This window comes from Burkholderia sp. WAC0059, assembly GCF_002870125.1.
Taxonomy (GTDB): Bacteria; Pseudomonadota; Gammaproteobacteria; order Burkholderiales; family Burkholderiaceae; genus Paraburkholderia.
Map to the genome: position 1 here is coordinate 57,220 of NZ_PNEO01000003.1, position 114,245 is coordinate 171,464.

Consider the following 114,245-nt stretch of genomic DNA (forward strand, 5'->3'; position numbering starts at 1 on the left):
CCGGCGGCAGCGACAGCGCCACCGTGCGTAGCTCGTAGTCGAACAGCTCGCCCGCCTCGATGCGCGCCGTGTGAAAAATGCCGTAGGCGGCGACGAGCGCCGCGCCGGCGAGACCGACGATGAGCCAGCCGAGCAGCCAGCGCCGGATCGAGGTCATGGCGCCTTCCTGAGGCGGTAGCCGACGCCGCGCACCGTGACGATCTGCTCGGGGCCGAGCTTGCGGCGCAGGCTGTGCACGTGCACCTCGATCGTGTTGCTGCCGACTTCCTCGCCCCAGCCGTAGAGCTTTTCTTCGAGCTCCGCGCGCGTGAACACGCGGGCCGGTTTCTCGATGAGCGCCTGCAGCAGGCTGAATTCGCGCGGGATGAGCGAGAGTGGCCGGCCTCCGAGCGTGGCCTCGTGCGCGGCCGGATCGAGCGCGAGGTCGCCGTGCGTATAGCGCGGCTGCGTCTGGCCGGTGCGCCGCCTCAGGAGGGCCCGCACGCGCGCGGCGAGCTCGTTCAGGTCGAACGGCTTGACGAGATAGTCGTCGGCGCCCGCGTCGAGACCGGCGATGCGGCTTTCGATCGCGTCGCGGGCCGAGAGGATGAGGACGGGCGCGTCGCCGCCGCGGGCGCGATAGCGGCCGAGGACGTCCACGCCGCCGAGCTTCGGCAGGCTCAGGTCGAGCAGCACGAGGTCGTAGACGCCGTTGCCGAGCGAGAGCTCGGCTTCGCGGCCGTCGCGGGCCCAGTCGACGGCATACCCTTCGCGGCGCATCGCTTCGACGACCGTCTCGCCGATCATCCCGTCGTCCTCGACCAGCAGCAGACGCATGGCGTTCCTCCGTGAGTGCCGCGATTGTCCGTGCCCGCAGCTTAAGTCTTCCTTAAGCGGCTGTTAAGCCGGGGACGCCGGCTGGCGGTCTGCTCTAGGCCTGCGGCGCCGCGCTGGCCACGGCGTCCGCCACGGCTTCGGCCGTGGCCGCCGAGAGCGTCCAGCCGAGGTGTCCGTGTCCGGTGTTGTAGAAAATGCCGCGCCGCCGGCCGCGTCCGACCTTCGGCAGCATGCCGGGCAGCATCGGCCGCAGCCCGGCCCACGGAACGACGCGCGACGTCGAGACGGCCGGAAAATGCCGGCGCGTCCAGTCGACGAGCGGGCGGACGCGATCGGCGCGAATGTCGTAGTTGTAGCCGTTCAGCTCCGCCGTGCCGGCCACGCGGAAGCGGTCTTCGCCCAGCCGGCTCGTGACGATCTTCGCCTTGTCGTCGAGCAGGCTGACCCACGGCGCGGCGGCGCGGCTCGCGGCGTCGTCGAGACAGACGGTGATCGAATAGCCCTTGACGGGGTAGACGTTCAGGTGGTCGCCGGCCATCGCGGCGAACGCACGGCTGTGCACGCCGGCGCAGATGACGAGGCGATCGAACGCTTCGTCGTCGCGTCGATCCGCCTGCCGCGTGACGAGGCGGACCCGGCCGTTCTCCGCCTCGCGGATGGCCTCGACCGTCGTGTCGTAGCGGAACGCGACGCCGTGCGTCTCGCACGCCGTCGCGAGGCCGCGCGTGAACTTGTGGATGTCGCCGGTGGAGTCCGACGGCGTGAAGAAGCCGCCGTGAAACTGGCCGTGCAGCGCGGGTTCCAGCGCGCGGATCTCGTCGGGCGTGACGGGGCGTCTCTCGAGGCCGCCGGCGTTGAGCAGCGTGTTGACGTTCAGCGCCGCCTCGAACTCTTTACGCGTCGCGTAGAAATGCAGGATGCCGCGCCGCTCCAGATCGAAGTCGATCTTCTCGCGCTCGGCGATCTCGAACAGATGCTGGCGCGCGGCGATGGCGAGGCGCACCGTCTCGACGGTGTTCGCGCGGTAGTTCGGAATTTGCCGCAGGAATTCGCCGATCCAACTGTATTTGTGCCAGCCCGGCCGCGGGCTCATGAGGAGCGGCGCGTCGCGCACAAACATCCAGCGCAGCCCCTTCAGCACGGTGGCGCGGCTGTTCCACACCTCGGCGTTGCTGGCCGAGAGCTGGCCGCCGTTGGCGAACGAGGTTTCCATCGCGGCATAGCGATGGCGCTCGAAGACGGTGACGGCAAACCCGCGTCTGGCGAGGGCGTAAGCGGTCGTGACGCCGGTAATGCCGGCGCCGATGATGGCGATACGTGACATGACATGGACCTGGTTCGTTGAGCATCGCCGGCCAGTTCGAAGCCGGCGTCGATGCCCCATCTGTCCATGTACCTGAGAGTTTCGCTTTCGTGGCGTCGACGAAAGCTCTCCTTCGGTGGGCACGCGCGGTGCCGCTCTCCAGATGTTCCGGCAGCACGGTCCTTTTGCCTGAGAGTTTCCGGGGCGGTTGCTCCGTCGGCGCCGTCGCGAGCGAGGGTCTCTCCCATGCTGCGTTGTGGAACGGCGTGACGATACCGCATCAGAAAGCGGTGTGGCAACGGTTGATTGAGGGGGCGGGGCTAACGCGATGCGGGGAAGGGGACGTTCGGGGGCCCGATAAATGAGGAGAGCGGGTAGCGACACCCGATTTCCCCGGGGTTGCTCGTCCCGGGCGCGGCTACCTCGCCGCGAAAGCGTCGATGTTCGTGAGCCTGGCTCGACAGCATCCGGCGTCGCCCAACCTTCGTGACTTCGTGATCTAGCTTCCGTCGGGAGCCATGTCATTGGCGCCGGATTCCAGGGTTGCAAACTAGAGACGACTGGTCTATTCTAAATAGACGACTGGTCTAATCGGAAAAGGGGATACAAGCCCGAGGCAGCGGCATCGCCCGGCGGACCGGTCGGTCAGAGCGGCGCCGACGTCGTGCGCCGCGTGAACTCGCTGTCGAACGGCCCATCCCCGGCCGCGGCAGATCAGCCCGAAACGCATACCCGGAGAATCCTTCATGTCCGCAACGCTTCAACCCGCTCAATCCGCCGGCGTTTTCGACGGCCCGTATTACCTCAGCATCGCCGGCCGGCTCGTCGAGTCGGACAGCACGTTCGACGTCCTGAACCCGGCCACGGGCCGGGTGCTCGCCCAGGCGCCGGCGGCCACGCCCGCGCAGCTCGACGCGGCGATCGCCGCCGCGAAGACCGCGTTCAGGAGCTGGTCGGCGCTCGGCTACGACGAACGCCAGAAGTACCTGAACGCCTATGCCGACGCCCTCGGGGCGCACCGCGACGAGCTTTCGCGCCTGCTTACGATGGAGCAGGGCAAGCCGCTCAAGACGATGGCCGAACCGGAGGTCGACCAGTCGATTTCGTGGATTCGGCAGATCGCCGCGCGGCGCCTCCCGGTCGAGATCGTCGAGGAAACCGACGAGCACGTCGTCGAACTGCATCACACGCCGCTCGGCGTCATCGGCGCGATCACGCCGTGGAATTTCCCGGTGCTGCTGGCGCTCTGGAAGGTCGCCCCGGCGCTGATCGCGGGCAACACCATGGTCATCAAGCCGTCGCCGTTCACGCCGCTGTCCACGCTGCGCTTCGGCCAGATCGCGCAGTCGGTGCTGCCCGCCGGCGTGCTGTCGATCGTCTCGGGCGGCAACGAACTCGGGCCGCAACTGACCGCGCATCCCGACATCGCCAAGATCAGCTTCACGGGCTCGACCGAGACGGGCAAGCACGTGATCCGCTCGGCGGCCGGCACGATCAAGCGCGTCACGCTCGAAATGGGCGGCAACGACGCGGCCATCGTGCTGCCCGACGCCGACTGGCAAGCGATCGTTCCGTCGCTGTTCTGGGGCGCCGTCGGCAACTCGGGGCAGTGGTGCGTCGGCATCAAGCGCCTGTACGTCCACCGCTCGTTCCACGCGGACTTCGTGAAGGCCTTCGTCGACTACGCGAAACAGCAGAAGCTCGGCGACGGGCTCGATCCGGCCGTCACGGTCGGACCGGTGCAGAACAGGATGCAGTTCGAGAAGATCAAGACCTTCCTCGCCGACATCAAGGCCAACGGGCAGAAGATCGTCCTCGGCGGCGAGATCGACGAGAGCCGGCCGGGATACTTCGTCCCCGTGACCGTCGTCGACAATCCGCCCGAGCATTCGAAGATCGTGCAGGAAGAGCAGTTCGCGCCGATCGTGCCGATCATCGCCTACGACGACGTGGACGACGTCGTCGAGCGCGCCAACGACAGTCCGTTCGGGCTGGGCGGCTCGGTCTGGGGGCGCGACACGCGGGCCGCGGTTGCCGTGGCGAACCGGCTGGAAACGGGCATGGTCTGGGTGAACGAGATGCACACCCAGGGCGTGGACATTCCGTTCGGCGGCCACAAGCAATCGGGCCTCGGCACCGAGCACGGCGACGAAGGCCGGCGGCTCTTCACCAACCCGAAGACGGTGTTGATCCGCAAGTGAGGCGGCTTGCCGCGAGGCGGTAGCGATGCCTTCGGGCGCGGGGAACGTCAGCCCGTTTCCTCGCGCCCGAAAGCCGGACCGCCGCTTCGCTCCGAAGCTAAATGACCGGTCTATTTCATGCTAGATTAGCGCGCATGACGACTCCGACTGCATACGAACCTGCCACCGACGTCCGCGGGAATATTCTCGCCACCGGCCAGCGCATCATGGCCGGCAAGGGATTCTCAGCGGTCGGCCTGAACGAGATTCTGGCGGCCGCCGGCGTCCCGAAGGGGTCCTTCTACCATTACTTTGGTTCGAAGGATGCGTTCGGCGAGGCGCTGCTCGACCGCTACTTCGAGGACTACCTGGCCAACCTCGACGCGACGCTCGGCCAGCCCGGCCTGACCATGGCGCAGCGTCTGATGAACTACTGGCGGCAATGGCAGGACAACCAGTCGGTCTTCGACGGTCCGGGCAAGTGCCTCGCCGTGAAGCTCGGGGCGGAAGTCGCCGATCTTTCGGAAAGCATGCGTGCGGCGCTCAAGCGCGGGACGTCGGGGATCGTCGGGCGCATCACGCGGGCGATCGAAGCCGGCGTCGCGGACGGGTCGCTTGCGGTCGACGGCGATCCCGGCTGCGCCGCGCAGAGCCTCTATCAACTCTGGCTGGGGACGAGCGTGATGGTGAAGATCGTCCGCGACAACCAGCCGTTCGAGACGGCCATGATCACGACTCGCCAGATTCTCCATCTTTCCGCCTGACCGGCGGAAAGAGGCCGCTGCACTTCGACAGGAGTGCTTTTTTTATATTTCCCATTGAGACGACCGGTCTATTTTTATTCTGTCCGTTTTCATTTGCATGCAGGAGTAACGACATGAAAGTCCTGATGGTTCTGACGTCGCACGACGAGCTGGGCAATACCGGCCGCAAGACGGGCTTCTGGCTGGAAGAGCTGGCCGCGCCGTACTACGTGTTCAAGGATGCCGGCGCGGAAATCGTGCTCGCGTCGCCGAACGGCGGTCAGCCGCCGCTCGATCCGAAGAGCAGCGAGCCGGCGTTCCAGACCGGATACACGCGTCGTTTCGGCGCCGACGCGCAGGCAAAGGCGCAGCTCGCCGCCACGGTGCGCCTCGATCGCGTTTCGCAGGCCGATTTCGACACGGTGTTCTACCCGGGCGGCCACGGTCCGTTGTGGGACCTCGCCGAGGACAAACGCTCGATTGCGCTGATCGAATCGTTCGCTGCGGCCGGCAAGCCCGTCGCCTTCGTCTGTCACGCGCCGGGCGTGCTGCGCCACGTGAAGACGGCGGCCGGCAGGCCGTTCGTCGAAGGCAGGAAAGTTACCGGTTTCACCAACACCGAGGAAGCAGCCGTCGAACTGACCGACGTGGTGCCGTTCCTCGTCGAGGACGAACTCAAGGCGAAGGGCGGCCTTTTCTCGCGCGCCGACGACTGGACGCCTTACGTCGTCGACGACGGTTTGCTGGTCACGGGCCAGAACCCGGCGTCGTCGGCGCCGGCTGCCGAGCTTTTGCTGAAGCGGCTTGCCGCAGGCGCGAAGTCGTGAGTGCCCGCGTGGCGAGGATTCGCGAGCGCGTTTGAATCGCGCACGAAAGGTTCGCCGGCGCCATCGGTCATTTCCGTGATCGGCGTACCCGGACGCGTCGGCGAACGACACGCATTGCCCAACATGAAAAGGTGAATACGATGCTGGAACGTATCAGGTCAGCCGACTGGCTGCGCGAAACAAACTTCATCGACGGCCAGTGGGTGGCCGCGGACGACGGCCGCACCCTGGCCGTGGACGACCCCGCCACGGGGAAAAACATCGGGTCGATCGCGTGGTCGGGGGCGAGCGAAACCCGTCGCGCCATCGACGCCGCGCATGCCGCCTTCGCGGACTGGTCGACGACGACCGCCGCCGAACGCGCCGATTTGCTCCAGAACATGGCCCGCGCGGTCCGGGAAAACCTGGACGAACTCGCGAGCCTGCTCACGCTCGAGCAGGGCAAGCCGCTCGCCGAGGCGCGCGTGGAGATCAAGCTGGGTGCCGACTACATCCAGTGGTTCGCCGAGGAGGCCCGGCGCATCAACGGCGAGATCGTTCCCTCGCCGTGGAAGGGCCGGCAGATTCTCGTGACCCGCGAGCCGGTCGGCGTCGTCGGCGCCATCGCGCCGTGGAATTTTCCGTTCCTGATGCTCTCGCGCAAGGTCGCGCCCGCGCTCGCGGCGGGCTGCACGGTCGTCGTCAAGCCGTCGGAGTTCACGCCGTATTGCGGGCTGCTCTGGGGCGTGCTCGCGGAGAAGATCGGCCTGTCCGCCGGCGTCGTCAACGTCGTGACGGGCGATGCAGCCGCGATCGGCGGCGAGCTGACCGCGAACCCACGGGTGCGCAAGCTCACCTTCACCGGCTCGACGCGCGTCGGCAAGCTGCTCTACGAACAGTCTGCGGCGACGATGAAAAAGCTCTCGCTCGAGCTGGGCGGCAATGCGCCGTTCATCGTGTTCGACGATGCCGATCTCGACCGCGTGGTCGAGGGCGCTGTAGCGGCCAAGTATCGCAACACCGGCCAGACCTGCATCTGCACCAACCGTTTCTACGTGCAGGACGGCATCTACGACGAATTCGCGCGTCGCCTGACCGAACGCGTGCGCGCGCTCAAGGTCGGCAACGGATTCGAGGCCGACGTCCAGCAGGGCCCGCTGATCAACCCGGCCGCGCTGAAGAAGGTCGAGGCGCACGTGGCCGACGCGCAGGCGAAAGGCGGCCGGATTCTCGCGGGCGGCAAGCGCCATGCGCTCGGCGGCACGTTCTTCGAGCCGACGGTCATCGCCGACGCCACGTCCGGGATGCTGATTGCTCGTGAGGAAACCTTCGGGCCCGTGGCCGCGCTGTTCCGCTTCAAGGACGAACAGGAGGCTATCGACGCCGCCAACTCGACCGAGTTCGGCCTCGCCGCGTACTTCTACAGCCGCGATCTCGCGCGCGTGTTCCGCGTGTCGCGCGCGTTGCAAAGCGGCATGGTCGGCATCAACGAAGGCCTCATCACGACCGAAGTCGCGCCGTTCGGCGGCGTCAAGGATAGCGGCATCGGCCGCGAAGGTTCCGTGCACGGCATCGACGAATACCTGAACCTCAAGTACATGAGCCTCGGCGGTCTGTAACGACGCGCGTCGGGGCAAGCCCCTTCACGAATCGGAACACCGGTCGTCACCGCCATGCGCTTCCGCGACGTGCTGGACGAGCGGATTCCGCGCGAGGCGGTCTCTACCGCTACTACAACCCGGGCGGTCCGCCCCGCAAGCTGGCGCGTCTTCATCGACTTCGTGCGGGCGCGCCTGAAGCCGGCGTGCCGGCGCTTGAATTGCTTGAACCGGTTGAACCGGTTGAACCGCTTGAACCGCTTGAACCGCTTGAACCGCCGGGAAGACGGCGCCGCTATGCCGGCAGCAGACCCGCCGCGCGATAGCTTTCGATCAACGCGTCGTAGACCGCGATGTCCGAGCGGCTTCTCGCGACGAGCTGCGCGCCGGCGACGGCGGCGAAGATGGCGCGCGCGCGCGATTCGCTTTCTTTGGCATCGACCACGTTCGCCGCGGCCAGCACCTTGGCGAGCCACGCGACGTTCACGTCGGCGAAGGTCCGGACTTCCTTTTTCACGACTTCCGGCAGGTCGTCGGATTCGGCCGCCATGAAGCTGCACAGGCAGATGCGATTGCCGCTCTCGAGCGCCTTGCGGAACGTGCCGGGATAGTCGCGCAGGCCGTGGCGCGGACCCGCGGATTCGGCCAGCAGCGTTTCCAGGGCGGCGGCCGAGTCTTCCCAGTAGCGCCTTGCTACTGCCGCGCCGAGATCGGCCTTGCTGGCGAAGTGGTGGTAAATGCTCGCGGCCCTGATGCCGACGTCTTCCGCGAGATCGCGAAAATTCAGCCCGCCATAGCCGTGCGCCTGGGCGATTTTCGTGGCGGCCGCCAGGATTCTCTCCCGCGAGTTCGAATTCGTTTCGTTCCTCACTGCTACCGCTCCCGTGCAAGGCAAGAAATGGGCGTTGACAGGGGGCATTATACCGCTTATCGTTAACCTAACAAACGTTAGGTAGGTTTGTGGAAGGGGATGGATCAGGCAGCAAGCGGGTCCGATAGCAAGCGATGCGTTCCCGCGCATCGATTCCGACGCAACCAGACTGTGGAGAGGTACGCAATGAGTTCAGGCACCACCGATTTCGACGTAAGCACGCTCGCCCCGATGAAGATTTACGATTGGCCCACCGGCCCTTATCCGGCCCGCGTCCGTATCGCGCTGGCCGAGAAGAATCTGCAATCGCGCGTCGAGTTCGTGAGGGTCAACCTCTGGAAGGGCGAGCACAAGCAGCCCGACCATCTCGCGAGGAACTACTCGGGCACGCTGCCCGTGCTCGAACTCGACGACGGGACGTTCATCGCCGAGTGCACGGCCATCACCGAGTACCTCGACGCGCTCGACGGCGCGCCCGCGCTGACCGGCCGGACGCCGCGCGAGAAGGGCTTGATCCACATGATGAGCAAGCGGGCCGAGCTGGAGTTGCTCGACGCCATCAGCGTCTATTTCCACCACGGTACGCCGGGCCTTGGACCCGGCGTCGAGCTCTACCAGAACCCCGAGTGGGGATTCCGGCAGCGCGACAAGGGCCTGAGAGGCATGCGCTACTTCGATTCCGTCCTGAGAAGGCAGCCGTTCGTCGCCGGCGAGGCTTTCTCGATGGCCGATATCACCGTCGTGGGCGGTTTGATTTTTGCGTCGCTCGTGGATCTGGCGGTGCCTGCCGAATGCGAGGCGCTTCGGGCCTGGTACGCAAGGGTGCAGGAGCGCCCCAGCGTCAGGAACCAGCTCGCGCTGGTGTCGCCGCCGATCGATTGAAGCGCCGCTGAAAGCGCGCGGCTAATGCCGGACGAGACGACCCGAAGCGCCGGAGGGGGCATCGGGTCAACGACGAAACGTCTGCTATCGCCGGATGCGGGTAGCGAGGATGGCCGCTTCCCGAAACTGCGGGGAGGTGAGCAGGGAGGGCGAAATCTCGTCCGGCTTTTCCGCCGGGACGTCGAATCAGCCTCCGTGCCTGTCTACCGATAGCCGCTGACGCTCGTCCGCCGCCGGAAGCCGCCCGGCCTGGGCGAGATTCCCTCGCGCTTGACCGTCGCTCCTGCCCCCCTTGCGTCCAGCGCCATGCGACGTCGCGCGTGATAACTGGAGCGCGACTACACGGGCGGCCGGGAAATTCAGCCAGATGATTTCGGACGCAAGCTGGGTGAAGCCGTCGGTAAGATGACGCAATGGACCGTAGAGCGCGTAAGTGAACTGGACTATCAGCGCTCCGTTGGGTAATACCGCGCGCCAGTGCTGCACAATCGCGCGGGATTCGGCATAAGGCAGGGAACGCAGCGGTACTCCGGAAACGACGGCGTCAATCAAGGCTCCGGGCGGCAAAAAATCGCCAAGCTTGCCGGCGTCGCCGTGAATCACGCGGAGCCGCGGGAAGCGGGACGCCAGATGTTCGGCCAACGAGGCCGAGCGCTCGACGACAAGCAGACGATCCGCCTGAATGCCGTGATCCAGCAATGCCTGGGTGACGGCGCCGGTGCCCGCGCCCAGTTCAACGACCAACCCTGCTCCCTGGGCCGGGACCATCCGGGCAATGCGTTTGGCCAGGCTTCTTGAACTCGGCAAGATCGCCCCGGCGGATGAGGGCCGCAACAAGACCTCGTTAAGAAAAAGCAGCAAGGCGCGCGATGAGCCTAACCGGGCGAGTCTGTTCGCCTTGATTCCCGAAGCGGTATCGAACCTGTTCATTGAGCCTTTTCCCTGTCGAAGTTACGGTCCCGGGCTTAGCATTTACGGTGCCTGGATGCTTCGACACTGGCCGCCATCAGGTGGCTTCGTAGTCTGTACGCAATGATCGGAACATCCGATTTCCCTCGCGCGGCCGCTGCCCCTCGACTTTCACCGCGCACGCGAATCGGGCAATAGCCGTTCGAATTTCCGCTTCGCCATGCCGTAGCATTCGCAAACGCGTATCTCCAGTCCAAAGGCGTAATCAGTGCCGGGATATGGCGCGGCAACAGACGCTGCACCGGGCCGGCCTGATGCGCGGCATGGTGATTAACGACACGGGATGTCCGGCGAAACGGGGTGGCGCTCAACATATGCACGGCGCCACGACGACAGGTAGCCGTAACGTGAATTCGCTACCCATGCCCGGGCCGTCGCTGGTAGCCGTTACGGTTCCACCATGCGCCTCGGCGACGGCCTTCACGACCGCAAGACCGATTCCCAACCCGCCGGCGCTCTCGGCGATCGTCCGGCTGGACTGGGCAAACAGATCAAAAATATGAGGCAGCAAGGCGGCGGAGATGCCCAGACCGTTGTCCCTGACGGACAGGACAAGGTCCTTGCCTTCGGCTATCGCGCGTACCTTGATCCAGCCAGTCGCCGGCGTGTACTTCACGGCGTTGCGCACCATGTTGTTGATGGCCTGGCCGAGTCGCATCGGGTCGCCCTCCAGGCGCAGCATTCTGTCGGGAATCTGGACGGTGAACGTCTGGCCGCGCGCGGCCGCCGCGGCTGCGGCGCCCTCGAGCGGGTCCGACAACACGTCGATCAGCCCAACCTGCGCCACACTCAGGCGCAGCGCGCCCCGTCCAACGCGCGTGGCATCCGTCAGGTCCTCCGCAAGCCGCGCGATCTGGGCAATCTGCCGATCGATGATGTCAACCATGCTTGACACTTCGGGCTGTTTCGCCGACGCGAGACGAATGATACGGGCGGCGAACTGCAACGGGGTCAGCGGACCGCGTAACTCATGCGCAACCATGGCCAGAATTTCGTCCCTGGGCGCGGCGGTCTGGGGTGGAATGCGGACCTGTCGCGAATCGTCCGGGGAGAGCGCCTCGGCCTGTACGGCAGGACGGTCCGCCGCCAGGTCCAGTATTGCCGGATCCGGTGGGTCGCGCGTGTCGGCAGAGGAAGGCAAGGAACGTGCATGCGCTGACATGGTGATCTCCATTCATCGATGCATTGATCGCAGCCGGGGGCTTCAAAGCTGGCTCGGCGGGTCAGTCATAAAGGCTGGCCAGTGATGTTCGGAGCCACCTGTTCGCAAACCCCGGCCTTGCGAGCGCGACCCGAAAGTCGCCGATGCATGCAGGGCCGGAAAACACATTCTCACGCGAGATAGGGGTTAGTCTGTACGGTAGCGTTCAACGCATTTCAATATACGAGGCCATGACTGGCCATATAAGTATTACCAATACCGCTGTAGCGACGTTCGAATGGAGAATGCAGGAGGCAGGCCTGGCGCCGGCGGTGTACCGGACCTTATCTCTGATCTCTGCGCCATCGGCACGACACGGAGCAGACCATATTGTGATTCGGCCGTACTGCCGTTTCATGGGCGCGAATTCATTCCGTGAACGTCTTTCTACAACGTCCCCGGCTATGTCGGCAACGACCGCCGGGCTGGGTCAATCGGCGTTTCCCTCGTCCGTCCGGGCGATTTTCATGCGATTCCTGACTGCTTTCACGCCGTCCACCGTGTGCGCTTTTTCGACTGCAGTATCGATCTGATCCTGGGATGTCGCGTGACCCGATAGGGTAACCACGCCTTTATAGGTTCGCACTTTGATGCCGTCCGATTTCAGATCGGTGTCGGCGAGAAATTCGGCGTCGATTTTGGTACTGATGGTTTTGTCGTCCACATAGCGGCCGGTACTGCGTGTCGGCGTCGCGCTGTTGCCCGAGGCCTGTGCGGAACTCATGTTCGAGCTGGAATTGCCGGTCCCGTTCGTCTGCGCTCCTGCCGCCACCGAAAATGCCACGGCTGAGATAGCGAGGAGTTTACTGATCGCGTTTTTCACTTTCGTACTCCGAATGCGGTTTGTTTCCATATTGGATAGACGTCCACGGATTTACGATTCCGGATCGACCTGCCGGGATCTGCGTTGTGCCAGCTCCCTGCGCGGTCCTGCAACGTAGCATCGCGATAGGGTTCGGGCGCGGTCATCTTTTCCCGATCACGGGTTCTGTTCCGCTTTCCGCGTGCTTTCGTTTTTGTTTTTTACTTTTACGTTGCCGCGAATTGACGTCGGCTTCCGGGGCTGGACCCTCATGCACAATCGGCATGCCGTCGTCAGCCGCGTTGGCGGCCTCAAGTTCAAGTCTTTTCCTGTCTGCAAGGCTACTCGCGCTTGCATGATTAGCGATCATGTCGTGCTCCCATTAACGGGCAATGGCTTATGCCGTCACCTGATGATTATTCGACTTGTTCCGAAATCCGTCTGTACGGTACGGGACAAGGTTTTCTGGCATGACGTTGGGTATGTCGTCGTGCAAGGCACGAGATGCGCATTCTGGGAGCGGGTCCGTCGGCCCGTTCATTTCGCGGGCCGAGAAGGTCCCGCGCCGTACAGACACGCGGCCTGGCGGGTCGGAAGATACAGGCAGATACCGACGCCCAGTCGCTACGCGATACCGGAGATTTTTCATGCAATATCCACTGTACGTTCATCAAACTGACGGCATGCGTTATCGCGGCAGCTTTCCAGACTTTCCGCGCGCCGATGCCAGCGGAAAGTCATTTGCGCAACTGGCGCGCAATGCGCGGGACAGGGTGCAGCGGATCTACGATCGCAGCCAGCACCTTATTCCGGCTCCGACTGATGATCTGCATGCCTTGCAGATGCTGGATATGGACGACGGAGAGGGAATCTGGATGTTTGTCGAGATCGATCTCGCACGGGTCACATCGTGTGCGGTCCATCTTCAATTCAGCCTGAACGAGGGCGTGCTGCGTAACCTCGACGAGGCGGCGCAGGAGCGTCGCATGGCACGCACGGAATTCATTGCGCTGGCATGTCTGCATGAGCTCGCTTGCGAGCCTGATCGCGTTCGGGGTAACGGCGTACGGGCGCTGTTCAGCACGAAGGTTACCGGGGTGACGTAACCGGCTTTCGCTTTCCGGTTCGCAACCCGCCAGATGACGGCGCGCGCCGTAGACATAATCCCCGTCGCCGCGGCGACGATCGTCGTGCCGATCAGCCGGGCCGCGGCGAGCGCCGTTGCGGTTCGGGGGAGAGCGGGTGAGGGCGGCATCTCATGGACGAGTCTCCACAGGGACGAACGCGTCCAAAGCGCGAACGCTTCGGACGGGTTCGATCGAGCTCACTTATCTTGTGAGCCCCGGGACGAGCATGCCGGACATCGCATCTACGCGTCGGAGCGCGGTACGCAAGCGTACCGATCTGCACTGAGGCACGGTTCATCCTGAACGAAATCATTCGTGCGCGACGTGTCGACATGAACAGGGCGCACATGACGCAAGCCGTACCCGATTTGCCGGGGACGACGATTGCCGTACTCAGGAATGGACCACAGATATATGAACCCGCTGGCTTTTTTTCTCGTTATGGCGCTGGTTTTCGCGTTCCTCGATTTCTGGCAGCAGGTCCGGTCCGAACCGGTTTCCCACTCGGGAATGCGGGGATAGCCATGCGCTCGCATCATGCGAGCGCGGTAATGACCGGCACAGCGCTGGGGGGCAATGCCTGCTGGTATGCTTTGCAGAACTGACAGTCGTCTTGCTGGTCGATGCGCATCTTCCTTACGCCGCTGCGTGGAGCGCACTATGGGTGGTTTGTCGCGCAGCCTCATAAGACATCGCGCGGAAACGAGGCCAAAGGACAAAACATTCCCGAATCCGGATTGGACGCAGGTTTGCAGTGAAACCAGAGCTTTTTTCCGGCGCCCCAAAAAACAAAAACCCGCAAAAGCGGGCTTGCTGGTGAACATCAGATTGGCTGATGTTCCGGGACTATTTTCCTGGTGCCCAGGAGAGGACTCGAACCTCCACGGAGTTACCCGCTAGTACCTGAAACTAGTGCGTCTACCAATTCCGCCACCTGGGCACATCTTCACTTCACGCTGTTCGCCGCGCTATCCATCGTTTCCGGCGAACCGTCGGCCCGCCGGCGTATTGCTTTGCCACGGCGGGCCTGTCTTGTAAAAAAGAAGCCGCCCTGACGAGGCGGCTTCTTTCAATCCGAATCTGGTGCCCAGGAGAGGACTCGAACCTCCACGGAGTTACCCGCTAGTACCTGAAACTAGTGCGTCTACCAATTCCGCCACCTGGGCCAAGCATGTGCTGCTGGTTTGCTGCCGCTTCCCGAGTGCATCTCACGAGTTAAGCGTGCGATGCAGCAAAGATCGCCATTATATCGGAGCCCGCCGGCCTGTCAAGCATCGCGGTGCGGCCGTTGTCATCGCGCCCGGCGACGGGCGGCCGGTGCGAAAGCGGCCCGCGCCGCGCCCCGTGCAGCGCGGCGCGGGTGTTAGAATGCCTCGCAGCAATGCCGCACGCGGGGCATCCCGCGCCGCAGGCCCGTCCGGCAAGGCTCGCGGCGTTGCGGCGACCGGCAGACCCTGGATGTGCCGCCTTCCCGCGGGGCGGCGCGGCGTTCGACGTTCCACGCAGCGAGAACAACCATCGACAAGCCCTTGAGCAAATATCCGTATCCGATTCCGAGCCGCGAAGAGATTCTTGGCGTACTGCGCACGAGCGAAACACCGTTTACGGCGAACGACATCGCCGAGGCGCTGGCCATCAAGCGCCAGGAGCGCGAAGGGTTCTTCAGGCGGCTCGCCGCGATGGAGCGCGACGGCCAGATCCGGCTCGATGCGCGCGGCCAATACCAGTTGACCCATCCGTCCAGTTTCGTCGCCGGCCGCGTCCAGGGCCACCGGGACGGCTTCGGTTTTCTCGTGCGCGACGACGGTCAGGACGACCTGTTCCTGCCGCAGGGCGAGATGCAGAAGGTCATGCACAACGACCGCGTGCTCGCGCGCATCGTCGGCTACGACCGGCGCGGCCGGCCCGAGGGGCACATCGTCGAGGTGACCGAGCGCGCGAACCGCCGCGTGATCGGGCGGCTGCTCAACGAGAACGGCGCGTTCATCGTCGCGCCCGAGGACAAGCGCATCGGCCACGACATCCTCGTCACGCAGAACACGCGCAAGGCGCGGGTCGGGCAGGTGGTGGTGGTCGAGCTGACCGATTTCCCGAGCCGCCATTCGCAGCCGCTCGGCCGCGTGGTCGAGGTGCTCGGCGACATCGACGACCCCGGCATGGAAATCGAAATCGCCGTGCGCAAGTACGGCGTGCCGCACGAGTTCAGCGAGGCCGCGCTCGCCGAGGCCGCGAAGCTGCCCGACGAGGTGCGTCCGGCCGACCTGCGCTATCGCGTGGACCTGCGCGACGTGCCGCTCGTCACGATCGACGGCGAGGACGCGCGCGACTTCGACGACGCCGTCTACTGCGAGAGCGTCACCGTCGGGCGCGGCGAGGGTTTCCGCCTCGTCGTCGCGATCGCCGACGTCTCGCACTACGTGCTGCCCGGCAGCGGGCTCGACGTCGACGCGATCGAGCGCAGCACCTCGGTCTACTTCCCGCGCCGCGTGATCCCGATGCTGCCCGAAAAGCTCTCGAACGGGCTGTGCTCGCTGAACCCGGACGTCGACCGCTGCGTGCTCGTCTGCGACATGGTGATCACCGCGCGCGGCGAGATCAAGGCGTACCAGTTCTATCCCGGCGTCATCCACTCGGCCGCGCGGCTCACCTATACCGAGGTGGCCGCCGTCCTCAAGAACACCAAGGGGCCGGAGGCTTCGCGCCGCGCGGCCTTGCTGCCGCATCTGCAGAACCTGTACGGCGTCTACAAGGCGCTCTTCGCCGCGCGGCAGAAGCGCGGCGCCATCGATTTCGACACGACCGAAACCTACATCGTCTGCAACGCGCAGGGCAAGATCGAACAGATCGTGCCGCGCCAGCGCAACGACGCGCACAAGCTGATCGAGGAGTGCATGCTCTCGGCGAACGTCTGCGCGGCGGACTTCATGAAGCGCAACCGGCAGCCCGGCCTCTACCGCATCCACGCGGGGCCGACCGCCGAGCGGCTCGAGAACCTGCGCACGTTCCTGCGCGGCATGGGCCTCGCGCTCGGCGGCGGCGAGACGCCCCACGCGAGCGACTACGCGGCGCTGATGGCGCAGGTCCGCGACCGGCCCGACGCGCAGATGCTCCAGACGATGCTGCTGCGCTCGATGCAGCAGGCCGTCTACAGCCCCGACAACATCGGTCACTTCGGTCTCGCCTACGAGGCCTACGCGCACTTCACGAGCCCGATCCGCCGCTATCCGGACCTGCTCACGCACCGCGCGATCTACGCGATCCTGCAGGGCAAGAAGTACCAGCCGCAGGCGCCCGAGGGCGTCGTGCTGAACACGGCGCTGTCGCCGCGCGCCCGCGCGCTGCAGGCGGAGGACGAAGCCAAAAACGGCAAGCGCACCCGCGCGGCCGGCACCGCGATCTGGGAGGAGCTCGGCCTGCACTGTTCGGCCAACGAGCGCCGCGCCGACGAGGCCTCGCGCGACGTCGAGGCCTGGCTCAAGTGCTACTTCATGCGCGACAAGCTCGGCGAGGAATACGGCGGGATGGTGAGCGGCGTCACGTCGTTCGGCATCTTCGTGCAGCTCGACGCGCTCTTCATCGAAGGGCTCGTGCACGTCACGGAGCTGGGTTCCGACTACTTCCAGTACGACGAGATCCGCAACGAACTGCGCGGCGAGCGCACCGGCATCCGCTACCGTCTGTCGGACCGGGTGCGGGTGCAGGTGAGCCGCGTCGATCTCGACGCGCGCAAGATCGACTTCCGGCTCGTGCGCGACACGCCGGCGAGGACGCCAGGCAATCGCGGCGCGGCGGCGGAGAAGGCCGTCGCGGAGCGCGGACCGCGCGTGCGCGAGCTGCCGGAGGCCGAAGGCGTACGCCGCAAGAAAGCCGCGCCGGCCGCCAGCGCGGCGGTGAAGGAGGCGCAGGCCGCGCGCAGCGCCGCGCGGACCTCGAAAAAGCGCGCGGCGTCGAAGTCGGCCGCGAAGAAGCAGGTGCGCGGCAAGCGCTGAGCGAGGGCGGCGGTGCGGCGTGGCCCGGCTGTCGTCGGGGCGGGCCGTGCCGTCGCTCGCATGGCGTCGCGGCGGCCCACGCGCGCGTTCGCCTTCGGCCCGATGCCGCCGCGCCGGTCTTTACGTGTGCGCCGGTCCGGGCGCGCTCCGGCAGCGGGGCGGTGCGATACATTCACATTGCGTCTTTCCGGAAAACCGCGCCTCGGCGGCCGGTTCCGTTTTTTCCGGCGCGTTTCGGGCATGTCGGGCGCGCCGTAGATCGTCATATCAGGGGTTGTATTCGCCATGTCACGTCAGAAGGTTCTCTACGGGTTTCACGCAGTGACCGCGCGCTTGCGGCTCGACGCGTCCACGGTCGAGGACGTCTACTACGACCCGACCCGGCGCGACCGCCGCATGCAGGATTTCCTGCACCTGGCGAAGGAGGCCGGCGTGCGTCTGATCGCGGCCGACGAAACGCGGCTCTGGGGGCTTGCGCACACGGAACGCCATCAGGGCGTGGTCGCGCGGGCCGGCGATTTGCCGCTGGCGCAGAACCTCGCGGAACTGCTCGACGGCATCGCGGGCGCGCCGCTCTTGCTCGTGCTCGACGGCGTGACCGATCCGCACAATCTCGGCGCCTGTCTGCGCGTGGCCGACGCGGCCGGCGCGCACGCGGTGATCGCGCCGCGCGACCGCGCCGTCGGCCTGAACGCGACGGCCGCGAAGGTGGCGAGCGGCGCGGCCGACACGGTGCCCTACATCACCGTGACCAACCTGGCGCGCGCGCTGCGCGAGCTCAAGGACGCGGGCGTCTGGGTGGTCGGCACGGCCGGCGACGCGAGCACGAGCCTCTACGAGACGAAGCTCGACGGCCCGGTGGCGCTCGTGATGGGCGCCGAGGGCGAAGGCATGCGGCGGCTCACGCGCGACACCTGCGACGAGGTCATGCACATTCCGATGGCGGGCTCGGTGGAGAGCCTGAACGTGTCGGTCGCGAGCGGGGTCGGTCTCTTCGAGGCGGTGCGGCAGCGCGCGGCCGTGCGCGCGCAGTAAGGCGCGCGATGTCCGTCTTTCGCGATCCGCGCCGCTTCGTTCGGCAGGGCCGCCGCCTCGCGCCTCGGGTGGCGGCATTGCTGGGCGTGCTCGCGCTGGCCGCCTGTGCAACCGGAATGACCGACCGCGGCGCGTACTTCGCCGATACGAACCATCCCGCGCAGGGCGTCGATTCGCGCGTGCGCTTTCTCGTGATGCATTACACGGCGCTCGACGAGGCCGATTCGCTCCGGGTGCTGACGACCGAAGCGGTCAGCGCGCACTACCTCGTGCCCGCCGATCCGCCGCTGCGCGACGGCCGTCCCGTGGTCTGGCAACTCGTGCCGGAGTCGCAGCGCGCCTGGCACGCGGGCCGCAGCGAGTGGCAGGGGACGACGGAGCTGAACGCGGCGTCGATCGGCATCGAGAACGTCAACATCGGTCCGCGCCGCACGCCGCAGGGCGTCGTCTGGCAGCCGTATCCGCCCGCCCAGGTGAGGGCGCTGATCCGGCTCGCGCAGGACATCGTCACGCGCTACCGGATTCCGCCTACGCGCGTGGTCGGCCACAGCGACATCGCTCCGCAGCGCAAGCTCGACCCGGGCCCCCTCTTTCCGTGGAAGCAGCTCTACGAGGCGGGCGTGGGCGCCTGGCCCGACCCGCAGACGGTCAAGGCCGATCTTGCGGGCCGCGCGCCCGACGCGCCCGCGGACGTGCGCGGCCTGCAGCTCAAGCTCGCGCGCTACGGTTACGATGTGCCGACCGACGGCGTGCTCGACGCGCGCACGCGGCGCGTGTTCGCCGCCTTCCAGATGCATTTCCGTCCGGCCGATTACTCGGGTACGCCCGATGCGCAGACCGACGCGATCGCGCAGGCGCTGCTCGACAAGTACATGCCGCAGCCCGAGCCGGGCAAGGACGGGACGCGCTGACGCCGGGCGGACGCCCCCGGTGCGTCCGCCCGGTCCGTGCTGCCGGCCGGGTCGGGGAGCGTCCGGGTTCCGGGGCGTCCCGGCGACTCCGATAAACTAGCGGTTTTTCCGCTTCGGGCATTGCCTCTTCCATGACTCAAGACGAACTCAAGAAACTGGTCGGCCAGGCGGCGGCCGATTACGTGAACGCGCACGTCGCGCCGGGCGCCGTGATCGGCGTCGGCACCGGCTCGACGGCGAACTGCTTCATCGACGCGCTCGCCGCCAGCAAGGACCGCTATCGCGGCGCGGTGTCGAGTTCGCTTGCGACGACCGCGCGACTTCAGTCGCACGGTTTCCGGGTGTTCGACCTCAACGACGTCGAGACGCTGCCCGTCTACGTGGACGGCGCCGACGAGATCAATGCCTCCGGCGCGATGATCAAGGGCGGCGGCGGCGCGCTCACGCGCGAGAAGATCGTCGCGTCGGTGGCCGACGCGTTCGTCTGCATCGCGGACGCGAGCAAGCGCGTGGACGTGCTGGGCCAGTTTCCTTTACCCGTCGAGGTGGTGCCGATGGCGCGCACGGCGATCGGCCGGCGTCTTGCGGCGCTCGGGGGCGTGCCGGTGCTGCGCGTGCAGAAGGACGGCACGCCGTTCGTGACCGACAACGGCAACGAGATTCTCGACGTGAAGGGGCTGCGCATCGACGATCCGCGCGGAACCGAGATCCGGATCAACGCATGGCCGGGCGTCGTGACGGTGGGGCTCTTCGCGGCGCGCGGCGCGAACCTGTGCCTGCTCGGCACGGCGAACGGGGTCGAGACGGTCCGCTACGACGGCCGCTAGGCACAGGCGCGGGCGAAGCCCGGGTTTCCCTGGACCGCCCTGGGTTTCGTGTAATCAGCCTTGTTCGCTCGCGAAGGCGCTGCAACGGCGCCTTTGCTGCGAGCCCCCGGTTCTTGCTCGGGTTTTGACCTTGATTCCAGCAGGGTCCTGACGCACCCGAGTCTCTGCGTATCGCCCCGTCATTGCCCCATAGCCGGATAACCGGCGTCCACCCACTCAGGCCGGCTCCGCGAGCCCGGCCGCGATTTTTTCGCGCATCGCCTGCGGACTGCCCCAGAGCAGATCGCGTACGCCCGCGGGCCAGGCGTCGGGGTCGAGCCCGTGGTGGCGAAAGAGCGCGAGGGCGAGACGCTCCAGGCCGAAGCCGACGCAGCCGGTGTGCGCGATGGACCCGTCTTCGCAGGCGATGCGCCAGAGTGCGCCGAAGTGGTCGAGGTGATAGTTGAACGAGAGGCACGCGGTGGGCGGCCCGGGCGTCACGATCTCGACGAGCAGTTCGAACTTGAGCTGCTGCGCGCGCTGGCTGTCGGCGACGATCTTGCCGCCGCGCCCGAAGAACGGATCGTTGGCGAGGTCGATCGCGAACGGCAGGCCGAGCAGCGTTGCCAGCAGCGCGCCGCGCCGTATCCACTGCTGGCGGAACGCCATGACCTGCCCGGGACTGCCGGCCTGCACGTATTCGCGCATGCGGAATAGCTGCATGCGGCACGGGTCGAGCGACGGCTCGTGGCGAAAGCAGTAGGAGAGCACGTCGAAAGTCGCGCCGCCTGCGGGCAGCGGCCCGCGGCGCGCCATCAGCGGATAGACCGGATAGCAGGCGGCAGGCACGAGCACGAGGCGTGTGGGTTGCTGCTGGTCCATCCAGGCGTCGTCGCGCGCGCCGGCATCGGCCGCCAGAGCCTCGTCGAGCGCCGTCAGCAGCCGGCGATGCTGGGCCTCGTTGCCCTGGAACGCATGGATCGTTCCGGCGAGCTCCGGAAAACTCTTCAGATATTCGCTGTGCTCGAAGTCGCGGCGCGTCATCGCGGGCGGAAAGCGCAGCACTTCGGCGTGCTGGTCCGCGCCGAGCGCGCTGACGGCGTCGTTCAGCCGGTCGATCACGTCCTCGAACGTCTGGCTGCGGCCATAGAGACCGTCCTCGCCCGTCTCGACGAGGAGCCCGGCTTCGATCATGCGCGCGCGCAGGTCGGCAAGCGGCGCGGCGCGGGCGGCCTCGGGCGCCGCCCGTTCAGTGGTCGCGTTCATCTGCGGACTCCGGTCGAAGCTCGGGGCGTTGCGCGAGCAGCAGGTTGGCGGTGTTCAGCGCGATGCGGTCGTTGCTGATCATGAGCGGGGCGGAAAACAGGTCGCGCAGAGGGCGGCCCACGCTGTAGCGCGTGTCGTTGCGGTAGCCCGCCATGCCGCAGATCATCAGCGCTTCCTCGACCGCCCGCAGCGCCGTGGCGGAGACGGCGAGCTTGAGCGTGTTCATGTCGCAGGCGAAACCGAGCGAGGCGGAGAGCGGCGAGTGGGCTCCGGTTTCGTCCACGCGCGGGCGGGGTTGCGCGGCGAGCGTCTCGAGCGCGGCCCGCACGCGCGAGCGCATCAGGTGCACGAGGGCGTTCGCTTCGGCAAGCCGGTGCGCGGACGGCGGGAGCGTGCCCGGTTGTTTGCGCGCGGCCTCGCGGAAGAACGCATGCGCGCGGTTCACGGCGCCGGCGGCGATGCCGGTCCAGACCGCCGCCCAGAGCACGTGCGAGACCGGCAGCATGGTCTGTCCGGAAATCGAGGCGAACGGGACCGGCAGGATTTGCTCGAGGCGGCCGTGCGCAACGAGGCGAAATCCTTCGCTGCAGGTGCCGCGCATGCCGAGCGCATTCCAGCCGCCGTATTTTTCCAGCTCGATCTGGTCGTGGAACGCGACGATCAGCACCTGGTCGGACGGCGCCGCGTCGGACGCGCGGCGGGCGGTGATCAGGATCGCGTCGGCGTGCGCGCCGTAGGAGACAGTCGGCGCGCGCTTCTCGATGCGGAAAATACCGTCTGCGCCATGGCCGCGTTCGACGGCGCACGCGCTGGTGCGCATGCTGCCGCCGATGTTTTCTTCCGAAGTCGCGGAGGCGAGCAGCAGTTGCTGGCTCGCGATGCGCGCGAGCGCATCGCGCTGCCAGGCGACGTCCATGCCGTGATCGACCATGCAGGCCACCTGAATCTGGTGCATCGCGTAGATCATGGCGGTGGACGAGCAGCCCTGCGCGAGCGTTTCGCAGATGCGCGCGACCTGGTCGAGCGACAGGCCCGCGCCGCCGGCCGGGGGCGGAATTAGCGCGGACAACAGGCCCTCACGGCGCAATTCGACGAACGCCTCGGCCGGAAAGCGGGCGTCGCGATCGACGGCGTCGGCGTGCCGGGCGGCCACTTCGGCAACGCGTCCGGCCGCCGCGAGCCAGTCGGTGGCCGCCGTCGGCGGAGCGAACCCGGGGTGGTCGGTGCGGTCCGCAGCGTCGGCGTCGGCGGAGTCGGCGCCGGGCGAGGCGGCGCGAGCCCGACTGGCCATTTCGGCGGCCGGCGTGCTCATGCTGTCTGCGCCTGTTCGAGCGCCGCTACCGCGGCAGCGAGCGAGTCGATCGACGTGAAGAGCTCGCGCGTGAGCATGGCGTCGGGGACTTCGATGCCGAACTCGTCTTCGACGGCGAGCAGTACGTGCACGGTCGCAAGCGACGAGAGGCCGGCCGCGTAGAGGTCGCCGCTGTCCGGGAGCGTATCGACGGCGGTGCCGAGATGCGCCAGCTCGGCGAGAATGCGGCGCAGTTTCGATTTCATGGTGGCTCTCCGCCCAGACAGGTTGACCGGCGTGTGTTCGGGCGCGCTGTTCAGGACGGCACGCGGATGGCTTCAATTTAACGGGGCCGCTGCCGGGGTTTCGGTGCGATGGCGCACAGTGCCGGACGGGGACGGCATGCGCGGTTGTCGGTCAGACGAGGCCGCTTGCATCGTCTGCTCCTTTTGCGCCGCCATTTCGCGCACGAACGCCGTGCAAAGCGCGATGACCTTGTCGGCCGCGCGCGGGTTGAAGAGCGCATGGTCGAGATCGGGAAACACGGTGGCCCGCACGTGCGCGCAGCGGGCGAGGTGCTTGCCGTGCCGGCCGAAATGCAGGTTGAGATCGTCGAGGCCGTAGTCGAATGCGCCGTAGACCAGCAGCGTGCGCACGCCTTTGCGCTCGAGCGCGCTCACGACGCCGTGCGGACTGGATGGCGGCGCTTCGACAGCCCTGGCATCGATCGCCGCGCGGCCCGGGATGCGGGCGAGGTCGCTGATGCGCAGGCGGGTGAGGACCAGTGCATAGACGAGCACCGCGCGTGCGATTCGCACCGGGTTGCGGCGGCCGCTCAGCAGGATTTTCCATTTCGTCCATTCGAATGCCTTGGACGAGTAGGTCGCCATCGAATAGGAAGCCTTATTATTAAGGTCTCGGGTCGAGATGCCGTCGGGCATGTGGAAACGACGCATGTTGACGGCGAGGACCGCGCATAGCGCGGGCTCGGCGATCGCGGCGCGTAGCGCGCTGTAGCCGCCCGAGCAGACGCCGAACGAGGCGACGCAGCCGTAGCCCTGGTCGGCGAGCCAGCCGGCCGCGGCTGCGACGTCCTCGGCGACGGCGGGCGCATGGACGGCAACCGACAGGTCGCTTGTCTCGCCGGGGAGCGGCGCGCTTTCGCCGAGGCCGCGCGCGTCGATCCGTAGCGAGGCGATGCCGCAATTCGCCAGGTGTCGCGCGAGGCGCACGGACAGCCGCCCGTCTCCGTGATGCGCATTGGCGGCCGTGTTGGCGATGACGAGCGCGACGCCGGGCTGCGTCGTGTCGCGTGGCTCGCAGAGCACGCCGAAGAGCGGGGCGTCGCCGAACACGACCGGGCGTTCGACGGCCTGCGGCAAGTCGAGCGCGACGTCGGCCGCGGGTTCGGGCAGGCCGCCGGCCGCCGTGCCGTTCGTCCTGTTTTGCCGCGTATCGTTTTTTCGTTCCGGCGGGTGTGGGGCGGGCGGTTGGGCCTCGCCGCCGGCAATCCAGCGGACGACGTCGGCGAACGTGTGTTCGGGCAGGACGGAGAGCGCGGTTTCCTGCATGAAGTCGCCGTAGCCCTCGAACGGGCGAATCCCGACCGCAACGCCGTGCCCGCGCAACGCCGTGCAGAGCGGGTTGCCTGTTCCTGCGCGTACCTCGCAGACGAGCGCGCGCTCGAGCGTGGCGGCGGGCGTGGTCTCGAACGCGCGGACGAGGTCGAGCGCGGCCAGTTGCGCACACCAGCGCTCGCTGTAAACGTGGCCGAGCACGTTGAACGGCGTATCGACCTGTGCCGTGCGGACGGGGCCGGCGTTGCGCTGCAGCCAGGTGCTGCGCAGCGCGCTCAATTCGCGCAGGTAGGCGCGTCCGCTCGCGATGGGCGCGAGCAGCGCCAGCGCATCGGCTTCGCATTTGAGCGCGGCGAGGGCGGCGAGTGTCGCGCCGAGACGCAGGCCGCACAGCGTGACGCGCGGCACGCCGGTCTCCGCCTTGAGCCGTTGCACGGCGGCGCAGATGTCGTCGACGGCCGTTTCGAGCGGCGCGTCGTCTTCTCGAGGCTCGCCCGAATCGCCGGTGCCGAGATAGTCGAAGCGCAGCACGGGCAGGCCGAGCGCCGACAACTGATCGGCGAGCCGGCGCATGCCCCTGTGGCTCCAGACGGCCTCGTGACCATACGGGTTGCACAGGACGACGCCGCGCGGCCCGCGCCCGGGGTGAAGCCAGCCGAAGCGGCCACCGAACACCAGCGGTTTCATCTGATCTCCTTGAGCGGTCGTTTCGCGAGCGGGCCATGCGCGATGGCGTAAAACACGGTCGCCGCCACGTTCCGGCGAGGCCGGGCGTCGTGTGCCGTCCGGCGGATTGGGCCGGGTCGAAGCCGAGCCTTGAAGGCTGACTGACGGCTGACAGTAAACCGTCTTTCATGTGCCGCGTTCGGTACGGTTTCGAACACAGCGACGCGCTGGCAGGGTCCAGGTCCTGGCGAATTCTCGACAGCGCAACGGCGGGGCATCGAGCGTCGCCCGCAGTGTGGGCGACCGAACTCAGCGCGAGACGGTGCGCGCGATAGGCTGGATCGCTTCGCCCGGGCAGCGCGTGGCCTTGCCGTTGCAATGGCCGACGGCGGACGGGACGACCTTGCCGGAGACCGACGACCGTGTTCAACCCGACGCTATTCCCCGCCCGCAGCAAGGCAGACGATCCGGCCGGCCGCTTCCCGGCGCTGGAGCGTGTCGGCGCCGGGCAACTGGTTTCGACCGACATCTTCGACACGCTGCTGCTGCGTCGGCCGGTGTCCGCACGCCGGCGGCAACGGCGAATCGCAGCCGTGTTCGCGGCGCGAGCGGGCGCGCAGTTCGGCCATCTGACGGCCGGGCAGGTGCTGCGCGCGCGCGTCGAGGCCGAGCGCACAGCATATCGGGCGCTGGACCTCTCGGGACGAAGCGGCGAGGTCCGGTTCGACGATATCGTCGAACGACAGTTGTGGCTACTCGGGCTGCCGCAGCAATGCGCTCCGCAGCTCGTCGAGGCCGAGCTCGCCGTGGAGCAGGCGCTGCTGAAACCCAATCGCGCGCTGATTCGCACGCTGGACCGCCTGCGCGAGCGCGGCGCCCGGATCGTGGGCATCAGCGATACGGGGCTGTCGGTGGACCAACTGACGGCGCTGATCGTGCGCGTGGCGGGCCGCCCCGTGGTCGACCGACTCTACACGAGCGCGGATCTGCAGCAAACCAAACGGCGGGGCGATCTCTTCGCGGCCGTCGCGGCCGAAGAGCGCTTTGCGTTCGGGGCATGGACTCACGTCGGCGACGACCGGCACGCCGACGTCGGCGTGCCGGGCGGGCTCGGCATGACCTGCATTCATCGGCCGAGGCGAATGGGTTATGTAGGCCTGCGGCGTCTCGACGGCGTACTCTTCGAAGCCGCGCGCCGCTGCCGGCCCGGCGCGCTGCGCGAACGCGCGAGGCATAAGCGCCTGGCGCCCCCGGCGCGTTTCGCGCACGACGTGCTCGGGCCGATCGTGGCCGAGTTCTGCATGCGGCTATGGCTGCATCTGCGTCCGGCGGCCGGCGACGATGCGACTGCCGTCGCGTTTTGCGCGCGGGGTGGCCTCAACCTGCACGTTGCGTTCAAGACGTTTCTCGCGAGCACCGGCTTGTCGCTCGACCTGAAGCGATGCGACCTCATGGTTTCGCGCGTCGTCGCCGCGCGCGCGGCGATTCTCGCCGGATCGCCCGCCGCCGCCGACGAGCTGGCGCGCGAATTCGCCTCGGCGACCATGGCCGACGTGGCGCGGGCCGTGAGCGGCGCCGCGTGCGAATGGCCCGGGCTCGGCGGGGAGGGCGAGGACGATTGCGGGGGCAACGGCGAGGCGGTTTCCGGGGACGCCATCGAGGGCGCTTTCGATGCGCAGTGGAGCGCTCCCTTCGAGCCTTGGGCGTTTTTCCGTCTATTGACGTCCAGCCGCGCGGGCCAGTGCATCGTGAGACGGCTGAAGGAGCAGGACGCGCTGTTCATGCGTCACCTGGCGCAGAGCACCGGCGGCGCGCAACGCATCGTGCTTTGCGATACCGGTCTGTACGGGAGCATGCAGCGTCTGCTGGCGGCGGGCCATCCCGAGTATGACTGGGTTTGCCTGATGTTCGCGCGCTGCAATTACAAGGGCTTCGCCGCGCCCCATTTCGCGCGGACCGCCGGTCTCTCGGTCGAACGCGACGGCTATCGGCCGTTCGATCCCCGCAGCGCCGTTTTGCGCCACTGGCAATTGATCGAGTCGCTGTTCGAGCCGTCGCTGCCGAGTGTGCGCCTATTTCGGCGGCAGCCGGACGGGCAGATCGTGTCGAATCTGGAACGGCCGGGATGGCGGACGACGCTCGACGCCTGTCAGGATGATGCGTTGTCCCAGGTCTTCGCGTATCTCCAGGCATTGCGCCCGACGGGCTGGTTTGGCCGCCTCGATGCCGACATCGACGTCGCCTGGCACAGGCTGAGCCGCATGCTGATATTCCCCGACGGCGCGACGGCCCGAGTCTGGCAGACGGGCCAACGTTCGCGCGACTTCGGCCGGGACGAGGTCGTCGGGCAGACCGTCGGCCTCGTGCCTCGCGGGTTCGTGCAAAAGCTGCGATATGTGCGCGGGGCCTGGTGGAAGGAAGGCGCGTTGGCGCTTGCCTTTCCGGCGGCGGGCTGGACGTTGCAACGGGCGATGGAGCTGGCTTATTGGGCGCGTGCAGCAGGGCGGGCGGTGCGCGCGAAGCGGCGCCGATAACTGATTCGATCGTTACGCATACCCAATAATCGACGGACGAAGACGACGCGAAGAACCGCGTCGTCGGTCGTCGCCTCGTCGAGAAGGACGGGCGGCATCGGCCGCCGTCGTCCTGGCGGCACGCGCGTTCGCGCGTGCGCTTTGCAACGACGACGCACGTGCCGGCCGGCCCGGCTCAGTGGACCACTTCGGCCTGCCTCAGACGCGGCAGCAGGCGGTCGAACTCGCGCCGGACGAGGCGATAGCACTCGCAGGCGCGTGCTTCGAGCCCGTCGCGATCGACGATCCGGATGTGGCCGCGGCTGTGACAGATGAGGCCTTCGTGATGGAGCTTGCCCGCCGCCTCGGTGACGCCCTCGCGACGCACGCCGAGCATATCGGCGATCAACTGCTGCGTGACGATCAAGTCGCTCGACGCCACGCGGTCCGATTCGAGCAGCAGCCAGCGGCACAATTGCCGGCTCAGCGAGTGATGGCGGTTGCAGGCCGCCGTCTGGGCGACCTGGGTCAGCAGCGCGTGCATGTAGAGCAGCAACAGTCGGCGCAACAGGTCCGAGCGCTCGAAGTGCTGGCGCAGGCATTGCGCGCTCATCCGGTAGGCGAAGCCGGCGCACTGTACCTGCACGCGGTTCGGCATGGTTTCGCCGCCGGTCAGGATCGGCACGCCGGTCATGCCTTCGCGGCCCACCGCGGCTACTTCGACCGAACTGCCGTCCTCCATGGTGAGCAGCATCGAGATGATGGCGGTCGTCGGAAAGTAGACGTGGTGGATGCGTTGCGCCGCGTCGCAGAGCAGTTGCTCGGTGCGCAGATGGACGAGCTCGAGATGGGGCGTGAGCGCCTGCCACTCGTGCGGCGGCAGCGCACCCAGCAGGTGATTGCCGTGAAGATCGGATTGAAGCGTGAGCATGGTTATGGGTCCTCGCGCAAAGCCGTTCGTCTGGCTTGCCGTTTTATGTTCCGGTCTGCTCACCGTCGTGTTGCGCCGTTCTTCCGAACGCCTGGCGACAGGTAGCTCCGGCCCCGTATGGTCCAGCCTGGGTTCTGCTGGGTTCTGCCTGCGGCGACGGCCCGTTGGGGCTGGGCATGTGTGCCGCGTAGCAGCTTTAGCGAGGACCATGCCAGACCACTCCGAAACCGGGGATTCGCCCGGCAGCGCGACGACGGCCTGGTGTGCCCTGTATTGCGCGAGTGCCCCGGGCGATCCGTTTTGTTTCAAATCTGCACAACGACATTCGGCCGAGCCCGTGAGAACGGGGCGGTTTTCTCACACGATACGTGAGCTCCCGTTCCGCCTGGGGCCGCTTCGTCCGGCAGCGATGCCGGACGAAGCGGCCATCGGGACCGCCGCTGGAAAATGATTCAACCGTGTTGCATCGACCTGGCCTCGAAGGGCGTGTCAAGGAGCCAATTGCACCGCGTGAGGCCGTTGCACATGCAACTCGATGCGTGTGCAACGGCCTGCTTCGATGTTGTCGCCGACGAAACCTTTGCCTGGGAAGAGCGGCCTTGCGAGGAGTCGCGCGAGACGTTGCGGGACTACGTTCAGGAGCGCACACAACGCCCCCGATAGTGATGGTGTGAGCGAGGGCCCCTGCGATATAAATGAATCGACGCCGCAGTGGACGACAACAGGTCGAGATCCAGACTGTCCTTCAGCGGCGTTTGCATGTGACCGGCAGTGCGGGACTCGGACCCTGCCGGCGGGCAGTCGGGTTTTACGTGGGGAAGCGAAATGATGGGCGCGAGCAGGCAGTACAAGCGGGAGGGTACGCAGCGCGGACAGGACGACGCGCCGTATGTCGTGCGCCGCATCGGTGTGGTGCTGTCCGATGGATTTTCGTTGCTGGGGGCGGGGGTCGTGGCCGAGGCGTTCCACATGGCCGGCGAATGGAGCGAGGGCACGCGGCAGCCGCACGTGCGCTATCGCCTGGAGCTGCTGTCGCGCGAAGGCGGCAGCGTGGTATGCGCGTCGTCGCTGAAGGTGTGGACCGAGCGGCTCGACGTGTCGGCCGTGCAAACCTTCGACGCGATCGTCTCGATGAGCGGCCCGTCGCGAGCCGGTTCGTCGCCCGGAAATGCGGCGTCGGACCGGCTTGCGCCCTGGCTTGACGACGTTCTGGCGAGACGGCGCATCGTTCGCCTGTCCCGCGCGCCATCGGCCCCGGCATTGGCGTGGCCCGCATCCGGCAACGGCGTTGCAAACGGGCCGGACAACGAGGTGTTGTATTTCGTCGAGGCGAGCGCGGTCGACGATCGCGCCGGACTGATGGGCGGCGTTCTCGCGCTGCTCGGACGGGATCTGGGTGAAGCGGCGGCACGCGCGATCTCGGAGCGGCTGATGCCCGATGCGGGTCAGGCGGGGCCGTTCGAAACCGACGGCATCGAAACCCGCCCGGCCAGGATGCGGCGTCTTGCACGCTGGCTGCGAGAAAACTGCGACCGGCCCGTTTCCATCGCGCAGGCCGCGCAGGAAGCCGCGATGAGCGAGCGGAACTTTCTGCGCTGCTTCAAGCTGGAAATGCGGCGCACGCCTTCCGAGTACCTGCTCGACGCGCGTCTCGAAATGAGTTGCCGGCTTCTGCTCGCGACCGAGCTGCCCGTCGACAAGATCGCGCGCCGCAGCGGCATGGGCAACGGCGACCATCTGGCGAAGCTCTTTCGCAAGCGCTGGTCGATTTCCCCGAAAGAGTACCGGTTGCGCAACCGTTCCGGCGTGCATCCCGACACAACGTGGCCGTCGGACCGTCCGTTTGCCGGCAGGCCTTGAGCCGTGGCGTGGGGGCGACCCGCGCGAGGCGTCGGCAATAGTCTGAAATACGCAGCAATCTGATTGATGATCCGGCCGGCCGGGCCCGCATCCGGACAGGGCCTTTCATTCAATGAAGGATTACTGATTATTTGATGAAAGACGGGTGCAAGGAAATGTGTCGTCTTGAAGCTATGGGGTGACGAAAATGTCTGGACTACTCCATCGGGCAATCGATATCGGGCTGATCGTGCTCGGCGCCGTGGGTGTACTGCATCTGAAGCCGCTGGCATCGGGCGGCCCGCATGCGTTCGACGCCTCGCTGGTGGCATTCGTGGCGGCGCTCGCGCTGTCCGTGTTTCCGGCTTGCGGCGCGTATGCGTCGCGCGGCGTGCGCTCGGTGGCCGGTGTGGCCGGGCGTACCACCTTCGCGTGGCTCGCGGTACAGGTTTGCGGGCTGGTTCTGCTCTATGCGATTCACCGCACGAGACCGCTGCCGATGCCCTGGTTCTTCGACTGGACCCTGGCGACCGGCGCGTCGCTGCTCGTATCCCACACGCTGACCTATGTCGTGTTCGACGTCGCGTCTCCGGCGATGCGGCGCGCGTTCGGCGCGGCCTATCGTGCGGGGCGCGACGTCGCGGCGGGCGGCCCGTCGCATGCCGCGGCAGCCGGATACGCGATGAAGCGCTGTTTCGACGTCGCGCTGGGCGTTGCGCTGTTGATCGTTCTTTCCCCGGTCCTCACCGCGCTGGCGCTCGCGGTGATGAGCGACGGCGGACCGGCGGTGTTCGCTCACGTTCGCGTAGGACGCCATGGCCGTCGGTTTCGCTGCCTGAAGTTCCGCTCGATGGTCGTGGATGCCGATCGCGTGCTCGAATGTCTGCTCGAAACGGACCCGCAGGCACGCGCGGAATGGGCGCGCGAATTCAAGCTCAAGCACGACGTGCGCGTGACGCGCATCGGACATTTCCTGCGGCGTACGAGCCTCGACGAGCTACCGCAACTCTGGAACGTCGTGCGCGGCGACATGAGCCTCGTCGGGCCGCGCCCGGTTGTCGACGGGGAACTCGCGCGCTACGGCGCGGACGTCGGCTACTACCTGATGAGCAAGCCCGGCATGACCGGGCTATGGCAGGTGAGCGGGCGCAGCGACACGGACTATGCGACGCGCGTCTCGCTCGATGTGGCTTACGCGAAGAGCTGCTCGTTCTCGCGCGATATCACGATCCTCTTCAGGACTTTCAGCGTCGTGCTTCACGGCGGCGGCGCTTATTGAGTCAAGGAAAGGCGAAGTCAAGCGCCGGGTCACGGACGAGGTCAGGCGTGCAACGAAGGACGACGGCGCGCAGACCGGCATCGCGCCTCGCCCGGGCGCTCGTCGCGCTGAACGTATCGGATGAGCGGCCGTGCCCGGGGGCGGCGCGCGCCGCCGACGGCGGCCGGCAGATCGTGCCGGCGAACGGCGCCCGGTAGAGCGGGCATCAGGGGCGATTCCAGGGCGAAGGCGTGTCGGGCGAGGCGTACAGCGTGTCGGCGCTCCAGCCGTCGTAAGCGTCGGGGTCGTTCAAGGCGGGCGAGGGCGCGGTGGCGGAGAGCGGGGCGGTGCGGGGAATCCGCGGTCCGGGGCCGGACGGCCCGAACGGCGAGCGACCGGCAGTGCGATCGGCGGTGCGGCTGGCTCCGGTCGGACCCGAAGGCGAAGGGGACGGCGCGGCCGGGAAGGGGGCGGGATACGACGTCAGAGGATAGGTCATGAGTGGCAAGGTGCCTGCCGGCGAGGCGGCTACCGGAGCAGGCGTCGCGGAAGCGTCGTCCGTTTGCTGGGCCGGCGCCGCTGTCGGACCGAAGGTGAGGGCGCACAGCGAGGCAAGCATGGCAGCGGAAGTTTTCACGGCTGGACCTCACACAGGTTCATGCAGATAACGGGCATCGACTGGCAATGCAGGTGACGACGATGTTATACGAGCTAATCGACTTTGCAAGGCAATCGGGTTCCGGAATGTGCCGGACCGTATCAGGAAGGATTACGAATGAATGGATCGTGTTCGACGGACAGGCGCGGAGCGGCCGTTTTCCGGCATGGATCGCGGCGCTGTTTTCCGCCGTGCTGATCGGCGGCTGCGCGATATCGCCCGGCATGACCTATACGCCGCAGAGCCGGGCCGCCATCGCGGGCGCGGCCGCCCCGGGCAGCGCCCCGGCGGCCGGCGCGGGCGCGCACGGCACGGCCGGCGGCGGCATCCCGGCATCGGACGATCTCGTCGAAATCAACGCGGACCTGATCGCGAAGGAGCGTGCGGCGCGTCCGCAGGGCATGCCGGCCGACGTGACGCAACTGTTCGAGAAGCCTTCGCCCTACACGCTCGGACCCGGCGACATCCTGAGCATCGTGGTGTGGGACCACCCGGAACTGAACCTGCCCGACACCACGACCGGCGCCGCGCAGGACCCGAGCGGCTCGAATTCGGTGGTCTCGGGCTACACGGTCGATGCGGGGGGCGAGATCCAGTTCGCCTACGTCGGCCCGCTGAAGCTGGCCGGGCTGACCGAGATGCAGGCGCGCGATCTGTTGGCGCAGAAGCTGAGCCTCTATCTGCGCGCGCCGCAGGTGACGCTGCGCATCGTCGCGTATCGCAGCAGGCGGGTCTATGTGGACGGCGAGGTCCGCACGCCGGGGCTGCTCGTGCTCGACGACATGACGATGACGCTGCCCGAGGCGATCAATCGCGCCGGCGGCTTCACGGCGTTGGGCGACCGCTCGCGCGTGGCCATCACGCGCGGCGCGAAGACCGTGATGCTCGACATTCCCGACATGATCGCCAAGGGCGCGAACCCCGACGACATCGTGCTGCACGACGGCGACCTGGTGCGCGTGTATTCGCAGAACGACAGCAAGGTGTACGTGCTCGGCGAGGTCGGGCATCCGGGCAGCCAACTGCTCGACAACGGGCAGATGACGCTGAACCAGGCGCTCGGCAGCGCGGGCGGCGTCGATCCGAATTCGGGCGACGCGTCGCAGATCTTCGTCGTGCGCCGGCGGAGCGACAACCGCACGGCGGTGTTCCACCTGAACGCGAGCTCGCCGGTCGCGATGGCGACGGCCGACGGGTTCGAACTCGAACCCAACGACGTCGTGTTCGTCGACGCCTCCTCGCTCGTGCGCTGGAGCCGCGTTATCAACCTGCTGCTGCCGAGCACGGAGGCGGCGGCGACGAGTCGGGCCGTCGGCTACTGAAAACCGGTGTGCCGTGCGCCGGGGCCCGCGCGGCGGGCTCGACGCACGGCACGCGGGCATTGTTCCGAAACGCTCACGGATGTGGAGAAGGATCATGACTTCCCGCGATATGACACTCCAGACGATCGACGCCGACTTCGCCGAAGCCGGTCAGGGCGGCAACTATCTGGACATGCTCTACCAGAACCGCAAATGGATCGCGGCGATCACGGCCTGTTTCGCGCTGGCGGGCGGCGCCTATGCGCTGCTGGCGCAGCCCGTCTATCAGTCGGACATCCTCATCCAGGTCGAGGAGAACCAGAGCTCGCCGAGGAACGTGCTGAGCGATCTCTCGTCGATGTTCGCGGTCAAGACAGAGGCCTCCTCCGAGATCGAGGTGCTGCGCTCGAGAATGGTCATTTCCCGCGCCGTGGACAGCATCAAGCTCTACATTCATGCCACGCCGCGCTATTTCCCGGTGATCGGAAAATGGTTCGCGGACCATCTGGGCACCCCTGCCTGGTCGGGTTTCGGCGGCTACGCGTGGGGCGGCGAGAAGATCGCGGTCGAGACGTTCGAGGTGCCCGACGAGCTGTACGGCGCTCCGTTCCGGCTCACGCTGCTCGGCGGCGGCCGCTACCGGCTTTCGCACGGGCATGCCGAGTTCGAGGGCAAGGTCGGCCAGCCGCTGCATGCCGCGGCCGGTAGCGGCTACGTCGATCTGCTCGTGAGCGAGGCGACCGGCAAGCCGGGCGCGAGCTTCGAGCTCGAACGCGACTCGCGGCTCTCGGCCATCGAGGCCCTGCAGGCGGGGCTCCTCATCACCGAGAAGGGCAAGGATTCGGACGTCATCGGCGTCGCGCTGCAGGGCACGGACCCGCGGCGGATTCGCGACATCCTGAACGCGATCGGCAACGAGTACGTACAGCAGAACGTGCAGCGCACGGCCGAAGAGGCGGAGAAGTCGATTCTCTTCCTGCAGAAGCAGTTGCCGGAATTGAAGACGCAGCTCGAGACGGCCGAAAGCAACTTCAACGCTTTCCGCGCCGCGAACGGCACGGTGGACCTGAACGCCGAGGCCGACGCGCTGCTGCAGCGCGCCGCCAACACGCAGACGCGCGTGTCCGACCTGAAGCAGCAGCGCGCGCAGTTGCTCGAACGCTTCACCCCCGAGCATCCGGCCGTCAAGGCCGTCGACGACCAGCTTGCCGAGGCGGACCAGGAGGTGAGCGACATCGCGGCCGCGACGCGCGCGCTGCCGCCGCTCGAACAGAATCTGCTGCAACTGCAGCGCGAGGTGCAGGTGGACACCGATCTCTACACCAACCTGCTGAACACCCAGGAGCAATTGCGGCTGCTCAAGGCGGGCAAGGTCGGCAACGTGCGCCTCGTCGACAGCGCGTTCGTGCCCGAAAGCCGGCTCAGGCCGAAGCGGGCCTTCGTGATTGCGGGCGCGCTGCTGACGGGGCTGTTTCTGAGCGTGTCGGTCGTGCTGCTCAAGCGCCGGCTCGTGGACGGCATCGGCGAGGCCGCCGAAATCGAGGCCGGCACGGGCCTGCTCGTCTATGCCTCGGTGCCGCGCAGCCGGGCCCAGGTGCTGCTGACCCGCAAACTGACCGGCAACACGAGCGCCGACCTCGTGCTGGCGCGGGTCGCTTCGGGCGACGCGGCGGTCGAGAGCCTGCGCAGCTTCCGGAACGCGCTCGAGTTCGCGCTGCGCGAGGCGCCGAACCGCATCGTCCTGCTGGCCGGGCCGACGCCCGTGGTCGGCAAGTCGTTCGTGTCGGTCAATCTCGCGGCGCTGATGGGCGCCTCGGGCCAGCGCGTGCTGCTCGTCGACGCGGATTTGCGCCGGGGCTCCATTCACCGCTACCTCGGCATACCCGCGGGCCGGGGCGTACCGGACATCGTGGTCGACGGGCTTCCCCTGGAGGAGGTGGTGTGCCGGGACGTGCTGCCGGGCGTCGATCTCGTGACGAGCGGCAGCAATGTACGCAACCCCGGCGAGATCCTGATGCACGAAAACTTCGTCGCGTTCATGCGGCACGCCCAGGAGACCTACGACCTCGTGCTGATCGACGCACCGCCGATTCTGCCAGTCGCGGATTCGGGCATCGTCGCGCGGCTTGCCGGCACGGTGTTCATGATCGCGCGCCACGGCGTCACGCACCTGGACGAGATGCGCGACGCGATGCGCCGGTTCGCGCAGATCGGTGTGCCGATCCGCGGCGTCATCTTCAACGACCTGAAGTCGCGGCCCGGCAAATACGGGAGGGAATATGGCTACGACGGCTGACAGGCGGACCGGTGCGGGCCGCGAGCCGCAGGACGCCGACGCGGCGGACCGGCTCGACATCGTGATTTGCAGCTACAACTACGAGCGCTTTCTCGGCGAGGCGATCGATTCCGCGCTCGCGCAGAACCCGGGAAGAACGCGCGTCGTCGTCGTCGACGACGGCTCGACGGACGGCTCGCGCGCCGTGATCGAACGTTACGGCGACCGGATCGAGGCAGTCTTCAAGGAGAACGGCGGCCAGGCGTCGGTCTACAACCTCGGGATCGAGCGGGTCCGCAGCGAGTACGTGCTCTTTCTCGATTCGGACGATCTGCTTTACGCCGGCGCGGTCGACCGGATATTGGCGGCGTTCGGCACGGACGGTCGTTGCGCGAAGGTGCAGTTCAGGCTCGACGTCGTGGCGCACGACGGCCAGCGCATCGGCTCGCACGTGCCGCATTCGATGCCGCCGGAGAATTGCGCCGACGCGCTGCGGCGCGGCTGGCTCTACCCCTCGCCGCCGGCGTCGGGCAACGCCTACCGCGTGAGCGCGCTGCGCCGCGTGCTGCCGATTCCGGATGTGGAGCACGGCCTCGCCGCCGATTTCTTCGCGATCTACGGCGTGGCGTTGCTCGGCGCCGTACGCTCGATCGACGCGGCCTGCGGGGCTTACAGGATTCACCGGCCGGAACGGGAAAACGCCGGCGCGCAGGCGCCCCCGGGCGGCGCGTCGTTCGGCAACTGCGAGGACCGGGAAGCGTTTACCGACGCCTTTCCCCGGCGCTGGGACGCCTTGCGCGCGCTGGTCGGGACGCGGCTCGGCGAGACCCTGCCCGCGCAGGCCATCGACTTCTCCTACGAGAAGGCGCGCTGGTGCGGCGCGGTCGACGGCGTGCCGTGGTCCGCGCGCTGGCACTGGTTCCTGTTCGACTCGCGCGGCTACTTTCGCGCCGTACTCGGCAATCCGTTCTGGGGCGCGGGCAAGAAGCTCGCGGCGCTCGCGCTGACGATGCTGTGCCTGTTGCCGTCGCGGCGGCTGAGCGGCTATGCGGTCCGCTGCATCGCCAATCCGCTCTCGCGTCGGGCCGCGCCTGCGCGTCTTGCGTCTCGTCGAGCCGAAGCGCGTCCGATACGCGAGGGGACGCGCCCATGAGCGCCTTTGCCTCCCGCGCGCTCGCGATCAACGGCCGTTTTCTCGGCCGCCAGGCAACCGGCGTGGACCGCTTCGCATTCGAGACGGTGCGCGCCATCGACGAACTGATCGACGCCGGCCATCCGCAGGTCGCCGGGCTCGACGTGTCGCTCGTCGTGCCCGTTTCATTGGGGCCGATCGGCAATCCGTTCCGGCACGTGAGGCTGCGCGCCGCCGGACGCGCGCGCGGGCTGCGCTGGGAGCAGCTTTGCCTGCCGGCGGCGGCGCGCGGCGCGTTACTGCTCAACCTCTGCAATTCCGGTCCGCTCTTTTGCCGGCGCCAGGTGACGGTGCTGCACGACGCCGCGCCCATGCGCGTGCCCGAGAGCTATAGCCGCGCGTTCGCGGCCTGGTATCGCGTGATGGCCCCGCAGATGGGGCGCGTGGCGCGGCGCGTGCTGACCGTGTCCGAATTCTCTCGGCGTGAACTCTGCGAGGCTTACCGGATTCCGGCCCACAAGATCGGTGTGGTGTCCGAGAGCGGCGAGCACATGCTGCGCGCGGCCGTTCGCGGCACGCGTGCGGGCCGCAACTTCGCGATGCGGCGGCCCTACGTGCTCGCGGTCGGCAGCCGCAACCGGCACAAGAATTTCGGACTGGTCGCCGAGGCGGCGCGGCTCATCGGCCACGCGTCGTTCGACATCGTCGTGGCGGGCGGCGGCGACGCGCGTGTCTACGATGCGCGGCGCGAACCGCTGCCGGACTTCGTGCGGCAGCTCGGCTACGTGAGCGATACGGAGTTGACCGCGCTCTACCGCCACGCGTCGTGCTTTGTCTATCCGTCGCGCTACGAGGGCTTCGGCCTGCCGCCCATCGAGGCGCTTGCGCTCGGCTGCCCGGTTATCGCGTCGCGCCTGCCGGCGGTCGTCGAGGCGTGCGGGGACGCCGCGCTCTACATCTCGCCCGACGACGCGCCGGGGCTGGCCGCGCTGCTCGCGCAAATCACCGGGGATAGCGCGCTACGCGGCGAGTTGCGCCGGCGCGGCGCGGCGCGCACGGCGCAGCTCACCTGGCGCGCGAGCGCGCTCAAGCTGATCGAGGAGATTTCGCCTTGGCTGAACTAGTGGCTGCCGAACGTGCGCCCGAGACCGAGCCGGCGCGCGAATCCGCGCACCGGCCGGCCGGGCGGCGCTTTTCCCGCGTGGCCGTCGTGCACGACTGGCTCACGACCTATGCGGGGGCCGAGCGCGTGCTCGAACAGATCCTCGGCCTGTGGCCGCAGGCCGACCTCTTCACCGTGGTCGACTTTCTGCCCGACGACGAGCGCCGCGCGCTGCACGGCAAGCGCGCCGTCACCTCGTTCATCCAGCATCTGCCGCGCGCCCGCTCGGCCTATCGCGCGTATCTGCCGCTGATGCCGCTCGCCGTCGAGCAGTTCGACCTGTCCGTCTACGACCTCGTGATCTCGTCGAGCCATGCCGTCGCCAAGGGCGTCATCACCGGGCCCGACCAGGTGCACGTGAGCTACGTGCACTCGCCGATCCGCTATGCGTGGGACCTGCAGCACGAGTACCTGAACGGCGCGGGTCTCGCGCGCGGCGCGAAGGGCTGGCTGGCCCGCGCGATCCTTCATTACCTGCGCATCTGGGACCAGCGCACGACGCACGGCGTCGATCTGCTCGTCGCGAACTCGCGGTTCATCGGCCGGCGCATTCGCAAGGTCTACGGGCGCGAGGCCGCCATGGTCTATCCGCCCGTCGACGTCGAACGGTTCTGTCCCGGCCCGGGCCGCGAGGATTTCTATCTGTGCGCCTCGCGGATGGTGCCGTACAAGCGCGTGCCGCTCGTCGTTGAGGCCTTCGCGCAGATGCCGGCGAGAAGGCTCGTCGTCATCGGTGACGGGCCCGACTTCGCGCGGGCCCAGGCCGCGGCGGGGCCGAACGTCGTGCTGCTCGGCCGCTTGCCGGCCGCCGGGCTGCTCGGCTACATGCAGCGTGCGCGGGGCTTCGTGTTCGCGGCGGAGGAGGACTTCGGCATCGCGGTGGTCGAGGCGCAGGCGTGCGGCACGCCGGTGATCGCCTACGGGCGCGGCGGCGTGCTGGAGACCGTGATCGACTCGCCGGACCCGGCGCGCGCGACGGGGCTCTTTTTCCGGGAGCGCAGCGTGGCGGCGATCGTCGAGGCGATCGGGCGCTTCGAGCGGCATGCGCCGTTCGATCCGCAGGTTTGCCGCCGCAACGCGCTGCGTTTCGGCGCCGCCAGGTTTCGCCGCGAGTTTCTCTCGGCCGTCGAGGCGGCCTGCCGCGCGTCGGAGGAGGACGAGCGGGACGACGGGGGCGACGGGGACGATGGAAACGGCACGGGCGGCGGACGTGCCGGCGCACGCCGAGAGTCCGCTGCGCTCATGGAGGCGTGACATGAAAAAGATCGTAGTCGTGGCGACGCGCGCGCGCGCCGCCGAAACCGGCGTGCTGTTCGACTTGCTGCTCGACCAGGACGAGCGGCCCGACGCGGTGTACGCGGTCGGGGTCGACCCTGCCGATCTGCGGGGGCTCGATGCGCATCCGCTCTGCGCGGCCGTGCCGGTGCGGCTCCTGCTGGCCGACCGGGCGGGGTCGACGGTGCAGCGCAACTGGGGCATCGAGGCGGCGCTGGGCGATGTGGAACGCGCGGCCGCGGACGTGGCGGCTGATGAGGTGGCTGATGCGGCGGCAGCCGATGCGGCGGCCCCACGCGAGCCCTGGTTCGTCGCGTTCTTCGACGACGATTTCCGCCCGCACCGAGCCTGGCTCAGGCAGTGCGCCGCCGTGTTCGGGGCGGACCCCGGCATCGTCGGCCTGACCGGGCGCGTGCTCGCCGACGGCGTCAAGAGCCGGGGCTTGAGCGAGGCCGAGGCGGCCCGCTATCTGGCCGGCGAGTGCGCGCCGCAGCCGCATTGGGCATCGGGCGACGCACGGCGCGAAATCGAGTCCGCCTACGGCTGCAACATGGCCTTCGTCGGGCGCGCGGTGCGCGGCCTGCGCTTCGACGAGTCGCTGCCGCTCTACGGCTGGCAGGAGGACCAGGACTACACGTCGCGCGCGCGGCGGCTCGGGCAGATGGTCTACGAGCCCGCGTGCCGGGGCGTGCACCTTGGGGTCAAGAAGGGCCGGACTTCGGGGGTGCGGTTCGGCTATTCGCAGATCGTCAATCCGCTTTTTCTCGTGAAGAAGAACACGATGGCGCGCCGGAAGGCCTGCGTGTTCATCGTGCGGCATCTGCTCTCGAACGTCGCGCACAGCGTGCGGCGCGACCCGGTGTTCGATTACCGGGGGCGGCTCAGGGGCAACCTGATCGCGATTGCGGACTGTCTGCGCGGAGCGAATCATCCGGGCCGGATACTCGAGCTCGTCTGAGCCGGCGCGGACCAGCGGGGGCGAAATGGACATCCAGATCTTCGGCGTCGTCGTGCTCGCCATGGGCATCATGTCGCTCAATTTGCCGTATCAGTGGGCGATCTACGGCCTCGCGGTCTGCAGCCTGTTCGGGAGCGCGTCGACCATCGCCTTTCCCGCGCTCGGCGGGCTGGCCATTCTGCCCGCCAACCTCTTTCTGCTCTTTTTCGCGCTGCGCGCGTTTCAGCTCGGCGGGCGGGATCTCTGGCAGGCCGTCGGCGCCGGGCGGCCCGGATTCTGGCTCGCCTGCCTGTGCCTGTGCGCGGCCGTCGGCGCGGTGTTCCTGCCGCGCGCGCTGGCCGGCACGACCTACGTGTTCGCGATCAATCGCGGCGACACGGACCCGAACCAGGCCGCGCTTCAGCCGCTCGGTCCGGTCTCGGGCAACCTGAGCCAGATGATCTATTGCTGCGGCGAGCTCGTGCTCTACTGCGCGATGTCGGTCTTTCTCCGGCGCCGGGATGCCTACGGCTTCTTCGCGAAGGCGATCATGCTGCTGGCCGCGCTCAACATCGCGGCCGCGGCCATCGATCTCGCCTCGTACGAGGCCGGCATCGACGTGCTCAGCGCCGTGAAGACGGCCGACTACGTGATGCACGGCGACGAGGAACTGGGCGGCCTCAAGCGCATCGTCGGGACGTTCTCGGAGTCCTCGGCGTTCTCCGGCTTCACGCTGCCGCTCTTCGCGTTCACGATCAACCTCTGGCTGCTCGGCTATCGGTCGCGCGTCAACAGCCTGTTGAGCGCGGCCTCCGGCGCGCTGCTGCTGATGTCGACGTCGGCCACCGCCTACGTGGGCGCGCTCGCCTACCTGGCGTGCCTGCTGCTGGGGCGTCCGCAGACGGTGGCGCCGCGCGCGCGCTCGCGCAAGCGCCGCCTGTGCCTCGTGCTGGCCTGCGCCGTCGTGCTCGCGCTCATCTATGCGGCGACTTTCCGGCCCGATCTGCTCGACGTGGTGACGGGATTCTTCGGCCAGACGCTGCTCGACAAGTCGGACAGCGACTCGGGCGTCGAGCGGGCCGCCTGGAATCTGCAGGCCGTCCAGAACGTCATCGACACCTACGGCATGGGCGTCGGCATCGGCAGTGCGCGGGCGTCGAGTTTTCTGCTCGTGCTGCTGTCGAATCTCGGCGTCGTCGGCGCGCTGTGCTTCGCGCTGTTCTTCGTGGGCGCGGCGGCGAGGCCGATGGCGCGCGCGTATCCGGCCGCCGATCGCGCGGTGGGTTACGCGGCGCGCCAGGCGATGATCGCCGCGCTGATCGTGGCGTCGGTGTCGGGCACCGTGTTCGATCTGGGGTCGTGCTTTTATCTGTTCGCAGCCGTCGCCGCGAGCCTTTCCGTGCGCCGACGGCGGGCGAATCCGGACCCGGATCTGGCGACGGCCGGCGCCGATCCGGTACGGCCGGGCGGACGACCCTTCGCCCGGGCGCTCGACGCGGTGGATCGTGGGATGAACGGGGCGCTTGCGGGCGGCGACGACGGTCCGGAGGGGGAGCGCGCCGCGCGGGGCGAGGCCCCTTCAGGTCACGACGGCCGTCGCGGCCATCCCTCCGGCCCAGGTCGCATCGGCGGTCGCGGCCGGGGACGTGTCCCCGCCTGGCCGAATCGGCCGTGATTTCGTCGGATTGGCGTCCGTCCGAATGCTTACGCTGCATTCAGGCAGGCCCGTCCCGGGCACCTTCGCGGCGCCGGGAGGCGCGGCGCTCGCCTGCCGTGCCGAGCCATGCCGATTCACGAACTTCCGTGGGCCCCCACATGAACGAACTGGACCGTATCGTCGTGCCGGTGACGCAGCCTTCGCTGCCGCCGCTTGCCGAATTCATCCCCTATCTGGCGCAGATCTGGCGCAACCGCTGGGTGACGAACGACGGACCGTTCCATCGCGAACTGGAGGAGGCGCTGTGCGCCTATCTGGGCGTCGAGCATCTTTGCCTGTTCTCGAACGGCACGCTCGCGCTGATTACCGCGCTGGCCGCGCTCGGTCTCGACGGCGAGGTGATCACGACGCCGTTCTCGTTCGTCGCGACCACGCACGCGCTGCACTGGACGGGGCTGCGCCCCGTGTTCGCGGACATCGACCCGCGCAGCATGAATCTCGACCCAGCCCGCATCGAGGCGGCCATCACGCCGCGCACGCGCGCCATCCTGCCCGTGCACGTGTACGGACATCCGTGCGAGCTCGGGCCGATCCAGCGGATCGCCGACGCGCACGGCCTGCGGGTCGTCTACGATGCGGCGCACGCGTTCGGCGTGCGCCGCGCGGGCCGCTCGATTCTCGAGGCGGGCGACCTGTCCGTGCTGAGCTTTCACGGCACGAAGGTGTTTCATACGTTCGAGGGCGGCGCGGTGGTCTGCCGCGATCTCGAGACCAAGCGGCGCATCGACCGCCTGAAGAATTTCGGCATCGAAGACGAGGTGACGGTCGGCGCGCCCGGCATCAACGGCAAGATGAACGAGGTGCAGGCGGCGTTCGGCCTGCTGCAGCTTCGGCACGTCGATGCGGCGCTCGAGGCGCGCGCGCGTCTCGACGCGCGCTATCGCGAGGCGCTGGCGGACGTGCCGGGCCTCGCGCTGCCCCCGGTCGCGGCCGACAGCACGCGCAACTACGGCTACTTCCCGGTGCGCCTGACGTCCGGGTTTCCGCTCGAGCGCGACGTGCTGTACGAGCAGCTACGCGCGCGCCGGATTGCCGTGCGCCGCTATTTCTATCCGCTCATCAGCGAGTTTCCGGCCTATCGCGGCGCGCCCGGCGCCGGCGAGCGGAACCTGCCGGCGGCTACCGCCGCGTCGCGACAGGTGCTTTGCCTGCCGATCTTTCCTGCGCTCGAACTCGAGGCGCAGGACCGGATCATCGAGACGGTGCACGCGGCGGCCTGCCTGCCGGTCCGGTAGCGGAGCCGTCAGTGAACCGACGCGAGGAGCGGGAGAAGACGGTCGACGCGCCGCGCAGCGACGGCCCAGGCGGCGGGACGGACCGCGCCCGCGGCCGGCGCCCGCGCGTTCTGATCTCGCCGTTCACGAACACGACGAACGCCTACATCGAGATGCAAAAGGCGCTCCTCGCCGAGATCGGCTACGACGTGCGGCCGCTTTCGGTGCGCAGCCTGCTGCTCGGGGAGTTCGCGAGCCTGTTTCGCCGCGATAGCGTGCTCGTGTTCCACTGGCTCGAACTGCGGGCCTTTGCCCGCCGCCAGGGCGGCGTCGTGCTTTCGCCGAAGGGATGCCTCGTCTTCGCGTTTTACTGCCTGCTGATCGGTCTCGCGCGGGCGCGGGCGATCTACTTCGTGCACGACCACGCGGTCCACGACGCGACGGGCCGGGTCCGGCGCGTCTCGGCCGGGATGATGGCCGTCGTCCGCGCGCTGGTGGACTGCCGCGTCGTTCACGCGCCGGGCTTTGCGGCGCGCTACCGCGCGCGGTATCTGCCGCATCCGCTCTATTGGGATGCACCCGGACATGTGCCGCCGCTCGCGGCGCGCCGGGACAACCCGGACGGGCCGCCCACGTTCGCGCTGCTCGGAACGATCCGGCCGTACAAGCAGATCCGCGAGCTGCTCGAAGTCTGGCCCGGCGAGTGCCGGCTCGACATCGCGGGCGACGCCGAGCCGTCCTACCTGCGAGCGCTTGGCGAGGTGGTCCGGCGCCGGGCGCTGGTCGGGGCGGTGACGATCGAACCGGGGTTTCTCGCCGACGACGCGTTCGAGCGCCGGATCGCGGCGGCCGACGTGCTCGTGCTGCCCCACGCGGCCGATTCGATGCTGGTCAGCGGCGCGTTTTTCGAGGCGATCGGCCGCGTGCCGATGCTCGTCGCGTTCGCGACGCCGTTTATGCGGTGGGCCGCCGGGCAGTTCGGCAACGTGCGGCTGTTCGATTCGATGGACGCGTTGCCGTCGTGCGTGCGGGCCGTGGCGCTTGGCTGGCCGGCTTGCCGCGGGGCTGCCGCGAGTCCGGAGGCGGCACGGGAGGCGTTCGGCTGGCAAGCGTGCCGCGAGCGTTACCGCCGGCTTTTCGACGAGGTGCTGGCCGGACGCATCGACGAGTCGGGCGCGGAGGGCGCGGAGGGCGAGGTGGGTGAATCGGGTGAATCGGGTGAATCGGGTGAAGCGGGCGAGCCGGACAGGCGGGCGGGAAAATCGGCGGGCGGATCGGTGGCCCAATCGGGCGCCGCCGCGAAGCCGGCCATCCGCTGACGCCTCCTGCATCGATCTCCGAAAAACGAGGCTTCCATGTCGACGAAAAAAGATGCCCTGGCGCTGTACGTGGTCCAGGCCTGCGGCTACCTGGTGCCGCTCGTCTCGCTGCCGTATCTGTCGAGGATGCTCGGGCCGGACCGGCTCGGCGTGATCGGCTTTGCGCAGGCATTTACGCAGTTCTTCGTGATGCTGACCGATTTCGGCTTCGACCTGACGACGGCGCGCAGCATCTCGCTGAACCGGCACGAGCCGCAGGCCGTGGCGCGGCTGTACTGGACCGTCACGCTGACCAAGGCGGCCTTCGCCTCGCTGTGCGTCGCGTTCATCCTGCTTCTGCTGTGGCTGGTGCCGGCGTTGCACGACGACCGGCTCGCCATCTGCTCGGGCTTTCTGTGGCTCGCGGGCACGGTCGTCACGCCGCAGTGGCTCTACCAGGGCCTCGAGAAAATGCCGCTCGTCGCCGTGCTCGGCCTCTTCGCGCGCGTGGCCTGCCTCGTCCCGGTGTTCTGTTTCGTCGACGGGCCGGGCGATTACCTGATCGCGGCCGTCAGCCTTTCGTCGTCGATGCTGGTTTCGGGCACGCTGCTCACCCTCATCGCGTTTCGTAGCGGCATGGTCGCGTCGTGGCACCCGGTGTCGCTGCGGGACGTCCGCGCGCAACTTGCCGACGCGTTCCAGATTTTCTCGGGTTCGGCGCTCACCTTCGTCTATACCTATGCGAACGCCGTGATCCTGAAGTTCCTCGTGGGCAACACGGCGGTCGGCTACTACATGACGGCGGAAAAGCTCATCAACCCGCTGCGGCAGCTATTTTCCCCGCTGATCCAGGCAATCTATCCGAAGCTCTGCGTGCTGCATGCCGAAGGCCGGTCGCAGCAGGCGCAAAGCATTCTGAGATGGCTCGTGCTGGCGATCCTGGCCGTCAACGCGGTGGCCGTCATCGTCGTCTATGCGGGCGGGGCAACGCTGATCGCGGTGTTCTTCGGCGCGAAATTCGAGCCGGCGCTGCCGGTCCTCAAGGCGCTGATCTTCCTGCCGCCCGTCGTCGGGCTCGCTACGGTATTCCTGCAGCTCGAACTGGCCGCGCAGGGCGCGTTCGGCGCGCTCAAGCGCATTTACGCGGCGGGCGCGCTCTTTCACGTCGCCCAGTCGGTCTGGCTCGTCATGCACTTCGGCGCGACGGGCACGGCTGTCTCGGTCATCCTGACCGAGACGTTCGTGACGGCGCTGATCTACCTGGAGTGCCGGCTGCTGCGCGGGCGCCGGCGCTTTGCCTGAGGCCGTGCGGGTTCGCCGCGCGGGAACGGGCGTGGCGAACGACGGCGAAGGGAGCGGGCTCTGGCCGGCGCGAGCGATGGCGGGCGAAATGGTTGGTGAATGGGCCGATGAAGGGGCAGGTGAATGGACCCGTAGTGAAGGGCCGGGCGCCAGCTCAAGCGAACCCCGTAATCGGGCCGGCTCGCCATCGCGGTCCGGCCGCGGGCGGCGTTTCAGGGCAGCCGGGCGGCCTCGCCGGCCGCCTGCAGCGGAGGAACGGTGCGTTCGAGTCGCAGCACGGCACAGCAGAAATCCTTGAGCGCGCTTTTGCGTCCTTTGGCCCAGACGTCGCGGCCGTAGCCGCCGGCCTCGACGAGCCGCGCGAACAGCGCCCATCGTTCGGCCAGCGTGGCCGCACGGTAGAGCGCGATCCGCTCCCGGTAAAGGCGGGCGAACGCCCGGTATTTTTCCGCGCCGTCGAGCGCCCTGAGCGCTTCGCCCGGCGAAGCGCCCAGGGCTATTTCGTCCAGGATGTCCGCGCGGCGCTCGCAGGCGGCCGCGTAGTTGAGCCAGGTCGGCTCGCTATGGAGCAGGAACGGCCGCAGGCGCGAAAACGGCGACGCGCCGGCCCACGTGGTCAGGCTGGCGGTCGCGGCATGGCGCCGGTAATGGGCCAGCGGCTCGCGTATGTAGGCGATGGTGCCGAGCGCGCCGGCGAGGAAGAAGAACCATTGGTCGTGGCCTTCGGGACTCGTGCCGTCGTTGAAGTCGAGCGACCGTTCCCAGAACGATGAAAAGCGGACGAGGGCCCGGTCGACGAGCAGCGTGCAGCCGAGCCCGTACTTCAGCGGAGCAAGGCTGAGCGGCCCGTTATGGGCGAGCGGGGCGGCGTCCCGCGCCAGCGTGTCGATGGGGAGCAGATGGCTGTCGGTGACGACGGCGTTGTGGTAGACGAGCCGTACGTCGCGCCGCTCGAATTCGCTCATCGAGCGCTGCAGCTTGTGCGGCGCCCAGACGTCGTCCTGGTCGCAGAAGGCGAGATAGGGCGAGCGGCATAGCCGGGCCGCCTTCAGGAAATTGGCGCGATAACCGAGACGCTGCGCATTGCGATAGATGCGCACGGGAAACGGCGCGGCGCGCGAGAAATCTTCGAGCAGGCGCGGCGTGTCGTCGGTGGAGGCGTCGTCGGTCACGACCAGTTCGGCGGGCAGCCGGACCTGCCGGGCGAGACTTTCCAGTTGTTCCGGCAGGTACAGCGTACCGTTGCAGGTCGCCATCGCGACCGAGACGGGTTTCATGGTGAGGCATCCTCGTGACGGGTGCGCCGCCTGGAGCCGGCGGCGCGCGGATTCGCGGCGAAATGCGCGGGGTATGGGGCCGGCCGATGCGGGTTCGCGGCGGTCGCGTTGCGAGCCCGCCGCGAACAACCCGTCGTGAGCGGCATGCGGGCGGGCCGCGTAGGCCGCATAGGCCGCGAGTGGGGCGTAAAGCCGGGCGCGCGGGGCAGCGGCCAGACAGGACGTGAGGTCGACGGGTTACGCGGGGCGACGGCAGTCATCCCGGTCCCGGTTCGCCTTGCCGCGAAGCGTGACGCGGCGGGCTCGACTCGCGGCGACTGGTTGCCGGCTGCACGATCTTCAGCGCGGGGCCGGGCTTCGCGGGGCGCATTCCGCGCGGCGCGTTCGCCGTCGCGAGGTCGAGCAGGTAGCGGCCGTAGCCGCTCTTGCGCAACGGCATGGCGAGCCGGTCGAGCTGCTCCGCGTCGATCCAGCCCTGCCGGTAGGCCAGTTCCTCGGGGCAGGCGATCACCACGCCCTGGCGCTTCTGGAGCGTGGCGACGAAGGTGGACGCTTCGAGCATCGAGTCGTGCGTGCCGGTGTCGAGCCACGCGTAGCCGCGCCCCATGATCCGGACCGTGAGCCGGCCCTCGCGCAGGTAGCGCGCGTTCACGTCGGTGATCTCGAGCTCGCCGCGCGCCGACGGCCGGATGTCGGCGGCGATCGCGCACACGTCGCGGTCGTAGAAATAGAGGCCCGTCACCGCGTAGTTCGAGCGCGGCCGGGCGGGCTTTTCCTCGATCGACAGCGCGCGAAAGTGCGCGTCGAATTCCACTACGCCGTAGCGCTGCGGATCGCCGACGTGATAAGCGAAGACGAGCGCCCCCCCGGTCTGCGCGTTCGCGCTGGCGAGCTGGGCGGCGAGGTCGTTGCCGTGGAAGATGTTGTCGCCGAGCACGAGCGCGCACGGATCGCCGTCGATGAACGCGCGTCCGAGGATGAACGCCTGCGCGAGCCCGTCCGGCGAGGGCTGCTGCACGTACTGGATGTTCATGCCCCACTGGCTGCCGTCGCGCAGCAGCATCGCGAAGCGCGGCGTGTCCTGCGGCGTCGAGATGACGAGCACGTCGCGGATGCCGGCCAGCATCAGCGTCGCGAGCGGGTAATAGATCATCGGCTTGTCGTAGACCGGCAGCAATTGCTTCGAGACGGCGTGCGTGACCGGATAGAGCCGCGTGCCGGAGCCGCCGGCGAGAACGATGCCCTTGCGCGTCATGCGTCTCTCCTTCGCGTTTTCTCGTGCGTTTTCGTGTCTGTCGGACCGGCGCGGAAGGATCTCCATGCCGATGCGAAGTAGGGTAGGCGAACGAGGCCGTCTTTATCCGCCGTAATCACGGCACATTGCGTCACCGCACGGGTTGCGCGCGTTCGCTTGAGGGGCGTTCGCGCAGTGTGCGAGCACGTACAGAACGTCCCGATATCGTCTGCTGGAATGGGGAGCACGGGGTAGGCCCCGGCAGCGCGTCCGGGCCGGCCGCCGTCGCGCGTGCGGTCGGCACTGGCCGATGAGAGACGGAATAAGGACAACCAGGGGAATCGTAAATGGGCGATTTGACGTTATCGGCCGTGCGGCCTTCGTCGGAGTCAGGAACGTGCTCGGTTCAGCCGGTGATTCTGGCGGGCGGCGCGGGCACGCGGCTTTGGCCGCTGTCGCGCGAGGATTGCCCGAAGCAACTGATCGGCCTCGTCGGCGAGGCGTCGTTGCTAGAAGCGACCGTGCGACGTATTCAGCACGCCTTCGCGCGGCAGGAGGGCGGCCCGCGCGATGAGGAAGGGGCGCGGGGCGAGCGTCCGTCCGGCGCCGGGCCGCATGAAGCCGGTCCGGACGACGCCGGGCGGCGCGAGGATGCGCTGGCCGGCATGAGCGTGGCGGCGCCCCTCGTCGTCTGCAGCGAGCAGTTGCGACTGCCGACCCTCGAGCGGCTCGAACGATGCAGCGCGATGCCTCGCGTCCTGCTCGAGCCGGTGCCGCGCAACACGGCGCCGGCGCTGACGGTGGCCGCGCTGGCCGCGCGCGGGCCCGGGTTGCGCGACGACCCGGTGCTCGTGGCGATGCCGGCCGATCACCTGATCGCCGACGAGGACGCGTTTGCCGGGGCGTTGCGGCGGGCGGTAGCGCATGCCGGGCGGGGCACGATCGTCGCGCTCGGCGTGCCGCCCACCTGCGTGCAGACCGGCTACGGCTATATCCGGCTCGGCGCGGCGGCGGACGGCGAGGGCGCGCGCGCGATCGGACGCTTCGTCGAGAAGCCGGGCGAGGAACTGGCGCGGCAGTACGTGGAGAGCGGCGGCTACTGGTGGAACAGCGGCATTTTCGTCGTGCGCGCGTCGGTCTGGCTCGATGCGATTGCGCGTTGCCGTCCGCCGATCGCCGCCGCCTGCGCGGCGTCCTGGCAGCGCGTTCGCCGCGACGCGGCCGGCGTGCTGCACCTGGATGCCGAAGCGTTCGGCGCCTGCCCGTCCGATTCGATCGACTACGCGGTGATGGAGCGCATCGGCGTCGATGGCGGGCTGGCGGGCGTGGCCGTGCCGCTCGTGGCGGGCTGGTCGGACGTCGGCGCGTGGGATGCCGTCTGGGCGCTCTCGACGAAGGACGCGCACGGCAACGTCGCGCGCGGCCGCGTGCTGCTCGAAGGCGCGACCGACACCTTCGCGCATTCGGACGGCCGGCTCGTCGCCTGCGTCGGCGTGACGGGCGTCGTCGTGATCGAGACCGCCGACGCCGTGCTCGTGGCCGCGAAGCACCGCGTCCAGGAGGTGAAGGCGATCGTCGAGCGCCTGAAGGCCGGGCACGGCAGCGAGGCGCAGCAGCATCGCAAGGTGGAGCGGCCGTGGGGCTGCTACGACTCGCTCGACCGCGGCGAGCGCTTTCAGGTCAAGCGCATCGTCGTGAAGCCGGGCGGCCGTCTTTCGTTGCAGATGCATCACCACCGCGCCGAGCATTGGGTCGTCGTGCGCGGGACCGCGCGCGTGACGCGCGGCGAAACATGCTTTCTGCTGTCGGAGAACGAGTCGGCCTACATTCCGGTCGGCGTCGCGCACCGGCTCGAGAATCCCGGCCGGATGCCGCTCGAGGTGATCGAGGTGCAGTCCGGCGGCTATCTTGGCGAGGACGACATCGTGCGCTTCGACGACCAGTACGGACGGGTGCCCTGAGATGGGCGCCGGAAGCGGGATGCCCGGGAGCCTGCCGCCGGACGACGCATCATACTGCCTCGATGCGCACGCAAGGGCGGATACGGTCGATACGGCGACGGTAGACGGCGCGCGCGGGCCGCTCGCGCCGGGGAGGCCGGCTATGCCGGTGCGCAGGAACAGGTCGGGAAAAGGGGCAATGAACGGACACGACAGCAAGGAGCGCTCGCTCGTCAGCAAGGTCATGGACATTCTCGTTTCCGGCATCGTCGAGGACCGTTACGGCCCGGTGCTGCCGCCGCAGGATGTTCTCTCGGGCGAGTTCGGCGTGAGCCGTACGGTGATGCGCGAGGCGCTTTCCATGCTGCTCGCGCGCCGCATGCTCGACGTGCGGCCCAAGGTCGGCACGCGGATACGGCCGATGCGCGACTGGCTCATGATCGACGAGGATGTGGTGAGTTGGCGCTTTCGCGCGAAGCCCGACCGCATTTTCCTGCGCGACGTGATCGAGTTCCGCGCGCTGATCGAACCCAGCGCCTGCGCGCAGGCGGCGGTGCGCGCGAGCGACGCCGAAATCGCCGGCATTCGCGACGCGTTCAACCTGCTGCGGCTGACCCGGCACGGCGACGGGAACCGCCAGGCGGCCGACGAGTTGCTGCATACGCTCCTGCTCGCCGCGAGCGGCAACCAGTTTTTCCAGCAGATGACGGCCATCATCCACGGCGCGCTGTCGCTCGTGAATCCGATCCTGAACCGGCGCGAGGGCGGCTGGGAGAACGTCGTGCGGGCGCACGGCCGCGTGGTCGAGGCGATCGAGCGGCGCGAGCCCGGGGAGGCGGAAGCGGCGGCCGCCGCGATGATCGGGTACACGGCCGACGAGCTGCGGCGCTCGCTCGAGGCGGACCCGGACGCGCAGCGGGAGGCGTGAGCGGGGGGAAGGCTGGTGGCGGGATGGAGCAGCGTGATGAAGCGAGGGGGTCCGGCAGGCGCGTTGCGCGACGCGCCGCACAAGGGCCTCCGGGCGGGAATTGCTGCCCGGGGCCGGCCGGGCGGCGCGCGCACGGCTGGCCCGGCCTGCCTACGCGAGCGCGCGCGCGGCCTCGGCGACGAGCGGCGGGCCGCGGTAGATGAAGCCCGTGTAGAGCTGCACGAGCGAGGCGCCGGCCGCAATCTTCGCGCGCGCGTCCTCGCCGCTCAGGATGCCGCCGACGCCGATGATCGGCACCGTCTCGCCGAGCTCGGCGCGCAGCGCGCGGATCACGGCGTTCGAGGCGTCGAACACGGGGCGGCCGGAGAGGCCGCCGGTCTCGTCGGCGTGGGGCAGGCCCTGCACGGCGTCGCGCGAGAGCGTGGTGTTGGTCGCGATCACGCCTTCGATGCGGTGGCGCAGCAGCGTATCGGCGATCGCCTTGATCTGCTCGCCGTCGAGGTCGGGCGCGATCTTCAGCGCGAGCGGCACGAGCCGGCCGTGCAGGTCCGCGAGCCGCTGCTGCTTGTCCTTGAGCGCCGCGAGCAGCGCATCGAGCTCGCCCGCGCCCTGCAACTGGCGCAGGTTCTTCGTGTTCGGCGACGAGATGTTGATCGTCACGTAGCTCGCGAACGGGTAGACGCGTTCGAGGCAGAACAGATAATCGTCGGCGGCGCGCTCGATGGGCGTGTCCGCGTTCTTGCCGATGTTCAGCCCGAGCACGCCCTTGTAGCGCGCGCCCTGGACGTTCTTCACGAACTGCTCGACGCCCGCGTTGTTGAAGCCCATCCGGTTGATGAGCGCTTGCGCCTGCGGCAGCCGGAAGATGCGCGGGCGCGCATTGCCGGGCTGCGGACGCGGCGTGACCGTGCCGACCTCAATGAAGCCGAAGCCGAGCGCGGCGAGCCCGTCGATGCTGGCGCCGTCCTTGTCGAGCCCCGCCGCGAGCCCGACCGGGTTGCGGAACGAGAGGCCCATCACGGTGCGCGGCGCATCGGGTACGCGCGGCGCGAAAAGACCCGCGAGGCCGGTGCGGCCCGCCGCGCCGAGGGCGCGCAGCGTCAGATGGTGGGCGTCCTCGGGATCCATGCGAAAGAGCTGGTCGCGCACGAACGGGTAGAGGGAGCTGAGCATGGAGGAGGGCGGGCGCACGGCGCCGGAAAATGGGAACCCGTTATTTTACCGGCATCGGCGCGGCGTTCCGGACCGGGGACGGATTCGGCGGCGCAAGGTGGGCGAATCGGGCAGGTCGGGGCAAGTCGGCGGGTGAATCCCGCCCGCGCGGTTCAGCGCGGGCCGCGCACTTCGTGCAGGGCCGGGCGGGGCGGGGCCGATTCGGCGCCCGGCGGCGCGTCGAACGCGCTCCAGCGACCGTCGAGAAGCCCCTCGAGCGGGCGGAAGCTCGCCTTGTACGCCATCTTCGGGCTCTCGCGAATCCAGTAGCCGAGGTAGACGTAGGGAAGCCGCAGGCTGCGCGCCTGCTCGATCTGCCACAGGATGTTGTAGGTGCCGTAGCTCGCGTGCGCGGCGTCGGGCTCGAAGAACGTGTAGACCGACGAGAGCCCGTCGCCGAGGATGTCGATCATGCTGACCATGCGCAGCACGCCGGCCGTGTCGGGTTCGTCCTCGCAGCGCTCGCGGAATTCGACGAGGCGCGAGTTGATGCGGCTTTGCAGCAGGAACTGCTCGTACTGGTCGCGGCTGTCGCGGTCCATGCCGCCGCCCGCGTGGCGCGCCGACTGGTAGCGCATGTAGAGCGCGTAATGCTCCTCGTCGTAATGGAGCGGCGAGACGGTGGCGACGAGCGTGCCGTGGCGTTTCCAGGCGCGCCGCTGCGCGCGGTTCGGCGCGAAGCGCCCGACGCTCACGCGCACTGGCACGCAGGCGCGGCAGCCGTCGCAGTGCGGCCGGTAGGTGAAGACGCCGGAGCGCCGGAAGCCGGCCTTGACGAGCTCGGTATAGACGTCGGAATTGATGAGGTGGCTCGGCGTCGCCACCTGCGAGCGCGCGACGCGCCCGTCGAGATAGCTGCAGGGATAGGGCGCCGTCGCATAGAATTGCAGCGCGGAAAGCGGTGAAAGCGGCAGCTCGTTGGGGTGCGTCACGTTAGCGGCTCTCTCGTAGCAATGCGAGCGGTTGGTCCCGTCTTCCGCGCGGCGCGCGCAACGACGGCCCGTCCAGCCGGGCACCGCCCACGGCGCGCTTTCAGGTGCCCGATACGTCAGGCGGCTCGCACGACGAGGTCGGCCAGCACGGTCTTGTCGAAATCCCAGGGGAGCGGGGCGGCATCGACGCTCGCGCGCAGATGCGCGACGAAGGCCTTGCGCGGGATCTCGCAGCCGCCGAGCGACGCCAGATGCGACGTATTTTGCTGGCAGTCTATCATTTCTGTTCCGTGACGTCGCAGGTGCGCGACGAGCGCCGCGAGCGCGATTTTCGAGGCGTCGGTGACGGCCGCGAACATCGATTCGCCGAAGAACATCCGGCCGAGCGAGACGCCGTAAAGGCCGCCGACGCGCTCGCCGCGCAGCCAGGTCTCGACGCTGTGCGCGCGTCCCGCGCGATGCAGCGCCGAGTAGGCCGAGATCACGTCGGCCGTGATCCAGGTGCCGTGCTGGTCGTGGCGCGGCGCCGAGGCGCACGCGCGCATCACGGCGCCGAAATCCGCGTCGACGCGGACTTCCCAGTCGTCCTCGCGCAGCACGCGCCTGAGCGTCTTGCGCAGCGACGGCGACACGCGGAACGCGCCCGGGCGCAGGATCATGCGCGGGTCGGGGCTCCACCAGAGCACGGGCTGACCGTCCGAGTACCAGGGAAAGATGCCGTGCCGGTACGCGTCGACGAGGCGCGCGGGCAGCAGTTCGGCGCCCGCCGCGAGCAGGCCGGGCGCGCCGCTCGTCGCGCCGAGCGCGCGTTCGACGGGCGGGAACGGATCGTCGGGCCCGAGCCAGGGAACCATGCGACGGGCCGTTTCAGGCCTCGCGCAACGCGCGCAGCACGTCGCCGGTGTGCAGGCCGTAGTGGCCCGATACCCGGTCGGCGAAGAAGAAGCGCAGCGTCTGCCCGACCGTCGGGAACGCGATGTCGTCCCAGGGGATTTCGTGCTCGCCGAAGAGACGCACCTCGAGACTTTCGTCGCCGGCGAGGATGTCGGTGTCGAGCAGGCGGGCGAGGTAGAACAGGTGCACCTGTTCGACGTGCGGCACGTTCAGCAGCGAGAAGAGGTTCTGTATTTCGACGCGCGCGCCGGCTTCCTCGAGCGTCTCGCGCGCGGCCGCCTCGGACGTCGTCTCGCCGATCTCCATGAAGCCGGCCGGCAGTGTCCAGTAGCCGTAGCGCGGCTCGATCGCGCGGCGGCACAGGAGCACCTTGTCCTCCCAGACGGGCACGGTGCCGACCACGTTGCGCGGGTTCTGGTAATGGATGGCGCCGCAATGCGTGCAGACGTAGCGCTCGCGATTGTCGCCGGGCGGGATGGCGAGGCTGACGGGCCGGCCGCAGGTCGGACAGAATTTCATGGGAACGGGGCAGTGAACGGTGAAAGCGAGTTTATCACCGCAATATGAACGGCCCGAAGGTTCGAAGAATGATGGCCTGCTTCCTGCCTTTACTCCCTGCCTTTACTCCTCTTCCCGCTCGCGGAAAAACAAAAAGGGTTACACGCGCATGGCGTCGTAACCCTTTTTATCCGGAAATCCTGGAATACTGATACTTACTGGTTGCGGGGGTAGGATTTGAACCTACGACCTTCGGGTTATGAGCCCGACGAGCTGCCAGACTGCTCCACCCCGCGTCCGTTGAGAAGAAGATTATATATCGTCCGGGGCGACGATGCAACAGACGGCCTGGGATGCGCTTCCGGCGCGCCGCGAACGGCGGCCTGTTTCGCCCGGCCCGCTAGAATCGTGGGCCTTTCCGCTCGCGTCCTGTTTTCCCGTCATGGATATCGATCACGATCTGCAATCCATCGCCGCGCAAGAGCGCGCGCTCGTTTTTCCCCGTTTCGACGCCATTCAGGCGTGGCTGCTCGGCAGCCTGCTGCGCGAGCTGGCAATGGCGCGCGTCCATGCGCTCGCCATCGACGTGCGCACGTTCGGCCAGTCGCTCTTCTTCTGCGCGCTCGACGGCGCGACGCCCGACAACGCGGACTGGGTGCGTCGCAAGGTGCGCGTGGTCGAGCATTTCCGCCGCAGTTCGTACGCGGTAGGGTTGCGCATGCAACAGTCGGGTACGACGCTTGCTGCGAAGCACGGTTTGCCCGTGGCGGATTTCGCCCCGCACGGCGGCGCGTTTCCGCTGACCGTCGCGGGGGCCGGCGTGATCGGCTCGGTGACGGTGTCCGGCCTGCCGCAGCGTCTCGATCACGAACTCGTCGTCGAAGCGCTGTGCGCGCATCTTGGCCTCGATTACGGCACGCTGGCGCTCGCGAAAGCCTGAGCCGATCCGCGGATCGGTCACGGGTCGGGCAGTTCGATACGGATGCCGGCCTGGCCGACCGCCGCGCGGCCCTGATCGCCGTCGGGCAGGGCGGCGTCCTCCCACAGGCTGATCGCCCGCGAGACGTCGATGCCCTGCGCCTGCGCGTAGTCGAACCAGCGGCTGGCGGCGTCCTTCTCGGGAGTCTCGAGGCCGTTCACGAAGTATTTGCCTGTGAGTCGGGATGGCATGAGCTTGTCGGAGAGTCGGGATGGATGGAGACATGCAGCCGCCGTTCCCACGGCGACGCAACGAAGGGGCCTGGCTGCTCGTCGCCGCGTTGCGGTTCATTGTACAAAGTCGTCCCGATCGCGGGCTGGACCTCGCCGCGCGAGCGCGAGTACCATGGGCGGGCAGTTCTGCGGCTTGCCTGTACGGGCTTTCTTCGAGACATTTTCCAGCGAGGCCGGACATGGAAATTCGTTTTCTCGCGGACGCGCCCCTTTACCGGGATTCGAATCTGACCATCGTGTTCGCCGCCGAGGTCGACGGCGAGCGGGTGCCCTGCGCGATCTCCGTCGAGGCGCTCGAAGATCACTTCGGCGCGAGCGTCGCGGGCCGCGATGCCTGGATGAACGCGTTCAACGCCGGACGCCCGCACATCGAGGCCGTGGCCCGGACGCATCTGCAGGTCAGCCACGGCACGCCGGTGTTGCTGAAAAGCGGCCACTTCCCGCCGGGCCGCGCGGTCGGCTGAGCGCCGCCGGGCATGACGACCGGCGGATTCCAATCCTCGCGGAGCATCGAGCACGACAGGCCACGCATGAGTACGAACGAATCCGGAAAACGCGCGCGGCCGGCATTGCGCGGGCGCATTCTCGACGCCGCGCGGCGCATCGTCGTGCGCGACGGTCTCGCCGCGCTGTCGATGCGCAAAATCGCCGACGCCATCGGCTACGCGCCGGCCACGCTATACGTCTATTTTTCGGGGCGCGACGAGATTGCCGGCGCGCTGCGGGCGCAGGTGCGGGCGCAACTGCTCGACGCGCTTGCGTCCACGGGACAGATTGACGATCCTCGCGAGCGGCTGCGCACGCTCGCTCAGGCATATTTACGATTCGCCGTCGAGCATCCGCAGGCTTACCGGCTCGTGTTCATGCCGGAGCCGGATCACGGTGCGATGCGCCGCGTCGCGGCGGAGCCGGCCGAGGCGGCCGAGGCCGGCGACGCGGCGCTGGCCGCCCGGGTGACGCAGGCGCTCGAGGCGATCGAAGCCCAGGGCGCGTTGCCTGCCGGCGCGGACAGCGAAGCCTGGGCCGGGCTGATTCTGGCGACGCTGCACGGCATCGTCGCCAGCATGCTCGCGGGAGAGGTGGCCGCGACGGCGGAAGCGGCGGCGCGCCGGATCGACCTGGCGTTCGATGCCTGGTTCGGCGCGCGGCGACGCGATGCGCCGCAGGCTTCGAAGGCCGTCGCATCGGCCTGAACCGCGATTGTCCGCGACCGCCTCGCCGATTTGATCCCGCGGCACCTCCCGACGCGCCGGTCCCGTTCCGATTCGTTGCCAACCTCGCTCATCGCCATGTCTGAAAAAGCGCTTTCTTCCGCGTCGGCCGCAGGGGCCGGCGAGACGCACGTCGCGACCCGCGTCGCGAACCGCATCGGCTTCATCGAACTCGATCGTCCGCAGGCGCTCAACGCGCTGTCGATCGGGATGGTCCGCGCGATCCAGGCCGCGCTCGACGGCTGGCGCGAGGACCCGGACGTGCTCGCCGTCATCGTGCGCTCGCGGCACGCGCGCGCGTTCTGCGCGGGCGGCGACATCCGCTTTCTCTACGAAGCGCATCGCCGCGGCGACCAGCCGGCCATCGACGCGTTTTTCACCGACGAATACCGGCTCAATCACGCGATCTTTTCGTATCCGAAGCCGTACGTCGCGCTCCTGAACGGCGTCGTGATGGGCGGCGGCATGGGCATTGCGCAGGGCGCGAGGCGCACGGGCGGCCTGCGCGTCGTGAGCGCCTCGACGCGCATGGCGATGCCGGAGACGCGCATCGGCCTCTTTCCCGACGTCGGCATGAGCTGGTTTCTGGCCCGCACGCCCGGCGCGATCGGCCGCTATCTGGCGGTGACGGGCGAGACGATCGGCGCGGCCGACGCGCTCTACGCCGGGCTCGCCGACGTCTGGCTCGACGAGTCGGCCTGGCCCGCGCTGCTCGACGCGCTCGAGACGGGGCCGTTCGAAAGCGGTGCCGACGTCGTCGCCCGGATTCGGCACGAGGCCGAAACGCGCGGCGGAACGCCGCCGGAAGAAGCGTCGGCGCTGGCCGGCGCGCGCGCCCTGATCGACCGGCATTTCGCCGCGCCCGACGTGACGGGCATCCTCGCCTCGCTCGAGGCGCACGCGAACGGGAAGGCGGGCGGGGCGGACGGCGTGCAGCAGGACTGGATCGCGAACACGCTCGCCGTGCTGCGCGAGCGCTCGCCGCTTTCGATGGCCGTGTCGCTCGAACTGGTCTCGCGCGCCGATGCGAGCATGGCCGAGTGCCTGCGCACCGATCTCGACCTGACGCGCGCGAGCTTCACGCACGGCGACGTGGCCGAGGGCATCCGGGCGCGCATCATCGACAAGGACAATCGCCCGCAGTGGCGCATCGCGCGCATCGAGGACCTGCGGGCCGAACACGTCGAGCGGATGTTCGCGAGCCCGTGGAACGACGGGACGCATCCGCTGCGCGAGTTGCGGGACGAGCTGGCTTCGCGCCGGTCTTCGTAGTCGCCTCGCCGGCGCGGCCGGCCTATTCGCCGGCGTCGGCTTCGCTCATGAAGGCGCGCATGAACACGAGCGCGCCCCATCCCCACATCGCGTTCGAGGCGAAGCCGACGGCGAGGCGCGGCAGCATGTTGCCGCTCGGCCAGATGCCGCGCAACGGACCGACGACGAACACCATGCCGGCCGTGAGCACGATGCCGCCGAACACGAATGCCGGCACCCACGGCGCGGGGCGGCCCGGCGAGATGCGCAGCAGCCAGGCCATCAGGACGGCCCATAGCGCGCTCCAGATCGCGTTCGCGAGAAACTCGGGGAGCTCGAGCGGCAGGAACGGCGCGGTGGAAAAACCGCCGGGCCCGATGAGCCCGGCCGCGTGCAGGAGCGAGAGCGTCGCCTCGCGAAAGAACAGCGAGGCTAGAAAGCCCGAAACCAACGGCAGAATGAGTTTTTGCATACCCGGGAGGAGGGGCGGTAAGGATCGCGTCGCGCAGGCGGCCGTGGCCGTCGGCGGGATGCGCAGGCGTCGCGCACGGCATTCGTTGAAAGCGTGCGCCATTATATCGGCGCCGCCCGGCGCGCTTGCGCAGATGGGCGGCCGTGCGGGCCGCCGGGCCGCATGCCCGGGCGTCGGGCTAATCACTCTGGCGGAAAACCTAAGTTAAAAAAAATCGTTCAAAAGCTTTCCCCCGGTCCATAGACTGGCTTCCGATGAAGACGGCGCCGCCGTCGCCGCGCGAGCGCGTTCGCCGCGCGCAAAAAGGGAAGCAGCCTTCGTGTCTCGTCCGCCGTCGATTCCGTCCGCCGTTCGCGCGCCCGCCGCGCGTCATCGCATGGGAGCGTGCGCGCGCTGAATGCCGCGCGGCCCGCGTTCCGTGTCGTCCCGCCGGGGCCGGCGCCGTGTGGCCGCCCGCCCGTCCGGCCGTTTCGGTCCTTACCTATTTCGTTTCGATCAGGAAAGCAGGAGCAACGCATGAATGTGTTCTGGTTCATTCCGACCCATGGCGACAGCCGTTACCTCGGGACCGCCGAAGGCGCTCGCGATACGGATCTCGCGTATTTCCAGCAGATCGCCACCGCCGCCGACACGCTCGGCTACGAGGGCGTGCTGCTGCCGACCGGACGCTCGTGCGAGGACGCCTGGGTCGTGGCGTCCAGCCTGATCGCGGCGACCCGCCGGCTCAAGTTTCTCGTCGCGATCCGGCCCGGCATCTCGTCGCCTGGGGCCGCCGCGCGCATGGCGGCGACGTTCGACCGGCTCTCGGGCGGCCGTCTGCTCATCAACGTGGTGACGGGCGGCGACGCGGCCGAACTCGAGGGCGACGGCGTGTTCGTCGACCACGACGTGCGCTACGAGATCTCCGACGATTTCCTGCACATCTGGCGCAAGCTGCTGGCCGCCTCGCACACGAACGAATCGATCGACTTCGACGGCCGGCATCTGCAGTCGAAGGGCGGCAAGGTGCTCTATCCGCCGGTTCAGCGGCCGCATCCGCCGCTGTGGTTCGGCGGCTCGTCGCCGGCCGCGCACGAAATGGCCGGCCAGCACATCGACACCTACCTCACGTGGGGCGAGCCGCCCGAGGCCGTCGAAAAAAAGATTGCGGACATTCGCGCGCGCGCGGCCGAGCACGGCCGCACGATCCGTTTCGGCATCCGCTTCCACACGATCGTCCGCGAGACCGAGGACGAGGCGTGGGCCGCCGCGGACAACCTGATCAGCCGCCTCGACGACGAGACGGTGGCGCGCGCGCAGGCTTCGTTCAACAAGATGGACTCCGAGGGGCAGCGCCGGATGGCGGCGCTGCACGGCGGCAAGCGGGGCTCGCGCAAGGAGCTCGAGGTCTATCCGAACGTCTGGGCCGGCGTCGGGCTCGTGCGCCGCGGCGCGGGCACGGCGCTCGTCGGCAATCCCGGGCAGGTCGCCGCGCGCATGAAGGAGTACGCGGACCTCGGCATCGACACGTTCATCCTGTCGGGCTATCCGCACCTCGAGGAAGCCTACCGCTTCGCCGAACTCGTCTTTCCGCTGCTGCCCGACCGCGTGCGCAAGGAGGCGACGGGTCCGCTCACGGGGACGTTCGGCGAGATCGTCGGCGACAACGATCTGCCGAAGGCCGTGGCTCAAGGCTAACGCCGGGTCGGGCGGCGGGCACTGCGCGAAGCCGCGCCCCGCGCCGCATGCGCAACAAGGAGGGCAAACCGATGAATCAAACCGTAGTCGTGGCCGCGCCGCGCGCGGGCGAGGGCGGCGCGGCCTCGAACCGCGTGCTGGCCGGCGTTTCGCGCGCCGTGTTTTCGCGTCTCGCGCCGTGGCTCGTGCCGATCGGCGTTCTGCTGGCCTGGGAACTCTCGGCGCGCTTCGGCGTGTTGTCGACGCGCGTGCTGCCGGAGCCGCTCGCGGTCGTCAAGGCGGCGTGGTCGCTGATCCAGTCCGGCGAGATGTGGGTCGACGTGCGGGTCAGCACGTGGCGCGCGCTGTCGGGCTTTGCCATCGGCGGCGGCATCGGGCTCGTGCTCGGCCTCGCGACGGGGCTTTTCAAGCCCGTCGAGATCGCGCTCGACTCGACCGTGCAGATGATTCGCAACATCCCGGCGCTCGCGATGATTCCGCTCGTGATCCTGTGGTTCGGCATCGAGGAGGAGGCGAAGGTGTTCCTCGTCGCGCTCGGCGTGTTCTTCCCGATGTACGTGAACACGTTCCACGGTATCCGCTCGGTCGACCAGAGCCTCGTCGAGATGGCGCGCAGCTACGGCCTGAAGGGCTTCGCGCTCTATCGCGAGGTGATCCTGCCGGGCGCCCTGCCGTCGATTCTCGTCGGCGTGCGCTTCGCGCTCGGCTTCATGTGGGTGACGCTGATCGTGGCCGAAACGATCTCGGCGCAGTCGGGCATCGGCTACATGACGATGAACGCGCGCGAGTTCCTGCAGACCGACGTCGTGGTGGTCGGCATCCTGCTCTACGCCGCGCTCGGCAAGCTCGCCGACTGGCTGGCGCGGCTGCTCGAGCGTTTCGCGCTGCGCTGGCATCCGGCTTATCAACGATGAGGAGCGAGTCCATGAACGCAACCACGCTCTCGTCCAGCTACGGCGGCATTACGGGCAGCGATCTCGAGGCCGAGGTGGCGCTGCCGCGCATCCACGACCGCGAGGACAACGAGGCGACCGATTCCGAACGCGGCGGCGGGCACGACGCCGGCCGCCTGCTGCGCGAGGCGGGCGGCCCTGGTGGCGCGGGCGGCGGGCATCGCCCGCGCGTCGACGCCTCGGTCGAGTTGCGCGGCGTCGGCAAGCGCTACGGCGAGCGCGCGGTGCTCGACGGCTTCGATCTGTCGATCGAGCGCGGCAGCTTCGTCGCGATCGTCGGCCGCAGCGGCTGCGGAAAATCGACGTTGCTGCGCCTCGTCGCCGGGCTCGAAAAGCTCGATGCCGGCGAACTCGTCCGGCGCGGCGAAGACGGCTCGCCGCTCAATGTGCGGATCATGTTTCAGGACGCCCGGCTGCTGCCGTGGAAAACCGTGCTGCAGAACGTGATGCTCGGGCTCGGCCGCGGCGCGCGCGAGGACGCGCGCGCGGTGCTGGCCGAGGTCGGTCTGCTGGAGCGGGCGGACGAATGGCCGGCCCGCCTTTCGGGCGGCCAGCGGCAGCGCGTGGCGCTGGCCCGCGCGCTGGTGCATCGGCCGAGCCTGCTGCTGCTCGACGAGCCGCTCGGCGCGCTCGACGCGCTGACGCGCATCGAAATGCATGCGCTGATCGAGCGCCTCTGGCGCGAGCACCGGTTTACCGCCTTGCTCGTCACGCACGACGTGCACGAGGCCGTCGCGCTCGGCGACCGCATCCTGCTCGTCGAGGACGGGCGCATCGCGCTCGATCAGCCCGTGCCGCTCGATCGCCCGCGCGCGCGGGCCTCGTCCGGGTTCGCGGCGCTCGAGGAACGCGTGCTGCGGCGGGTGCTGAGCACCGAGCCGGCGCAGGACGGCGGTTCGCGCGCGGACGTCGCGCGGCCGGACGGCGCGGCGCCGCATGCCATCCGGCCGGACGCGGTCCGCTGGGCAGTCTGATCGCACAAGAGCCGGCAGCCGGTCACCGGGAAAGGCTGCCTGCGCATCCGTTTTTTTCAAACTTTCTTTCGAATCACTGGAGCCGAACGACATGAGCATTTCCGCCATCAATGTGCGCAACCAATTCAGGGGCAAAGTCAAGGAGATCATCCGCGGCCCCGTCGTGTCGGAGGTCGACGTCGATACGCCGTTCGGCATCGTGACGTCGGTCATCACGACGCGCTCGGTGGACGAGCTGGACCTCAAGATCGGCTCCGAGGTGGTGGCGCTCGTGAAGTCGACGGAAGTGTCGATCGCGCGGCTGTAAGCCCGAACCTCTGCCGGCGGGCAGAGGGCAGCTTGCGGTAAAATTGCGGGTTGATTGCCGCTTCGTCGCCTTCCCATGCCCGCTACCTTTCCCGCCAGTCCGCGTCGCGTTTGCGTCGCGCCGATGATGGACTGGACTGACCGCCACTGCCGTTCGCTGCACCGGTTCGTGTCCCGCCACGCATGGCTGTACACGGAGATGGTGACGACGGGCGCGCTGCTGCACGGCGACGTGGCGAGACATCTCGCCTTCACGCCCGACGAGGCGCCGGTCGCCTTGCAACTGGGCGGCAGCGAGCCCGACGACCTTGCGCGCGCCGCGAAGCTCGGCGAGCAGTGGGGTTACGACGAAATCAACCTGAACTGCGGTTGTCCGTCCGAGCGCGTGCAGCGCGGCGCGTTCGGCGCCTGCCTGATGAACGAGCCGTCGCTCGTGGCCGATTGCGTCAAGGCGATGCGCGACGCGGTGTCGGTGCCCGTGACCGTCAAGCACCGCATCGGCGTCGACGCGGTCGAGGACTACGCGTTCGTGCGCGACTTCGTCGGCACGGTGGCCGACGCGGGTTGCGGCGTGTTCGTCGTCCATGCGCGCAACGCGATGCTCAAGGGCCTGAGCCCGAAGGAAAACCGCGAGATTCCGCCGCTCAAGTACGACTACGCCTATCGGCTCAAGCGCGATTTTCCCGATCTCGAGATCGTCATCAACGGCGGCATCCAGACGCTCGACGAGGTTCAGACGCATCTGCGGCACGTCGACGGGGTGATGCTGGGCCGCGAGGCCTACCACAACCCCTACGTGCTCGCCGACGTGGACCGGCGCTTTTACGGCGCCGGGGAAGCCGCGCCGACGCGCGAGGAAATCGAGGCGAAGCTCGTGGCCTACTGCGCCGCCGAACTCGCGCGCGGCACGTATCTGGGCGCGATTACGCGCCATGCGCTCGGGCTTTATCGCGGGGCGGCGGGGGCGCGCGGCTGGCGGCGCGTGCTGTCGGACAGCCGCCGGCTGGCCGCGGCCGACCTCGCGATCTTCGACGAGGCGAGACAGCATTTGCGCGCGCCGGCCGAAATGCTTGAATAAGGGACTAGGCAAACGTCGGTGGTGTTTGTATAATCTCGCTTCTTAACCGGTGCCGCTTTTTTGGCGCCCGGTCTGCAAGCTCGTAGCAGTGGTGGCTGTAGCTCAGTTGGTAGAGTCCAGGATTGTGATTCCTGTTGTCGTGGGTTCGAGTCCCATCAGCCACCCCACTTTTCCCGTCTTCCCTTCCTTCTTCCGCAAGCGTCGGTTTCCTCAGGGAATCGGGCTACGCCTTCTGCTTGAACCCTGATTTACGTCGATCCATGCTGGCACGACGTGCCGATTCGTCGTCAGGTTAGGTCATGTCGTTCGGCTTGCCGTTTCCCCGAAAGCAGAAAAACGATACCGCGAGTCCAAAGGAAATCGGGCATGCCCCCCACAGCGGCCCGATCCGGACGTCACGCACGACGGCTGGTCGCCACGCCACGCCCCGGCTCGGGGCGAGCCCGTCCCCGTCCGCCGTCTCGCTGTCTGTTTGCCACGGGTAGCTTCTGCGTCCACCCGAAACCCGCCCGCATGGCGCCCCCGGTTTCCGCCATGAAGCGGCGGGGCCGCCCGGACTCCCGGACGGGGCGGAACAGTCTGGGATATGATCGACGGTTGCCACACCCCGTTTCCCGGCGGGCTGCTGGCCGGCACGCCCGACGGTGGCGCCGGCGCCCGGCGTCGGCCGGCAAGGCGTCGCCGACAACCGGGCATTGCGCCGACGGAGACGCGGCGCGGTGGCTTGCTGAACCGAAATGACAAAACCCTGGAGCACTCGATGAACCAAATGATTTCGCGTGGCGGCCTGCAAGTTGCCGCGATCCTCGAGCAGTTCGTTGAAAAGGAAGCGCTGCCGGGCACCGGCGTCGACAGCGCGGCGTTCTGGAGCGGCTTCGGTGCGCTCGTGCACGAACTGGCGCCGAAGAACCGCGCGCTGCTCGCCGAACGCGACCGCCTGCAAAAGGAACTGGACGGCTGGCACCGCGCGCATCCGGGACCGGTGCGCGACTTGCGTGCCTACCGCGCGTTCCTCGAGAGCATCGGCTACATCGTACCGGTGCCGGCGCAGGTTAAGGCGACGACCCCGAACGTCGACAGCGAGATCGCCGAACAGGCCGGCCCGCAGCTCGTCGTGCCGCTCTCGAACGCGCGCTACGCGCTGAACGCCGCCAACGCGCGCTGGGGCAGCCTCTATGACGCGCTCTACGGCACCGACGCCATTCCCGACGCCGACGGCGCCGAGCGCGGCAAGGGCTTCAATCCCGTGCGCGGCGCGCGCGTGATCGCGCGCGCGCGCGCCTTCCTCGACCAGGCCGCGCCGCTCGCGGGCGGCTCGCACGCGGACGCGACGCGCTATGCGGTCGAGGGCGGCAAGCTGGTCGTCGCGCTCAAGAGCGGCAGTACGACGCTCAGGACGCCCGCTCAGTTCGTCGGCTATCAAGGCGACGCGGCCGCGCCGTCGGCCGTGCTGCTCAAGCACAACGGCCTGCACTTTGAAATCCAGATCGACGCGAACGACGCGATCGGCAAGACCGACGCGGCCCACGTGAAGGACGTGCTGGTCGAGGCGGCCGTCACGACGATCATCGATTGCGAGGACTCGGTCGCCGCGGTGGACGCCGACGACAAGGTCCAGCTCTACCGCAACTGGCTCGGCCTGATGACGGGCACGCTGACCGAGGAGGTCGCGAAGGGCGGCACGACGTTCACGCGTCGCCTGAACGCCGACCGCGAATACCGCACCGGCGACGGCGGCACGGTGAAGCTGCACGGCCGCTCGCTGCTGTTCATCCGCAACGTCGGCCATCTGATGACGAATCCGTCGGTGCTCGACAAGGACGGCAACGAGATTCCCGAGGGCATCCTCGACGCGGTGCTGACGACGCTGTGCGCGCTGCACGACCGCACGCACAAGCTGAATTCGCGCACCGGCTCGATCTACATCGTGAAGCCGAAGATGCACGGCCCGGCCGAGGTCGCGTTCGCGAACGAACTGTTCGCGCGCGTCGAGGACCTGCTCGGTCTTCCGCGCAACGCGCTCAAGATGGGCATCATGGACGAGGAGCGCCGCACGAGCGTGAACCTGCTGGCCAGCATCGGCCAGGCGTCGTCGCGCGTCGCGTTCATCAACACCGGCTTCCTCGACCGCACGGGCGACGAGATGCACACGTCGATGGAGGCGGGCCCGATGCTGCGCAAGGGCGACATGAAGACGACGCCCTGGATCACCGCGTACGAGCGCAGCAACGTGCTGGTCGGCCTCGCGGCGGGCCTGCGCGGTCGCGCCCAGATCGGCAAGGGCATGTGGGCGATGCCGGACCTGATGCACGCGATGCTCGAGCAGAAGGTCGCGCATCCGAAGGCCGGCGCCAACACGGCGTGGGTGCCGTCGCCGACCGCGGCGACGCTGCACGCGCTGCACTATCACGAAATCGACGTGCAGGCGGTTCAGCAGGAGTTGGAGAAGGTCGACTACGCGAGCGCGCGCGACGAACTGCTCGACGGGCTGCTGACGATTCCGGTCGTCGGGAAGGCGAACTGGAGCGCCGACGAGATCCGTCAGGAAGTCGAGAACAACGCGCAGGGGATTCTCGGCTACGTGGTGCGCTGGATCGACCAGGGCGTCGGCTGCTCGAAGGTGCCGGACATCAACAACGTCGGCCTGATGGAAGACCGGGCAACGCTGCGGATCTCGAGCCAGCACATCGCGAACTGGCTCCATCACGGCGTGCTGACGCGCGAGCAGGTCGAGGACACGTTCCGCCGCATGGCGAAGGTCGTGGACCAGCAGAACGCCGGCGATCCGCACTATCGGCCGATGGCGCCGAACTTCGACGCGTCGCTCGCGTTCAAGGCCGCGAGCGCGCTCGTGTTCGAGGGCCGCGAGCAGCCGAGCGGCTACACCGAGCCGCTGCTGCACAAGTTCCGCCTCGAGTTGAAGGCCCGGGCATAACGTCACGGCCTCGCCCGTCGGCGCTCCGGCGCTCCGGCGTCGCGGCATCGTCTGTTGCAATCGGTGATCCCCGCAGGCAGGACGGTCCGGACCGCGTAGCGGTTCGAACCGGCCCGCCACGCGGGCTTTCAATCGTCCGCCCGCTCATCGTAAAGGGCCGCGCGGCGCTTTCCCCCTAGTCGGCCGTCCGGTCCTCGCGCAACCTGCCCGACGTCCCGGCATCGGCATCGATATCGCGCGACGAGCTCTGGCTCGAACCTGTCGTTCCACACGGCAACCGCAGCGCGTTCCCGCGCGTCGGCAATCTATCTAAAGAATCCTAAGTTCCCGGCCGGTCTGCGCCGGCGATTCCGATGAGCCGGACGCCGCGCGCGTCGGCGTCTTTGTCTTTATGTCCGGCATCGATAACCATATGGAAATTAAATGATTCCGGCCGCCATGGCTCGTGTGTAGGCTTGAACGGATTTCACGCAAGCCACGGTCATTGCCATGTCCACACAATCGCAGTCGCTCGGGATCGCCGGCGTCGACGATCCAGCGCTTCCCCGGCGCAGCCCGGCGGGAAACAGGGTTGCCGCGATCGTCGTCGCGTTCGCCGCAACAGTCGCCTGGCTCGGCGCGGCTGCGCTGACCCAATGGTGGCCGAGTCTCGACGACTGGCCGCATACCGACGTGCTCCTCGTGCTGGAGGTCGCGCTTGCCGGCGTGTCGGCGCTGTTCGGCTGGCCGTTGTTGCGCGGTCGGGCGCAACGCAAGGCGGCCGGGGCGGCGGCGGAGGGCGATGCCGGTCGCGCCGCGCCCGTCGATCTGCTGCGCACGCCGTTGCCGTGGCTGCTGGCGCTTGCGCTCGGCATCAGCGCATGGGAGATCGTGACGGCCAAGCTCGAATGGCTGCCGCGTCCGTTCTTCGCGCCGCCGCAGGCGCTGATCGCCGTGTACTTCGACGACTTCCCGCGCCTCGCGTCGAGCGTCGCGCATTCGTTCGGTCTCCTCGTGTACGGCTACGCGCTCGGCGCGATCACGGGCTTCGCGGTCGGCGTCGGGATCGGCTGGTCGCGCGCGGTCGGCTACTGGCTGCACCCGGTGTTGCGCCTGATCGGGCCGCTGCCGGCCACGGCGTGGTTGCCGCTCGCGTTCTTCTTCTTTCCGTCGAGCTTCAGCGCGAGCGTGTTCCTGATCGCGCTCGCGACCGGGTTTCCGGTGGCCGTCCTCACGTGGTCGGGCGTCGCGAGCGTGAATTCCGCGTACTACGACGTGGCCCGGACGCTCGGCGCGCGACCGGGGTTCCTCGTGCTGCGCGTCGCGATTCCGGCGGCGTTGCCGTCGGTGTTCGTCGGCCTGTTCATGGGGCTCGGCGCCTCGTTCGCCGTGCTCGTCGTCGCCGAGATGATGGGCGTGAAGGCGGGGCTCGGCTGGTATCTGCAATGGGCCCAGGGCTGGGCCGCCTACTCGAACATGTATGCCGCGCTGCTGGCGATGGCGCTCATGTGCTCGGGGCTCATCACGCTGCTGTTCCGCGTACGCGACCGTCTGCTCGCGTGGCAAAGGGGATTGCTCAAATGGTAGGCGCCGCACTCGCCGTCGAGGCGACCGATTCCGCCGGCTCGCGCAACGGGGCCGGCCCGACCGGCATCGACGGAGATACCGCCGGAAATGCCGGCGCGCGGATCGACGTGCGCCGCGTGAGCCATCGCTTTCTGCTGAACGGCGCCGCGCTGCCGGTGCTCGACGACGTGAGCCTCGCCGTCGAGCCCGGCGAGTTCGTCGCGCTGCTCGGCCCGAGCGGTTGCGGCAAGTCCACGTTGCTGCGGCTCGTCGCCGGGCTCGATATGCCGTATGCCGGCACGCTCGCGGCCGACGGCCAGCCGATTGCCGGGCCTGACCCGTCGCGCGTCGTCGTGTTCCAGGACCCGACGCTCTACCCATGGCGCACGGTTCGCGACAACGTCGCGCTCGGCCCGCACGCGCAGCGTCGCGCTCGGCCCGCACGCGCAGCGTCGCGGCCGCGCCTCGCGCAGCCGCGAGGCGCGGCGGCGGGTCGACGAACGCGTCGACGCCGCGCTCGAACTCGTCGGCCTGACGGAGTTCGCGCACGTGTATCCGCATCAGTTGTCCGGCGGGATGGCGCAGCGGGCCGCGCTCGCCCGCGGGCTCGTCAACGACCCGGCGCTGCTCGTGCTCGACGAGCCGTTCGGCAAGCTCGATTCGCTCACGCGCATCCGGATGCAGTCCGAGCTCGTGCGCCTGTGGCAACGCGCGCGCTTCTCGGTGCTGTTCGTGACGCACGACGTCGAGGAAGCGCTGTATCTGGCTGACCGCGTCGTCGTGTTCAGCGAGCGGCCCGCGCGCGTGGTCGCCGACTTCCGCAACGAGCTGCCGTACCCGCGCCATCGCGACGATCCGCGCCTCGTCGCGCTGCGCCGCGACGTGCTCGCGAAGCTCGGGCTCGACGTCTAGCGCGGCCGGGTTCGGCGGATCTTTTTGCCGCGGACTTTCGACGGGGGAGTTCGCGGTTTTTCATTGTGAGGGGATGGATTCATGCAACGACCGACTGACGAGAACGCGCCGGCCAACCTCGCGCGACGTGAATGGCTGAGAGAGGCGACCTGGATGGGCGGGGCCGCGCTGATCAGCGGCGCGGCGCTCAGCCTCGCGCCGCGCCGGGCGCGCGCCGACGACGGCCGCAAGCTGTTGACGCTGTCGTGGAATGCCGGCGCGATCTGCACGGCGCCCGTGCCGGTCGCGGTGCAGCAGGGTTTCTTCACGAAGCACGGGCTCGACGTCAACCTCGTGAACTTCTCCGGCTCGACGGACCAGTTGCTCGAGTCGATCGCCACGGGCAAGTCGGACGCGGGCGTCGGCATGGCGCTGCGCTGGATCAAGCCGCTCGAGCAGGGCTTCGACGTGAAGCTGACGGCGGGGATTCACGGGGGCTGCATGCGCCTGCTCGCGACGCGGCAATCCGGCATCGTCGATCTGCCGGACCTGAAGGGCCGCACGGTCGGCGTCAGCGACATGGGCAGCCCGGCGAAGAACTTCTTCGCGATCACGCTGAAGAAGGCCGGCATCGATCCCGATCGCGACGTGCAGTGGCGCCAGTATCCGGCGAACCTGCTCGGCATCGCGCTGCAGAAGGGGGAGGTTCAGGCGATCGCCGACGGCGATCCGACGATCTGGTACATCCGCGAATCGGACCATCTCTACGAGGTGTCGAACAACCTGTGCGGCGAGTACGAACATCGCGTGTGCTGCGTGCTCGGCGTGCGCGGCTCGCTGATCCGCAAGGACCGCGCGGCGGCCCAGGCGCTGACGCAGGCGCTGCTCGAGGCAACGGAGTGGACCGCGAATCATCCGGACGAGGCCGCGAAGATTTTCGCGCCGAACGCGCCGGGCGCAACGGTGTCGGAGCTTTCGGCGATGCTGCGCTCGCATACCGACCATCACCATCCGGTCGGCGACGCGTTTCGTCACGAGATCGCGCTTTATGCCGACGATCTGAAGACCGTGGGCGTCGTGAATCAGGGAACGGATTCCGGACAGTTCGCGCAGCGCGTGTACGCGGACGTGCTGACCTGATCCAGCCGGAAGATGGGTTTTGTGATTCAGGCGCCGGCCCCGTGCGGGCCGGCGCTTGCCTCTGACAGGTCGGGCAACCGGCTACAACCCGCTACAACGCCGCCGCATAGGCCGCTCGCCCCAGATTGCCGAGCACGACGTCGTTCTGCGGCGTGTGGATGCGCGAGCACAGCACGTCGCGATGGTGGCGTTCCAGCGGGTTGTCGCGGCTCAATCCCGGATTGCTGCTGGCTTCGAGCGTGAGCGCGACGGTGTCGATCGCGTTGCGGCTCACGAGGTACTTGATCGCCGGCGCTTCGGCCGGCGTGACGCCTCCGGCGGCGGCCGAGTCGAGCAGCAGGCGGTTGCTCAGCAGCAGCGCGTCGATGCGGCCCGCGGTTTGCTGGAAGCCGTCGAGGCTCGACAGCGGCGCGCCGAGGCCCGACGGCACGCGCCGCGCGACCCAGCCGACGAACCAGTCGCGCGCCGCGCGGGCGACGCCGTCGTAGATCGCCGGCAGCAGCACGCTCATCCACATCGACGTGATCGGGTCCGTGCCGGCACCGGGGCCGGGCGGCTGAAGATCGACCGCGAGCCCGGCCGGCACGCGCACGTTCTCGAAGATCACCTCGTGGCTGCCGGTCGCGCGCATGCCCAGATGATTCCACGGCGCGCCGAAACGCACGCCCGGCGTGCCGCGGCGGACGAGCCAGGTGCCGACGCGCGGCGAGGCCTCGTCCGTGCGACCCCATACCGCGAACCACGTGAGCCCGGGGCTACCCGTCGAATAGAGCTTGCTGCCGTTCAGGACCCAGTGGTCGCCGTCGAGCCGTCCGACGGTGGCGGGCAGCCCGCCGCGCGAGGGCGAACCGAGTTCCGGCTCGACGCGCAGCGAATTGATCAGCGCGCCGTGTTCGACCGCCTCCTTCGCGAAGCGCACGCGGAGTTCGGCGGGCCAGTTCGGATTGGCCTGCAGCCGCAGGTGGTAGAGGCACTGCATCAGCAGGATGAGCGCCGTCGACGGCTCGCCGCGCGCAACGGCGCGGACGACTTTCAGCGTCTGCGGCAGCGTCGCCTCGTGACCGCCCAGCGCGCGCGGCACCGTCAGCGAGAGCAGTCCGGCCCGGCGCAGTCGCGCGAGATTGGCGTAGGGGAAGTGCGGGCCCCGGTCGAGTTCGGCGGCGCTGGCGGCGAACTCGACCGTCAGCGCGTCGAGCCAGCGCGTCGCTTCCGCGCTGTCGAGGTCGCGCAGCGCGGCGATGGCGCCGGCGTCGCGAGCGGTATCGGTGAAGTTCTCGTCGGACGGCGGGTGGGTCATCGCGGTCTCCAGTTCCGGGGGGCGTCCGTCAATGCATGCCGGTCGTGAACTGTCGCGCGAAGCTCGGCGCGACGTCGAGCGGCGTCTGGATCACGCCGGCGCGGTGATAGAGGTCGGCCGTTTTCTGCTGCTCGGCGATCACCGCGTCGTCGATCGCGACGGGATGCGCCTGCGCGCGCTCGTAGACAGTCGTCAGCACGTTCGCGGGCAGGCCCGTCACGCGGGACTGGATCTGTGCCACTTCCTCCGGATGCGCGAGCGCCCAGCGTTCGCCGGCGGCGATGCGCTTCACGAAATCGGCGATCAGCGCGGGCTTGGTGCGGATCGCCTCGTTCGTGGCCGCTTCGAACGTCAGCCCGGACGAGAGCCCGACGCCGTTCGCGACGCTGCGGTTCTGGTCCTGGGCCTCGGCAAGCGCGACGTACGGGTCCCAGGTCGACCACGCGTCGACGGTGCCCGAGGCCAGCGCGGCCCGCGCGTCGGCCGGCTGCATGAAGTACCAGGAAACGTCCGCGAGCTTCAGGTGCGCGCGTTCGAGCGTCGCGATGGCGAGGTAGTGGCCGATCGAGCCGCGCGTAGTCGCGATGCGCTTGCCCTTCAGGTCGGCGGGACCGCGGATCGGGGAGTTCGACGGCACGACGATGGCGAGATCGGTCGGCGTCGAGCGCGTGGCGGCGACGACGCGGATTTTCGCGCCGGCCGCGTAGGCGAAGATCATCGGCGCGTCGCCGAGCCCGCCGACGTCGACCGCCCCGGCGTTCAGCGCTTCGCCGAGCGGCTGCGCCGCGGGGAAGTTGAACCATTCGATCCGGTACGGCACGTTCTTCAACTGCCCGGACGCTTCGAGGACGCCGCGCAACTGCAACTGCTGGTCGCCGACCTTCAGCGTGTCCTCGGCCCGCGCCGCGGCCGGCAGCGCGACGAGCGGCAACGCGCAGGCGAGCGCGAGCGCGAACCGTCCGGCGCGAAGGGATACAAGGGCGGACAGGCGGGACGGGCGGCGCCGGGCGACGGCGCGCGCGCCCGTGAAAGGACGAAACATGGAGCGTTTTCCCGTCGATGAATGGGCGAATGAATGGGCCAGGCTAGATCACGAAGAAGCCGTGCGTCCCGTCGCGACCGAGCTGGGCGACGAGCCCGTATTCCCACTCGAGGTAGGCGTTCATCGCCTCGCGCGCGCTGTCGGTGCCTTCGTAGGGGCGCCGGTAGCGGTCGATGCGTGGCGAGACGAGGCGGTCCGCGCCGGCCTCGACGGGCAACCCGGCCGCGACCCACGCGGCGGTGCCGCCTTCGAGCACCTGCACCGGCTTGCCCGTCAGCGTCGCGACCTCGGGCGCCGCATAGGCGGCCAGCGTGCTGGTCCCGCAGGCGACGACGTAACGCTGCGCGTCCGGCAGCGCGCGCAGGTCGTCGTAGCCGGGCGCGAGCCGCGAGCGCAGCGTCCAGTACGCGCCGGGAATGTGGGCTTTCACGTGATTGGCGCTCGACGTGAAATCGAGCACGACGACGCCGTTCGCGGGATCGGCGAGCAGCGCGGCGAGGGCTTGCGGCGCGATCGTTCCGGATTGCGGCGGCGCCGGCCGTTCGGCTTTCCATGGGCCGGCCGCGCTCAGGTCTGCCGCGCTCGCGTCGTCGATCACGTGGACCTCGACGTTCATCTGCGCGAGCCACGACGCCGTCATGTTCGCGCGCACGCCGTCGTCGTCGAACAGCACGACGCGTGCGCCGCGCACGGGCGCGAACATCTCGGTTTCCTGCACGAGCTGGCCGCCGGGCGCGCCCTGGAAGCCGGGCAGATGCGCGCGTTCGTATTCGTCGGGCGTGCGCACGTCGAAGCGGTACGTGGTGCGCGTCGCGTCGGCGGCCCAGGCGGTCGTGGCGGCGAGCGTCGCGCGGCCGACGCCGGCGCGGTCCGCGAGCGCGCGGGCAGCCCCGGCCGACTGCGCGAGCGCGGTGCCGTCGCGGCCGGCCTGCGGGTCGAAGCGGCGCGCGCTGCCGTGCTCGAGCGTCTGCCCGGCGAGCGTCCAGCCGATCGTGCCGTTGCGCAGCGCGGCGACCGGATTGGGCAGCCCCGCGTTGACGAGCGATTGCGTGCCGATGATGCTGCGCGTGCGGCCCGCGCAGTTCACGATGACGCGCGTGGCCGGGTCCGGCGCGAGCGCGCGGGCCCGCAGCACGAGTTCGGCGCCGGGCACGCTGACGCTGCCCGGAATGTTCATCGTCTGGTATTCGTCGAAGCGGCGCGCGTCGAGCACGACGACGTCCTCGCCGCGCCGGATCAACGCCTCGACCTCGTCGGCCGGCAGCGACGGCGTGTGCCGCTGCGCCTCGACGAGCTCGCCGAACGCCTTGCTCGGCACGTTCACGTCGCGAAACACCTCGCCGCCCGCGCGAACCCAGCCGTCGAGCCCGCCCGCGAAGAGCGCGACGTTCGTGTAGCCGAGCGCGTCGAGCCGTTCGGCGGCCCGCCTGGCGAAGCCTTCGCCGGCGTCGAGCAGCACGATCGGCACGTTGCGGCGCGGCAGCTTCGTCGCGGCGTCGAGCTCGATCTTCGCGAGCGGAAAGTTCGCGGCGAAAAGCGGATGGGACTGCGCGTGCGGGTCTTCTTCCCGCACGTCCAGCAACGCGATCTCGCGCCGCGCGAGCAGCGCTTCGCGCACGTCCTCGTACGTGCGCTGCGGAAATGACTTCATGACGCTTGAGGTTCCTTGCTGAGATCCCAGAAGTTCGGGAGGGTGTCGTTCGAATAACCGGAGATGAACAGCTTCTCCGGTTTGCCTTCGGGCCAGACCGAGCGGCGGACCGCGCCGATGTTCGCGCCGTAGACGTGAATGCTGATCGAGACGCGGTCGTCGTAGGCGTTGCGCACGCGGTGGATGTCGCCGACGGTCGGCGAGACCGCTTCGACGGCGCCGCGTTCGAGCAGGATTTCGGCGCCGTCCTCGCGCAGCGTGCCGTCGTTGTTGCGTGCGTAGGACTGCGAGTATTCGGCGCCGCGCAGCACGCCGATGAGGCCCCAGACGGTGTGGTCGTGCACGGGCGTGCGCTGGCCCGGCCCCCAGACGAAGCTGACGACGGAGAAGCGCTGGCGGGCGTCCGCGAAGAGCAGGAACTGCTGGTAGCGTTCGGGCGACGGTTGCGCGTAGGCGTCGGGCAGCCAGTTGTCGACGCGCACGAGTTCGCGCAGCGCGTCCCGGCCCTGTTCGAGAAGCCGCGGCTCGTCGTGCTGCGCGTCGATGCCGTCGACGATGTCGGCAATGGCGCCGACGAACTGCCTTAACGGTTGGCGTTGACGCGTCATCAGTCGAGCAGCTCCGGTTCGGCTTCGACGAGGCCCGCGTAGAGGCTGTCGAACGCGTAGCGGGCGCCGCCGGGCCGGCCCACGCGGCTGTGCGTGAGCGCGGCGACGTCGTGGGGAATCGGCTGCGGCTTGCCGGCCGCCTCGGCGAGCAACTGCGTCTGGCAGGCGTTTTCGAGCGCGATGTACCACCACGCGGCCGCCTCGACGCTCGGTCCGGCGGTCAGGATGCCGTGGTTCTTCAGGACCACGGCTTTCGCGCTGCCGAGCGCGGCCGCGATGCGCGCGCCTTCGTCGGTGTCGAGCACGACGCCGTGGAAGTCCTCATAGAGCCCGTGGTCCTCGTAGAACGAGCAGGCGTCCTGCGTGAGCGGATCGAGCCGGCGGCCGAGCGTCGACCAGGCCTTGCCGTAGACCGAGTGCGTGTGCGCGGCGGCCACGACGTCGGGGCGCGCCGTGTGGATCGCCGCGTGGATCGCGAACGCGGCCTGGTTGACGGGCCCGTCGCCGACGACGATCTCGCCCCGATGGTTCACGAGCAGCAGGTCCGACACGCGGATGCGTCCGAAATCGAGGCCGAGCGGATTGACCCAGAAGTGGTCGGTCCATTCGGGATCGCGCGCGGTGATGTGGCCGGCGAGGCCCAGCCCGAAGCCGTAGCGCCCGAACAGCCGGAACGCGCCGGCGAGCCGTTGCTGGCGATGGCGGCGTTCTTCGGCGAGCGTGCGCGTGCCCGCTTCGTCGTCGAACCAGAACTTGTGCACGGGCGCGTGCCGGAAATCGGCGTCGCGCACGGCGGAGAGGAGCGTGCTCATGGTCGGTGAACTCCGTGGATCGATGCTGCGGTTCAGGCCGCGGCGCGCTCGCGCGAGGTCAGCTCGCGCGTCGCGGGGATCAGTTCGCGTCCGTAGTCGGTCGCGTCCTCGAGCGGGTCGAAGCCGCGGATCAGGAACGTCGTGACGCCGAGCGCGTGGTATTCGGACAGCGTTTGCGCGACCTGGGCCGGCGTGCCGACGAGCGCGGTCGAGTTCGAGCGCCCGCCGATTTCCTTCGCGACGGCGGTCCAGAGCCGCTCGTCGGCGCGCACGCCGTCGCCGGCCGCCGAGAGCAGCCGGCGCGCGCCTTCGCTCTGCTGCGGATTGCCGGCGCCGAGGCCCTGCCCGGCGCGCAGCCGCCGCGTCTCCTGCAGGATGTGTTCGGCGCGCTCCCAGGCGGCTTTTTCCGTGTCGGCGAGAATCGGCCGGAACGACACGGAGAACCGCACCGTGCGCCCGTGCTTCGCGGCCGACGCGCGAACCTGCGCGATCAGCCCGGCGACCTGCTGCTTCGATTCGCCCCACAGCGCATACACGTCCGCGTGCCGGCCGGCCACCTCGATGGCGGGCGCGGAGGCGCCGCCGAAGTAGATCGGCACGTACGGCTGCTGCTTCGGCTTGACCTCGGACCAGGCCTGCTCGAAGCGGTAGAAGCGGCCCGCGTGATCGAACGGTGCGCGCTCGGTCCAGACGCGGCGCAGGATCTGCAGGTATTCGTCGGTGCGCGCATAGCGCTCGTCGTGGTCGGCGAAGTCGCCGTCGCGGCGCTGCTCGCTGTCGCTGCCGCCGCTGATGAAGTGCACGGCGAGGCGGCCGCCGCAGAAGTGATCGAGCGTCGCGAGCTGGCGCGCCGCGAGCGTCGGCGCCACGAAGCCGGGACGATGCGCGAGCATGAACTTCACGCGCGTCGTCACGCTGGCCGCGTAGGCGATCGTCAGCGTCGCGTCGGGGCCCGTCGAGTGATGCGGCACGAGAATCCGGTCGAAGCCGGCCTGCTCGTGGGCCTGAGCGAATGCGCGAACGTAGTCGATGTCGATCGCGGGCCCCTGCGGGAGATGCGTTTCCGAGACCTTGCGCTGCTGGATCATGCCGATGAATTCGACGCTCACGGTGGCTCCTTGTCGGGCGGACTAATCGGATGAGCCTATCACCGGGCGCTGCGCGGCTTAAATAGCAAATTCCGATAACGATATGGGCGGGCGGCGCGAAGGGCGACGCGGCGGCGGGGCCGGGCGCGCAACGGCGGCCCGGCATTTCCGGGAGGCGCAGGGCGTCCCCACTTCGCATTTCACGTCCCGGGTTCGCGTCGGGCCGGTCGATGCGACGGGGGGCGGGCTAAATTGGCGTCAGGATCTCGATGTGCGCGGCGTACGGGCTGGCAGGTCGATTCCGTACAGCAATTTCTTCTCAACCCTGTTTATCACACGAAGGAGAATCGACATGTCGGCTATCGGAAATGCTGTCAAGGACCTCGGAAGCGACCTCGGAGGTGCCGTCAAGGATCTCGGAAGTGCGGTCGAAGGCGTCGCCACCCTCAATCCCGGCGAAGCCCTATCCGGCATTACGGGGGCGCTGGGTAGCGCGGCCGCATTGACGCCCGAGGGGGCCGCCGCCACGTTGCTCGAAGGCGGTGTCCAGGAGGTCCTCGGCGGCGGCAGCGGCGGTTGACGTTTTTTTGAGGCGACTCCGATCGCCCTGTCCGGAGGGATGGCTTCGGCAAAGCGGGACGCGCTCCAGACGAACGGGAATCGCCCGTTTCTCGAAGCCTTCTTCAAGTCAGCGTTTATTCAGAGACCCCATCATGGATCCGTTCGACTCCACCGACGCGTCGATCATCGTGCAGGCTTTGGCGCAATGCCTCGAGGACGATCGTCCCGACGAGGCTGAAGCGCTGATGCAGCGTCTGCACGACCTGCATCCCGCCACCCGCAGCGTGCTGATTTTTCCGGTGATGATCGCCATCCGGCGCGGTCGGCCGCACGAGGCCTGGCAGCTCGTCAACACCCTGCCGGACGACCAGTCCCCGGAACTCAAGGCGTTGTGCCTGTACGTGCTCCAGGATCCGTCGTGGCACAGCTACGCGACGGAACATGCGGACAGCCCGAACCCGGTCGTGCGCAAGGCCATGCGGCAACTGCTCGGCATGCCGTTCGACGCGGACGTCTGCGAGCCGGCATGACGCGCCGGCTGACGCTTGCCGATCACGCCGACCTCGACGTGTTTTACGACGCGGATTCGCCGCGATATCGCGGCGCGGGCGAGCACGTCCTGAAACTCGTCACCAAAGAGCGGTTCATCCGCTATTACCGGAACTGTCCGTCGATCGGCTTCGAGTTCGACGGCAAGCCGATCGGCGGCATCATCTACGACGGCAAGGGCGCGCACATTGCCGTGCTGCCCGAATATCACGCCCGCTGGGCGTTGCTGCTGCGGCCCGCGCTGCAGTGGCTGTTCAGCATCAAGAGCGAGATGCTCGTCGAGGTCGAGGTCGAAAACGCCGCCTGTATCGAGTTCATGAAGCGCAACGGCTGGCCCGCGCTGGGCACGACCGACGGCTGGATTACTTACCGCATGACGCAGCACCCGCGCCGTCATGGTCCGCGGGCGGGCTCCTGACCCGTCGTCGGAGACCGCCGGGTGCCGGCGCTTCCGGTTCGCGGCCGGCGTTCCCCATTGCCCATTGCCTGACGTCGGGAGGGGCCCCGGCGGCGCTGCCCGCCCGTCTCCGCTCGTCCGTTTTCTCCCGTATTTTTCTCCGTTTGCCGGCCGTTTGCGGCGGTATCCGGGCGGGGCCGTGTTTTTCTCCCGTTCCCCGGCTGAAAAAAAGCGCCCGCTATGTTAACGTTCCCGTTCTCAACCACACGACGGAAAACGCATCAATGGAATACCGCAAACTCGGCGATTCGGACGTCAAGGTGAGCCTGATCGGGCTCGGCACGATGACGTGGGGCGAGCAGAACACGGAGAGCGAGGCGCACGCGCAGATCGACTACGCGCTCGACCACGGCGTCACGCTGGTCGATGCGGCCGAAATGTATCCGGTGCCGCCGCGCGCCGAAACCCAGGGGCTCACCGAGCGCTACATCGGCACCTGGCTCGCGAAGCATCCGGCAGCCCGCGAGCGCATCGTACTGGCGACCAAGATCGCCGGGCCGGCACGTCAGCCGCACAATCCGCGCCACATTCGCGGCGAGGGCAACCAGTTCGACCGCAAGAATCTGACCGAGGCGCTCGACGGCAGCCTCGCGCGCCTGCAGACCGATTACGTCGATCTGTACCAGTTGCACTGGCCCGATCGCAGCACGATGACTTTCGGGCGCAGCGCCTATCCGTGGGTCGACGACGCCTATACGGTGCCGATCGAGGAAACGCTCGAGGTGCTGGCCGGGTTCGTCAAGGCGGGCAAGGTGCGCCATATCGGCGTGTCGAACGAAACGCCGTGGGGCGTCGCCCAGTTCCTGCGCGCGGCCGAGAAGCTCGGCCTGCCGCGCATCGTCAGCATCCAGAATCCGTACAGCCTGCTGAACCGCACGTTCGAGCTCGGCCTCTCGGAATTCAGCCATCGCGACGGTATCGGGCTGCTCGCCTACTCGCCGCTCGCGTTCGGCTGGCTGAGCGGCAAGTACGAAGGCGGCGCGCGGCCCGAGGGCGCACGCATCACGAAATTCGAGCGTTTCCAGCGCTACAGCAAGCCGCAGGCCGTCGCCGCCACGTCGCGCTACGTCGCGCTCGCGAAGCAGCACGGCCTCTCGCCGACCCAGCTCGCGCTGGCGTTCGTCAACAGCCGTCCGTTCCTGACCAGCAACCTGATCGGCGCGACGTCGCTCGAACAGTTGAAGGAGAACATCGGCAGCGCCGACGTGACGCTCTCGCCCGAGGTGCTTGCGCAAATCGACGCGTTGCACGAGCAGCAGCCGAACCCGGCGCCCTGATTCCAGGCGTTGCCGGCACGGCCGCAGAAAGCCGCCGGGGCGGCCCGGCGCATGCGGCTGAACGTGGCTTTTTCCGGCCGGCGGATCCGTTTTTGCCGAAGATGTCCCGGCCGGAACGGCGATAATCCACCCGGCTGCCGGAACGGCGTGCGTAGCGCGGTCGGCCGCGGTGGTACGATTCAAACACGCATGGCGGTACGTTCGCGGCGGGAGTTCCGGCCGCGCAGGACAAGGCCCAGGACCAGCAGGACCAGGACAAGGCCCTTACCCGGGAAACAGCATGGCAAAGCAGAAAAAGACCGATCCGAAACTCGAACAGGCACTGACACGGGGGGATCTTGCGATTCGGGAAGCCAACTCGTCGCGCGCGACCACGGTGCTGCGCGCGCTGGGCAAGATGATCGTCGAGGCGTCGGCAACGATCGGCGTCGAGGCGCATACGGCGATTCCCGAAGGCGACCGCATCTACGATCCCGAGGACGGCGTCTGGCCCCAGGCGCTGCTCGTTTCGCTCGACGACCCGGTCGAGGACGCGGACCCCGAGGAAATCCGCACCGTTCGTCTGCTGGCCGATTCGTCGGCGCGAACGACGTTCCGCGTCGAGTGGCACCGGGCCGACGGCAAGCTCGGCCGGCAGGACGGCGGTCCGTTCGCGACCGTCGCCTTCATCTCCGACGTCGACATTCCCTGGGGCGACGACGAGGACTGAGCGCCGCGCGCGCTCAGCGCTTCATCGCATCATGCGGCGGCGAAACAGGACCGTCGCGATCGCGAACGGCACGACGATGTACGCGACCAGCACCGCGACGTGCAGCGCCGGGTGATCGAACGGGCGCCCGAGCATGGCGGGCCGGATCAGTTCGACCGCATGGGCGAGCGGCAGCATCAGCGTGATGCGCTGGACGGCGGCGGGCAACTGCTCGATCGGAAAGAACACGCCGGAGAGCATCAGCATCGGCGTGAGCACTAGCGTCTGATAGAACATGAAGAAGTCGTACGACGGCGCGAGCGCGGTCACGATCATCGCGATGCTCGCGAACGCGAGTCCGGCGAGCGCGATGACGGGCAGCGCGAGCAGCATCGACGGAAAGCTCGCGTAGCCGGGCAGGCTCGCCACGAGCATGATCGCCGCGCCGGAGAGCATCGCCTTGCTGGCGGACCACACCACTTCGCCGAGGATGACGTCGCCGAGCGAGAGCGGCGTGTGCAGGATCGCTTCCCACGTGCGCTGCACGTGCATGCGCGAGAAGCCCGAGTACAGGCATTCGAAGCTCGCGGACATCATGACGGACGACGCGACGGTGCCGGCCGCGAGGAACGCGATGTAGGACACGCCGCTTACGTGGCCGACCATCAGGCCGAGGCCGAAGCCGAGCCCGAACAGGTAGATCATCGGATCGGCGAGATTGCCGAATATCGAGGCGAGGGCGAGCTTGCGCCAGACGAGGTAATTGCGGCGCCAGACCGCGATCCAGTTGCACGCGTTCGAAGGCAGCGCGGCGGGCAGGGTCGTGTCGCCGCGGTTGGTGGCGCGGGAATCGTTCTTGCCTTGGGATGAAGCGGCGTCGTGCATCGTCTCAATCCTGCATTTCGCGGCCGGTGAGCCGCAGGAAAACATCTTCGAGATTGGCCGGCCGGTGCAGATAGCGCAGGCCGGCGCGCTGCTGCAGGCGCGCGTGGACGGGCTGCGCGTCGTCGACGTAGCAGAACAGCGTTTCGCCGCTGATTTCCGTACGTTTGGCGAGCGGGGCCAGTTCGTCGCGCAGCGCGACGGGGTCCGGGCCGTAGATTTCGATTACGTCGCAGCCGATTTCCGATTCGACAAGCGCGCTCGGCGCGCCCTCGGCGATCTTGCGGCCTTCCTCGACGATGGCGACGCGATTGCAGAGCCGTTCGGCCTCCTCCATGAAGTGCGTCGTGAGCAGGATCGTCTTGCCGCGGCCGAGCAGCGAGCGCAGCCGCTCCCAGATCAGGTGGCGCGCCTGCGGGTCGAGGCCCGTGGTCGGCTCGTCCATGACGAGCACATCCGGGTCGTTGACGAGCGCGCGGGCCATCGTGAGCCGCCGCTTCATCCCGCCCGAGAGTTCGCTCACGCGCGCGTCGGCCTTGCTCTCGAGCCGGGCGAATTCGAGCAGCGGGCCGACTTTCGCGCGCGTCGCGGCGGCCGGCAGGCCGAAATAGCGGCCGAAGACCTGCAGGTTCTCGCGCACGGTGAAATCGGGGTCGAGGTTGTCGAACTGGGGTACCACGCCGACGCGGGCCCGCGCCATGCGCGCCCGCTCGGGAATGGGTTCGCCGCACAGGCGGATCGCGCCGGCGTCGGGGGCGGTCATGCCGAGCAGCATGCGCAGCGTGGTGGTCTTGCCGGCGCCGTTCGGTCCGAGCAGACCGAAGCATTCGCCGGGCCGGACCTCGAACGACAGGCCGTCGACGACCGTTTTGTCTCCATAGCGCTTGACGACCTGTTCGAATTCGATAGCGGCGGCTGGCATCGGGGCGGGATATCCGTCGGAAGAAATGGAGCAGGTAAAGCGGCTTATTTTAGAGCATCGCCGGGGTCGGAAACGGCAAAACCGGGTGGCAGCGAGGCTAAGTGAGACTGTTTGGCGCCGGGTTTCGCAACGCAGCGCGGGGCCGGACATGGAGCCGGCCGGCCTGGCGTTTTCAGTGCTTGCCAGCGGAATTGCGGCGCACCATCATGAAAACCGCATAGCCTGCCATTTGCGCAGGCGGGGAGAGCGCATCATGGCGAGCTACCGGAAAATCCTGCTGTGCTACGACGGTTCGCGCGAGGGCCGCAAGGCGTTGCGCTGCGGCGCCGATCTGGCACTGGATCTGAAAGCCGAGACGCATCTGCTGTCCGTCGTCGACATGCGCGCGAGCATTGCTCAAACCGCGGGACTACTGACCGACGTGGCCTGCGGGCGCTTCGAGGAAACGGCCCGCGAGATTCTCCAGGAAGGCGTCGACTGGCTGACGGAACGCGGTGTCCAGGCGCAGGGACACTTCGCGTTCGGTCATCCGGTCGACGAGATCGCCAATCTGGCCGACGAACTCCACGCGGACCTCGTGGTGGTCGGGCACCGCTGCCGCAAGGGCCTGTCGCGATGGTGGATGGGCGCCGGCAATACGCCGCTGCTGGACCGCGTGTCGTGCAGCATTCTCGTGGCGTGCTCGTCGCCGGCCGAGCAGAAGCAGCAGGCGGCCGAGGCCGCCTGAGCGGCGGGAATCAGTTCCCGAGGTCGACGGCCGAAAGCTTCCACGAAAACAGCCCGTGCCGCACAAGGATCGCGGTATAGGGACTGTCGTTTTCGCGGCGGCGATACGTCACGGCGAATTCGTTGATGCCGCGATAGCCGGCCGTCGTTTGTGCGGGGGGCTCGCTTGCTCCGGCGGCGGGCGGCGCGGAGGCCGCGGAGGCCGCGGAGGCGGATGGAGCAGGCGGCGCGGCCGGTTGCTCGCCGGGCTCGCCGCGCGGCGGCATGCCGTTGAGCAGCGCTTCGACGCCTTCGGGCGTCGCATAGACGTCCACGAGCGGACCGATCAGCGCCGCGCCGATGACCGCGCCGAAGAGCGCCAGCGGATTGCCGTCGTGCCGGGCGTCGAGGCGGTCTCTGAGCATCGCGCCGATCTGTTCTTTCAGGCTTGCGCGCAGCGCCGGGTAATCGACGTACTCGTTCAGCGTGGCAGCGTCGCGCTCGTCGGCCGCCCGCTTGATCCGGGAAAGCGCGAGATACGGCGACGCATAGGCATAAGCGAGTATGGCCACCACGACGATCGCGACGAGCGCAGCAATCAGCGGTTTGCTTCTGTTTTTTGCGGGGACGGTCGTATCGGTCATCGGACGAAGCGCAGAGATAAGGAATAGACGTTGACCGCATTCCGGCCGAAACGATCCGCAGTATTCGGACAGCATTGCCTGGCGACAATGCCCGGGCCGTATCGGGTGACGAACCGCGCCCGGTCGCCGCGGCAGTCGTTCATCCCGCCATTCACCCCGGCCTTTGCCGGACTTGCCCGATCTTACCGGACGAGCGCTTCGGGCCGATCCATCTGCTGCTCGGCGATGCAGCGGTCGATCATCCGGCAGACGGCGTCGACGGTGCCCACCATGATGAGGCGCGACGGCCCGTGATAGACGCGCACCGGCGCGCGTTGGGCCGGTTCGCTGTTGAGGGCGCTATTGAGCGACACGCGCGCGAATGCGGGCTGGGCCGACGGCAGGGCCGGCATCGGCGCCGCTTCGGCGTCGAACAGCGAACCGGTGAACGACGGCTTCGAAACGTGAGCGCCGGCCGCGCGCATTGCGCAGGGCACGAGGCTGCGCAGATGGCGCAGGCGTCCGAAGGGGCGGAAGGGCAACAGGCGGGCAAGGCGTTCCATAAGGGGCTCCAGACGGCGTTCAGAATTCGGTCGGGCGAATGAGCCCGACCGCGATGCCTTCCAGCGCGAAATCCGCGCTGCCGGCCTCGACGAAGAGATTGTCGTAATCGGGGTTCTCGGCGATCAGCTCGATGCCGTCCGGCCGGCGCTTCAGGCGCTTGACCGTGACGTCGTCGCCGAGCCGGGCGACGACGATCTGCCCGTCCTTCGCCTCGCTCTTTTTCTGCACGGCGAGCAGGTCGCCGTCGAGAATGCCGGCGTCGCGCATCGAGAGGCCCCGTACCTTGAGCAGATAGTCGGGCTTGCCGGCGAAGAGTGCCGGGTCGCAGGCGTAATGCTGGGCGATGTGCTCCTGGGCGAGGATCGGGCTGCCGGCCGCCACCCGGCCGATGAGCGGCAGCGAGAGCTGCATCAGGCTCGCGTGCGGCAGCGTGAACTGGTGGGGCAACTCGTCGGGGCCCGGCACGAGGCGAATGCCGCGCGACGCGCCGGCCGCCAGCTCGATGACGCCCTTGCGCGCCAGCGCCCGCAGGTGTTCCTCGGCGGAGTTCGCCGAGCTGAAACCGAGCTCGGCGGCGATTTCGGCCCGGGTGGGCGGAAACCCGCTGCGCTCGATCGCGCGTCGGATCAGATCGAAAACCTGCTGCTGCCGTGCGGTGAGTTTGGTCATGTCGCCACTGTATGAATGAACAGGTGACTGTATTTTTATACAGTATCCGGCACTTTTCAAGTGCTGTTTTAAAGAGCGGTGCCTCGGACGCCCGTTTTCATCGGCCTTTAACACTTTCGGGTATTAAAGAATGAGGAACAATTATTTTTAATGATGATGCGGTCCGGCTAGACTGGCCCGATTGGACGTAACGATGCAGGACTGGACGGAAAGAACGGGGACGCGCGCCGATCGGGGTCGCGGCATCTGGCGGTTCCGCCGCACTGGAAGAGGGAGATCGGCAGCACATGGGCATCATCGTTCGCAACCTGCACAAGCGCTTCGGCGACTTCACCGCGCTCGACAACGTGTCGCTCGACTTCCCGGCGGGCGAACTCGTCGCGCTGCTCGGCCCGTCCGGCTGCGGCAAGACGACGTTGCTGCGCCTGATCGCCGGCCTCGAGTACGCGGATGCGGGCCAGGTGGTGCTGCAGGGCCTGGACGTCGGTTCGGTCGGCGCCCGCGAGCGGCAGGTCGGCTTCGTGTTCCAGCATTACGCGCTCTTCAGGCACATGACGGTGTTCGAGAACGTGGCGTTCGGGCTGCGCGTGAAGCCGCGCGGCGAGCGGCCGCCGGAGGCCGTGATCCGCGAGAAGGTGCATGAGCTGCTCAAGCTCGTGCAGCTCGACTGGCTCGCGCAGCGTTATCCCTCGGAGCTTTCGGGCGGCCAGCGGCAGCGCATCGCGCTCGCGCGCGCGCTTGCGGTCGAGCCGAAGGTGCTGCTGCTCGACGAGCCGTTCGGGGCGCTCGACGCGAAGGTGCGCAAGGAGTTGCGCAGCTGGCTGCGGCGGCTGCACGACGACCTGCACATTTCGACGCTGTTCGTGACGCACGACCAGGAGGAAGCGCTCGAGGTGGCCGACCGCATCGTCGTGATGAACCACGGCTGCGTCGAGCAGGCCGGCAGCCCGCAGGACGTCTACGACCACCCGCAGACGGCTTTCGTCTACGAGTTCCTCGGCGCTGCGAACCGGCTCAGCGGCCACGTGGCCGGCCAGGGCTTCGTCGCCGACGGCGCCGCGCAGCCGATCGCCGTCAGCGCGGCGTTCGAGGGGCCGGCGTTCGCCTACGTGCGCCCGCACGATCTCGTGCTCTATCCGCGGACGCAGGCGGCCGGTTCGGGCGAGGGCATCGTGGTCGGCGTGCGGCGCGTCGTGCCGCTCGGCGGGTCGGTGCGCGTCGAGCTGGAGGCGCGCGAGGGCGCCACGCTCGAGGCGCAGCTCGACCGCGAGGCCTGGCGCGCGCTGCGCCTCGAAGTCGGCGACGGCGCGACGGCCGTGCCGCGCGCGCTGCGCGTGTTCCCGGCGCATTGATGCGCGCATTGAGACAGGTCGGGGGGCCGGCGTCCGTCGGCAGTTCAGGAGATATAACAAAATGAATTTCCAGCAATTGCGCTTCGTGCGCGAAGCCGTGCGGCAGAACATGAATCTGACCGAGGTGGCGAACGTGCTCTACACGTCGCAGTCGGGCGTGTCGAAGCAGATCAAGGATCTGGAGGACGAGCTCGGCGTCGACATCTTCATTCGCCGCGGCAAGCGGCTCACCGGGCTGACCGAGCCGGGCAAGGCCGTTCACCAGCTCATCGAGCGCATGCTGCTCGATGCGGAGAACCTGCGCCGCGTCGCGCGCCAGTTCGCCGACCAGGACAGCGGCCACCTCGTCGTCGCGACGACGCACACGCAGGCCCGCTACGCGCTGCCGAAGGTCGTGCACCAGTTCACCGAGGTGTTCCCGCGCGTGCATCTCGCGCTGCGCCAGGGCAGCCCGCAGCAGATCGCGCAGATGATCATCAACGGCGAGGCCGACATCGGCATCTCGACCGAGGCGCTCGACCGCTATCCCGACATCGTCACGTTCCCGTGCTATTCGTGGCATCACGTCGTCGTCGTGCCGAAGACGCACCCGCTCGTGGGCCGCGCGAATCTCACGCTCGAGGAGGTGGCCGAATATCCCGTCATCACCTACGACCTCGACTTCACGGGTCGCTCGCACATCGACCAGGCGTTCGCGAAGGCGGGCGCGCTGCCCGACGTCGTGCTGACCGCGATCGACGCCGATGTCATCAAGACCTACGTCGAGCTCGGCATGGGCGTCGGCATCGTCGCGGCGATGGCCTACGATCCGAAGCGCGACACGGAGCTCGTGGCGCTCGATACCCAGCATCTGTTCGAGGCGAGTACGACGCGGGTCGGGCTGCGCAAGGGGGCGTTCCTGCGCCAGTACGCGTACCGGCTGATCGAAATGTTCGCGCCGCATCTGAACGAGGCGCAGATCGCGAGCCAGTTGCGCGAAGCCGTCTGAGTTTCGTCCGACGGCGGCTGGGGCGGCGGACCGGACGTTCGCGCGTCGCGGTCGCCTCGCGGCACGCGGCGGCGGGCAGGGTTGGGCCTTTGCCGCGCGTCATGGCGAGCCGGCCGGATCGCTTACAATCGCCGCCATGAACGCCTCCCTCTCGACCGTTTCTTCCCCGTCTACCCACCTGCCGTCGGCCTTGCCGCGCATCGCCGTGCTCGCGACGGGCGGCACGATCGCCGGCGCCGCGCCCGACGCGGCGAACACGGTTGGCTACCGGGCCGGCGTGATCGGCGTGGAACAATTGCTGACCGCCGTGCCGGGGCTGGCCGCGATCGCGCGGATCGAGGCGGAGCAGGTCGCGAGCCTCGACAGCAAGGACATGCCGCTCGCGTTCTGGACCGCGCTCGCGCAGCGCGCGAACGCGCTGCTCGCGCGCGACGACGTCGACGGCGTGGTGATCACGCACGGCACCGACACGCTCGAGGAGACGGTCTGGCTGCTGCATCTGACGGTGAAGAGCGCCAAGCCCGTGGTGCTGACGGCCGCGATGCGACCGGCGTCGGCGCTGTCGGCGGACGGTCCGCTGAACCTTCTCAACGCGGTGACGGTGGCGGCCAGCGCGGCTGCGGCGGGGCAGGGCGTGCTGCTCGCGTTCAACAACCGCATCCATTGCGCGCGCGACGTGACGAAGACGAGCACTTCCGCCGTCGACGCGTTCCAGTCGCCCGAGATCGGCGCGCTCGGCTGGGTGCAGGACGCCCGTATCGAGTTTCAGCGGCGCGCGACGCGCCCCCACACGGCCGATTCGGAATTCCTGATTCCGTCGGACTGGCCGCACGTCGAGATTGTGGCGAGTTACGCGGGCGTTTCGCGCATCGCGGTCGACGCGCTCGTGGCCGCCGGCGTGCGCGGTCTCGTGGTGGCCGGCACCGGCAACGGCTCGATTCACGCGGCGCTCGAGCGCGGGCTCGTCGACGCCGTGGCGCAGGGCGTCGCCGTCGTGCGTGCCTCGCGCACCGGATCGGGGCACGTCATGCGCAACGGCGCCGCGTCCGACGACGCGCTCGGTTTCGTCTCGGCCGGCACGCTCAACCCCTGGAAGGCGCGCGTGCTGCTCATGCTGGCGCTCGCGGCCGGCCGCGCGGGCTCGGCCGGACTGCAGCGCGTGTTCGACACTTACTGAATTCCGCCCGCGCCGGCCAGGGCGAGTCCCCAAGTTATTGAAAACAAAACCGATTCTGGGGTTTGGCACGCCAAAAACCTTGCGTTGCGCCGCCGGACGGGTTAAAATCGCCGGCTTCTCACTTGCCACACCGGATCAGACGCCCGGGTGGCTTTAATCCACAAGGAGTGTGTATGCGTCATTACGAAATCGTGTTCATCGTGCACCCGGACCAGAGCGAACAGGTGCCCGCGATGATCGAGCGTTACAAGTCGACGATCACGTCGCACGGCGGCCAGATCCACCGCATCGAGGACTGGGGCCGCCGCCAGTTGGCCTACATGATCGAAAAACTCGCGAAGGCTCACTACGTCTGTCTGAACATCGAATGCGACCAGACCACGCTCGACGAGCTGGAGCATGCGTTCAAGTTCAACGACGCCGTGCTGCGTCACCTCATCGTCAAGCAGAAGAAGGCCGAAACCGGCCCGTCGCCGATGATGAAGGAAGTGCAGCGCGAAGAAGCCCGGAAGGCGGCGACCCAGCCGTCCGAAGCGCAGGCTTGAGGAATTAGCCATCAGGTCGTTTTCGCGTCGTCATCCACGTTGATCACGGCAATCCGCGCCCGGTGAACAGGCTGCAACTCACGGCCAGCATCGTCGAACGCGAGCCGGTGCGCTACACCCCGGCCGGCGTTCCGATCGCGAGCTGTACGCTGCAGCACCGCGCCGAAGTCGTCGAGGCCGGCATTGCCCGGCAGGTCGAGTTGACGATGCCGGCGGTAGCCGCCGGCGAGGCGAGCGGCAGGCTGGAACGCTGCGAGATGGGCGTCGAGACGCTCTTCACCGGCTTCCTGGCGAAAAAGAACCGCAACGCGAGAACCCTGGTGTTTCACATCACAGAAATAGGAAAGGACTGATCATGGCCCGCCCGACTGGCAAGAAATTCGACAAGCGTCGTCAGCAACAGAACCCGCTCTTCAAGCGCAAGAAGTTTTGCCGCTTCACGGCCGCTGGCGTCGAACAGATCGACTACAAGGACATCGATACCCTGAAGGACTTCATCGGCGAGAACGGCAAGATCACGCCGGCGCGTCTGACGGGGACCAAGTCGCACTATCAGCGTCAACTGGACACGGCCATCAAGCGCGCGCGCTTCCTCGCGCTGATGCCGTACACCGACCAGCACAAGGCCTAACCCGACGACGCTACAAGGAGTATCCGAATGCAGATCATTCTTCTGGAAAAAGTCGTCAATCTGGGCAACCTCGGCGACATCGTCAAAGTGAAGGACGGTTACGCGCGTAACTTCCTGATCCCGCAAAAGCGCGCCCGCCGCGCCACGAAGGAGGCGATCGCCGAATTCGAAGTCCGCCGCGCGGAACTCGAAAAGGTCGCCGCCGAGAAGCTCGCCGCCGCGCAGGCACAAGGCGAGAAGCTGGCCGGCCTGACCGTCCAGATCGCCCAGAAGGCCGGCGTGGACGGCCGCCTGTTCGGCTCGGTCACGAATGCCGACATCGCCGGCGCGCTGGGCAAGCTCGGCTTCGGCGTGGAAAAGGCGCAGGTGCGCCTGGCGGAAGGTCCGCTCAAGATCGTCGGCGACCATCCGGTGCAGGTCTCGCTCCACACGGACGTCCTCGTCGACGTGACGGTGTCGGTGCTCGGCGAGCACGTCTAAGCTTCTTCGGGACGGGGCTTTTTTCTCGCCCGTGTCCTGAACGCCGGTCGCCCGGCGGGCACGACGACGCAAGGCAGAAATCCCGAGAGGGGTTTCTGCCTTTCTTTTTGGGCGGGCGCCGCCGCGCCCGCTGTCGGGCGCCTTTCGCGCGCCCGGCATTTGCCCGATAATGGCCCTCCATGAACGCTCCAAACGATCCCCAAATCGAGTCGCTGAAGGTTCCGCCTCATTCGATCGAGGCCGAGCAGTCGGTGCTCGGCGGCCTGCTGCTCGACAACGGCGCCTGGGACCGGATTGCCGACTTCCTCTCGCAGGGCGATTTCTACCGCTACGACCACCGGATCATCTACGAGCACATCGGCAAGCTGATCGCGGGGACGCGGCCGGCGGACGTGATCACCGTCTACGAGTCGCTCGGCACGGCCGGCAAGGCCGACGACGTGGGCGGGCTCGCCTATCTGAACGCGCTCGCGCAGAACACGCCGAGCGCGGCGAACATCCGCCGCTATGCCGAAATCGTGCGCGACCGCGCGGTGCTGCGCCGGCTCGTCTCGGTGGCCGACGAAATTTCGGCCGACGCGTTCAACCCGCAGGGCAAGGAAGTGCGCCAACTGCTCGACGAGGCCGAGGCGAAGGTGTTCTCGATCGCCGAGGACGGCGCGCGCGGCGCCCAGGGGTTCCTCGAAATCGGTCCGCTGCTCACGCAGGTCGTCGAGCGCATCGACACGCTCTATCACACCGAGAACCCGAGCGACGTGACGGGCACGCCGACCGGCTTCGTCGACCTCGACCGGATGACTTCGGGGATGCACGGCGGCGAACTCATCATCGTCGCGGGGCGGCCCTCGATGGGCAAGACGGCGCTCTCGATGAACATCGGCGAATACGTGGCCGTCGAGTACGGCCTGCCGGTCGCCGTGTTCTCGATGGAAATGCCGGGCACGCAGCTCATCATGCGGATGCTCGGCTCGGTGGGCCGGCTCGACCAGCACCGCATGCGGACCGGGCGCCTGACCGACGAGGACTGGCCCAAGCTCACGCACGCGGTGCAGAAAATGAGCGAGGCGCAGATTTTCATCGACGAGACGGGCGGCCTGAACCCGATGGAACTGCGCTCGCGCGCGCGCCGGCTGTCGAGGCAATGCGGCAAGCTCGGGCTCATCATCGTCGATTATCTGCAGCTCATGAGCGGCTCGTCGCAGGGCGAGAACCGGGCCACGGAAATCTCGGAAATTTCGCGCTCGCTCAAGAGTCTCGCCAAGGAGCTCGACGTGCCCGTGATCGCGCTTTCGCAGCTCAATCGCGGCCTCGAGCAGCGGCCGAACAAGCGGCCCGTGATGTCGGACCTGCGCGAGTCGGGCGCCATCGAGCAGGACGCCGACGTGATCCTCTTCATTTACCGCGACGAGGTCTACAACCCGGACAGTCCTGACAAGGGCACGGCCGAAGTCATCATCGGCAAACAGCGCAACGGCCCGATCGGGCCCGTGCGGCTGACCTTCCACGGCCAGTACACGAAGTTCGATAACTTCGCGGGCGCGCAGAATTTCTACGGCGAATAAAAAAATCCACCGGCGCTGATTTTTCCGGCTCCTGCTTCGGCCTGGCGCGACGTGCGCGGGCAAGGCACATCGCTTGCGGGCAACGCGTACCCCAACGAGGAGCGCGCCATGCCAACACATCGTCAACGATCCCATGCGGGCCAGCCGGCCGCCGACCCGAAATCGCAGGACCTTGAAACGTTTCGCGCCCGTGCCGACGGCGAAGCGTTGCGGACGAATCAGGGCGTGAAAATCGCCGACAACCAGAACACGCTGCGGGCCGGACCCCGCGGTCCTTCGCTGCTCGAAGATTTCATCATGCGCGAGAAGATCACGCATTTCGATCACGAGCGCATTCCCGAGCGTATCGTCCATGCGCGCGGCTCGGCCGCCCACGGCGTGTTCCAGGTCTACGAGTCGCAGGCCGAGCTCACGCGCGCGGCGTTTTTGCAGGACCCGAAGAAGGTCACGCCCGTCTACGTGCGTTTCTCGACGGTCCAGGGCCCGCGCGGTTCGGCCGACACCGTGCGCGACGTGCGCGGGTTCGCGACGAAGTTCTACACGGAGCAGGGCAATTTCGACCTCGTCGGCAACAACATGCCGGTGTTCTTCATCCAGGACGCGATCAAGTTTCCCGACTTCGTGCACGCCGTGAAGCCCGAGGCGCCCGACGAGATGCCGACCGGCGGCACGGCCCACGACACGTTCTGGGACTTCGTCTCGCTTGTGCCGGAAAGCGCGCACATGGTGCTGTGGGCAATGTCCGACCGCGCGATTCCGAAGAGCCTGCGCACCATGGAAGGCTTCGGCGTGCACACGTTTCGCCTCGTCAACGCGCAGGGCAAGGCGCGCTTCGTGAAATGGCACTGGCGTCCGGTGCTCGGTTCGTATTCGTTCGTCTGGGATGAGGCGCAGAAGATCGCCGGCAAGGACCCGGACTTTCACCGCCGGGACCTGTGGGAAGCGATCGCGCGCGGCGACTACCCGGAATACGAGTTCGGCGTGCAGATCGTCGAGGAAGAGGACGAGCACAAATTCGGCTTCGATCTGCTCGATCCGACGAAGCTGATTCCCGAAGAACTCGTGCCGGTCAAGCTGATCGGCAAGATGACGCTGAACCGCAACCCCGACAACTTCTTCGCGGAAACCGAGCAGGTGGCGTTCCATCCGGGCCATGTCGTGCCGGGCATCGATTTCACGAACGATCCGCTGCTGCAGGGACGCCTTTTCTCGTACACGGATACGCAAATCAGCCGGCTGGGCGGTCCGAATTTCCACGAGATTCCGATCAACCGGCCGGTATGTCCGTTCCAGAACAACCAGCGCGACGCGATGCACCGCCAGACGATCAACGTGGGGCAGGCCTCCTACGAGCCCAATTCCGTGGGCGACGGATGGCCGAAGGAAACGAAGCCCGCCGACGGCGGGTTCGAGAGCTACCAGGAGCATGTCGACGGTCACAAGATCCGCGTGCGCAGCGATTCGTTTGCCGATCACTTTTCGCAGGCGACGATGTTCTTCCGGAGCATGTCCGAACCGGAGAAGGCGCACATCGTCGCGGCGTATTCGTTCGAGCTCGGCAAGGTCACGAAACCCGAAATTCGCCGGCGCACCGTGGACGGGATTCTCGCGAACATCGACGCGGATCTGGCCGCCGGCGTGGCCGGGGCATTGGGTTTGCCGAAGCCGGCGCCGGGCAGCAAGCACGGCATGCCGAAGCCGGAATCGTCGCCGGCGCTGAGTCTGCTCAATCGCGTCAAGCCCGGCATCAAGACGCGCAAGATCGCGCTGCTCACCGCACCGGGCGCCGACGCGGGCGAACTGGCGAAGTTGCGCGACGCGTTCGCGAAGGAGGGCGCGACGGCGCTCGTCATCGCGCCGTCTCTCGCGCCGATCGGCGAGATCGTGCCGGACGCGACAATCGCCGGGATGCCGTCGGTCATGTTCGACGCCGTATTCGTGCCGGGCGGCGAACAGGCGAGCGCGACGCTCTCGCAGTCGGGCGACGCGCGGCATTTCGTGCTCGAGGCGTTCAAGCATCTGAAGGCGCTCGGCGCGCTCGGCGCCGGCCGCGACGTGCTCACCGCGGCGCATCTGCCGGCCAATGCGGACGGCGTCGCCGAAGGCGACGAGACGCAGTCGAAAGAGGTGCTCAAGCGCTTCATCGAGTCCGCGTCCCGACATCGTGTCTGGTCTCGCTCGGCGGCGGCGGAGTCGGTGCCGGCCTGAGGAAGCGGGGGCCGCGGCTTCGCGCGCGGCCCTTCCTCATGGCTCCTTGAGTCCGTTGTGTTTCTCCGAAAGCCGCCGTGCGGCGGCTACGTTGTCCGGACCGGGGCCGTCCGGTTGCCCTGGGTCGTCCTGGTTTGCCGGCGAGATCGTTGCAGCCGAAGTCGTCGTGAAGCGCCGGCCGATAACGCCGTCCGGCGCTTCGCCGGTCTTCTCCGCCTCTTCTCTGCTTCTCCTCTCCCTTATGCGGCTGTCTTCAGCACGACTTTGGTCCAGCCGTCGGTGCGCTCGTCGAAATGCCGGTAGCCGTCGGCCGCTTTCGCGAGCGGCAGTTCATGCGAGATGATCTGCGACGGCCGCACCCTGTCGGCTGCGATCAGGTCGCGCAGCTTGCGGTTGTACGCCTTCACGTTGGCCTGGCCGGTGGCGACGTGCTGGCCTTTCATCCATAGCTGTCCGAAGTCGAACGCGAGGCGACCCTCCTTCGCGAGCGCATCGGGCGAACCGGGGTCCCCGGCGACGAAGACGCCGACCACGCCGATGCCGCCGGTCGGCCGCACGGCCTTCACGAGGTTGTTCATGGTGAGATTCGGCACTTCCCGGCCGTGGCAACTGCATTGATACCCCACGCACTCGCAGCCGCGATCCGCGCCTTCGCCGCCGGTGAGCTCGAGGATCCGTTCGGCCGATTCGCCGTCGCTGTCGTCGACGGGGATCGCGCCGAGCTTTTCCGCGAGCCGCAGACGGTCGGCGTGCGTATCGACCACCATGATCTTGCTGGCGCCCTTGATCTGCGCGGAGAGCGCGGCCATCAGCCCGACCGGACCGGCGCCGTAGATCGCGACGCTGTCGCCGGCCTCGACGCCCGCGAGCACCGTTGCGTGATAGCCGGTCGGGAAGATGTCGGACAGCAGCACGTAATCGTTTTCCTTTTCCTCGGCGTCGGGCGGCAGCCGCAGGCAGTTGAAGTCGCCGAACGGCACGCGCAGGTATTCCGCCTGGCCGCCGCTGTACGGCCCCATGCCCGCGAAGCCGTAGGCGGCGCCCGCCGTGCCGGGATTCGTGCTCAGGCAGAAGCCCGTCAGGCCCTTCTCGCAGTTCTTGCAAAAACCGCAGGCAATATTGAAAGGCATACAGACGCGGTCGCCTTTCTTCACGCGCTCGACTGCCGAGCCGGTTTCCACGACCACGCCGAGGTTCTCGTGCCCGAGGATCCGTCCGGTCTCCATGTTCGTGCGGCCTTCGTACATGTGCAGGTCGGAGCCGCAGATGTTGGTGGTGGTGATCTTCACGAGTACGTCGGTCGGCTTTTCGATTCTGGCGTCGGGCATCTCCTTGACCGAGACGTTGCGAGGTCCTTCGTAGACGACAGCTTTCACGGCGATTCTCCTTGTGACGCGCCTGCCGGAGCGGCGCTCGCGGCAGGTACAGGCATGGGCATGGGGCAAGTTCGCCGGCGCCCGGTGGGGCAGCGGCGGTCCTCGGCGGCAGCGCGCGAACGTCGGCGCGCCGCCTGCGTCGGGACGTACGCACCGGCCATTCCCGGCATATTCCCCGGCATACCGGGGCGGCGGCGTCCGACGTATTGCCGCCGTCGGGGCCGGGTGCGTCCCGGCGGCGCCCTCGATCGCCGGCAGTTGGGGAGGGCTTTCCTATAAAATCGCGGTTGTCATGCAATCGTCACAAAATTCCGGGCGATGCACGGAATGTGCGGCACGACGTGGTGCAGGGGGAGTGGCGTCAATGCCATTGATTTTTGACGAGAAGCATTAACGGAAAGGCAAATGTTCGGTCGATTCATGCCCCGAGAGGGCAAGTTTTTCGAAATATTCAATGCGCACGCGAAGTGCATCGTCGACGGGAGCCGGGAGCTCGAACTGCTGATCGACAATCTCGCCGAAACCGAACGCCACAAGCAGAACGTCCAGGTCGCCGAAAAGGCCGCCGACCGTCTGACGCACGAGACGATCGACCTGCTGCACAAGACCTTCATCACGCCGCTCGATCGCGACGAAATCCACAAGCTGATCACGACGATGGACGACATCCTCGACCTCGTCGAGGACGTCGCCACGGCCGTCTCGCTCTACGACGTGCAGGCCGTCACGTCCGAGGCGAGCGAGCTCGCGCACATCTGCACGGCCTGCGCCGAGCGCGTGCAGGCGGCCGTCGCGATGCTCTCCGACATGGGCCAGGCCAGCCAGATCCTGAAGGCCTGCGAGGACATCGACCGGCTGGAGTCCGACGCGGACCGCCTGCTGCGCGCGGCGATCTCGAAGCTCTTTCGCGAAGAGGACGACGTCAAGACGCTCATCAAGCTGAAGGCCATCTACGAGCTGCTCGAGACGATCACCGACCGGTGCGAGGACGCGGCGAACATCATCGAAGGCATCGTGCTCGAAAACGCCTGAGCGGACGACAGCACGATGCAATCGATACAGCTCGCCATCTGGATCGTGGTGGCGCTCGTCGCCATTTCACTGGTGTTCGACTTCATGAACGGCTTTCACGACGCGGCGAACTCGATCGCCACGGTCGTCTCGACGGGCGTGCTCAAGCCGCAGCAGGCCGTCGCGTTCGCGGCGTTCTTCAACGTCGTCGCCTATTTCATCTTTCACCTGAAGGTCGCGCAGACGGTCGGCCGGGGCACGATCGACCCCGACATCGTCGATCACTACGTGGTGTTCGGCGCGCTTGTCGGCGCGATCGGCTGGAACGTCCTCACCTGGTACTACGGCATTCCGTCGAGCTCGTCGCATGCGCTGATCGGCGGGCTCGTCGGCGCGGCGCTCGCGAAGTCGGGGTGGGGCGCGCTCAACGTCGATGGCCTCATGAAAACGGTCGCGTTCATCTTCCTTTCGCCGCTGCTCGGTTTCGTGCTCGGCTCGTTCTTCATGCTCACAGTGTCGTGGCTTTACTTCCGCACGCCGCCGAGCCGCGTGGACCGCCGCTTCCGGCGGCTGCAGCTCGTCTCGGCGAGCCTTTACAGTCTCGGCCACGGCGGCAACGACGCGCAGAAGACCATCGGCATCATCTGGATGCTGCTGATCGCCACGGGCTATGCGTCGGCCGGCTCGGACGCCCCGCCGCTCTGGGTGATCGGCGGCTGCTATCTGTCGATGGGGCTCGGCACGCTGTTCGGCGGCTGGCGGATCGTGCGCACGATGGGGCAGAGGATCACGAAGCTCAAGCCCGTCGGCGGCTTTTGCGCCGAGGCCGGCGGCGCGCTGACGCTTTTTACCGCCTCGGCGCTCGGCATCCCGGTTTCGACGACGCACACGATCACGGGCGCGATCGTCGGCGTCGGCGCGACCCGCAAGCTCAGCGCCGTGCGCTGGGGCGTGGCGGGCAATATCGTGTGGGCGTGGATCCTGACGATTCCCGCTTCGGCCGCGCTGGCCGCGGCGGGCTGGTGGCTCGGCCACCGGCTGATGTAGCGCGCGGCCTCGTTCAGAGGCCGCGCCCGGTCGGATACGGTCAGATCAGCGGCGCGCCGCAGCCGTCCATCGGCACGATCGCGCCGGTGACGTAGCTGGCCCGGCGGCTCGCGAGAAAGAGCGCGACGTCGGCGATTTCCTCGGGTTTCGCATAGCGGCCGAGCGGCACCTTCGCCTCGCCACGCGCGAGCGCGGCGGCCGCATCGCCGCCGTCGCGGGTGGCCTCGAGCGCGAGCGCTTCCTGTAGCCGCTCCGTCAGCGTCGCGCCCGGGTTGATCGCGTTGATGCGGATGCCGTAGCGCGCGTGATAGTGCGCGAGGCCCACGGTCGCGAGCATCAGCGCGGCGTTGGCCGCGCCGCCCGCGATGTGGATGTCGCTCGCCACCTTGCCGCCCATCCCGATGATGTTGACGATCGTGCCCGGCTCGGTCGCCTTGCCGGACTTGACCCGCTCCACCATCCGGCGCAGCACTTCCTGCTGCGGGTACACGTAGGGAAAGTACTTCGCTTCCATCGTTTCCCTGAAGGCCTGCGCGTCGAGCGCTTCGGGGTCGAAGCGGCGCGCGGCGCCGGCGCTGTTCACGAGCACGTCGATGGGACCCAGCGCCGTGGCGACTTCCTCGACCACGTCCGCCGCGCTGTGGGGCTCGCTGAGATCGGCGCGAGTCAGATGTACGTGCAGCCCGTCCTTCACGAGCTGTTCGCGCGCCCGCGCGAGATTGGCCGCATCGCGCGAGACGATCGCGACGCGCGCGCCTTCCGTTGCGAACGCGCGGGCGCAGGCGAGCCCGATGCCCTTGCTGCCGCCCGTGATCAATACCACCTTGTTGCCGAGTCCGAGATCCATCGCTGCCTCGCTGTTCATGTCGTGAAGTCAGCGGAAACGATAACAGACGCCGACGACAGCGAAAACCGCGTCGCCGTCAGGGCTGTTCGGTGCTGTCGTCGCGCGAGCGGCGCTCAGGGCGCCTGGAAGTTGCCGTTGGCGAAGCGCGCGATCGGGTCGTCGTTGCTCGACCCCGAAGAGGGCGGCGGCAATTCACGTGCGCTCGTCGAGGCGCGAAGGATTTGCGGCGGTGCATCGGCGGGCGACGGCAGCGGCTCGATGGGCGACGGTTGCGCGGCTTGCGCCTCGGCCGCCTGGCGCGAAGCGGCCGAAGCCGATGGAGGCGGGGGCTCGTAGGCGTCGGCGGCGGCGTCGATGGCGTCGGGCGCGCTCGACGAGGCGGTTGACGGCGCGGTCTGCGCCGTTTGCGCGGCCGGGTTCCCGCTGGCCGGCGACACGGCATCCGCCTCGCGGGCCTGCACCTGCGCCGAACGCATCGAGTCGGGCGGCGGCTCGAACGGGTCGGTCGCGACGGCGGTCGGCGCGGCGCTTACGGTCGTCGCTTCGTCCGGCGGCAAGGCTTCGGCGACGGGTGTCTGTCCCGGCGGCGGCGTGTCGCTACGCGCGGGCGAGGGGGACGATGGCGCGACGGACGCCGTGGCAATGGCGGCGGCATCCGTGCCGGGTGGCGGCGATGGCGGCGCCGACGCCTCGTAAGTCGGCGCATCGAGTATCGACGGCGCGCGTTTCGGCGGGGCGACGCGGCGTATTCCGTTGAAGTGCCTCGCCCAATACGGATTGTTCAGATAGTCGAGCCGCACGGTGCCGCCCGTCGATGGCGCATCGACGAAGCGCAACTGGCCGACGTAAATGCCGACGTGCGAATACGGGCGTCCGTCGGTGTCGAAGAATACGAGGTCGCCGGCGGCGATCTCGTCGGGCTGGATCGCCACGCCGCTGTAGCGCATTTCGGACGTGGTGCGCGGCAGGTTGATCATGGCGGCGCGCGCGACGACGTATTTGACGAGGCCGCTGCAGTCGAAGCCGCTCTCGGGCGTGTTGCCGCCCCAGCGATAGGGGATGCCGACGAGGCCCATCGCCTCGATCGAGATTTCCTCGCGTCCGATGCTGTGATCGACGAAGTCGGGGAACCCGGGCGGGACGGTCCGGTAGGCGCGCGGCACCATGATGGACCCGTGGTCGCTGCCGCCGTTGTAAGCGACGCGCGGCGGCGCGCTTGAGCAGGCAGCGAGCAGCACGGTGAGCAGGAGCGGAAGCCAGAGTCGGCGCATGGGCTCGCGGGACGGACGCGCACGCCCGCCGGGAACAGGTAACGGGCCGATGGTAGCCCGCCCGGCGGGGCTTTCGCAAGAAAACTTGATAAATTACTTGAAGTGTGGGCCGAAGGTGTTGCGCATCGTGGACGGTGCAACACCGAGTGCGCGCGGAATTGTCAAGAAAAAACCGCATCCGGGGACGGATGCGGTTTTCGGTTCGGCCGTAGAAAGGACGATCGGGCGACGTCCCCGATGCCGCTCGCGGCTACAGGATTTCCGACGCGTAATCGGCGAGGCGGGAGCGTTCGCCGCGCGCGAGCGTGACGTGGCCGCTGTGCGCCCAGCCCTTGAAGCGGTCGACCACGTAGGTGAGCCCCGAGCTACCTTCGGTCAGGTAAGGCGTGTCGATCTGCGCGATGTTGCCGAGGCAGACGATCTTCGTGCCCGGACCCGCGCGCGTGACGAGCGTCTTCATCTGCTTGGGCGTGAGGTTCTGCGCCTCGTCGATGATCAGGTACTTGTCGACGAACGTGCGTCCGCGCATGAAGTTCATGCTCTTGACCTTGAGCCGCGAGCGGATCAACTCCTGGGTCGCCGCGCGGCCCCACTCGCCGGCCGCGTCGTCGGTTTTCTGCAGGACTTCGAGGTTGTCGTCGAAGGCGCCCATCCACGGCTGCATCTTCTCTTCCTCGGTGCCGGGCAGAAAGCCGATGTCCTCGCCGACCGGCACGGTCGCGCGCGTCACGATGATCTCGTTGTAGCGCTTGTCGTCGAGCACCTGTGCGAGGCCCGCCGCGAGCGCGACGAGCGTCTTGCCGGTGCCGGCCTGGCCGAGCAGCGTGACGAAGTCGATCTCGGGATTCATCAGCAGGTTCAGCGCGAAGTTTTGCTCGCGGTTGCGCGCCGTGATGCCCCACACGTTGTTCTTGTTGTGGCCGTAGTCGCGCAGCGTCTGCAGCAGCGCCGTCTTGCCGTTCAGTTCGCGCACGATCGCGTGGAACGCGGGCTCGCCGTTCTGCGGCTCGAGGTAGACGAACTCGTTGACGAGCAGCGACGCGCACAGCGGTCCCGTCACGCGATAGTAGGTCGTGCCGGTCTTGGTGTCCTGCCAGCTTTCCATGCCCTTCGCGTGCTTCGTCCAGAAGTCCTGGGGCAGCGCGCGAACGCCGGAGTAGAGCAGGTCCTTGTCCTCGAGCACCTGGTCGTTGAAGTAGTCCTCGGCGGGCAGGCCGAGCGCATGCGCCTTGATGCGCATGTTGATGTCCTTCGACACCAGCACTACCTGGCGGTCGCTCCGCTCGCGCTGCAGCGAGCGCACGACGCCGAGAATCTGGTTGTCGGCCTTGCCCTCCGGCAGTCCGTTGACGGGCTCGATCTGCGAGAGCTGCGTCTGGAAGTAGAGGCGCCCGAGCGCCTCGCGGCTGCCGAGCCGCGCGAGCGAAATGCCCTCGGAGATCGGCCCCGCGTCGGCGACGAGCGAATCGAGCGTGCGACTGACCTGACGCGCGTTGCGCGCGACCTCGGACATGCCCTTCTTGTGATTGTCGAGTTCCTCGAGCGTCATCATCGGCAGATAGACGTCGTGTTCCTCGAAGCGGAAGAGGCAAGTCGGATCGTGCATGAGCACGTTCGTGTCGAGGACGAACAGCTTGCGCACCTCGACGCCGTCGCCCGACTGAAGGCGCTTTTTCGCGGCGCCGCGCGTCGCCGCCGTGCCCGCCGCCGGCTTTTCGGCGGCCGGTTTGTCGTTGCGCGCGACGACCGGTTCCCCGGCCGAGGCCGGCCTGAGCGGCTGCAGCAGCGCGGCCGTCGGCTTGCGCTTGCGGGCGGTGGCGGGCGCGGGGGATTCGTCGGGTATCTCCGCGGACGGCGACACGGGGCGCAGCGTCGTCGCGGCGTTGGCGGCGGGCGTCATCGGCTCGGCCACGTTTGCTGCGCCGTACTCGGCCACTTCGACGGTTTCGCCTTCGGCGGCCGCCTTGCGCGCGCCGCGCGCCGGACGGGCACGGGTCTTGTATTCGTCGGGCGGCAGCAGGCTGCCGAGCTTGTTGGGCGGGGTAGGCAAAGGCATGGTGTCTCTCGAGAAAATCGGGTCGAGTAAGGTGCGCTCGCGATGCGTGGCCTGCGCCGCGTATCACACGATGGGCACGATGGCGCGCTCAGATCGGGAAATGCCGGTTCGCCTGGTTTTGGATAGGCTCCTTGGTCAAGACGCCGTGCCGGACGGGGGCGGGCGCGGCACAAACAAAAAAGCCGCCGTCCCGGTTGACGGGGCTGGCGGCCTGGCGATCGTCGTATTGTGCCTCGGGTCTTGCGCGCCGGCCATCTGGCGGCCGGCGGCGGGGCCGGTACAACGACGGGACGGACGATGAGGTGAAAGGGCAATCATTGCGGCCCAATATAACCCGCATCAAAGCGCTTGTACAGCCTCCAGCACCTCGTCGACGTGGCCCGGCACCCGCACGCCGCGCCATTCCCGGCGCAGTACGCCCTCGCGGTCGATGAGGAAGGTCGAGCGCTCGATGCCGCGCACTTCCTTGCCGTACATTTTCTTCATTTTGATGACGCCGAAGAGCGCGCAGACGGCCTCGTCGGCATCGGACACGAGCGGGAACGGCAACTCGAGTTTGGTCCTGAAGTTTTCGTGCGAACGCAGGCTGTCGCGCGAGACGCCGACGATCTGCGCGCCGGCCTTGACGAACTTCGGGTACAGGTCGCGGAAACGCAGGCCTTCGGTCGTGCAGCCCGGCGTGTTGTCTTTCGGGTAGAAGTACAGGACGACGGCGCTGCCCGCAAGGCTCGACAGCGTGAAGTCGCCGCCCGTGGCCGGGGCGGTGAAATCGGGAACGGCTTGGTCTACTGCGATGGGCACGTGGTTCTCCGGTTGTTATCGCGGACGCCGCGGGCCCCGCGCGAACGGCTTGCGCGAAAAGCCCCGCGGCGGCGCGGGAGGCCGGGCGCGCGGTTTGCCGCGCGCCCGGCGACGGAATATCTCAGTTGGGCTGGACGATCAGTTGGCCGGAACGGCCGGGAATTTCACCCCACGTAACAGGGTACGATGGCAGGGCTTCGGGGTCCAGCGTCGCATGGTAGTCGCCCATCGTGGCGAACGTGTGCCCCTGCGCGCGCCAGCCGGCAAGCAGCGTTTCGAACACGGGCGCGAGCTTCTGGCCTTCGAGTTCGGCGTGCAGCGTGAACACCTGGTCGCGCGGATCGTTCTCGGTGCGCTTCAGAAGCCAGGCGGCGACGTTGTCCGTGTCGACGCCGTCGACGCCGAGCACCTCGTCGAGCGTGGGCAGCGTGGTCGGCATCTGCACGTGCGAGAGCGTGCGGCCGCCGACCATGGGCCGGTACGGCGAGCGCCCGCGGCCGTCCGAGGCGAAGCGCATGCCCCAGGCGTCGATCTGCCCGAACGCCGCGTCGTTCATCTGCCAGCCCGCGGCGCCGTGCGTGACGGGCGGCGCGCCGAAGATTTGCGCGAAACGCTCGTGGCTGCGCCGCATCTGCGCGAGCGTCCAGTCGCGCGGGCGGCGGCGCACGTTGTCCTGCCAGTACACGTGGTCCCAGGTGTGGATGCCGCATTCGAAGCCGGCCGTCTGGATCGCGCGCATTTCGGCTGCCGCGCGCGCGCCGATGTCGGGGCCCGGCAGCAGCACGCCGTACATCAACTGCCGGATGCCGTAATGCTCGAGCACCGACGTGCGCGACACCTTGCGCAGGAAGCCCGGGCGCAGCACGCGGCGCAGCGCCCAGCCCGTGTGGTCCGGGCCGAGGCTGAAGAGAAACGTGGCGCGCGCCGAAAAGCGCTCGAAGATGCGTGCGAGATTCGGCACGCCTTCGCGGGTGCCGCGCAGCGTGTCGACGTCGATCTTCAGGACGATGCGGGCCAAGAGCGGTTCCTTCCTCGGACGGAAATGCCGGTTACTGCTGCTCGACGAGCGCGCGGGCGTCGGCCACGTGGCCGCGATAGGCCTCGAAGATCTTGCGCAGCGCTTCGTCGAACGACGACTTCGGCGCCCAGCCGAGCTCCTGCATCGTGTTGTCGATCTTCGGCACGCGGTTCTGCACGTCCTGGTAGCCCGAGCCGTAATAGGCGCCCGACGAAGTCTCGACGAGCTGCACGCGCTCGGCCGACGGCGCGTATTCGGAATATTCGGCGGCGAGCGCGAGCATCTTGTGCGCGAGTTCGCGCACCGAGAAGTTGTTGGTCGGATTGCCGATGTTGTAGATCTTGCCCGAGGCGATGCCGTCCCTGTTCTCGATGATCTTCATCAGCGCGTCGATGCCGTCGTCGATGTCGGTGAACGCGCGCTTCTGCGCGCCGCCGTCGACGAGGCTGATGTTCTCGCCGCGCACGATGTGGCCGAGGAACTGCGTGACCACGCGCGAACTGCCTTCCTTCGGCGTATAGATCGAGTCGAGGCCCGGCCCGATCCAGTTGAACGGGCGGAACAGCGTGAAATTCAGCCCTTCCTGCATGCCGTAGCCCCAGATCACGCGGTCCATCAACTGCTTCGAGCACGCGTAGATCCAGCGCGGCTTGTTGATCGGGCCGTAGATGAGCGGCGAGGCGTCCGGGTCGAATTGCTCGTCGGTGCACATGCCGTAGACCTCGGAGGTCGACGGAAACACGAGGTGCTTGCGGTACTTGACGGCCGAACGCACGATCGGCAGGTTCGCCTCGAAGTCGAGCTCGAACACGCGCAGCGGCTGCTGCACGTAGGTGGCGGGCGTGGCGATCGCGACGAGCGGCAGGATCACGTCGCACTTCTTCACGTGATACTCGACCCACTCCCGGTTGATCGTGATGTCGCCCTCGAAGAAGTGCATGCGTTCGTGATCGACGAGGCTGCCGAGCCGGTCGGTCTGCATGTCCATGCCGAAAACTTCCCAGTCGGTGGTTTCGAGAATGCGCTTGGACAGATGATGGCCGATGAAGCCGTTCACACCCAGAATCAGGACTTTTTTGGTGAAACCTTCGGTTTTCATGGACGGGGGGAGGATTGAGTGAGTTCGGTGAACGCGGCGGGCGTGACGACCGTCTCGATCGTCTCGCGCTCGCCGCCATTCCGGTGCCGGTGCCGCAATTCGTGGATCGCGATCGCGCGGCCGTCGCCGCAAACGCCGAAAAACGCATTATCGCTTACCGCGATGCCGGGGGGCAAATGAGCCGGCACGGCGCGGGGCGGGGCGAGGCGCGCGCGCGCCACGACGAAACGTTCGTCGCCGACGTCGGTGAACGCGCCCGGATACGGCGGCGCAACCGCGCGCACGAGGTTGTACACCTGCTGCGCGTCCTGACTCCAGTCGATGCGGCCGTCCTCGGGTTGGCGGCCGCCGTAGTAGCTGCCCTGCGAGAGGTCGTTGGGCAGATGCGGCGCCTCGCCGGCCAGCAGCGCGGGCAGCACGCGCCAGAGCGTCTGCTCGGCCGCGACCGTGACCTTGTCGAACACCTGCGCGGCCGTGTCGTCGGGCAGGATCGGCACCGGCGTCTGCGCGACGATCGCGCCGGCGTCGGGTTTCGCGGCCATCTCGTGCAGCGTCGCGCCGGTCTCGGTCTCGCCGTTGAGCACGGCCCAGTTCGTCGGCACGCGGCCGCGGTACTTCGGCAGCAGCGAGCCGTGCATGTTGTAGGCGCCGCGGGCGGCGAGGGCCAGCAGGTCGGTCGGCAGCATGTGCCGGTAGTAGAACGAGAAGATGAAGTCGGGCTGCGCGGCGGCGAGCGCCGCGCGCAGCGCCCCGTCTTTCGGATCGGCCGGCGTGACGAACGCAATGCCGTGCTCCGCCGCGACCGACTTCACGCTGCCGAACCAGATGTTCTCGGCGGGATTGTCCTCGTGCGTGACGACGAGCGCGACGTCCACGCCGCCCGCGAGCAGCACCTGGAGGCAGCGCACGCCGACGTTGTGATAGGCAAAGACGACGGCGCGCGGTTTCACGACCGCACTCCGGCGTCCGTGGCCGTGGCGGCCGCGTGCCGTTCCTCGCCCTGCACCGGCGGCGCGTGATTCGGTCGCGGCGCCGGCACGGCGCCGTGGCCGTCGCGCGCCTCGAGGATCGTCTGCACGAGATAGCGCGGCCGCGCGCGCACCTGCTGGTAGATCCGGCCGATGTACTCGCCGAGCAGCCCGAGCGCAAAGATGATGACGCCGAGCATGAAGAACGTGATGGCGAACAGCGTGAATACGCCCTGGACCTCGGCGCCGATGACGAAGCGGCGGATCATCAGCAGCAGGAACAGGCCGGCCGAGCCGAGCGAGAGGATCACGCCGATGAACGAGAGCCATTGCAGCGGCACGACCGAGAAGCCGGTCACGAGGTCGAAGTTCAGGCGAATGAGGCTGTAGAGCGAATACTTCGATTCGCCGGCGAAGCGCTCTTCGTGCGCGACCCCGATTTCGACGGGATTCTGCGCGAACGTGTAGGCAAGCGCCGGGATGAACGTGTTGATCTCGCCGCAGCGGTTGATGGTGTCGACGATGCGCCGGTCGTAGGCGCGCAGCATGCAGCCCTGGTCGGTCATGCGGATGCGCGTGATGCGCTCGCGCAGCCGGTTCATCATCTGCGAGGCCTTGCGGCGCCAGAGGCTGTCCTGGCGGTTCGTGCGGATCGTGCCGACGTAGTCGTGGCCCGCGCGCATCTGCTCGACGAGCTTGCGGATTTCCTCGGGCGGATTCTGCAGGTCGGCGTCGAGCGTGATGACGATCTGGCCGCGCGCCTCCTCGAACCCCGCGAGGATCGCCATGTGCTGGCCGTAGTTGCCGTTCAGCAGGATCACGCGGGTCGTGTCGGGGCGGACGCGGAACTGTTCGGCGAGCATCGCGGCCGAGCGGTCGCGGCTGCCGTCGTTGACGAAGATCACCTCCCAGGCTGCGCCGAGCGCGTCGAGGGCCGGGTAGAGCCGCGCGAAAAGCGCGGCGAGCCCGGCCTCCTCGTTGTAGACCGGAATGATGACCGAGACTTCCGGCGTGGCCGGCGTCGGGGCGCGAGGTTCCGTTTGACTCATCTGTACGTGTTTTCCGTTTTCGTATGGGTTCGTCCGGGCGCCGTGCGAGCGCCGCGGGACGGTCTGTTCTTGTCGGGCGGAGCCGCCGCCTTGTGCTTCGCGCTCCGCCGGTTTGCGTTCCCGCCGGCGCGCTAACGGCCGTGCCGCGCGCAGATCTCGTCGACGGCCCGGCACACGCGCGCCACGTCGTCCGCGCTCATCTGCGTGAAGAGCGGCAGCGTGACCGTGCTCGCGCCGAAGCGCTCGGCGTGCGGGAACATGCCGGCGCGAAAGCCGCGCTCGCGGTACAGCGTGAAGAGGTGAATGGCCGGATAGTGCACGCCCGAGCCGATTCCGCGCTCCTTCAACTGCGCCATGAAGCCTGAGCGGTCGAGGTCGAGCTTCTCGAGCGGCAGCGTGATCTGGAACATGTGCCAGTTGCCGTTCGCGAAGTCCGCGACCGGCAGGCCGACGCCGAGACGCACGGCCGGGCCGCCCTCGAAGCCGGCGAAATAGGCGCGGGCGAGCTCCCGGCGGCGCGCCGTGAAGCGCTCGATGTGCCGCAACTGGCCGAGCCCCACGCGGGCGGCGACGTCGGTGAGATTGTACTTGCCGCCGAGCACGTCGCAGTCCATGCCGTCGAAGCCCGTGCGCGTGATGCCCTGCAGCCGGTATTTCTGCGCGAGGACGGCCTCCTGCTCGTTGTTGAGCACGAGCGCGCCGCCCTCGATCGAGGTCAGGTTCTTGTTCGCGTGGAAGCTGAACGAGACGAGGTCGCCGAGCTTGCCGATGCGCTCGCCGTTCCAGCTCGAGCCGAACGCCTGCGCCGCGTCCTCGACGACGCGCAGCCCGTGCGCGCGCGCGATCCCGTAGAGCCGGTCCATGTCGACGGGGAGTCCGGCCAGATAGACGGGAATGATGGCCTTCGTGCGCGGCGTGATGGCGGCCTCGACGCGGTCGAGGTCGATGTTGCGCGTGACGGGGTCGATGTCGGCGAAGACCGGCGTGGCGCCCACTTCATAGATGACGTTGCTCGTCGAGACCCACGACGCCGGCGTGGTGATGACCTCGTCGCCCTGGCCGACGCCCGCGATGCGCAGCCCGATTTCGAGCGTGGCCGTCCCCGAGTTGAACGTGCGCACCGGCCGGCCGCCGCAGAATGCCGACAGCGCGGCCTCGAACGCCTGGTTCTGCGGACCCGTCGTGATCCAGCCGGAGCGCAGAACCTCGACGACGCCCTCGATGGTTTCCTCGTCGATTTCGGGACGAACGAAGGGCAGGAAAGGGGCGGATGGCTGACTCATGAATGCGGTGCTCGTCAGGAAAAGGAAAGGGCCGCGCGAAGGCGGCGTCAACGTTGCGGATGGCGGATATTAAAGCCGGACTCGGGCCGAGCCCGGGGGGCGGCCGTCCTCGCCCTGCCTTTCGACCGGATTTCAACCCGATGTACGCGATATTCACACGGGCGAAACCCGTCTGTCCAACGGCGCGGCCGGCGCTGTGGCGTCAGTGCGACCGGCATGGCCGCGCGGCAGCGCATCACGACTGCGGTTTTTCGACGATCACGCGCCGGGAGTCGCGCGCGACCACCTGCATCGGCAAGCCTTGGGCGACGAACTGCGCATAGCGCTGCGGCGGGATCAGCGCAAGCGCGTAGCGTTCGGACCGCCAGCGCTGTTCCCATTCGGCGATGGTCGGCACCCATTTTTGCGGCTCGACCGAGATGCCGAAGGCCAGCTCGTCGGGGTTCTGGACCATGATCGTCGTGTGGCCGACGTAGAACGGCAGCGTATGGTCGAGCACGCCGACCGAGTAGAACGGCGTGTCGGGCGGCAGCTTCGCGAGCGCGGCGCGCACGGCCGGCGCCAGCGGCGCGCCCGAGCTGAGCGTGCCGAACACGTCGTGGCCGGTGCCGGCGATCGTGCAGAACAGCAGCCAGGCCGCGCCGAACACGACGGCGACGGCCGGCTGGCCCGCGCGGCTGCGGCTCCGGTTCAGCCAGAGCGCGACGAGCGTGAGGACGAACGCCGTGCCGACGGCCGCGAACACCCAGACCTGGAATTCGCGGTACAGCGCGTTGGGATTGCGCGCGTCGCCGAGCCGGCTCAGGAACGTCGCGCCGATCGCGGCCACGACGAGGAACGCCGCGTAGCCGAGCAGATGGCGCCGCCACTGCGCACGGCTCATGAGCGGCAGGTAGAGCCCGATCACGAGCGCGAGCGCGGGCGCGACGGGCAGCGTGTACGAGACGAGCTTCGAGTGGGACGCGCTGAAGAACACGAAGATGAACGCGCTCCAGACGACGAGGAGCAGAACCGGCGCGAAGCCGTTGGGCTGGCGCGGTAGCCGCAGCGCGCGGCCCACGCTCTGGACGCTGGCCGACAGCCACGGCAGGAACCCCACGAGCAGCACCGGCACGAAATAGTAGAACGGGCCGGGCCGGTTCTGGGCGGGGGTCAGATAGCGCTGGAACTGCTGGACGATGAAGAAGAAATTGAGGAACTCGGGGTTGCGCTCCTGCACGAGCACGAACCAGGGCGTGGCGATCGCGAAGAAGACGATGAGCCCGCTTGCGAGGTAGAGGCGCCGCCAGAGCGCCCAGTCGCGCGAGACGAGCGTGTAGAGCACGAGGACGGCGCCGGGCAGGATCAACCCGATCAGGCCCTTCGAGAGCACGGCGAGCGCCATCGAGGCCCAGCAGACCCACATCCACCCCCGGACCCGACGCGCGGGCAGGTTGGGGCGCTGCGCGAGCAGCAGCGCGCACAGCGTGAGCTCCATCCAGAACGACAGGGCCATGTCGAGCGTGTTGAAGTGGCCCATCAGGATCCAGTACGGCGCGCAGGCGAGCACGAGGGCCGAAAAGAATCCCGTCGCCGCATTGAAGACGCGCGCGCCCGTGAAGCCGACGAGCAGCACGCCGGCGAAGCCCGTGAGCGCCGTGTAGAGCCGCGCCTGCCACGCGCCGATGCCGAACCACGCGAACGTGAGCGCGTTGGCCCAGGTTTGCAGCGGCGGCTTCTCGAAGTACTTGTAGCCGTTGTAGCGCGGCGTGATCCAGTCGCCTGTCACGAACATCTCGCGAGCCATTTCGGCGTAGCGTCCCTCGTCGCTCGGTAGCAGATGGCGCCAGCCGAGCGGCACGAACCAGATCACGGCGAGCGCTACGACGAGCAGCAGGATTGCGGTGCGATTGAGCGGTAGCCTCGACGGCGTATCGTTCATGAGTTCCAGCCTGTCTTGTTCAACGGATGAGTGGAGGGGCGGGGCGGCTTGCGCCCGGTTCCGGCGCTGCACGCCGTAACCGGCGACGCCGGACCGTGCGGCCCGGCGCGCAGTGTAAGGCATCGGGCGCCGCGCCGGGGCATGGGCGGGCTCAGGCTTCGATCAGGAGCGCGGCGGCGACGCGCCGGCCCTCGGCCATCAGGATGTTGTAGGTCCGGCAGGCGGCCTTGAAATCCATCGTTTCGACGCCGATGCGCCGCGCAGCGAGGGCGGCCGTCAGACGCGGATGGGGGAAGCGCAGCCGCTCGCCGCTGCCGAACACGACGACTTCGGGCGCCGGCGCGAGCAGCAGCTCGAAATGCTCGGGGCCGAGCGCGTCGAACGACGCGACCGGCCAGGCGATGACGGGCGAGTCGGGCAGGACGATGATGCTGCCGTCGTGACGTTCGAGATTGATTTCGACGTAATCGGCGCCGTAACCCGTGACGGTGTTGAGCGCGCCGCTCGAGTCCTGGTGTAGTTTCAAAACGGTATTTCCGGGTTGTCGCTTATCTGGCGTGCGCCGCGCGCCGGACGCGGTCCGGCGGCGCACGGGCCCTCCGGACTTTCGCGGATGGGCTGTGCCGCCGGGGGACGGAAGGCTCCGCCGGCGGATTGCCTGGCGGGGTGGGCGGGGTGGGCGAACCGGGCTTGCCGTTCCCTGTCGTCCCTCGTCGACGGCCAGCGGCGCATTGCGGAAGTGGGCCAAAATCCGCTAAATTATAACTTTTTAGCCGCCTTCGCGGCGCTTTGCGCTCGCGATCCGCTCCAGGACCGCCTGCGGTTCGCCCTGTACGTCCCCAGTCCGTCCCATTCGCTCGCCATTTCATGATCGAGGAGGCGTTCCGGACCCAGCCACGGCGGGCCCGGCCGGCCGCGCGTGCGCGAAGGCGCACGAAAGGCGGCTGATCCTTCCGTCCAACCCCCCTCTAGCCGATCGTCCGTGAATCCGATCCTCAAATCCAACAAGCTGCAAAACGTCTGCTACGACATCCGTGGGCCGGTACTCGAACACGCGAAGCGCCTCGAAGAGGAAGGGCATCGCATCATCAAGCTGAACATCGGCAACCTGGCGCCATTCGGTTTCGAGCCGCCCGACGAGGTCATCCAGGACATGATCCTGAACCTGCCGGGCTCGTCGGGCTATTCGGATTCGCGGGGCGTGTTCTCCGCGCGCAAGGCGATCATGCACTACGCGCAGCAAAAGGGCGTGCACGGCGTCGAACTCGACGACATCTACGTGGGCAACGGCGCGTCCGAGCTGATCGTGATGGCGATGCAGGCGCTCCTGAACGACGGCGACGAAGTGCTGCTGCCGGCGCCCGACTACCCGCTCTGGACCGCCGCCGTGAGCCTGTCGGGCGGCACGCCCGTGCACTATCTCTGCGACGAGTCGAACGCCTGGATGCCCGACCTCGACGACATCCGCGCGAAGATCACGCCGGCCACGCGCGCGCTCGTCGTCATCAACCCGAACAACCCGACGGGCGCGCTTTATTCGGACGAACTGCTGCTCGGGCTCGTCGCCATCGCGCGCGAGCATGGGCTCATCATTTTCGCCGACGAGGTGTACGACAAGATCATCTACGACGACAAGCAGCACACGGCGCTCGGCGCGCTCTCCGAGGACGTGCTGACGGTCACGTTCAACAGCCTCTCGAAGAGCTACCGCGCCTGCGGCTACCGCGCGGGCTGGATGTATCTCTCGGGCATGACGGGCGAGAACCGCCGCCGCGCGAAGGACTACTGCGAGGGGCTCGGCATTCTCGCCTCGATGCGCCTGTGCCCGAACGTGCCGGGCCAGTACGCGATCCAGACCGCGCTCGGCGGCTACCAGAGCATCAACGAGCTGATCGTGCCGGGCGGGCGCCTGTACCGCCAGCGCGAACTCGCCTATAACATGCTCACGGCGATTCCGGGCGTGACCTGCGTGAAGCCCGAGGCGGCGCTCTACATGTTCCCGCGCCTCGACCCGAAGCTCTACCCGATCGAGGACGACCAGCAGTTCATCCTCGACCTGCTGCTCGAGGAACGCGTACTGCTCGTGCAGGGCACCGGCTTCAACTGGAAGCAGCCGGACCACTTCCGCGTGGTGTTTCTGCCGAACGTCGACGACCTGACCGATTCGATCAACCGGATCGCGCGCTTCCTCGACGGCTACCGCAAACGCCACTCGGTCTGACCGGGACCGTTTTTTCAAGCTCAACATCACTCGACACACGCTGCATGGAACCGATCAAAGTTGGACTGCTGGGCTTCGGCACGGTAGGCAGCGGCACCGCCACGGTGCTGCGCCGCAATCAGGAAGAAATCCGGCGCCGCGCCGGCCGCGGCATCGAGATTGCGCGCATCGCCGTGCGCAACCCGCAGAAGGCGCGCACGGCGCTCGGCGCCGCGGTCGGCGAGTCCGACTTGCCCGAGGTGACGAGCGACTTCCACGCCGTGGTCGACGACCCGTCCATCGCGATCGTGGCCGAGATGATCGGCGGCACGGGCATCGCGCGCGAGCTCGTGCTGCGCGCGATCGCGAACGGCAAGCACGTCGTGACCGCGAACAAGGCGCTCCTCGCCGTGCACGGCACGGAAATCTTCGAGGCGGCGCGCGCGAAGGGCGTCATGGTCGCGTTCGAGGCGGCCGTCGCGGGCGGCATCCCGATCATCAAGGCGCTGCGCGAAGGGCTCACGGCCAACCGCATCCAGTACATCGCCGGCATCATCAACGGCACGACGAACTACATTCTCTCGGAGATGCGCGAGCGCGGCCTCGACTTCGAGACGGCGCTCAAGGCGGCCCAGGAACTCGGCTACGCGGAGGCCGATCCGACCTTCGACATCGAGGGCATCGACGCCGCGCACAAGGCGACCATCATGGGCGCGATCGCGTTCGGCGTGCCGGTGCAGTTCGAGCGGGCCTACGTCGAGGGCATCAGCCGGCTCGCCGCGCTCGACATCCGCTATGCCGAGGAGCTCGGCTACCGGATCAAGCTGCTCGGCATCGCGCGGCGCACCGAGCGCGGCATCGAGCTGCGCGTGCACCCGACGCTGATCCCGGCCAAGCGCCTGCTCGCGAACGTCGAGGGCGCGATGAACGCCGTCGTCGTGCACGGCGACGCGGTCGGCACGACGCTTTATTACGGCAAGGGCGCGGGCGCGGAGCCGACGGCCTCGGCCGTCGTCGCAGACCTCGTCGACGTGACGCGCCTGCACACGGCCGACCCCGAGCATCGCGTGCCGCATCTGGCGTTCCAGCCGGACAGCCTCTCGAACACGCCGATCCTGCCGATCGACGAGGTGACGAGCGGCTACTACCTGCGCCTGCGCGTGGCCGACGAGACGGGCGTGCTGGCCGACATCACGCGCATCCTCGCGGACCGCGGCATTTCGATCGACGCGCTGCTGCAGAAGGAGTCGGAGCATGTCGACCTGTCGCGCAAGGGCGAAACCGACATCATCCTGATCACGCACGAGACGGTCGAGAAGCACGTGAACGCGGCGATCCGGCAGATCGAGTCGCTCCCGACGGTGGTTTCGGCGGTCACGAAGCTGCGCATGGAAGCGCTGGACTGAGGCGGACTAACCGGACATTGCAGCGATGAACTATCTTTCCACGCGCGGCGCGGGCGCCGGCGAGCACCATTCTTTCTCCGACATCCTGCTGGGCGGCCTCGCGCGCGACGGCGGCCTTTATCTGCCGGCCGGGTATCCGCGCGTCGGCGCGGACGAGCTCGCGCGCTGGCGCGCGCTGCCGTACGCGGACCTCGCGTTCGAGATCCTCGCGAAGTTCGCGACCGACATCCCGGCCGACGACTTGCGCGCGATCGCGCGCCGCACCTACACGGCGGCAACCTACTGCAACACGCGCAACGGCACGAGCGCCGCCGATATCACGCCGCTGCGCGGGCTCGGCGTCGAGCACGGCGCGTCGCTCGCGCTGCTCGAGTTGTCGAACGGCCCGACGCTCGCGTTCAAGGACATGGCGATGCAGTTGCTCGGCAACCTGTTCGAATACGCGCTCGCGAAGGCCGGCGAAACGCTGAACATTCTCGGCGCGACCTCGGGCGACACCGGCAGCGCGGCCGAATACGCGATGCGCGGCAAGCGCGGCGTGCGCGTGTTCATGCTCTCGCCGCACCGCAAGATGAGCGCGTTCCAGACCGCGCAGATGTACAGCCTGCAGGATCCGAACATCTTCAACCTCGCCGTGGAAGGCGTGTTCGACGACTGCCAGGACATCGTCAAGGCCGTCTCGAACGATCACGCGTTCAAGGCGCGCTACCGGATCGGCACCGTCAACTCGATCAACTGGGCTCGCGTCGTCGCCCAGGTCGTCTACTACTTCGCCGGCTATTTCGCCGCGACGCAATCGAACGACGAACGCGTGTCGTTTGCGGTGCCGTCGGGCAACTTCGGCAACGTCTGCGCCGGCCACATCGCGCGAATGATGGGGCTGCCCATCGAGCGGCTCGTCGTCGCGACCAACGAGAACGACGTGCTCGACGAGTTCTTCCGCACGGGCGCCTACCGCGTGCGCGGCGCCGCCGAGACCTGGCACACGAGCAGCCCGAGTATGGACATCTCGAAGGCGTCGAACTTCGAGCGCTTCGTCTACGACCTGCTCGGGCGCGATCCGGCGCGCGTGCGGCAGCTTTTCGCCGACGTCGAGGAGAAGGGCGGCTTCGATCTGGCGGCGAGCGGCGATTTTGCCCGCGTGCGCGAATTCGGCTTCGTGTCCGGACGCAGCACGCACGCGGACCGCATCGCGACGATCCGCGACGTGTACGGCCGCTACGGCACGATGATCGACACGCACACGGCCGACGGCGTCAAGGTGGCGCGCGAGCATCTGCAGCCGGGCGTCCCGATGGTCGTGCTCGAAACGGCGCAGCCGGTGAAGTTCGGCGAAAGCATTC

At 68.1% G+C, this 114,245-nt stretch carries 101 protein-coding genes, 4 tRNA genes, 2 pseudogenes and 1 riboswitch (2 of these 108 only partly in view); of the genes and pseudogenes, 60 read left to right on the forward strand and 47 right to left on the reverse strand.

Features of this window, described 5'->3' with window-relative positions:
* From CY652_RS03905 to CY652_RS03915, 3 genes are all read right to left on the reverse strand, one after another.
* On the reverse strand, window positions 1-157 hold the start of the coding sequence (locus CY652_RS03905) for a sensor histidine kinase (RefSeq protein ID WP_102129401.1). Its footprint begins 1,217 nt before the window's first position; only the first 157 of its 1,374 coding nucleotides appear in the window; its start codon is at window positions 155-157; the stop codon falls past the left edge of the window.
* Window positions 154-816: a response regulator gene (locus CY652_RS03910; RefSeq protein WP_102129402.1), complete on the reverse strand. Its 663-nt coding sequence runs from the start codon at window positions 814-816 to the stop codon at window positions 154-156. The genes CY652_RS03905 and CY652_RS03910 overlap by 4 nt, the downstream gene beginning before the upstream one ends.
* A gap of 94 nt (window positions 817-910) precedes the next feature.
* Window positions 911-2,140 (reverse strand): D-amino acid dehydrogenase, encoded by a 1,230-nt coding sequence (locus tag CY652_RS03915; protein WP_102129403.1) that lies wholly within the window; start codon window positions 2,138-2,140, stop codon window positions 911-913.
* Window positions 2,141-2,286: 146 nt separating this feature from the next.
* A riboswitch (glycine riboswitch) is annotated at window positions 2,287-2,376 on the reverse strand.
* Between the two features lie 489 nt (window positions 2,377-2,865).
* Here CY652_RS03915 and CY652_RS03920 point away from each other — a divergent pair.
* From CY652_RS03920 to CY652_RS03935, 4 genes are all read left to right on the forward strand, one after another.
* The gene (locus tag CY652_RS03920; RefSeq protein ID WP_102129404.1) at window positions 2,866-4,320 is read left to right on the forward strand and encodes an aldehyde dehydrogenase family protein; all 1,455 of its coding nucleotides are present in this window, start codon (window positions 2,866-2,868) and stop codon (window positions 4,318-4,320) included.
* A 134-nt stretch (window positions 4,321-4,454) separates the two neighbouring features.
* Window positions 4,455-5,063: a TetR/AcrR family transcriptional regulator gene (locus CY652_RS03925; protein WP_102129405.1), complete on the forward strand. Its 609-nt coding sequence runs from the start codon at window positions 4,455-4,457 to the stop codon at window positions 5,061-5,063.
* Between the two features lie 113 nt (window positions 5,064-5,176).
* Complete coding sequence (locus tag CY652_RS03930) at window positions 5,177-5,869, forward strand: type 1 glutamine amidotransferase domain-containing protein (RefSeq protein ID WP_102129406.1); 693 nt, start codon at window positions 5,177-5,179, stop codon at window positions 5,867-5,869.
* 140 nt (window positions 5,870-6,009) lie between these two features.
* Complete coding sequence (locus CY652_RS03935; protein ID WP_102129407.1) at window positions 6,010-7,467, forward strand: NAD-dependent succinate-semialdehyde dehydrogenase; 1,458 nt, start codon at window positions 6,010-6,012, stop codon at window positions 7,465-7,467.
* A 274-nt stretch (window positions 7,468-7,741) separates the two neighbouring features.
* Here CY652_RS03935 and CY652_RS03940 read toward each other — a convergent pair whose 3' ends face one another.
* Window positions 7,742-8,317: a TetR/AcrR family transcriptional regulator gene (locus tag CY652_RS03940; protein ID WP_102129408.1), complete on the reverse strand. Its 576-nt coding sequence runs from the start codon at window positions 8,315-8,317 to the stop codon at window positions 7,742-7,744.
* 186 nt (window positions 8,318-8,503) lie between these two features.
* Here CY652_RS03940 and CY652_RS03945 point away from each other — a divergent pair, with 186 nt between their 5' ends.
* Window positions 8,504-9,199, forward strand: coding sequence for a glutathione S-transferase (locus tag CY652_RS03945; RefSeq protein WP_102129409.1), 696 nt, complete (start codon window positions 8,504-8,506; stop codon window positions 9,197-9,199).
* Window positions 9,200-9,385: 186 nt separating this feature from the next.
* Here CY652_RS03945 and CY652_RS03950 read toward each other — a convergent pair whose 3' ends face one another.
* From CY652_RS03950 to CY652_RS23810, 4 genes are all read right to left on the reverse strand, one after another.
* Window positions 9,386-10,129, reverse strand: coding sequence for a class I SAM-dependent methyltransferase (locus CY652_RS03950; RefSeq protein ID WP_102129410.1), 744 nt, complete (start codon window positions 10,127-10,129; stop codon window positions 9,386-9,388).
* Window positions 10,130-10,475: 346 nt separating this feature from the next.
* On the reverse strand, window positions 10,476-11,342 hold the full coding sequence (locus CY652_RS03955) for a sensor histidine kinase (protein WP_102129411.1): 867 nt from the start codon (window positions 11,340-11,342) through the stop codon (window positions 10,476-10,478).
* A 457-nt stretch (window positions 11,343-11,799) separates the two neighbouring features.
* Entirely contained in the window at window positions 11,800-12,192 is a 393-nt protein-coding gene (locus CY652_RS03960; RefSeq protein ID WP_219723704.1) for a BON domain-containing protein, read from the reverse strand.
* Between the two features lie 142 nt (window positions 12,193-12,334).
* A complete protein-coding gene (locus CY652_RS23810) occupies window positions 12,335-12,541 on the reverse strand; it encodes a hypothetical protein (RefSeq protein ID WP_146010024.1) in 207 nt (68 codons plus the stop codon).
* Between the two features lie 277 nt (window positions 12,542-12,818).
* Between CY652_RS23810 and CY652_RS03965 the strand changes: the two genes are divergently transcribed.
* Window positions 12,819-13,277 (forward strand): type II toxin-antitoxin system HicB family antitoxin, encoded by a 459-nt coding sequence (locus CY652_RS03965; protein ID WP_102129413.1) that lies wholly within the window; start codon window positions 12,819-12,821, stop codon window positions 13,275-13,277.
* Window positions 13,278-14,153: 876 nt separating this feature from the next.
* On the opposite strand, the gene CY652_RS03970 is transcribed toward CY652_RS03965, so the two are convergent.
* Both CY652_RS03970 and CY652_RS03975 read right to left on the reverse strand, forming a co-directional pair.
* Window positions 14,154-14,238, reverse strand: a tRNA-Leu gene (locus tag CY652_RS03970).
* A gap of 141 nt (window positions 14,239-14,379) precedes the next feature.
* A tRNA-Leu gene (locus CY652_RS03975) sits at window positions 14,380-14,464 on the reverse strand.
* Between the two features lie 363 nt (window positions 14,465-14,827).
* Between CY652_RS03975 and rnr the strand changes: the two genes are divergently transcribed.
* The 4 genes from rnr to rpiA all read left to right on the forward strand — a co-directional run bounded on the left by rnr (window position 14,828) and on the right by rpiA (window position 20,060).
* On the forward strand, window positions 14,828-17,287 hold the full coding sequence (gene rnr / locus CY652_RS03980) for a ribonuclease R (RefSeq protein WP_102129414.1): 2,460 nt from the start codon (window positions 14,828-14,830) through the stop codon (window positions 17,285-17,287).
* A gap of 285 nt (window positions 17,288-17,572) precedes the next feature.
* Window positions 17,573-18,322, forward strand: coding sequence for a 23S rRNA (guanosine(2251)-2'-O)-methyltransferase RlmB (rlmB, locus tag CY652_RS03985; protein ID WP_102129415.1), 750 nt, complete (start codon window positions 17,573-17,575; stop codon window positions 18,320-18,322).
* A gap of 8 nt (window positions 18,323-18,330) precedes the next feature.
* Complete coding sequence (locus tag CY652_RS03990; protein ID WP_180970402.1) at window positions 18,331-19,233, forward strand: N-acetylmuramoyl-L-alanine amidase; 903 nt, start codon at window positions 18,331-18,333, stop codon at window positions 19,231-19,233.
* A gap of 131 nt (window positions 19,234-19,364) precedes the next feature.
* A complete protein-coding gene (rpiA, locus tag CY652_RS03995) occupies window positions 19,365-20,060 on the forward strand; it encodes a ribose-5-phosphate isomerase RpiA (RefSeq protein ID WP_102129416.1) in 696 nt (231 codons plus the stop codon).
* A 216-nt stretch (window positions 20,061-20,276) separates the two neighbouring features.
* Here the strand turns inward: rpiA and CY652_RS04000 are convergent, their stop codons facing one another.
* From CY652_RS04000 to CY652_RS04015, 4 genes are all read right to left on the reverse strand, one after another.
* The gene (locus tag CY652_RS04000) at window positions 20,277-21,305 is read right to left on the reverse strand and encodes an amino acid--[acyl-carrier-protein] ligase (RefSeq protein ID WP_102129417.1); all 1,029 of its coding nucleotides are present in this window, start codon (window positions 21,303-21,305) and stop codon (window positions 20,277-20,279) included.
* Entirely contained in the window at window positions 21,289-22,617 is a 1,329-nt protein-coding gene (locus tag CY652_RS04005; protein ID WP_102129418.1) for an acyl-CoA dehydrogenase family protein, read from the reverse strand. Before CY652_RS04005 ends, CY652_RS04000 begins: the two co-directional genes overlap by 17 nt.
* Window positions 22,614-22,862, reverse strand: coding sequence for an acyl carrier protein (locus tag CY652_RS04010; protein WP_102129419.1), 249 nt, complete (start codon window positions 22,860-22,862; stop codon window positions 22,614-22,616). The genes CY652_RS04005 and CY652_RS04010 overlap by 4 nt, the downstream gene beginning before the upstream one ends.
* 72 nt (window positions 22,863-22,934) lie before the next feature.
* Window positions 22,935-24,860, reverse strand: coding sequence for a serine aminopeptidase domain-containing protein (locus CY652_RS04015; protein ID WP_102129420.1), 1,926 nt, complete (start codon window positions 24,858-24,860; stop codon window positions 22,935-22,937).
* A 401-nt stretch (window positions 24,861-25,261) separates the two neighbouring features.
* Between CY652_RS04015 and CY652_RS04020 the strand changes: the two genes are divergently transcribed.
* Entirely contained in the window at window positions 25,262-27,373 is a 2,112-nt protein-coding gene (locus CY652_RS04020) for a hydrolase (RefSeq protein WP_102129421.1), read from the forward strand.
* A 175-nt stretch (window positions 27,374-27,548) separates the two neighbouring features.
* Here CY652_RS04020 and CY652_RS04025 read toward each other — a convergent pair whose 3' ends face one another.
* Window positions 27,549-28,283: a Crp/Fnr family transcriptional regulator gene (locus CY652_RS04025; protein ID WP_102129422.1), complete on the reverse strand. Its 735-nt coding sequence runs from the start codon at window positions 28,281-28,283 to the stop codon at window positions 27,549-27,551.
* Window positions 28,284-29,108: 825 nt separating this feature from the next.
* On the opposite strand from CY652_RS04025, the gene CY652_RS04030 reads away from it, so the two are divergent.
* From CY652_RS04030 to CY652_RS04085, 12 genes are all read left to right on the forward strand, one after another.
* Window positions 29,109-30,143 (forward strand): GlxA family transcriptional regulator, encoded by a 1,035-nt coding sequence (locus CY652_RS04030; protein WP_102129423.1) that lies wholly within the window; start codon window positions 29,109-29,111, stop codon window positions 30,141-30,143.
* A gap of 187 nt (window positions 30,144-30,330) precedes the next feature.
* A complete protein-coding gene (locus tag CY652_RS04035; protein ID WP_102129424.1) occupies window positions 30,331-31,401 on the forward strand; it encodes a sugar transferase in 1,071 nt (356 codons plus the stop codon).
* 765 nt (window positions 31,402-32,166) lie between these two features.
* Entirely contained in the window at window positions 32,167-33,360 is a 1,194-nt protein-coding gene (locus CY652_RS04040) for a polysaccharide biosynthesis/export family protein (RefSeq protein WP_258002184.1), read from the forward strand.
* 94 nt (window positions 33,361-33,454) lie between these two features.
* A complete protein-coding gene (locus CY652_RS04045) occupies window positions 33,455-35,635 on the forward strand; it encodes a GNVR domain-containing protein (RefSeq protein ID WP_102129426.1) in 2,181 nt (726 codons plus the stop codon).
* Entirely contained in the window at window positions 35,619-36,767 is a 1,149-nt protein-coding gene (locus CY652_RS04050; RefSeq protein ID WP_102129427.1) for a glycosyltransferase family 2 protein, read from the forward strand. The genes CY652_RS04045 and CY652_RS04050 overlap by 17 nt, the downstream gene beginning before the upstream one ends.
* Entirely contained in the window at window positions 36,764-37,870 is a 1,107-nt protein-coding gene (locus CY652_RS04055; protein WP_102129428.1) for a glycosyltransferase family 4 protein, read from the forward strand. Before CY652_RS04050 ends, CY652_RS04055 begins: the two co-directional genes overlap by 4 nt.
* Before the next feature lie 77 nt (window positions 37,871-37,947).
* The gene (locus tag CY652_RS04060) at window positions 37,948-39,162 is read left to right on the forward strand and encodes a glycosyltransferase family 4 protein (protein ID WP_258002197.1); all 1,215 of its coding nucleotides are present in this window, start codon (window positions 37,948-37,950) and stop codon (window positions 39,160-39,162) included.
* A 1-nt stretch (window position 39,163) separates the two neighbouring features.
* Window positions 39,164-40,141 carry a glycosyltransferase family 2 protein gene (locus CY652_RS04065; RefSeq protein WP_102129430.1) on the forward strand — a complete coding sequence of 326 codons (978 nt, stop codon included), beginning with the start codon at window positions 39,164-39,166 and terminating at the stop codon, window positions 40,139-40,141.
* Window positions 40,142-40,166: 25 nt separating this feature from the next.
* Entirely contained in the window at window positions 40,167-41,795 is a 1,629-nt protein-coding gene (locus CY652_RS04070) for a hypothetical protein (RefSeq protein ID WP_102129431.1), read from the forward strand.
* Between the two features lie 140 nt (window positions 41,796-41,935).
* On the forward strand, window positions 41,936-43,072 hold the full coding sequence (locus CY652_RS04075; protein ID WP_102129432.1) for a DegT/DnrJ/EryC1/StrS family aminotransferase: 1,137 nt from the start codon (window positions 41,936-41,938) through the stop codon (window positions 43,070-43,072).
* Between the two features lie 11 nt (window positions 43,073-43,083).
* A complete protein-coding gene (locus CY652_RS04080) occupies window positions 43,084-44,370 on the forward strand; it encodes a hypothetical protein (RefSeq protein WP_180970404.1) in 1,287 nt (428 codons plus the stop codon).
* Between the two features lie 36 nt (window positions 44,371-44,406).
* Window positions 44,407-45,651: an oligosaccharide flippase family protein gene (locus tag CY652_RS04085; RefSeq protein ID WP_102129433.1), complete on the forward strand. Its 1,245-nt coding sequence runs from the start codon at window positions 44,407-44,409 to the stop codon at window positions 45,649-45,651.
* Window positions 45,652-45,863: 212 nt separating this feature from the next.
* Here the strand turns inward: CY652_RS04085 and CY652_RS04090 are convergent, their stop codons facing one another.
* Together CY652_RS04090 and rfbA are read right to left on the reverse strand one after the other, a co-directional pair.
* Entirely contained in the window at window positions 45,864-46,928 is a 1,065-nt protein-coding gene (locus CY652_RS04090) for a glycosyltransferase (RefSeq protein WP_102129434.1), read from the reverse strand.
* A gap of 388 nt (window positions 46,929-47,316) precedes the next feature.
* A pseudogene (rfbA, locus tag CY652_RS04095) lies at window positions 47,317-48,183 on the reverse strand (glucose-1-phosphate thymidylyltransferase RfbA); the annotation flags it as partial.
* Between the two features lie 326 nt (window positions 48,184-48,509).
* Between rfbA and CY652_RS04100 the strand changes: the two are divergent.
* Window positions 48,510-50,123, forward strand: coding sequence for a mannose-1-phosphate guanylyltransferase/mannose-6-phosphate isomerase (locus tag CY652_RS04100; protein WP_102129435.1), 1,614 nt, complete (start codon window positions 48,510-48,512; stop codon window positions 50,121-50,123).
* Between the two features lie 178 nt (window positions 50,124-50,301).
* Window positions 50,302-51,030: a FadR/GntR family transcriptional regulator gene (locus CY652_RS04105; protein WP_102129436.1), complete on the forward strand. Its 729-nt coding sequence runs from the start codon at window positions 50,302-50,304 to the stop codon at window positions 51,028-51,030.
* 150 nt (window positions 51,031-51,180) lie between these two features.
* Here CY652_RS04105 and CY652_RS04110 read toward each other — a convergent pair whose 3' ends face one another.
* The 5 genes from CY652_RS04110 to CY652_RS04130 form a co-directional block, all read right to left on the reverse strand.
* Window positions 51,181-52,203, reverse strand: coding sequence for a quinone-dependent dihydroorotate dehydrogenase (locus tag CY652_RS04110; protein WP_102129437.1), 1,023 nt, complete (start codon window positions 52,201-52,203; stop codon window positions 51,181-51,183).
* A gap of 152 nt (window positions 52,204-52,355) precedes the next feature.
* Window positions 52,356-53,174, reverse strand: coding sequence for an arginyltransferase (locus CY652_RS04115; RefSeq protein ID WP_102129438.1), 819 nt, complete (start codon window positions 53,172-53,174; stop codon window positions 52,356-52,358).
* A 116-nt stretch (window positions 53,175-53,290) separates the two neighbouring features.
* Entirely contained in the window at window positions 53,291-54,028 is a 738-nt protein-coding gene (gene aat / locus CY652_RS04120; protein ID WP_102129439.1) for a leucyl/phenylalanyl-tRNA--protein transferase, read from the reverse strand.
* A gap of 13 nt (window positions 54,029-54,041) precedes the next feature.
* Window positions 54,042-54,587, reverse strand: a complete 546-nt coding sequence (locus CY652_RS04125; RefSeq protein WP_102129440.1) for an NUDIX hydrolase — start codon at window positions 54,585-54,587, stop codon at window positions 54,042-54,044.
* Window positions 54,588-54,785: 198 nt separating this feature from the next.
* Window positions 54,786-54,862 (reverse strand) — tRNA-Met (locus tag CY652_RS04130).
* Between the two features lie 146 nt (window positions 54,863-55,008).
* Between CY652_RS04130 and CY652_RS04135 the strand changes: the two genes are divergently transcribed.
* Window positions 55,009-55,506, forward strand: coding sequence for a heme-degrading domain-containing protein (locus CY652_RS04135; protein ID WP_102129441.1), 498 nt, complete (start codon window positions 55,009-55,011; stop codon window positions 55,504-55,506).
* 17 nt (window positions 55,507-55,523) lie between these two features.
* On the opposite strand, the gene CY652_RS04140 is transcribed toward CY652_RS04135, so the two are convergent.
* Window positions 55,524-55,736 (reverse strand): hypothetical protein, encoded by a 213-nt coding sequence (locus tag CY652_RS04140; RefSeq protein ID WP_102129442.1) that lies wholly within the window; start codon window positions 55,734-55,736, stop codon window positions 55,524-55,526.
* Between the two features lie 221 nt (window positions 55,737-55,957).
* Here CY652_RS04140 and CY652_RS04145 point away from each other — a divergent pair, with 221 nt between their 5' ends.
* The 3 genes from CY652_RS04145 to CY652_RS04155 all read left to right on the forward strand — a co-directional run bounded on the left by CY652_RS04145 (window position 55,958) and on the right by CY652_RS04155 (window position 58,261).
* Window positions 55,958-56,242: a DUF1488 domain-containing protein gene (locus tag CY652_RS04145; protein ID WP_102129443.1), complete on the forward strand. Its 285-nt coding sequence runs from the start codon at window positions 55,958-55,960 to the stop codon at window positions 56,240-56,242.
* Window positions 56,243-56,308: 66 nt separating this feature from the next.
* Entirely contained in the window at window positions 56,309-56,971 is a 663-nt protein-coding gene (locus CY652_RS04150; protein ID WP_180970406.1) for a TetR/AcrR family transcriptional regulator, read from the forward strand.
* Between the two features lie 96 nt (window positions 56,972-57,067).
* Window positions 57,068-58,261, forward strand: coding sequence for an enoyl-CoA hydratase/isomerase family protein (locus CY652_RS04155; protein ID WP_102129445.1), 1,194 nt, complete (start codon window positions 57,068-57,070; stop codon window positions 58,259-58,261).
* A 22-nt stretch (window positions 58,262-58,283) separates the two neighbouring features.
* On the opposite strand, the gene CY652_RS04160 is transcribed toward CY652_RS04155, so the two are convergent.
* Window positions 58,284-58,712, reverse strand: coding sequence for a hypothetical protein (locus CY652_RS04160; protein ID WP_102129446.1), 429 nt, complete (start codon window positions 58,710-58,712; stop codon window positions 58,284-58,286).
* Between the two features lie 516 nt (window positions 58,713-59,228).
* Between CY652_RS04160 and ssuD the strand changes: the two genes are divergently transcribed.
* The 11 genes and pseudogenes from ssuD (at window position 59,229) to CY652_RS04210 (ending at window position 70,211) form a co-directional block, all read left to right on the forward strand.
* Window positions 59,229-60,389, forward strand: a complete 1,161-nt coding sequence (ssuD, locus tag CY652_RS04165; RefSeq protein WP_102129447.1) for an FMNH2-dependent alkanesulfonate monooxygenase — start codon at window positions 59,229-59,231, stop codon at window positions 60,387-60,389.
* A 71-nt stretch (window positions 60,390-60,460) separates the two neighbouring features.
* Window positions 60,461-61,303: an aliphatic sulfonate ABC transporter permease SsuC gene (ssuC, locus tag CY652_RS04170; RefSeq protein WP_102129622.1), complete on the forward strand. Its 843-nt coding sequence runs from the start codon at window positions 60,461-60,463 to the stop codon at window positions 61,301-61,303.
* Between the two features lie 11 nt (window positions 61,304-61,314).
* On the forward strand, window positions 61,315-62,316 hold the full coding sequence (locus tag CY652_RS04175) for an ATP-binding cassette domain-containing protein (RefSeq protein WP_102129448.1): 1,002 nt from the start codon (window positions 61,315-61,317) through the stop codon (window positions 62,314-62,316).
* 91 nt (window positions 62,317-62,407) lie between these two features.
* Window positions 62,408-62,623: a TOBE domain-containing protein gene (locus CY652_RS04180; RefSeq protein WP_102129449.1), complete on the forward strand. Its 216-nt coding sequence runs from the start codon at window positions 62,408-62,410 to the stop codon at window positions 62,621-62,623.
* 75 nt (window positions 62,624-62,698) lie between these two features.
* A complete protein-coding gene (gene dusA, locus CY652_RS04185) occupies window positions 62,699-63,700 on the forward strand; it encodes a tRNA dihydrouridine(20/20a) synthase DusA (protein ID WP_102129450.1) in 1,002 nt (333 codons plus the stop codon).
* Window positions 63,701-63,791: 91 nt separating this feature from the next.
* Window positions 63,792-63,867: transfer RNA gene (locus CY652_RS04190), tRNA-His, on the forward strand.
* A gap of 593 nt (window positions 63,868-64,460) precedes the next feature.
* Window positions 64,461-66,635 (forward strand): malate synthase G, encoded by a 2,175-nt coding sequence (locus CY652_RS04195; protein WP_102129451.1) that lies wholly within the window; start codon window positions 64,461-64,463, stop codon window positions 66,633-66,635.
* Window positions 66,636-67,124: 489 nt separating this feature from the next.
* The gene (locus CY652_RS04200; RefSeq protein ID WP_102129452.1) at window positions 67,125-68,201 is read left to right on the forward strand and encodes an ABC transporter permease; all 1,077 of its coding nucleotides are present in this window, start codon (window positions 67,125-67,127) and stop codon (window positions 68,199-68,201) included.
* Window positions 68,195-68,485 (forward strand): annotated as a pseudogene (locus CY652_RS25195) (ATP-binding cassette domain-containing protein); the annotation flags it as partial. The gene CY652_RS04200 and the pseudogene CY652_RS25195, both read left to right, overlap by 7 nt.
* Entirely contained in the window at window positions 68,472-69,092 is a 621-nt protein-coding gene (locus CY652_RS04205) for an ABC transporter ATP-binding protein (RefSeq protein WP_441300185.1), read from the forward strand. The pseudogene CY652_RS25195 and the gene CY652_RS04205, both read left to right, overlap by 14 nt.
* A gap of 81 nt (window positions 69,093-69,173) precedes the next feature.
* A complete protein-coding gene (locus CY652_RS04210) occupies window positions 69,174-70,211 on the forward strand; it encodes an ABC transporter substrate-binding protein (RefSeq protein WP_102129453.1) in 1,038 nt (345 codons plus the stop codon).
* A 91-nt stretch (window positions 70,212-70,302) separates the two neighbouring features.
* On the opposite strand, the gene CY652_RS04215 is transcribed toward CY652_RS04210, so the two are convergent.
* Genes CY652_RS04215 through CY652_RS04240 form a run of 6 tightly spaced genes read right to left on the reverse strand, consistent with a single transcriptional unit; the run spans window position 70,303 to window position 76,730 of the window.
* Complete coding sequence (locus tag CY652_RS04215; protein ID WP_102129454.1) at window positions 70,303-71,508, reverse strand: acyl-CoA dehydrogenase family protein; 1,206 nt, start codon at window positions 71,506-71,508, stop codon at window positions 70,303-70,305.
* Window positions 71,509-71,536: 28 nt separating this feature from the next.
* Window positions 71,537-72,550, reverse strand: coding sequence for an ABC transporter substrate-binding protein (locus tag CY652_RS04220; RefSeq protein ID WP_102129455.1), 1,014 nt, complete (start codon window positions 72,548-72,550; stop codon window positions 71,537-71,539).
* A 43-nt stretch (window positions 72,551-72,593) separates the two neighbouring features.
* On the reverse strand, window positions 72,594-74,201 hold the full coding sequence (locus tag CY652_RS04225) for a rhodanese-like domain-containing protein (protein WP_102129456.1): 1,608 nt from the start codon (window positions 74,199-74,201) through the stop codon (window positions 72,594-72,596).
* Window positions 74,198-74,809, reverse strand: coding sequence for a cysteine dioxygenase (locus CY652_RS04230; protein WP_102129457.1), 612 nt, complete (start codon window positions 74,807-74,809; stop codon window positions 74,198-74,200). Before CY652_RS04230 ends, CY652_RS04225 begins: the two co-directional genes overlap by 4 nt.
* Window positions 74,809-75,621, reverse strand: coding sequence for a class II aldolase/adducin family protein (locus CY652_RS04235; RefSeq protein WP_102129458.1), 813 nt, complete (start codon window positions 75,619-75,621; stop codon window positions 74,809-74,811). Before CY652_RS04235 ends, CY652_RS04230 begins: the two co-directional genes overlap by 1 nt.
* Window positions 75,622-75,653: 32 nt before the next feature.
* The gene (locus CY652_RS04240) at window positions 75,654-76,730 is read right to left on the reverse strand and encodes an LLM class flavin-dependent oxidoreductase (RefSeq protein WP_102129459.1); all 1,077 of its coding nucleotides are present in this window, start codon (window positions 76,728-76,730) and stop codon (window positions 75,654-75,656) included.
* Window positions 76,731-77,061: 331 nt separating this feature from the next.
* Between CY652_RS04240 and CY652_RS23815 the strand changes: the two genes are divergently transcribed.
* The 5 genes from CY652_RS23815 (at window position 77,062) to CY652_RS04265 (ending at window position 80,262) form a co-directional block, all read left to right on the forward strand.
* A complete protein-coding gene (locus CY652_RS23815) occupies window positions 77,062-77,289 on the forward strand; it encodes a hypothetical protein (RefSeq protein ID WP_146010025.1) in 228 nt (75 codons plus the stop codon).
* Window positions 77,290-77,422: 133 nt separating this feature from the next.
* Window positions 77,423-77,800 (forward strand): HrpB1 family type III secretion system apparatus protein, encoded by a 378-nt coding sequence (locus CY652_RS04250; protein ID WP_102129461.1) that lies wholly within the window; start codon window positions 77,423-77,425, stop codon window positions 77,798-77,800.
* The gene (locus CY652_RS04255; RefSeq protein ID WP_102129462.1) at window positions 77,797-78,237 is read left to right on the forward strand and encodes an N-acetyltransferase; all 441 of its coding nucleotides are present in this window, start codon (window positions 77,797-77,799) and stop codon (window positions 78,235-78,237) included. The genes CY652_RS04250 and CY652_RS04255 overlap by 4 nt, the downstream gene beginning before the upstream one ends.
* A gap of 263 nt (window positions 78,238-78,500) precedes the next feature.
* On the forward strand, window positions 78,501-79,553 hold the full coding sequence (locus CY652_RS04260; RefSeq protein ID WP_102129463.1) for an NADP(H)-dependent aldo-keto reductase: 1,053 nt from the start codon (window positions 78,501-78,503) through the stop codon (window positions 79,551-79,553).
* A 280-nt stretch (window positions 79,554-79,833) separates the two neighbouring features.
* The gene (locus tag CY652_RS04265) at window positions 79,834-80,262 is read left to right on the forward strand and encodes a hypothetical protein (RefSeq protein ID WP_102129464.1); all 429 of its coding nucleotides are present in this window, start codon (window positions 79,834-79,836) and stop codon (window positions 80,260-80,262) included.
* A 21-nt stretch (window positions 80,263-80,283) separates the two neighbouring features.
* On the opposite strand, the gene CY652_RS04270 is transcribed toward CY652_RS04265, so the two are convergent.
* Window positions 80,284-81,135, reverse strand: a complete 852-nt coding sequence (locus CY652_RS04270) for an ABC transporter permease (RefSeq protein WP_374703626.1) — start codon at window positions 81,133-81,135, stop codon at window positions 80,284-80,286.
* On the reverse strand, window positions 81,131-82,045 hold the full coding sequence (gene nodI, locus CY652_RS04275) for a nodulation factor ABC transporter ATP-binding protein NodI (RefSeq protein ID WP_102129466.1): 915 nt from the start codon (window positions 82,043-82,045) through the stop codon (window positions 81,131-81,133). Before nodI ends, CY652_RS04270 begins: the two co-directional genes overlap by 5 nt.
* A 253-nt stretch (window positions 82,046-82,298) precedes the next feature.
* On the opposite strand from nodI, the gene CY652_RS04280 reads away from it, so the two are divergent.
* The gene (locus tag CY652_RS04280; RefSeq protein ID WP_102129467.1) at window positions 82,299-82,772 is read left to right on the forward strand and encodes a universal stress protein; all 474 of its coding nucleotides are present in this window, start codon (window positions 82,299-82,301) and stop codon (window positions 82,770-82,772) included.
* A gap of 10 nt (window positions 82,773-82,782) precedes the next feature.
* Here the strand turns inward: CY652_RS04280 and CY652_RS04285 are convergent, their stop codons facing one another.
* The 3 genes from CY652_RS04285 to lexA all read right to left on the reverse strand — a co-directional run bounded on the left by CY652_RS04285 (window position 82,783) and on the right by lexA (window position 84,606).
* Window positions 82,783-83,394: a DUF2939 domain-containing protein gene (locus CY652_RS04285; RefSeq protein ID WP_102129468.1), complete on the reverse strand. Its 612-nt coding sequence runs from the start codon at window positions 83,392-83,394 to the stop codon at window positions 82,783-82,785.
* Between the two features lie 182 nt (window positions 83,395-83,576).
* The gene (locus tag CY652_RS04290; protein WP_102129469.1) at window positions 83,577-83,936 is read right to left on the reverse strand and encodes a hypothetical protein; all 360 of its coding nucleotides are present in this window, start codon (window positions 83,934-83,936) and stop codon (window positions 83,577-83,579) included.
* A 19-nt stretch (window positions 83,937-83,955) separates the two neighbouring features.
* Window positions 83,956-84,606, reverse strand: coding sequence for a transcriptional repressor LexA (gene lexA, locus CY652_RS04295; RefSeq protein ID WP_102129470.1), 651 nt, complete (start codon window positions 84,604-84,606; stop codon window positions 83,956-83,958).
* Between the two features lie 287 nt (window positions 84,607-84,893).
* Between lexA and CY652_RS04300 the strand changes: the two genes are divergently transcribed.
* The 9 genes from CY652_RS04300 (at window position 84,894) to katE (ending at window position 93,549) form a co-directional block, all read left to right on the forward strand.
* On the forward strand, window positions 84,894-85,958 hold the full coding sequence (locus CY652_RS04300; protein ID WP_102129471.1) for a sulfate/molybdate ABC transporter ATP-binding protein: 1,065 nt from the start codon (window positions 84,894-84,896) through the stop codon (window positions 85,956-85,958).
* A 61-nt stretch (window positions 85,959-86,019) separates the two neighbouring features.
* Complete coding sequence (locus CY652_RS04305) at window positions 86,020-86,946, forward strand: CysB family HTH-type transcriptional regulator (RefSeq protein WP_102129472.1); 927 nt, start codon at window positions 86,020-86,022, stop codon at window positions 86,944-86,946.
* Between the two features lie 136 nt (window positions 86,947-87,082).
* Complete coding sequence (locus CY652_RS04310) at window positions 87,083-88,123, forward strand: asparaginase (RefSeq protein WP_102129473.1); 1,041 nt, start codon at window positions 87,083-87,085, stop codon at window positions 88,121-88,123.
* Between the two features lie 173 nt (window positions 88,124-88,296).
* Window positions 88,297-88,668 (forward strand): 30S ribosomal protein S6, encoded by a 372-nt coding sequence (gene rpsF, locus CY652_RS04315; protein ID WP_102129474.1) that lies wholly within the window; start codon window positions 88,297-88,299, stop codon window positions 88,666-88,668.
* Between the two features lie 62 nt (window positions 88,669-88,730).
* Window positions 88,731-89,021, forward strand: coding sequence for a primosomal replication protein N (priB, locus tag CY652_RS04320; protein WP_102129475.1), 291 nt, complete (start codon window positions 88,731-88,733; stop codon window positions 89,019-89,021).
* A gap of 2 nt (window positions 89,022-89,023) precedes the next feature.
* Window positions 89,024-89,299: a 30S ribosomal protein S18 gene (gene rpsR / locus CY652_RS04325; protein ID WP_102129476.1), complete on the forward strand. Its 276-nt coding sequence runs from the start codon at window positions 89,024-89,026 to the stop codon at window positions 89,297-89,299.
* 27 nt (window positions 89,300-89,326) lie between these two features.
* A complete protein-coding gene (rplI, locus tag CY652_RS04330) occupies window positions 89,327-89,779 on the forward strand; it encodes a 50S ribosomal protein L9 (RefSeq protein WP_102129477.1) in 453 nt (150 codons plus the stop codon).
* Between the two features lie 179 nt (window positions 89,780-89,958).
* Entirely contained in the window at window positions 89,959-91,341 is a 1,383-nt protein-coding gene (locus CY652_RS04335) for a replicative DNA helicase (RefSeq protein ID WP_102129478.1), read from the forward strand.
* Between the two features lie 108 nt (window positions 91,342-91,449).
* Window positions 91,450-93,549, forward strand: coding sequence for a catalase HPII (gene katE / locus CY652_RS04340; RefSeq protein WP_102129623.1), 2,100 nt, complete (start codon window positions 91,450-91,452; stop codon window positions 93,547-93,549).
* 239 nt (window positions 93,550-93,788) lie between these two features.
* Here the strand turns inward: katE and CY652_RS04345 are convergent, their stop codons facing one another.
* Complete coding sequence (locus CY652_RS04345; RefSeq protein WP_102129479.1) at window positions 93,789-94,925, reverse strand: glutathione-independent formaldehyde dehydrogenase; 1,137 nt, start codon at window positions 94,923-94,925, stop codon at window positions 93,789-93,791.
* 405 nt (window positions 94,926-95,330) lie between these two features.
* Between CY652_RS04345 and CY652_RS04350 the strand changes: the two genes are divergently transcribed.
* Both CY652_RS04350 and CY652_RS04355 read left to right on the forward strand, forming a co-directional pair.
* Window positions 95,331-95,957, forward strand: a complete 627-nt coding sequence (locus CY652_RS04350; RefSeq protein ID WP_102129480.1) for a DUF47 domain-containing protein — start codon at window positions 95,331-95,333, stop codon at window positions 95,955-95,957.
* Window positions 95,958-95,972: 15 nt separating this feature from the next.
* Entirely contained in the window at window positions 95,973-96,983 is a 1,011-nt protein-coding gene (locus tag CY652_RS04355; protein WP_102129481.1) for an inorganic phosphate transporter, read from the forward strand.
* A gap of 40 nt (window positions 96,984-97,023) precedes the next feature.
* Here CY652_RS04355 and CY652_RS04360 read toward each other — a convergent pair whose 3' ends face one another.
* From CY652_RS04360 to CY652_RS04410, 11 genes are all read right to left on the reverse strand, one after another.
* On the reverse strand, window positions 97,024-97,830 hold the full coding sequence (locus CY652_RS04360; protein ID WP_102129624.1) for an SDR family NAD(P)-dependent oxidoreductase: 807 nt from the start codon (window positions 97,828-97,830) through the stop codon (window positions 97,024-97,026).
* A 113-nt stretch (window positions 97,831-97,943) separates the two neighbouring features.
* On the reverse strand, window positions 97,944-99,101 hold the full coding sequence (locus tag CY652_RS04365; RefSeq protein WP_102129482.1) for an NlpC/P60 family protein: 1,158 nt from the start codon (window positions 99,099-99,101) through the stop codon (window positions 97,944-97,946).
* Between the two features lie 250 nt (window positions 99,102-99,351).
* Window positions 99,352-101,157, reverse strand: a complete 1,806-nt coding sequence (locus CY652_RS04370; RefSeq protein ID WP_102129483.1) for a PhoH family protein — start codon at window positions 101,155-101,157, stop codon at window positions 99,352-99,354.
* Between the two features lie 339 nt (window positions 101,158-101,496).
* Window positions 101,497-101,958, reverse strand: coding sequence for a peroxiredoxin (locus tag CY652_RS04375; protein WP_102129484.1), 462 nt, complete (start codon window positions 101,956-101,958; stop codon window positions 101,497-101,499).
* A 121-nt stretch (window positions 101,959-102,079) separates the two neighbouring features.
* Window positions 102,080-102,976, reverse strand: a complete 897-nt coding sequence (locus tag CY652_RS04380) for a polysaccharide deacetylase family protein (RefSeq protein WP_102129485.1) — start codon at window positions 102,974-102,976, stop codon at window positions 102,080-102,082.
* Window positions 102,977-103,007: 31 nt separating this feature from the next.
* Window positions 103,008-104,075 (reverse strand): bifunctional UDP-4-keto-pentose/UDP-xylose synthase, encoded by a 1,068-nt coding sequence (locus CY652_RS04385; protein ID WP_102129486.1) that lies wholly within the window; start codon window positions 104,073-104,075, stop codon window positions 103,008-103,010.
* Complete coding sequence (locus CY652_RS04390; protein ID WP_102129487.1) at window positions 104,072-105,025, reverse strand: formyltransferase; 954 nt, start codon at window positions 105,023-105,025, stop codon at window positions 104,072-104,074. Before CY652_RS04390 ends, CY652_RS04385 begins: the two co-directional genes overlap by 4 nt.
* Complete coding sequence (locus tag CY652_RS04395) at window positions 105,022-106,092, reverse strand: glycosyltransferase (RefSeq protein ID WP_258002185.1); 1,071 nt, start codon at window positions 106,090-106,092, stop codon at window positions 105,022-105,024. Before CY652_RS04395 ends, CY652_RS04390 begins: the two co-directional genes overlap by 4 nt.
* Window positions 106,093-106,223: 131 nt before the next feature.
* Entirely contained in the window at window positions 106,224-107,375 is a 1,152-nt protein-coding gene (locus tag CY652_RS04400; RefSeq protein WP_102129625.1) for a DegT/DnrJ/EryC1/StrS family aminotransferase, read from the reverse strand.
* 235 nt (window positions 107,376-107,610) lie between these two features.
* Window positions 107,611-109,296 carry a glycosyltransferase family 39 protein gene (locus CY652_RS04405; RefSeq protein ID WP_102129488.1) on the reverse strand — a complete coding sequence of 562 codons (1,686 nt, stop codon included), beginning with the start codon at window positions 109,294-109,296 and terminating at the stop codon, window positions 107,611-107,613.
* A 151-nt stretch (window positions 109,297-109,447) separates the two neighbouring features.
* Window positions 109,448-109,822, reverse strand: coding sequence for an Mth938-like domain-containing protein (locus tag CY652_RS04410; protein WP_102129489.1), 375 nt, complete (start codon window positions 109,820-109,822; stop codon window positions 109,448-109,450).
* A gap of 456 nt (window positions 109,823-110,278) precedes the next feature.
* Here CY652_RS04410 and CY652_RS04415 point away from each other — a divergent pair, with 456 nt between their 5' ends.
* The 3 genes in view from CY652_RS04415 to thrC are tightly spaced (at most 44 nt apart) and all read left to right on the forward strand, a layout consistent with a single transcriptional unit that may run on beyond the window.
* Window positions 110,279-111,517, forward strand: coding sequence for a pyridoxal phosphate-dependent aminotransferase (locus tag CY652_RS04415; RefSeq protein WP_102129490.1), 1,239 nt, complete (start codon window positions 110,279-110,281; stop codon window positions 111,515-111,517).
* A 44-nt stretch (window positions 111,518-111,561) separates the two neighbouring features.
* Window positions 111,562-112,902 carry a homoserine dehydrogenase gene (locus CY652_RS04420; RefSeq protein WP_102129491.1) on the forward strand — a complete coding sequence of 447 codons (1,341 nt, stop codon included), beginning with the start codon at window positions 111,562-111,564 and terminating at the stop codon, window positions 112,900-112,902.
* Between the two features lie 25 nt (window positions 112,903-112,927).
* Window positions 112,928-114,245, forward strand: partial view of a threonine synthase gene (thrC, locus tag CY652_RS04425; RefSeq protein WP_102129492.1) — the 5' portion only. Its footprint extends 134 nt past the window's final position; 1,318 of the gene's 1,452 nt are visible here — the first part of the coding sequence; the start codon lies at window positions 112,928-112,930; its stop codon lies off the right edge, out of view.

Bases quoted from the DNA above. Each gene is read 5' to 3' on its own strand.
- CY652_RS03910 (WP_102129402.1), bottom strand. From the start codon at position 816: ATGCGTCTGCTGCTGGTCGAGGACGACGGGATGATCGGCGAGACGGTC.
- CY652_RS03915 (WP_102129403.1), bottom strand. From the start codon at position 2,140: ATGTCACGTATCGCCATCATCGGCGCCGGCATTACCGGCGTCACGACC.
- CY652_RS03920 (WP_102129404.1), top strand. From the start codon at position 2,866: ATGTCCGCAACGCTTCAACCCGCTCAATCCGCCGGCGTTTTCGACGGC.
- CY652_RS03925 (WP_102129405.1), top strand. From the start codon at position 4,455: ATGACGACTCCGACTGCATACGAACCTGCCACCGACGTCCGCGGGAAT.
- CY652_RS03930 (WP_102129406.1), top strand. From the start codon at position 5,177: ATGAAAGTCCTGATGGTTCTGACGTCGCACGACGAGCTGGGCAATACC.
- CY652_RS03935 (WP_102129407.1), top strand. From the start codon at position 6,010: ATGCTGGAACGTATCAGGTCAGCCGACTGGCTGCGCGAAACAAACTTC.
- CY652_RS03945 (WP_102129409.1), top strand. From the start codon at position 8,504: ATGAGTTCAGGCACCACCGATTTCGACGTAAGCACGCTCGCCCCGATG.
- CY652_RS03950 (WP_102129410.1), bottom strand. From the start codon at position 10,129: ATGAACAGGTTCGATACCGCTTCGGGAATCAAGGCGAACAGACTCGCC.
- CY652_RS03955 (WP_102129411.1), bottom strand. From the start codon at position 11,342: ATGGAGATCACCATGTCAGCGCATGCACGTTCCTTGCCTTCCTCTGCC.
- CY652_RS23810 (WP_146010024.1), bottom strand. From the start codon at position 12,541: ATGATCGCTAATCATGCAAGCGCGAGTAGCCTTGCAGACAGGAAAAGA.
- CY652_RS03965 (WP_102129413.1), top strand. From the start codon at position 12,819: ATGCAATATCCACTGTACGTTCATCAAACTGACGGCATGCGTTATCGC.
- rlmB (WP_102129415.1), top strand. From the start codon at position 17,573: ATGTCACGTCAGAAGGTTCTCTACGGGTTTCACGCAGTGACCGCGCGC.
- CY652_RS03990 (WP_180970402.1), top strand. From the start codon at position 18,331: ATGTCCGTCTTTCGCGATCCGCGCCGCTTCGTTCGGCAGGGCCGCCGC.
- rpiA (WP_102129416.1), top strand. From the start codon at position 19,365: ATGACTCAAGACGAACTCAAGAAACTGGTCGGCCAGGCGGCGGCCGAT.
- CY652_RS04000 (WP_102129417.1), bottom strand. From the start codon at position 21,305: ATGAACGCGACCACTGAACGGGCGGCGCCCGAGGCCGCCCGCGCCGCG.
- CY652_RS04005 (WP_102129418.1), bottom strand. From the start codon at position 22,617: ATGAGCACGCCGGCCGCCGAAATGGCCAGTCGGGCTCGCGCCGCCTCG.
- CY652_RS04010 (WP_102129419.1), bottom strand. From the start codon at position 22,862: ATGAAATCGAAACTGCGCCGCATTCTCGCCGAGCTGGCGCATCTCGGC.
- CY652_RS04015 (WP_102129420.1), bottom strand. From the start codon at position 24,860: ATGAAACCGCTGGTGTTCGGTGGCCGCTTCGGCTGGCTTCACCCCGGG.
- CY652_RS04025 (WP_102129422.1), bottom strand. From the start codon at position 28,283: ATGCTCACGCTTCAATCCGATCTTCACGGCAATCACCTGCTGGGTGCG.
- CY652_RS04030 (WP_102129423.1), top strand. From the start codon at position 29,109: ATGATGGGCGCGAGCAGGCAGTACAAGCGGGAGGGTACGCAGCGCGGA.
- CY652_RS04035 (WP_102129424.1), top strand. From the start codon at position 30,331: ATGTCTGGACTACTCCATCGGGCAATCGATATCGGGCTGATCGTGCTC.
- CY652_RS04045 (WP_102129426.1), top strand. From the start codon at position 33,455: ATGACTTCCCGCGATATGACACTCCAGACGATCGACGCCGACTTCGCC.
- CY652_RS04050 (WP_102129427.1), top strand. From the start codon at position 35,619: ATGGCTACGACGGCTGACAGGCGGACCGGTGCGGGCCGCGAGCCGCAG.
- CY652_RS04055 (WP_102129428.1), top strand. From the start codon at position 36,764: ATGAGCGCCTTTGCCTCCCGCGCGCTCGCGATCAACGGCCGTTTTCTC.
- CY652_RS04065 (WP_102129430.1), top strand. From the start codon at position 39,164: ATGAAAAAGATCGTAGTCGTGGCGACGCGCGCGCGCGCCGCCGAAACC.
- CY652_RS04070 (WP_102129431.1), top strand. From the start codon at position 40,167: ATGGACATCCAGATCTTCGGCGTCGTCGTGCTCGCCATGGGCATCATG.
- CY652_RS04075 (WP_102129432.1), top strand. From the start codon at position 41,936: ATGAACGAACTGGACCGTATCGTCGTGCCGGTGACGCAGCCTTCGCTG.
- CY652_RS04085 (WP_102129433.1), top strand. From the start codon at position 44,407: ATGTCGACGAAAAAAGATGCCCTGGCGCTGTACGTGGTCCAGGCCTGC.
- CY652_RS04090 (WP_102129434.1), bottom strand. From the start codon at position 46,928: ATGAAACCCGTCTCGGTCGCGATGGCGACCTGCAACGGTACGCTGTAC.
- CY652_RS04100 (WP_102129435.1), top strand. From the start codon at position 48,510: ATGGGCGATTTGACGTTATCGGCCGTGCGGCCTTCGTCGGAGTCAGGA.
- CY652_RS04105 (WP_102129436.1), top strand. From the start codon at position 50,302: ATGAACGGACACGACAGCAAGGAGCGCTCGCTCGTCAGCAAGGTCATG.
- CY652_RS04110 (WP_102129437.1), bottom strand. From the start codon at position 52,203: ATGCTCAGCTCCCTCTACCCGTTCGTGCGCGACCAGCTCTTTCGCATG.
- aat (WP_102129439.1), bottom strand. From the start codon at position 54,028: ATGGTTCCCTGGCTCGGGCCCGACGATCCGTTCCCGCCCGTCGAACGC.
- CY652_RS04125 (WP_102129440.1), bottom strand. From the start codon at position 54,587: ATGAAATTCTGTCCGACCTGCGGCCGGCCCGTCAGCCTCGCCATCCCG.
- CY652_RS04135 (WP_102129441.1), top strand. From the start codon at position 55,009: ATGGATATCGATCACGATCTGCAATCCATCGCCGCGCAAGAGCGCGCG.
- CY652_RS04140 (WP_102129442.1), bottom strand. From the start codon at position 55,736: ATGCCATCCCGACTCACAGGCAAATACTTCGTGAACGGCCTCGAGACT.
- CY652_RS04145 (WP_102129443.1), top strand. From the start codon at position 55,958: ATGGAAATTCGTTTTCTCGCGGACGCGCCCCTTTACCGGGATTCGAAT.
- CY652_RS04150 (WP_180970406.1), top strand. From the start codon at position 56,309: ATGAGTACGAACGAATCCGGAAAACGCGCGCGGCCGGCATTGCGCGGG.
- CY652_RS04155 (WP_102129445.1), top strand. From the start codon at position 57,068: ATGTCTGAAAAAGCGCTTTCTTCCGCGTCGGCCGCAGGGGCCGGCGAG.
- CY652_RS04160 (WP_102129446.1), bottom strand. From the start codon at position 58,712: ATGCAAAAACTCATTCTGCCGTTGGTTTCGGGCTTTCTAGCCTCGCTG.
- ssuD (WP_102129447.1), top strand. From the start codon at position 59,229: ATGAATGTGTTCTGGTTCATTCCGACCCATGGCGACAGCCGTTACCTC.
- ssuC (WP_102129622.1), top strand. From the start codon at position 60,461: ATGAATCAAACCGTAGTCGTGGCCGCGCCGCGCGCGGGCGAGGGCGGC.
- CY652_RS04175 (WP_102129448.1), top strand. From the start codon at position 61,315: ATGAACGCAACCACGCTCTCGTCCAGCTACGGCGGCATTACGGGCAGC.
- CY652_RS04180 (WP_102129449.1), top strand. From the start codon at position 62,408: ATGAGCATTTCCGCCATCAATGTGCGCAACCAATTCAGGGGCAAAGTC.
- dusA (WP_102129450.1), top strand. From the start codon at position 62,699: ATGCCCGCTACCTTTCCCGCCAGTCCGCGTCGCGTTTGCGTCGCGCCG.
- CY652_RS04195 (WP_102129451.1), top strand. From the start codon at position 64,461: ATGAACCAAATGATTTCGCGTGGCGGCCTGCAAGTTGCCGCGATCCTC.
- CY652_RS04200 (WP_102129452.1), top strand. From the start codon at position 67,125: ATGTCCACACAATCGCAGTCGCTCGGGATCGCCGGCGTCGACGATCCA.
- CY652_RS04205 (WP_441300185.1), top strand. From the start codon at position 68,472: ATGCCGGCACGCTCGCGGCCGACGGCCAGCCGATTGCCGGGCCTGACC.
- CY652_RS04210 (WP_102129453.1), top strand. From the start codon at position 69,174: ATGCAACGACCGACTGACGAGAACGCGCCGGCCAACCTCGCGCGACGT.
- CY652_RS04215 (WP_102129454.1), bottom strand. From the start codon at position 71,508: ATGACCCACCCGCCGTCCGACGAGAACTTCACCGATACCGCTCGCGAC.
- CY652_RS04220 (WP_102129455.1), bottom strand. From the start codon at position 72,550: ATGTTTCGTCCTTTCACGGGCGCGCGCGCCGTCGCCCGGCGCCGCCCG.
- CY652_RS04225 (WP_102129456.1), bottom strand. From the start codon at position 74,201: ATGAAGTCATTTCCGCAGCGCACGTACGAGGACGTGCGCGAAGCGCTG.
- CY652_RS04230 (WP_102129457.1), bottom strand. From the start codon at position 74,809: ATGACGCGTCAACGCCAACCGTTAAGGCAGTTCGTCGGCGCCATTGCC.
- CY652_RS04235 (WP_102129458.1), bottom strand. From the start codon at position 75,621: ATGAGCACGCTCCTCTCCGCCGTGCGCGACGCCGATTTCCGGCACGCG.
- CY652_RS23815 (WP_146010025.1), top strand. From the start codon at position 77,062: ATGTCGGCTATCGGAAATGCTGTCAAGGACCTCGGAAGCGACCTCGGA.
- CY652_RS04250 (WP_102129461.1), top strand. From the start codon at position 77,423: ATGGATCCGTTCGACTCCACCGACGCGTCGATCATCGTGCAGGCTTTG.
- CY652_RS04255 (WP_102129462.1), top strand. From the start codon at position 77,797: ATGACGCGCCGGCTGACGCTTGCCGATCACGCCGACCTCGACGTGTTT.
- CY652_RS04260 (WP_102129463.1), top strand. From the start codon at position 78,501: ATGGAATACCGCAAACTCGGCGATTCGGACGTCAAGGTGAGCCTGATC.
- CY652_RS04265 (WP_102129464.1), top strand. From the start codon at position 79,834: ATGGCAAAGCAGAAAAAGACCGATCCGAAACTCGAACAGGCACTGACA.
- nodI (WP_102129466.1), bottom strand. From the start codon at position 82,045: ATGCCAGCCGCCGCTATCGAATTCGAACAGGTCGTCAAGCGCTATGGA.
- CY652_RS04280 (WP_102129467.1), top strand. From the start codon at position 82,299: ATGGCGAGCTACCGGAAAATCCTGCTGTGCTACGACGGTTCGCGCGAG.
- CY652_RS04285 (WP_102129468.1), bottom strand. From the start codon at position 83,394: ATGACCGATACGACCGTCCCCGCAAAAAACAGAAGCAAACCGCTGATT.
- CY652_RS04290 (WP_102129469.1), bottom strand. From the start codon at position 83,936: ATGGAACGCCTTGCCCGCCTGTTGCCCTTCCGCCCCTTCGGACGCCTG.
- lexA (WP_102129470.1), bottom strand. From the start codon at position 84,606: ATGACCAAACTCACCGCACGGCAGCAGCAGGTTTTCGATCTGATCCGA.
- CY652_RS04300 (WP_102129471.1), top strand. From the start codon at position 84,894: ATGGGCATCATCGTTCGCAACCTGCACAAGCGCTTCGGCGACTTCACC.
- CY652_RS04305 (WP_102129472.1), top strand. From the start codon at position 86,020: ATGAATTTCCAGCAATTGCGCTTCGTGCGCGAAGCCGTGCGGCAGAAC.
- CY652_RS04310 (WP_102129473.1), top strand. From the start codon at position 87,083: ATGAACGCCTCCCTCTCGACCGTTTCTTCCCCGTCTACCCACCTGCCG.
- rpsF (WP_102129474.1), top strand. From the start codon at position 88,297: ATGCGTCATTACGAAATCGTGTTCATCGTGCACCCGGACCAGAGCGAA.
- rpsR (WP_102129476.1), top strand. From the start codon at position 89,024: ATGGCCCGCCCGACTGGCAAGAAATTCGACAAGCGTCGTCAGCAACAG.
- rplI (WP_102129477.1), top strand. From the start codon at position 89,327: ATGCAGATCATTCTTCTGGAAAAAGTCGTCAATCTGGGCAACCTCGGC.
- CY652_RS04335 (WP_102129478.1), top strand. From the start codon at position 89,959: ATGAACGCTCCAAACGATCCCCAAATCGAGTCGCTGAAGGTTCCGCCT.
- katE (WP_102129623.1), top strand. From the start codon at position 91,450: ATGCCAACACATCGTCAACGATCCCATGCGGGCCAGCCGGCCGCCGAC.
- CY652_RS04350 (WP_102129480.1), top strand. From the start codon at position 95,331: ATGTTCGGTCGATTCATGCCCCGAGAGGGCAAGTTTTTCGAAATATTC.
- CY652_RS04355 (WP_102129481.1), top strand. From the start codon at position 95,973: ATGCAATCGATACAGCTCGCCATCTGGATCGTGGTGGCGCTCGTCGCC.
- CY652_RS04360 (WP_102129624.1), bottom strand. From the start codon at position 97,830: ATGGATCTCGGACTCGGCAACAAGGTGGTATTGATCACGGGCGGCAGC.
- CY652_RS04365 (WP_102129482.1), bottom strand. From the start codon at position 99,101: ATGCGCCGACTCTGGCTTCCGCTCCTGCTCACCGTGCTGCTCGCTGCC.
- CY652_RS04370 (WP_102129483.1), bottom strand. From the start codon at position 101,157: ATGCCTTTGCCTACCCCGCCCAACAAGCTCGGCAGCCTGCTGCCGCCC.
- CY652_RS04385 (WP_102129486.1), bottom strand. From the start codon at position 104,075: ATGAAAACCGAAGGTTTCACCAAAAAAGTCCTGATTCTGGGTGTGAAC.
- CY652_RS04395 (WP_258002185.1), bottom strand. From the start codon at position 106,092: ATGAGTCAAACGGAACCTCGCGCCCCGACGCCGGCCACGCCGGAAGTC.
- CY652_RS04400 (WP_102129625.1), bottom strand. From the start codon at position 107,375: ATGAGTCAGCCATCCGCCCCTTTCCTGCCCTTCGTTCGTCCCGAAATC.
- CY652_RS04405 (WP_102129488.1), bottom strand. From the start codon at position 109,296: ATGAACGATACGCCGTCGAGGCTACCGCTCAATCGCACCGCAATCCTG.
- CY652_RS04420 (WP_102129491.1), top strand. From the start codon at position 111,562: ATGGAACCGATCAAAGTTGGACTGCTGGGCTTCGGCACGGTAGGCAGC.